The organism is Pseudactinotalea sp. HY158, assembly GCF_009660225.1.
GTDB lineage: Bacteria > Actinomycetota > Actinomycetes > Actinomycetales > Beutenbergiaceae > HY158.
Genome location: NZ_CP045920.1, coordinates 2,873,062 through 2,986,619, shown reverse-complemented (window position 1 = coordinate 2,986,619; position 113,558 = coordinate 2,873,062). Strand labels below are relative to the sequence as shown.

Below are 113,558 nucleotides of genomic sequence, written 5' to 3'. Positions count from 1 at the left end.
CACACCCTGGCAGCGGTGACGTGACCGTCACGGCCGAGGCACTCGAATGGTTCGAGTTCGCCGACGATGCGGTGACCGAGTGGTCGCACACCTTCGACGCCGGCCCGACCGAACCACCGACGGACGATCCGACCGATGAGCCGACCGATGAACCGACGGACGAGCCCACGGGCGATCCGACGGACGAGCCGACCGACGGTTCGGACACATCCGACGGGCCCGGCGGTCAGCCGACGGGCACGGCACAGGGCGGGGACGCGATGCCAGACACCGGTGCGGACGCATCGGGAATGCTGGTCGCGGCGCTGGCCATGCTCGCCGTCGGGGGAGCGGTGCTCCTCGGGGTGCGCCGTCGCAGTGCGAGCAGGGTGAGCTGATCGGCTGACCGCACGCCCGAGAACGACGTGAGGTCGCGCACCGTGGATCCTCGATCCATCGGGCGCGACCTCACGGCCGTCTGCCCTGCACCGGACTGTGCTGTGGTCCAGGTCACGAAATTTCGGGCCGCGCCGCTCTGACGATTTGATGGGGGCATGTTCAGTATCGCCACCGTCAACGTCAACGGGGTCCGGGCCGCCTACCGGCGCGGCCTGCAGGGATGGATCGACACCCAGGATCCGGACGTGCTGCTCCTGCAGGAGGTCCGGGCGGAGACGTCGATCCTCACCGATCACCTCGGGGACGGCTGGCACGTCGTCCACGCCGAGGCCCCCGCGAAGGGGAGGGCGGGCGTGGCCATCGCCACCCGCCGGCCGGTCGAGGCGGTCCGCATCGGGCTCGAGGGCGCGGCCCCCGCGAGTGGCGGACGTTGGATCGAGGCGGACCTGCTCACCCCGGACGGCAGGCATGCCACGGTCGTGAGCGTGTACGTGCACACCGGGACCGCGGACGAGCCGGAGCACATGGCCCTCAAGTACGGCTTCCTCGACGTCATGGAGAAGCGCATGGCCCAGCTGCGGGAGCTGGCCGAGCTCGACGGGCGCCGGCTGATCATCGGCGGCGACCTGAACATCGGGCACACCGAGCGGGACATCAAGAACTGGAAGGGCAACCTCAAGAGCTCCGGCTTCCTGCCGGAGGAGCGCGCCTATCTCACCCGCTGGTTCTCAGGCGCGGGCTGGGTCGATCTCGGCCGAGCGCACGCCGGCGACGTCGCCGGGCCGTACACGTGGTGGTCCTATCGCGGGAAGGCCTTCGACAACGACGCCGGCTGGCGCATCGACTACCTGCTGGCCGACCCGGGTACGGCCGCCGAGGTGCGCGACGTGACCGTCGACCGCGAGCCGAGCTACGACGTCCGCATCTCCGACCACGCCCCGGTCCGCGCCCGCCTCGACATATAGTTCGCCCGCGGCTCAGCGCACGAGCACGACGACGAGCCACACGGCGGCGGCGATCAGGCCGCCGGTGAGCACACCGGCGGAGACGCGGCGCACCCGGACCGGCCGCGGGGCGGCGGGATTGGGCACGAGGAGCGCAAGCGAGGCGAGGACCGCGGCCACCGTGAGCAGGTGGCCCACGAAGATCGACCAGCGACCGAGCAGGACGAGCGCGACCGCGCTCACAACGGCCGCTGTTCCGGGCATGAGCAGCCGATGGCGCCCGATGTTCGACTCCTCGCTCATGTCCCACTCCTCACCACGGCACGTGCCGGTCGATCCTCCACGCGGCCTTGTACACGAGCACCGCCAGTCATAGATTGGCACAGTCCTCGCCGCGCAATGTCGTCCGGCGAGCAGGATCGATGAGGATTGTGAGGCCCGTGCCATGAAGCGACCGACCGACTCCGAGGCCCGCCCGCGGCGTCTGCGCGTGGCCCTGGCGACCGGGGGCGGCGCGGCTCTCCTCGTCGCTCTCGCGTTCCCCGCCTGGGCCGCACCCGACGCGGAGGCGCCCGTCGCCGACCAGTTCCCGCCGCGGGCCAATTCGGTGTGGATGTACGACCGCGACGAGGCGGGGGAGTTCCAGGCCGGGATGTGGGTCGACCTCGTCAACGAGTACAACGCGGTGGCGACACCCGGCAACGAGATCGGCGAGGTGTTCAGCTACGCCACCGACATGGAGACCTACTGCCCCGACGCGGTTGCGGCGAACTGCACCCTGGACGACCTGCATGTGTACTACGGACCCGATGCCCAGGGCCGGCGCTCGACCGCGGCGTACGCGCGCGACCTCGACCCGATCGAGGGCACGGACGGCGAGGAGACGCCCGTGCTCGTCTCCCCGATCATCGACGGCCGGATCGGCCCGGACGGCTACCTCACCAATTTCGACGACCTGTCCGAGGAACTCGCCCGCGGCTACGCCGATACCGCAGCCGAACTGCTCTGCGGGGACCCGGGCATCGACGGGATCCAATTCGACCTCGAACCCTTCGATGTGTCCACGAAGAACGGGCAGTACTACTTCTACCTGCAGATCGCGGAGAACTTCGCCGGCACCGACGGCACGGACCCGTGGGGCTGTGTCGACGAGACACACCCCCAGGGGCGCTTCTTCTCGTTCTTCACCTTCGCCGACGCCATCGAGCCCGGCACCGACAGCGCCGCGAACGTCCAGGACATCGTGAGCGCTCGCGGGAACGGCTACATGGTCGCCTCCCTGTACAACCTGAACAACCGCGGCCCGGGCAAGCTCGACGGCCTGCCCGCCTACACCGAGACCGTCGCACGCGAGGTGGCCGACATGAAGGCCTGGGCCGCCGAGTCGGATATCCCCTACGGCTTCGGCATCCCCGCTTCGGCGTCGTCGAACGAGTACACGACGTGCGACGGCGCCGGCTGCGAGCCCGACGTCGAGGGGGTGCCCGGATACCCGATGCTCGACTACACGAAGGCGGCCACGGAGGCGATGCACGCGAACGACATAGACGACGACCCGTTGTTCCGCGGCGTCTCGATCTGGGACTTCGGCCACGGCGTCAACGTCGACGGCAACGAGTTCGGTCCGGCACCGGCGCCCGCCGAGGTCATGCTCTACCTCTCCCACAACCTCATCCGGCCCGATTCTGCTCAGCCGGGCGACGGCTCCGACACCGACTCGGGGGCCGACGCGGACTCCGGTGCTGACGCGGACTCCGGTGCCGACGCAGGTACCGGTGCCGATGCGGGCGCCGACGCGGGAACCGGGGCCGATGCCGATTCCGCCGCCGGGACCGACGCGGACGCCCAGGGTGGGGCTGCGGATGCCCAGGGCGGAACCGCGGATGCCCAGGGCGGGACCGCGGATGCTCAGGCGGCCGACGCGGTGGCGGGCCAGGGTGACGATGGTGCTGCTGCCGACGCCGCCGACGATGCACGCGGACCCGCCGCTGGTTCGACCGGTGAGAATCCGGCCGGGCCCGCGGGTACGCCCGACGATCTCGCCGTCACCGGGTTCGGGGGCACGGCGCTGCTCGTCGCGGGGGTCCTGGGTCTCGCCGGGGCCACCACCGTGGTGCTGCGGCGTCGCCTCGCCTCCTGAGCCGCCGGCGTCCTACACGACGGGCGGCTGCGGGGGCCGGTTGGCGAGGATTGCCTCGAGGTCGGCTTCGCTGGGGTCGACGTCACTGTCGGCATTGCCGTATTCGTAGTCGAGTGCGTCCATGAAGGCCTCATCGAGGTCGTCGCGGCGGGCCCGCGAGTCGGGTCCTGCCGCTGTGTTCGGGTGCCCCAGGTGAGCTTCGAGATCCGTGTGAGCGGCGGGGTTCTGGCGTGCGTCGAGCGCCGTGTTGGCCTCGAGTCCCGGGAGAGTCTCGTGGCCCGGGACAGTCTGATGGTCCGGGCGATCCGGGCGCGGCTCGCGGCCGGGAATGGCATGGGGGCCTGGAATCGCGCCGGAGTCCGGGAGCGCCTCGAGGTCCTGGAGGGCGCCGAGGTCCTGGAGCGCGCCGGGGCCCTGGAGTGCGGCGAGGTCGTGGCGGTGCCAGGCCTGGTCGGTGACCTCGGTGGTGCCGGTCGGGGTGCGTAGGAAGCGTAGGCCCATGGGGCCGGTCCAGTAGTAGGTTCCGGGTCCGAGCGTGACGTAGGACCACGAGCCGCGCCCCTGCGGCTGCCCGGGATGATTATGCGTCTTCCAGCGGTGGTGCCGGCGGCACAGGCTGGCGAGGTTGCAGGTGCAGGTGGGCCCGCCGGTCGGGCGGAAGTTGTCAAGGTGTACGAGGCCAGTGCCCTGTTATGCGGCCTGTTCGTAGGCCGGGTTCGAGTCCTCCTTGGTCGATTGGTCGTGTTCATCGTCGGGCTGGTTGATCCAGGCCGCTGTGGGTAGGTCGAGGATCTTCGGGGCGTGGTTGGTCGAGAAGCGTTGGGGGTGGGCAGCGCGCGCGGCGGCGAGGGTGGCCTGACGGTCGGTCGCGATCTGATCGGCGTGGCCGTAGTGGACGTCTGCGGGGGTGTGGAGCCCGATCCCGGAATGGTGGTGTTCGTGGTTGTACCACTCGGTGAACTCGGCCATCCAGGCGCGGGCATCGTCCAGGGATCCGAACCGTTCGGGGAACGTGGGGCTGTACTTGGCGGTCTTGAACAGTGATTCCGAGTACGGGTTGTCGTTGGAGACCCGCGGGCGTGAGTGTGAACGGGTGACTTGCAGGTCCTCCAGCAGTACAGCGACCGATTTCGAGGTCATCGAGGTGCCGCGGTCGGCGTGGACGACGTGGGGGATGCCGTGGATGCCGAAGACCTCGCGCATCATCTCCTCGGCCAGCGGGCCACTTTCACGGGCGTGGACGATGGCCCCGACGATATAGCGCGAGTAGATGTCGAGCATGACGTAGGCGTCGTAGTAGACGCCCTTGGCCGGTCCGGGCAGTTTCGTGATGTCCCACGTATAGACCTGGCCGGGGCCGGTGGCCACGAGCTCGGGGACCGTCCGGGCGGGGTGACGGGCCTGCCGGCGACGATCGACTACCTGGTCGTCCTCACGCAGGATCCGGTACATCGTGGACACCGAGCACAGGTAGACCCCTCGTTCGAGCAATGTGGCGTAGACCTGCATCGGCGTGGAGTCAACGAATTCCGGGCTATCCAGGACCTCCAACACGACCTCGCGCTCGGCACACGAGAGCCTATTGACCGGATCGGCCCGATCAAGTGGGGTCGGCGCCGGGCGGGCCTTGCCGTGGCGAGCGGCCGTGGCCCGGGAGATGCCCGTCAGGCGTGCCGCCTCACGGGTGGTGATGCCGGCACCGGTGAGCTCCTCGTGGGTGGCCATCAGCGCTTCGTGGGCCCGTGCCCGTCCTGCGCGCTCTTGGAGATCTGCTCCAAGAGCGCGTGTGTTTTTCCCATGATCTCCAGGGCAGTACGGGTCTGGTCCAACTCGTTCTGGGTCACCTCCAACTGCCTGCGCAGCCGTCCGATCTCGGCCTGCTCCCGGTTCGGGCGACCGACCGCCTGACCGGGCTCCTTGCCCTCGAGGACGCCCGCATCACGCAGCCGCCGCCACTCGCTGATCGAGGCCGAGTGCAGCCCCTCGCGGCGCAGATACGCTCCCGCGTCCCCGCCGGCCAGGGCCTGCTCGTAGGCCTGGACATGGGCGAGCTTCTGCGCCGGGGTAAACCGTCGCCGCTTCGGGCCACCGGCCCGGGGACCAGCCCCGGCGGGGTCCTCCTGACTGTTCTCGTTCATCATCTTCAACGCGTTCGGCATCATCATCGGATCGTTCCTAGTCTCACCCTACGAGTCATACTTGCTATGAGGACCTGGTCTCAACTCAGCCTGACACGTAGGGGGGTCGCCCTGGGGGTCGGTCTTCCAGGGGTCGATGTGGTCGGCATCGCAGGCCCGGGCCGGGCGGGCGCACGCCGGGAACACGCAGGTTCGGTCGCGTAGGTGGAGGTGGTCCTTGATCACGTCCCCGGCGGCATAGCCGGCGACTTCGTGTTCGGTTTCGAGGTCGATGACCGGACGCACGAATATCTGCGGCCCCCACGGGCCACCCGTCCCGCGCGGCGTATCAGAGCCCCGTGGTCCGTCAACGGGCGCGCTGTCGGGCGTGGCCGCGTCGTGGGGCGTGGTGAACATGGCCGCGACCTCGGCGGCGCTGATCACGAGCCCGGGCGGGATCCCCGGCCCCTCGATGTGCACGGGTTCACGGGCCAACCTGCCCGCGACATAGGCCGCATCGGCGACGTGCTCGGGATCGACTGAGCCCGCTGTTCCCGTCGAGTCGGCCGCGTGTTCGAGACAGCCCATACCTGACGAGCCCGGCGGATCCGCGCACGACCCACCGGTGAGCAGGCAGCCAGAATCACGATCGGGATGACCAGGGGGCCGATCATCGGGATGACGATCGGGTGGTCGGTTTCCAGAATGACAGTCGGGTTGGTCGGGGGGCCTGCCGTCGGGCCAGAACGCGGAGGCGTTCATGTGCAGGTACATGACGACCTTCGCCCGCGGCACGCCCCGACCCGACCACGCAGGCCCACACGACACACCACCGCCCGCAGCCGTCGCAGGCGCCTCGCCGGTCAGACCCGCCGCCGCTCCGGCCACCGCCGCTCCGGCCGCGCCTCCCACGGCTGGACTCGCGCCCGTGCCCGCGGCCATGACGTTGGTGCCGCCCGTGCAGTCCGGCGCCCCCGCCCCCGGTCCCTGGGCCTGCCGTGCCTGCTGGGTCTCCTGGGTCTGCTGGGCCTGCTGGCCTGGTTGCCCGTTGGTGAGGTCGAGGGCGTCCTGCCGGGTGGGTGCGGGGTGGTGGGTGGCGGCGATGATGCCCTCGAACGTGAGCGAGCGTCGGGCATCGAGGACCTCACCCGATCCGGCGGCCTTGAGTTGCGCGGCCCCGAAGGCCAGGCTCTGTTCCAGATCGAGGGCGGCGAAGGTGGACACGATCGCGTCGATGCGGCCGGTGCCGTCGGCGCCGATATGGACATCGGCCCGGCGCGGATCGGCCTGCGCCCGCTGCAGGTCGGCGTACTGGTCGGGCATGTGGGTGATCATCGCCTCCCGCACGAGGCCCTTGATGGCGTATCGGCCCCGGATCGCCCCGGCGGCTGCGACCTGGACATCGACGAACCGGGCCGCCTCCACGTTCAAACCGAGGGTCTGTTCGGCCACGAGCCGGGCGGTGTGCGCCCGGGTGCGCCCGTCGAGGACCCGCCCGTACAGCAGTGGCAGGCGTTCGGCGACCTCGAGGGCTTCGAGGAGCATCGCCTGGGCGGCGTCGGTGGAGAAGCCGGTCACGGCCGCGAACCAGTTCGCCGCCGAATCACAATAGGAGACCCCCAGGGCCAGATCGGTGTGACAGGACCAGTCCCCGCAGTCTTCGGTGACCGGGCTGCGTTGGGCGATCTCGATCGCCAGGAAGAACAGATCGGCCTCCGCGCCCGCCTGGACCTTGCGCACCTGGCGGACCCGGTCCAGTACCGCGTCCTCGGACGCGAGCGAGGCGATCTCCGCTCGCCTCGCTCGCATCTGCCGGGCCGCCCTCGTGCTCATGAAACAACCCTAGAACCGACCACCGACATTCAATCGGGCCACCCGATTCTCCGACCGGCAACCCGCGGAATGCCGGCGAAGACGCGGGCAACGACGGGGAATCACACCGGGCCGCGACGGGGACCGGTCGTTGCTCGCCCGGTCGTCCCTCGCCCGGTCGCCGGCTCAGGCCACGCGTCCGGCGCCTTCGGCCGCAGGGGCGAGGAGGAACTCGGGGGCGGCGAACCCGGAGCGGTCGAATGCGGCCTCGACCGCGGCCACCACGACCGCCGGCGAACCGGCGGGTACGAGGGCGATCGCCGACCCGCCGAAGCCACCACCGGTCATCCGGGCACCGAGGGCGCCCGCCCCGAGGGCCGAATCGACGGCCACGTCGAGCTCCGGCGCCGAGACCTCGTAGTCGTCACGCAGCGACACGTGCGAGGCGGTCATGAGTTCGCCGGCTCGCGCGAGGTCGTCGGCTCGGAACGCCGCGGAGAACTCCTCGACCCGCTCGATCTCGGTGACCACGTGACGCACCCGCGCCCGGCTCACGGGATCGCGCAGCCGCGCGAGCGCGGCCCCCAGGTCCTCGACGTCCCGCAGCGTGGCCACGCCGAGCTCGGCCGCCGCGGCCTCGCAGGTGGCGCGCCGGGCCGCGTACTGGCCGTCGACCAGCGCGTGCGGGGCCTTCGTGTCGATCACGAGGAGCTCGAGGCCGTGCCCGGACACGTCGAAGGGCACCTGGCTCAGCTCACCGGAGCGGGTGTCGAAGTGGAGGGCGTGGTCGGCGCGGCAGTGGAGCGAGGCGTTCTGGTCCATGCCGCCGGTGTTCGCCCCGGCGATCTCGTTCTCGGCCCGGACGCACGCGGCGGCGAGCACCGATCGGCCCGCGGTCGTGGCCGGGTCCGGTCCGTCCCAGGAGTCTGCGTCGGCCAGGGCCACGGCGGCGGCGCACTCGAGCGCCGCCGAGGAGCTCAGGCCGGCGCCGTAGGGCACGCACGAGGAGACCGCGGCGTCGAACCCGGTCGTCGCGTGGCCCGCCTGCTCGAGCGCCCACGGCACGCCCACCACGTAGGCCGCCCAGGACCCGAGTCCCGGCGCCACCTCGTCGAGCGAGCCCGCCCAGGTCGCCGCCTCCCGGTCCGAGACGAGCCGCACGCTGCGATCCGCCGGATCCGGCCGCGGCGCGAAGGCCAGATACGTGCGGTGCGGCAGCGCGATCGGCAGGCACACGCCCCCGTTGTAGTCGACGTGCTCGCCGATGATGTTCACGCGGCCGGGCGCGGCCCACACCCCCGACGGCTCGTAACCGAAGGCGGCGGTGAACGTCGCGCGGGCCCGAGCTGCGCCGTCCGCACGCTCCCACGGGGCGATCCAGGTGGTCATCGCTACGCGACCGGCTCGGCGGGGATCTCGCGCAGCCGGTCGGCGATGCGCTCGGGCGAGGTGTCGGAGATCCACGCGCCCATGCCCGATTCGGAGCCCGCGAGGTACTTGAGCTTGCCCGGCGCGCGCAGCAGCGAGAAGAACTGCAGGTGCAGGCGCAGGTCGTCGCGGCCCTCGCGGGTCGGCGCCTGATGCCATCCCGAGATGTAGGGCAGCGGGATGCCGCGGCCCTCGTCGTCGACGAAGAAGCGCTCGAGGCGGCGCAGCAGCCGCAGGTACAGGCCGGCGAAGTCGTCGCGTTCGGCCCGGGTCAGGGCGGGCAGGTCGGGCACGTCGCGGCGCGGGGCGATGTGCACCTCGACGGGCCAGCGCGCGGCGGCCGGCACGTAGGCGACCCAATGCTCGGTCTCGGCCACGATCCGCCGCCCGGAGGCGAGTTCGGCCTCGAGGATGTCGCGCAGCAGGTTCCGCCCGGTGCGCTCCCGATGGGCCCGGGCGCGGGTGAGCATCTGCTCGGTGCGCGCGGTGAGGTAGGGGTAGGCGTAGATCTGCCCGTGCGGGTGATGCAGGGTGACGCCGATGTCCTTGCCGCGGTTCTCGAAGATGTAGACCTGCTCGATGCCGGGCAGCGCGCTCAGGTCGCGGGTGCGGTCGGTCCACGCCTCGACGATCGTGCGCATCCGCCGCTCGGAGACTCCTCCGAGGGAGGCGTCCGGATCGGGGGAGAAGCAGATGACCTCGCAGCGGCCGGCGGCCGGGCGCGTCGGCCACAGCGGGCTGTCGTCCACGAACGAGGTGTCCGCGGGCGCCCCGGGCACCGCCATGAGCGAGGGGAAGCGGTTCTCGAACACGACGACGTCGTAGTCCTCGGCGGGGATCTCGCCGTCGGAGTATTCGGCCGTCGGGTCGGCCGGCGCGAGCGGGTTCGCGTCCGGGCCGGGGAGGAAGGTGCGATTCATCCGGTGGGTGGCCATGGGGATCCACTCGCCCGTGAGCGGATCCTGGCGCATCTGCGGGCCCGTGACCTCGCGGGTCGTGCCGCCTGGGTCGGTGAACGAGGCGAAGCGGTCGGCCAGCGGGCGGGGGTCGTCGAGCCGCCGGGTGGCCCGTCCGGAGACGTACGGCTCGGAATCGTCGAAGTAGAAGAGGTCCCGGCCGTCGGCCAGGGTCGTCGGTGTGCGCCGCACCGCGGTGTGCTCGTTGGATAACGCCATCCCGGTAGTCATCTGAACACAATAACACAAGTCTGAACAAGCGTCGTTTTGTGGGAGAGTTACGCGAGACGGGCCCACGCGGGGTGCCGAACTGAGCCGCTGGAGTCGAGATGTGGATCGGTGTCGCGATCGAGATTCCCGACCCGTATCGTGCTGCCCTCACCCGGGCCCGGCTCGACGCCGGTGATCCGCGCGCCGGCCTCATCCCCCCGCACATCACGCTCGTCCCGCCCACCTGGATCGATCCGGAACGGCTTATGGACGTCGTCGCTCACCTCGCGCGCGTCGCCGCGGCCCGGTCACCGTTCATCGTCCGGCTGGCCGGCACCGAGACGTTCCGGCCCATCACCCCGGTGGTCTTCGTCCCGCTCGTGCGCGGCGGGGACGACTGCACCGGTCTCCAGGCGGCGTTGAACGCGGGCCCGCTCGCGGCCGAGCAGCGCTTCCCCTACCGTCCGCACGTGACGATCGCCCACGAGATCGACGACACCTCGCTCGATCGGGCCGAGGCGGCGATGGCCGACTTCTCCGCCGAGTTCCCGGTCGCCGCGTTCGAACTCTTCGAGCACGGGCTCGACGGCGTGTGGCGGGGAATCGATCGATTCACGCTCACCGTATGAGACGCGCGCGGACGGGCGGCGCCGGCGGCGAACAGGAGCCGCGGGCGACGGACCGACCGGGCCGTTCGGTCCTCGCGGGCATGATCGAACGGCTCAAAATCGCGGCCGCCCGGGCCGAGTCGTGGTGGCGCGACACGAGGATCGCCCGTGCCCTGGCCCGGTACAGCGCCGGCAACGGCGCCCAACTGAGCGGCGGGATCGCCCTGGGCGGGCTCCTCTCGGTCGCCGCCGCCCTGACGATCGCGCTCACGGCGTTGGTCGGGGTGTTCCGCGAGCATCCGGGCTTCGCGCAGACCGTGTTCGCCCAGATCGACCAGGTGCTGCCCGGGGTGATCGACACCGGCTCGGGAACCGGCCTGGTCACCCCGGATCAGCTCGTGCTCGCGACCGGGTGGGGCGTGGCCGGCATCATCGCCGTGCTCGTGCTGCTCAACTCCGCCACCGTGGTCATGGCGGCGCTGCGCACGGCTCTGCGGGCGATGTTCGGGCTGCGCAAGACCGGCGAGAACTTCCTGTTCGGCAAGTTGCGCGACCTGCTCGGGTTCATCGGCCTGGCCGTGTCGGTGCTTACGACCTCGTTCCTGGCGGTCGTGACCCAGGTCGCGTTCGGCTGGCTGGAACGGCACGTCGGGTGGCTCATGAACGAGTCGGGGTCACGCCTCGGCCTCGACGTCGCCACGATCGCCGTGAGCTTCTTCGTGGACGCCTCCGTCTTCGCCGTCCTCTTCCGCGGGCTGGCCGGGGCGCGGGTGCCCTGGGCGCGGCTCTGGCAGGGCTGCGCCCTGGGCGCCGTCGGCACCGGCGCGCTGCGGCTGCTCGGGGCCTCCGTCGTGGCGAACGTCTCGGGCCGGCCGCTGCTCGGATCGGTCGCCGCGGTCGCGGCGCTGGCGACCCTGCTCATCTGGCTCAACCTCGCCGCCCGGCTCGCGCTGCTCGTCGCGGCCTGGACCGCGGATCCGCCGGCTCGCCCCAAGCTCGATCGCAAGGCCCTGGTCAACGTCGACCACACCCCGAACTACGTGTCCGTGGTCGCGCCGGAGACCCTCGACTGGACCTTCGACACCTACACCGGGATCGTCGCGATCGAGCAGCGGCCCCGCGAGCCCGAACCGGAACCGGCTCCGGTCGGATTCTTCGCGCGGGTCCGCCAGCTCATGCGCGAACGCGGGCGCTGACGCAGCCCGCAGGTCTGACCCGGACGGGGGGACCGGCGTGCGCGCCGGTCAGAAGCCGCGGGTGAGGATCGCCTGCTTCACCTCGGCGATCGCCTTGGTCACCTGGATCCCGCGGGGGCAGGCCTCGGTGCAGTTGAAGACCGTGCGGCAGCGCCACACGCCCTCCTTGTCGTTGAGGATCGTCAGCCGCTGCTCGCCGCCGGCGTCCCGGGAGTCGAAGATGAACCGGTGGGCGTTGACGATCGCGGCCGGCCCGAAGTACTGCCCGTCCGCCCAGAACACGGGGCACGAGCTCGTGCAGGCCGCGCACAGGATGCACTTGGTCGTGTCGTCGAAGGCGGCCCGCTGCTCGACGCTCTGCAGGCGCTCCTTCGAGGGGGTGTTCCCCTCGGGCATGAGGAAGGGCATGATCTCGCGGTAGGAGGCGAAGAACGGCTCCATGTCCACGACGAGGTCCTTCTCCACCGGCAGCGCCTTGAGCGGCTCGATGATGATCGGCTTCTTCGGGTTGAGATCCTTGAGGAGGGTCTTGCACGCGAGCCGGTTGCGCCCGTTGATGCGCATCGCGTCGCTGCCGCAGACCCCGTGCGCGCAGGACCGGCGGAACGTGAGCGAGCCGTCCTGGTCCCACTTGATCAGGTGGAGCGCGTCGAGCACCCGGTCCGTGCCGTGCACCGACACCTGGAAGTCCTCCCAGTACGGCTCGGGGGAGGCCGCTTCGGGGTTGTACCGTTCGATTCGCAGGGTCACCGTGAAGGTCGGGACCTCGTCGACCTCGGGCGCCTGGGCAGTGGCAGACATCAGTACTTACGCTCCATCGGCTGGTAACGGGTGACCGTGACCGGCTTGTAGTCGATCCGGATGTGGTGCGGGGCGATCCCGGCGGCATCGGTCGTGCCGCCCTCGTCCGCGACCCGGTAGGCCATCGTGTGCTTCATCCAGTTGGGATCGTCGCGGTCGGGGAAGTCCTCGCGGAAGTGGCCGCCGCGCGATTCGGTGCGATTGAGCGCACCCTCCACCACGACCTCGGCCAGGTCGAGCAGGAAGCCGAGCTCGAACGCCTCGAGCAGCTCGGTGTTGAACCGCTGGCCCTTGTCCTGGACCGCGACCGCGTTGTAGCGGGCCTGCAGCGCCCGAACGTCGGCGCGGGCCTGCTTGAGCGATTCGTCGGTGCGGAACACCTGGGCGTTCACGTCCATCGTGGTCTGCAGCTCGCGGCGGATATCGGCCACGCGCTCGCCGGTGGAGCGGGCGCGCATGGCCTCGAGCTCGGCGACGACGCCCGTCGCGGGCCCGTCGGGCAGCTCGACGAACTCGGTCCGGTTCGCGTACTCCGCGGCCGCGATCCCGGCGCGGCGGCCGAAGACGTTGATGTCGAGCAGGGAGTTCGTGCCGAGCCGGTTCGACCCGTGCACCGACACGCAGGCGACCTCGCCGGCGGCGTACAGGCCGGGCACGGTGTCGGTGCTGTTGCGCAGCACCTGACCGGTGATCGTCGTCGGCATGCCGCCCATCGCGTAGTGAGCGGTCGGGTAGACCGGGATCGGCTCGTTGTACGGCTCGACCCCGAGATAGGTGCGGGCGAACTCGGTGATGTCCGGCAGCTTGGCGTCGATGTGCGCCGGCTCCAGGTGCGTGAGGTCGAGGTAGACGTAGTCCTTGTGGGGGCCGCAGCCGCGCCCCTCGCGCACCTCGTTGGCGATCGACCGGGCGACGATGTCGCGCGGGGCGAGGTCCTTGATGGTCGGGGCGTAGCGCTCCATGAACCGCTCGCCGTCGCTGTTGCGCAGGATGCCGCCCTCGCCGCGGGCCGCCTCCGACAGCAGGATCCCGAGGCCGGCCAGGCCGGTCGGGTGGAACTGGAAGAACTCCATGTCCTCCAGCGGCAGCCCCTTGCGGTAGGCGATCGCCATGCCGTCGCCGGTGAGCGTGTGCGCGTTCGAGGTGGTCTTGAAGATCTTCCCGGCACCGCCGGTGGCGAACACGACCGACTTCGCCTGCACCACGTGGATCTCGCCGGTCGCGAGCTCGAAGGAGACGACGCCGGCGACCTTCTTCGCGCCCTCGCCGCCCTCCGGATCGTCGACCAGGAGCAGGTCGAGCACGTAGAACTCGTTGAAGAACTCGACCTTCTGCTTGACGCACTGTTGATACAGGGTCTGCAGGATCATGTGGCCCGTGCGGTCGGCCGCGTAGCACGAGCGCCGCACGGCCGCCTCGCCGTGGTTGCGGGTGTGGCCGCCGAAGCGGCGCTGGTCGATCCGGCCCTCGGGCGTCCGGTTGAACGGCAGCCCCATCTTCTCCAGGTCGAGCACGGCGTCGATGGCCTCCTTGGCCATGACCTCCGCGGCATCCTGATCGACCAGGTAGTCACCGCCCTTGACGGTGTCGAACGTGTGCCACTCCCAGTTGTCGTCCTCGACGTTCGCGAGGGCGGCGCACATCCCGCCCTGCGCCGCGCCGGTGTGGGAGCGGGTCGGGTACAACTTCGTGAGGACGGCGGTGCGCGCCCGGGTGGACGACTCCAGCGCCGCACGCATCCCGGCGCCTCCGGCGCCTACGATGACGACGTCGTAACGGTGGGTCTGCATCGAAGAGGTCTCCTACTGATGGGTCCGTGAGGAACGGTCTGCTCGGGTGCGCCGGCCGCGGCCGGTCACCGGGCGCGGGTCAGCTGCAGATCGACGGCAGTACATCGAGCGGCGCGCCGGCCGGGCAGGGGTCGAAGGTGAAGATCACCAGGGTGCCGAGCACGATCGTGACGACGGCGGCCGCGTAGGTGATGAGCTTGAGCACCCCGCGGGTGCCGTTGCGCTCCGCGTAGTCGTTGATGATCGTGCGCACGCCGTTCGTGCCGTGCAGCATCGCCAGCCAGAGCATGGTCAGGTCCCAGATCTGCCACCCCAGGCTCGACCACTTGCCGGCGACGAAGGCGAAGTCGAGGGCGTGCACCCCCTCGCCGACCATGAGGTTGACGAACAGGTGACCGAAGATGAGCACCACCAGCACGACGCCGGAGATGCGCATGAAGGCCCAGCCGTACAGCTCGAAGTTTCCGCGGGTGATCTTGCGCCGCGGATAGGGGTCGTTGGGCAGCGCGACCTTGCTCGCGGTCGTCATGTGCTCGCTCATTCCTCAGCCCCCGAATACGTTCGACAGGTGCCGCGGCAGGAACGCCGCCATGAACACCACGAAGAGTGCGATGACGATCCAGAACAGCACCTTCTGATACTTGGCGCCCTTGTCCCAGTAGTCGACCAGGATGATGCGGATCCCATTGAATGCGTGGAAGAGGATCGCCGCGACCAGGCCGGCCTCGCCCAGACCCATGATCGGGGTCTTGTAGTGGCCGATGACCGCGTTGTAGAGCTCCGGGTCGACCCGCACGAGCGCCGTGTCGAGCACGTGCACGAGCAGGAACAGGAAGATGAGCATTCCCGTGACCCGGTGGGCGACCCAGGACCACATGCCCTCATGGCCGCGATACAACGTTCCCAGGGTGCGCTTGGACTTCTTAGGCGCGGAAGGTGCTGCGGGCGGTGCAGACACGGTGGGGCCTCCTCGGCAGTACGCGCGACGGGGTGAGCCAGGGGAGGGCTCGGCTCCGGTCGCCAATTCGATTCCACTCTAGTCCGGTTCCCCAGGCGAATGTGCCACGTCGGCGCCGCTGCGGAGCTGTCGGTAGCCTGGGCCCATGACACAGCCCCGATCCGCCCCACGGCCCGCATCGGAGCCCGCGGACGCGGGCCGCACGGCGGGCCGGGCCACGTTCCGGGCGATCGTCCCCGCCGGCGGCGCCGGCACCCGGCTGTGGCCGTTGTCACGCCGGACGGATCCGAAGTTCCTGCACGACCTGACCGCCTCGGGCCGGAGCCTGCTCCAGTCCACCTACGCGCGCCTGCGCCCGCTGGCCGAGGGCGTGGTCGTCGTCACAGGGGCGGGGCACGCCGCGAAGGTGCGCTCGCAGCTCCCCGACCTTCCCCCCGGCGACGTGCTCGCAACCGTCCCCGCGGGACTCGATGGCCGCGATCGCGCTCGCCGCCGAGGTGCTCCGGCGCCGTCATCCGGACGAGGACCTCGTGGTCGGATCCTTCGCCGCGGACCATCTCATCGCGGACGAGCCGGCGTTCACGAGCGCCGTGACCCGCGCGGTCGCCGCGGCCCGGCACGACTACCTCGTCGCGATCGGGATCGCTCCCGATGAGCCCTCGACCGCGTTCGGGTACATCCGCGTCGGCGCGGGGGGCCCGGTGGCCGGCGTCGAGCCGGTCGAGGACTTCGTGGAGAAGCCCTCGCCGGGGGTCGCCGCGGGCTATCTGGCGGCGGGCGGGTACCTGTGGAACGCCGGCATGTACCTGTGCCGGGCGGAGCGGCTGCGCGAGCTCCTCCGCCGCTACCAGCCCGCGCTCGCCGCCGGGATCGAGGAGATCGCCGCGGCCTGGGACGGGCCCGAGCGCGCCGAGGTACTCGAACGCGTGTGGCCCGGGCTCCCGGCCATCGCCATCGACCACGCCCTGAGCGAGCCGCTCTCCCGCGACGGCGGGGTCGCCGTCGTCCCCGCCGACCTCGGGTGGAGCGACATCGGCGACTGGGACGCGATCGCCACGGCGTTGCCCGAGCCCTCGCCCGTGCAGGCGCCGCCGAGCGGCGGGCGGGGCGCCGTCCGGGTGTTGGGCCCGGCGGGATCCGCGGACCGGGTCCGTGCCTACGGCGCGGAGGGAAGCGTGGTGGTCCCCGGTGAGGCGACGGTCGTCGTCCTCGGGATTCCGGGCGCCGTCGTGGTCAACACCGGGGACGCGATCCTCGTGACCACCCGCGACCGGGCACAGCACCTCAAGCAGGTCGTGGACGACCTGCCGCGGGAAGGACCACTGCGGTGAGGCGACCATCGACCGAGACCGACTCGACGGACGGATCCATGAGCGAGACACCCCGGCCCCCGCGCACGAGCGGATCGAATGCCCTCGCCGAGCGGATCATCCGCTGCAGCGACGGACTCCAGGACGAGCTCATCGCGTTCCGGCGCGACATGCACAGCCATCCCGAACTCGCCCGCGGCGAGAAGCGGGCGACCGAGGCGGTGGCGCGCCGGCTGCGAGCGGCCGGACTCCGCGTCGCGCTGCTGCCGGGCACCGGACTGTACTGCGACATCGATGCCAGCACGACCAGCACGACCGGCTCGACCGGCTCGACCGGTTCGGCTGCCGGCGCGGGCGGCCGGGTCGTGCTGCGGGCGGATCTCGACGCGCTGCCGCTGCTGGAGACCTCCGGGCTCGAGTTCGCGGCCACGAACGGGTACGCCCACGCGTGCGGGCACGACATCCACACGGCCTCGGCCCTCGGCGCGGGGCTCATCCTGGCCGAGCTCGCCGCGGCCGGTGAGCTCGCGCGCGACGTGCGCCTCGTGTTCCAGCCCGCCGAGGAGGTCCAGCCCGGCGGCGCCCTCGACGTCATCGAGGTCGGTGCGCTCGACGGCGTGAGCGAGGTGTACGCGCTGCACTGCGACCCGCGGGTCGACGTGGGCGCCGTGGCCACCCGGGTGGGGCCGATCACCTCGACCTCCGACACCGTGACCGTCACGCTCACCTCGCGCGGCGGGCACACGTCCCGGCCGCACCGCACGGGCGACCTCGTGTACGCGCTCGGTCAGATCATCACCGCCGCCCCCGCGGTGCTCGCCCGCCGGATCGATCCGCGCTTCGGGGTCAACCTCACGTGGGGCAGCGTGCACGCGGGCACGGCCGCGAACGCGATCCCCGCCCGCGGAACGGTGACCGGGACCCTGCGATGCCTCGACTCCCGGGCCTGGGACGAGGCGGACGACCTGCTCATGTCGATCATCCCGCAGCTCGTGGCCGCCATCGGCGTCCACGCCGAGGTCGACCTCGTGCGCGGGGTGCCGGCCGTCGTCAACACGGCCCGCGAGGTGGACGTGCTCGAGGCCTCCGTGCGCACGCTCGTCGGCGAGGACGCGACCGACCTGACCGATCAGTCCCTCGGCGGGGAGGACTTCGGCTGGTATCTGCGACACCGGCCCGGGGCGATGGGCCGCCTGGGCACCCGCAGCGCGGGCGGTCGCACCTACGACCTGCACCAGGGGGACGCGATCTTCGACGAGGGCGCGATCGGCGTCGGCGCGCGGGTGCTCGCCGGCGTGGCCGCGCTGCCGCGGGCCGGCCGGACCCGCTATCCGGAGCCGGTCCGGGACAGCTGAGACCGCCCGGACGCTGCCGCGGACGCGCTCGCAACGGTTGCATAACGAACGCCTTTCCCGCTCGCCCAATACCTGCATCGGCGACGACGACGGACTAGTGTCCATTCTCCGGACGGCAAGGCGACCCCGGGCCGAGAGGTCCAACCGGCCACGGTGCGTGGGTCAACCCGATCCGGGATCCTCCGCCCCGACCGGGGCGGCACCTCACATCGGGAGACAAGCATCGTGAAGAAGTCTATTTTCGCCGCCGTGTCGGCGACAGCTGCCGTTCTCGCCCTGGCCGCCTGTGGGGCGCCCCCCGGGGAGGGAGGCGACGGCGACACCGGAGGCTCGGGCGAGACCACGAGCGCGGGTGTCGACCACTCCGACTTCGTGGCGTGCATGGTCTCGGACGAGGGCGGCTTCGACGACGCCTCCTTCAACGAGTCCGGCTACGAGGGCCTCACTCGGGCCGAGTCCGAGCTCGGCGTCACGATCCACTCGGCCGAATCGACCAGCCCGAGCGACTACGGCCCGAACGTCGACTCCCAGGTGCAGGCCGGCTGCAACCTGATCATCGGGATCGGCTTCAACCTCGAGGACGCGATCCAGGAGGCCGCCGAGGCCAACCCCGACATCGAGTTCGCGCTGGTCGACTCGGTCTTCACCGACGAGGACTTCAACGTCGTCGAGATCGACAACGCCAAGCCGCTCGTGTTCAACACCCAGGAGGCCGCGTTCCTCGCCGGCTACCTCGCCGGCGGGATGACCGAGACGGGCACCGTGGCGACCTACGGCGGCATGCCGCTGCCCTCGGTGACGATCTTCATGGACGGGTTCTCCGACGGCGTCAAGAAGTACAACGAGGCCCACGACACCGACGTCAAGGTGCTCGGCTGGGACAAGGAGGCGCAGAACGGCTCCATGACCGGTGACTTCTCGAACGTCGAGAACGGGTACACGACCACCCAGCAGTTCATCAACCAGGGCGCCGACATCATCCTGCCGGTCGCGGGCCCGGTCGGGTCCGGATCGCTCAAGGCCGCGGCCGAGCACGACGGCGTCTCGGTCATCTGGGTCGACTCCGACGGCTACCTGCAGCCCTCGAACGACGCGAACAAGGACCTGATCCTCACCTCGGTGGTCAAGCTCATCGGCAACGCCGTGTTCGACACGATCAAGGCCTCCGCCGAGGACGACTTCAGCAACGCGCCGTACGTCGGCACCCTCGAGAACGGCGGCGTCGGGATCGCCCCGTACCACGCGTTCGAGGACAAGGTGCCGGACGATCTCAAGTCCGAGATCGACGACCTGCGCAGCCAGATCATCTCCGGCGACCTCGTCGTCGAGTCGGTGTCGGCGACGCCGGTCGGATGACGCCGATGGGGTGAGGTCGCCGCCGGCCGCGGCGCCGGGCCGGACACGACAACCGGTGGCGGTGGGCCTCAGGGAATGCCACGCGTTCCCCGAGGCCCACCGCCACCGACCGTCTCGGAGGGCGCTCCGAGGCCGCTCGGAGCCGCTCGGGGCCGCTCGGAGCCGCTCGGAGACGACCGGAATCGGCCCGCGCCACCGGGGCGGGCGTTACAGTCACCCGTACGAGACCGCGAGGGTCGCGGAGAGGGACACATCGTGAAACTTGAGTTGCGGGGTCTGACCAAGCGATTCGGCTCGCTCGTCGCCAACGATCACATCGACGTGACGTTCGAGGCGGGATCGATCCACGCGCTGCTCGGCGAGAACGGCGCCGGCAAGAGCACCCTGATGAACACCATCTACGGCCTCTACCAGCCGGACGACGGGCAGATGTTCATCGACGACCGGCCCGTCCGGTTCGACGGCCCCGGTGAGGCGATGGCGGCCGGGATCGGGATGGTGCACCAGCACTTCATGCTCGTGCCGGTGTTCACCGTGGCGGAGAACCTCGTGCTCGGCCACGAGCCCACCGGCACCGGCGGGATCATCGACCTCAAGTACGCGCGCAAGCTCGTGCGGGACATCTCCGCCCGGTTCGGCTTCGAGGTCGACCCGGACGCCTACATCGAGGACCTGCCGGTCGGGGTGCAGCAGCGCGTCGAGATCATCAAGGCGCTCTCCCGGGACGCGAGGATCCTCATCCTCGACGAGCCGACCGCGGTGCTCACCCCGCAGGAGACCGACGAACTCATCGGGATCATGCGCCAGCTGCGCGACGAGGGCACGGCGATCGTCTTCATCACCCACAAGCTGCGCGAGGTCCGCGCCGTCGCCGACGAGATCACCGTGATCCGCCGCGGCCGGGTCGTGGGCACCGCCACCCCCGATGCCGCCGAGAACGAACTCGCCTCCCTCATGGTCGGCCGGGCCGTCAACCTCGGTGTCGAGAAGGCGGAGGCGCGCACGAACGACCGGCTCTTCGCGGTCGCCGACCTCAGAGTGCACGACTCCAACGGCACCCCGGTCGTCGACGACGTGAGCTTCGAGGTGGCCGGCGGGGAGATCCTCGCGGTCGCCGGTGTCCAGGGGAACGGTCAGACCGAGCTGGTCGAGACCATCCTCGGGCTGCGGCCGGCGCTGGCGGGCTCCGCCCGCCTCAACGGCCGGGAGCTGCTCGGGCTCGAGGTGCAGGAGGTGCTGGACTCCGGGGTCGGCTTCGTGCCCGAGGACCGCTCGACCGACGGGCTCATCTCCTCGTTCTCGATCGCCGAGAACATGATCCTCGACCGCCACAACCGGCCACCGTTCGCGAAGGGCCTGGCCATGTATCCGAAGGTCATCGCGGACCACGCCGAGAAGTACCGCGCCGAGTTCGACGTGCGCACGCAGTCGATCCAGGATCCGATCTCCGCCCTCTCGGGCGGGAACCAGCAGAAGGTCGTGCTCGCCCGGGAGATGTCCCGCGACCTCGACCTGCTCATCGCCTCGCAGCCGACCCGCGGGCTCGACGTGGGCTCGATCGAGTTCGTGCACGGCCGGATCGTGGCCGAACGCGACCGGGGCACCCCCGTGCTCATCGTCTCCACGGAACTCGACGAGGTGGCGGCGCTGGCCGACCGGATCGCCGTGATGAACAAGGGCCGGGTCGTCGGGATCGTCCCGGCCGGCACGAGCCGCGACGTCCTGGGACTCATGATGGCGGGCATCCCGCCCGAGGCCGCGGAGGCCGAGGCGGAGCAGCACCCCACGACCCTGCACGAGAGCGGGCCCGAACTGCTCGACCCGGAGAACCCGCAAGGGAAGGAGAAGAAGTGAGCGACACCCCGAGCCCACCCGAGCCGTCCTCCCCGGCGGAACCGGTCTCCCCGTCGGAACCGGTCTCCCCGTCGGAACCGGCCGAGGCGAATCGGCTCCACACCGAGCCGAAGCTCAACCTGCTGCAGGAGATGCTCCGCTCGAGCTGGCTCGTGACCCTGCTCGCGATCGTCGCCGCGCTCGTCATCTCCGGTCTGCTCATCGCCGCGGCCGACGAGCAGACCCGGCAGGCGTCGTCCTACTTCTTCTCCCGCCCCTACGACATGCTCTGGTACGCGTGGGACGCGATCCGCTCCTCCTACGTGGCGCTGTTCCGCGGCGCCGTGTTCGACTTCGAGGCCGACTCCTTCGTGCGGATGATCCGCCCGCTGACCGAGACGATGGTGTGGTCGACCCCGCTCATCTTCGCCGGTCTCGGCCTGGCCGTCGGGTTCCGGTCGGGCATGTTCAACATCGGTGCCCAGGGGCAGGTGCTCATGGGCGCGGCCGGCTCCGCCTACGTCGGCTTCACGTTCTCGGCGCCCGGCCCGACGCTGCTCGTGCTCGCCGTGCTCGCCGCGATCGTGATCGGCGGCATCTGGGGCGGCATCGCCGGTTTCCTCAAGGCCCGCACCGGGGCGAACGAGGTGATCGTGACGATCATGCTCAACTGGATCGCGGTGTGGCTCGTCTCCTACCTGCTCACCACCTCGGTGCTGCGGCCCATCGGCAACCGGCCGATCAGCCCAGCCGTGCACGACAATGCGATGTTCCCGAACCTGCTGCCCGAGCCATTCCGTATCAGTCTCGCCTTCCCGCTGGCCCTGCTCGCGGCGTTCGGGGTGTGGTGGCTCATGGAGCGGTCCACGCTCGGCTTCAAGTTCCGTGCCGTCGGGGCGAACATGGACGCCGCCCGCACGGCCGGCATCAAGGTTCCGTCGGTCTTCGTGTGGGTCATGGTGGTCGGCGGCCTCCTCGCCGGGCTCGGTGGGTCGAGCATCGTGCTCGGCACGGAGGGGACGATGCAGGCGAGCACCGCGGGGTCCGTCGGGTTCGACGCCATCACGGTGGCGCTGCTCGGTCGCTCGAAACCGCTGGGCACGGTCGGGGCGGCGCTCCTGTTCGGGGCGCTGCGGGCGGGCTCCCCGTTCATGAAGACGGTCGCCGACACCCCCACCGACATCGTGCTCGTGATCCAGGCGGTCATCGTGCTGTTCATCGCGGCGCCCCCGCTGGTGCGCCGGATGTTCTTCCTTCCCCACAGCGGCCTCAAGCGGAAGGAGGCGCTCGCATGACCGCCACGACCGAGTCCCCCCGTCTCGAGGCGGCCGCGCCCCGGGAGGCGGTCGCCCTGCGCACACCGATCATCCTCGGCGTCGTCGGTCTCCTCGGACTGCTCGCCTACCTGTTCCTCGGGCCGGAGGGCGCCTCCACCTTCAAGCTGTCCCAGAGCAACGACACGTTCGACGTCGGCGAGGTCACCGTGCCGGGCCGGCCGGCCGGGATCGTGCTCATGCTCGGCGCGCTGGCGCTCGCCGGCTCCTCGTTCTACCTCGCCTACCGGCGCAAGAAGCTGCCGACCTGGCTCACCCTCGGTTTCGGCGTGCTCGTGCTGTTCGCGTTCCTCGTGTGGGTCGTGGCGGGGAACAACTACGGCCTGCCGATCCCGTTCCTGCTCTCGACCACGATCATCGCGGCCCTCCCGCTCGCCTTCGGGGCGATGGCCGGGGTGCTGTGCGAGCGCTCGGGAACGATCAACATCGCGATCGAGGGGCAGCTGCTCGCCGGCGCGTTCATGGGCGCCACGGTCGGCGCCGCGACCGGGAGCCTGTACTTCGGCCTCATCGCCGCCCCGATCGCCGGCGGGCTCGTGGGCTGGCTGCTCGCCGTCTTCACGGTCAAGTACCGGGTGGACCAGATCATCGTCGGGGTCGTGCTCAACGTGCTCGTGCTCGGGCTGACGAACTACCTGTTCTCGACCGTGCTCTCGACCAACCAGTCGCTGCGCACCCCGCCCGCCCTGCCCGAGCTGCGGATTCCGCTGCTCGCCGACCTGCCCGTGATCGGCAATGCGTTCTTCAACAAGAACATCATGGTCTACACGATGATCGTGCTCATCTTCGTGCTCCAGTACCTGCTGTTCCGCAGCCGGTGGGGGCTGCGGATGCGCTCGGTCGGGGAGCACCCGAAGGCGGCCGACACGGTCGGCATCAACGTCAACCGCACCCGGTACCGCAACGTGATCCTCGGCTCGGCCATCGCGGGATTCGGCGGAGCCTCGATCGTGGCGGCCGGGCTCGCGTTCACGAAGGAGGCGACCCAGGGCCGCGGCTATATCGCGCTCGCCGCGATGATCCTCGGCCGGTGGAACCCGACCGGAGCGCTCGCCGCGGCGATCCTCTTCGGCTTCTTCGACTCGCTGCGCCGGGTGCTCGGCAACATCGACTCGCCGATCCCCTCGGAGCTGCTGTCGATGCTGCCGTACCTGGCCACGATCTTCGCCGTCGCCGGCCTCGTCGGCCGCTTCCGGCCGCCCGCGGCCGAGGGCAAGCCGTACCCGCCGGAGTGACCGGGCACGCCGGCATCAAGGAGGCCGCCATGGCAGACATCGACTGGGACCGGCTGCGCGGGGCGGCCCGGGAGGTGGTCACGCGCGCCTACGCCCCCTACTCCGGCTATCCCGTGGGGGCGGCCGCGCTCACCGACTCCGGTGAGGTGATCGTCGGCTGCAACGTGGAGAACGCCGCCTACGGGGTGACCCTGTGCGCGGAGTGCTCCCTCGTCTCCGCCCTGATCACGGGGGGCGGCGGCCGGCTCGTCGCATTCACCTGCTGCAACGGCGGCGGCGAGGTGATCATGCCGTGCGGCCGCTGCCGCCAGCTGCTCTGGGAGCACGGCGGCGCCGAGCTGCTGGTGGAGACGGTCCGGGGGATCCGGCCGATGACCGAGGTCCTGCCCGATGCGTTCGGGCCGGAGGCCCTCGCCGCACACCGGCCCGAACGCCGGCCCGAACCCTGATCAGGAGGAGCGAGAAGATGAGCCACGAACCGTTCGACGCCGTCGAGGTGATCACGGCCAAGCGGGACGGCCGCCGGCTGGACCCGGACCGCATCGCCTGGGTGATCGACGCCTATACCCGCGGGGTCGTGGCCGAGGAACAGATGGCCGCCCTGGCCATGGCGATCCTCCTCAACGGCATGGACGCCCGCGAGATCCTCCACTGGACCACGGCGATGATCGACTCCGGGGAGCGGATGGACTTCTCCGGCCTCGACCGGCCGACCGCCGACAAGCACTCGACCGGCGGGGTCGGCGACAAGATCACCCTGCCGCTGGCACCGCTCGTCGCGTCCTTCGGCGTCGCCGTGCCGCAGCTCTCGGGCCGGGGACTGGGCCACACGGGCGGCACCCTCGACAAGCTGGAGTCGATCCCCGGCTGGCGGGCGGCCCTCTCGAACGACCACCTCATGCGCCAGCTCGCGGAGGTGGGGGCGGTCATCTGCCAGGCCGGTTCCGGCCTCGCCCCGGCCGACCGGAAACTCTACGCCCTGCGCGACGTCACGGGCACCGTCGAGGCGATCCCGCTCATCGCCTCGTCCATCATGTCCAAGAAGATCGCCGAGGGCACCGATTCGCTCGTGCTCGACGTCAAGGTCGGCTCGGGCGCGTTCATGAAGAGCATGGACGACGCCCGCTCGCTCGCAACCACGATGGTCACCCTCGGGCGCGACGCCGGCGTGACCACCTCGGCGCTCCTGACCGACATGTCCACCCCGCTCGGGCTCACCGCCGGCAACGCGCTCGAGGTGCGCGAGTCGGTCGAGGTGCTCGCCGGCGGCGGACCGGGCGACGTGATCGAGCTGACGGTCGCGCTCGCCCGGGTGATGCTCGACGCGGCGGGACGCCCCGACGCCGATCCACGGGCGGCGCTCGCCGACGGGCGGGCGATCGACGTGTGGCGCAGGATGATCCGGGGGCAGGGCGGCGATCCCGAGGCGCCCCTGCCGGTGGCGACCCACACCGAGGAGGTCCGGGCCACCGCCGGCGGCGTGCTCACCGGGCTCGACGCCTACGCGGTCGGGGTGGCGGCCTGGCGACTCGGGGCCGGGCGTGCCCGGCGCGAGGACGCCGTGCAGGCCGGCGCCGGCATCGAACTCCACGCCAAGCCGGGGGAGGCGGTGCGCGCGGGCCAGGTGCTCATGACCCTGCACACCGACACGCCCGAGCGCTTCGGCCGCGCGGTCGAGGCACTCACCGGCGCGGTGACGATCGGGCCGCAGCAGACCGGACCGGAGGCGCCGGCGCCGGCGCCGCGACCCGTCGTGCTCGAGACGATCGACTGAACTCGCGCCGATCGGGCGGACGGTAGCATCGGGGGAAACGGGGCGGGATCCTTCGTTGTGCCCGGCCGATGCATCGATGCGGCGGCGGGGACCTCGATGCGGCGTGCCCAGAACCAGCGGGGAGGCCTGATGCGGGATCGACGTGACACAGTGACGCGGCCGAGGTCGTGACGCCGTGAACCGGCCCGATTCCGGCGGCGGCTCCGGGGTCGTGGTGCTCAACCTGACCGACCTGGACCATCCGGAGGACCTGCGCCTGCTCGAACTGGCGGGCCGGCTCCTCGCCCCGCACGGACTGCTGCCGGTGCTCGCCCCCGGGCCGGAGGGGTGGCTGGATGCGCTCGACCGGATCCGGCCCGATGCGGCCTACCTCGGGGCCCCGATCGAGGATCTGGCGACCCACCACGAGCTGGAGGAGCGCGCCCGCGCGGGGGCGCGGCTGCTCGTGGCGCATCCCCTCCGGCCCAGCCCCCACTTCGACAGCCTGCACGGCTGCCCCACCCAGGGCGTCGACGCGGCGCTGGAGTACCTGCTCGAGCGGGAGGACCGGATCGGCTGCCTCGCCTCGGAGCCCCAGCTCGACACGCACGGTCGGGGCCGGGTCAGCCGGTATTCCCCGTACGCCCGCGCGGTCGACGACGGCCGGATCGCCGAACCGGCCGTCGCGGTGCACGACGGCACCCGGCGGGGCATGCGCCGCGGGGCGGCCCGACTCATCGACGCCGGGGTCGGGTCGATCCTGTGCACGAGCCGCTGCAGCGGGGAGGCCGCGGACGAGGAGGCCGCCGAGCGGGGCCTGCGCGTGCCGCTCGACCTGCGCGTCGTCGCGGGCGGGCGGGCCGTGCCCGAGTGCTCCCGGCGCTCCTTCGAGATGGCGGTCTCGGGGGCGACCCCGGCCCTGGCCGCGCGGCTCCTCGTCGATCTCGCCACGGGCGCCCGCCGCCCGGGCTGCGACCACGGGCTGGCCTGGCGCGTGCGAGCCTGAGGTCAGGTGCCCTTGGGGTGCCAGACCGTCTTGGTCTCCGTGTACGCGAGGATCCCGCGCAGCGACTGCTCCGCCGTCCAGTCCGGCTCCACCTCGGCCGCGGGGCGGCGCACCCGCTTGAGGCTGTCGGCGGCGGCCGCCTCGAGTTCGCCCCAGGTCACATTCTCGGCGCCGACGGCGCCGGCGAGGTCGAGGGCGTTGACGTCCTGGTGGGCCGCGAGCGGAGGCGCGAGTTCGGCGGTGCGGCCGGTGAGCAGGTTGACGACGCCGCCGGGAACGTCCGAGGTCGCGAGCACCTCGGCGAGGGCGACGGCGGGCAGCGGCCGCTCCTGCGAGGCGAGCACGACGGCGGTGTTCCCGGAGACGACGGCGGGCGCGAGCACGGAGACGAGGCCGAGCAGCGAGGACGCCTGCGGGGCGAGGACGCCGGCGACCCCGGTGGGCTCGGGGGAGGAGATGTTGAAGAACGGGCCGGCCACGGGGTTGGCGTTCCCGGCGACCTGGGCGATCTTGTCCGCCCAGCCCGCGTACCAGACCCACCGGTCGATCGCGGCGGAGACGACGGCGCTCGCCCGCGCGGCGCTCATCCCCTCGCCGGCGGCGACGTCCGCCTCGAACTGGGCGCGCCTGCCCTCCATGAGCTCGGCGACCCGGTAGAGCACCTGCCCGCGGTTGTACGCGGTGGCCCCCGCCCAGCCGGACTGCGCCGCTCGAGCAGCCCGGACCGCGTCGCGCACGTCCTTGCGCGAGCCCTGGGCGACGTTCGCCGCGAAGGCGCCGCGCGACGTCGTCACTTCGTAGGTGCGACCGGATTCGGAGCGCGGAAACGCTCCGCCGATGAAGAGCTTGTGGGTCTTGGGAACGCCCAGGCGCCGGTCGCCGGCCGCGCTCGTGGTCGTGGGGCTCATCGCGTGGTTCCTTCCACCAGGTACGGGCCGAGGCCGTGGCGCCCGCCCTCGCGGCCGTAACCGGACTCCTTGTAGCCGCCGAACGGGCTCGTGGGATCGAATTTGTTGAACGTGTTCGCCCAGACGACGCCGGCGCGCAGCTGATCGGCCATCCACAGGATCCGCGAGCCCTTCTCCGTCCAGATCCCGGCGGAGAGGCCGTAGGGGGTGTTGTTCGCCTTGGCGACCGCCTCGGCCGGGGTGCGGAAGGTGATGACGCTGAGCACGGGCCCGAAGATCTCCTCCTGCGCGATCCGGTGCGACTGGGACACCCCGGTGAACAGGGTCGGGCGGAACCAGAACCCGTTCGTGGGGATCCCGCAGTCGAGCGACCAACGGATCGCGCCCTCGTCCTCGCCGGCCTGCACGAGGTCCGTGATGCGCTGGAGCTGGGCGGCGGAGTTGATCGCGCCGACGTCGGTGTTCTTGTCCATCGGGTCGCCCACGCGCAGCGTGCCGAGGCGGACCTTGAGCCGCTCGACCAGTTCGTCGTGGATGTTCTCCTGCACGAGCAGCCGGGATCCGGCGCAGCACACCTGGCCCTGGTTGAAGAAGATGCCGTTGACGATCCCCTCGACGGTCTGGTCGATCGGGGCGTCGTCGAACACGATGTTCGCGGCCTTGCCGCCGAGCTCGAGGGTGGCGACCTTGCGGGTGCCGGCGATCGCGCGGGCGATCCCCTTGCCCACGGCGGTCGACCCGGTGAAGGCGATCTTGTCGACTCCCCGGTGGGCGACGAGGGCCGCACCCGTGGGCCCGGCGCCGGTGAGGATGTTGACCACCCCGGGCGGCAGGCCCGCCTGGCGCAGCACGTCGGCGAAGAGCAGCGCGGTCAGCGGGGTGGTCTCGGCGGGCTTGATCACCACGGTGTTGCCGGTGGCCAGCGCCGGGGCGATCTTCCACGAGAGCATGAGCAGCGGGAAGTTCCACGGGATCACCTGCCCCACGACGCCGTGCGGGCGGGGGGCGGGGCCGAAGCCGGCATGGTCGAGCTTGTCGGCCCACCCGGCGTAGTAGAAGAAGTAGGCGCTCGCCAGCGGCACGTCGACGTCGCGCGACTCCCGGATCGGCTTGCCGTTGTTCAGGGTCTCGGCCACGGCGAACTCGCGCGAGCGCTCGGCCAGGATCCGCGCGATCCGGTAGAGGTATTTCGCGCGCTCCGAGCCGGGCGTGCGGCTCCAGACCTTCTCGAAGGCCTTCCGGGCCGCGGCGACGGCGCGGTCGACGTCCTCCTCCCCGGCGACCGAGACCTCGGAGAGCACCTCCTCGGTGGCCGGATTGATCGTCTTCATCGTCGTGCCCGCGCCGTCGGTGAACTCGCCGTCGATGAAGAGGCCGTAGCTGGAGTCGAAGCTGACCACGGAGCGCGACTCCGGGGCGGGCGCATACTCGAAGACCATGGGATACCTCAGTCGATCGTGATGTAGTCGGGTCCGGTGTAGGCACCGGTGGTGAGCTTGCGGCGCTGGGCGAGCACGTCGTTGAGCAGGGAGGAGGCGCCGAAGCGGAACAGCTCGGGGTCGAGCCAGGTCTCCCCGGCCACCTCGTTCACCGCCACGAGGTAGTGCACGGCCTGCTTCGAGCCGCGGATGCCGCCGGCGGGCTTGACGCCCACGCTCACGCCGGTCAGCGCCGCGAAGTCACGCACCGCCTCGAGCATGAGCACCGTGACCGGCAACGTGGCCGCCGGGTTCACCTTGCCCGTGGACGTCTTGATGAAGTCGGCGCCGGCGAGCATGGCGAGCCAGGAGGCGCGGCGGACGTTGTCGTAGGTGACCAGTTCGCCGGTCTCGAGGATGACCTTGAGGTGGGCGGGCTCCGGGCGGGACCGGCACACCTCACGCACGGCCACGATGTCCTCGAACACCCGGGCGTAGTCTCCGGCGAGGAAGGCGCCGCGATCGATGACCATGTCGATCTCGTGGGCGCCGGCGCTCACGGCGTCGGCGGTGTCGGCCAGGCGCACCGCGCGGGAGGCCCGCCCCGAGGGGAAGGCCGTGCTCACGGCCGCGACGTGGATCCCGGTTCCGGCCACGGCCTCGAGGGCCACGGGCACGAGGTCGTTGTAGACGCACACGGCCGCCGGCCGGGGGCAGCCGGGATCGCTCGGATCGGGGGTGCGGGCCTTGGCCACGAGGGACCGGACCTTGCCGGGGGTGTCGGCGCCCTCGAGGGTGGTCAGGTCGATCATCGAGATGATCGCATCGAGCGCCCAGGCCTTGGCCGAGGTCTTGATCGAGCGGGTCGAGAGCATCCCCGCGCGCGCGTCGGCACCGACCTTGTCGACCCCCGGCAGCCCGTGCAGGTACCGGCCCAGATTCGCCGACGTGAGCGAATCCGTGCCGACGATGCCCGCAGCGGTGGCCGCGACCTCGGCGGCGCTGCGATGCCAGGGGCGGAGGGCCGGTGGAGCACCGGCGGTGGTGCGTGTCATGGGGCGAGTATAAAGCGAGGCCCCGGAAGCGCTACCTCTCATCTGCGCGTCAGCCTGATGGGCGTGAGCCGCGCCGAGATGATGTACTTCGCCAGGTAGACCGGTCGCGCGCCGTGGTTGAGGACCACGGTGAGGACGAGTACGCCGGGCCCCTGTACGCGGGCTCCCGGCGGCGGCGGGTCGAGGCGGGAATCCGCATAGCCGGTCTGAACCAGGGAGTAGTGGGCCTGGCTGCGGATCGCCGGATCCACCGCCTGGAGCATGCTCGTGGAGCCGGTGTCCGAGATGGGTGCCCAGTCGGGGTGGCTCAATTCGAGGGCGTCGAGTGCGGGCTCGCCGTCGAGGTCCAGATGGCTCTGCCACACGCGCAGCGGGGTGCCGAGCGGGACCTCCAGGTGCTCTCCGCTCCATCTCGTGGCGTGGGTCGTGGCGCGTCGGGATACCGTGAGCGATGCGCCCTGTCCGTGCCCGAACATGTCCTCGATCGGCGTGGGCCCGCTGTCGGGCCTCGGTTGCGACAGGCCCGCCACGACGCGGCGGCGGCCCTGCCCGCGACTGAGCAGCCCGTCCTCCTCCAACAAAGTCAGCGCCTGCCGCACGATCCGGCGACTCACCCCGAGCTGTTGGGCCAGGTCCAACTCGGTCGGGACGGTGTCTCCGGCCGTACGCCCCGCCTCGGTGATCACTTGGTACAACGCGTCATAGACCTGGACGGCCAGGGGCCGTGCGTCTCGAATTGGCTGGATGTCCATGAAGCCATCATGCCAATATTCCGCCTCTGCCGCGGCCGATGGGCCGGTCATAAGACGAATGTCTCGGACGGGACATGCTTGTCAGATCGAAGCTGCATGAGTATGTTGTACCAAAGCGGACATTCACTGCGAAGGAGCAGCGCCGATGCGGACCGTGGGCACGACAACACTTGAGGTCATCGGTGGCCTCACGCTCGACAGCGTCATCAGTAGCGATGGGACATACGTCACCGACAGCCCTGGTGGCAATGCCTTGTGGGCCGCCGCGGGCGCCGTCATGCTCGGTGCGGACGTCGCGCTGCACACCGTGGCCGGCCGTGACTACGACCCCGACGTGCTCACCGCACTCGCCGCGGCCGGTATGCGCGTCGATCACGTGCGCAGAGACTCCGAGATCGACAGCACCCGGGTCACGTTCGCCTACGAGCTCGACGGCGAGCGCATCGGCCCGGCGCCACGCGAGCGGATCCTCCAGCTGCCCCGGTCGGCGCAAGGTGCCTTCGTGGACACGACCCTCGACCCGGCGCAGGTGCTGCCGACCCTGTCGACCCCCGCCGACCTCGCGCGATCCGGCCGCGCGTCCCACCCCTGGCACATGGGCCTTCTCCCGGTGAGCCGGTTCGGCGAGCTGGTCACGTATCTCGCCGGTGTCGGCGCGCCCTACGTCCAGGCCGACTGCCCGTCGCGTCACGACCTGCTCGAGACCGGCATTCACGTGCTCGACGGGCTGCTGGAGCAACTGGACGTCTTCCTGCCGAGCACGTCGGACTCGGCCGTCTTCGACCCGGACCAGACTCCGCTCGAGACGGTCGCCGCGTTTCGGGCCCTCGGAGCGCGCACGACGGTGCTCAAGGACGGTGCCGCGGGCGCCTGGATCGCCGAGGGCGATGCGGCGTCGATGTGGCACGTTCCGGCCTACCGAGGCCATCTCGTGCGCGACCCGACGGGTGCGGGAGACGTCTTCTGCGGTGCCTTCGCAACCGCCGTCGTCCGTGGGGACTCACTGCTGCGAGCGACGTGTGCCGCTTCGGCGTGCGCGTCCTTCGCCACGACGGTGCTGCAGCCGCTCGAGCTGCTCGCCGTCGATCCTCACGACATCGAGTCACGAACCACGACCATCGAGAAAGGTGCACGGAGACTATGAGACGAACAACCATCGGAGTGCTGGGCAACGCCGCCCCCGCGGGCACGCAGTTGCCCCCGGGCCTGCTGGACCTCGCGGCCGAGGTCGGGCGATCGATCGCGCGAAGCGACGCGGTCCTCCTCAGCGGGGGCACCGACGGCGTCATGGCGGCCGCCAGCCGAGGTGCCCAGGAGGCCGGCGGGTTCACCGTCGGGTTCCTGCCGTACGCAGATCACGAACACGCGAACCAATACCTGGACCTGTCGCTCCCGACCGGCATGGGGACGATCCGCAACTTCCTGACGGCGCGCTGCGCCGACGCGGTCATCGTGGTGGGGGGAGGCGTGGGAACCCTCAACGAGATCACCATCGCATACGACGCGGGTACTCCGATCGTTGCGCTCGCGGGATCCGGTGGGTGGGCGGATCGGATCCGGCCGAACCTCATCGACGACCAGTGGATCGATGCGAGACAGGTCACCCCGATCTCGTTCGCGGCAACCCCGCAAGAAGCCGCACAGATCGCCCTCGCCCGCAGCCGGGAAGAGCGACTGGGCAGTCGGCTCAGCGCGCTCACGGGCGCTGCAGGCCACTAATTCACCGATCGAGCATGTCGACGCTTGGAGGACATCATGACCAGAATGCAGATCCAGTTGAACCGCGGCGCCGCTCGGGGTGCTCTCGCCGCCGCGGCCGTACTCGCTCTCACCGCCGCCTGTTCGTCGACGGGATCCGGCGATGACGGCTCGCCCGATGGAGCGGCCGGCGATTCCGTGTTCGCGGCGGACGGCACGCTGACCATCCAGCTCTCCTACCTCAAGGAGGTCGGGTACGCGGGCGACTACATCGCCGAAACCGACGGGTACTTCGAGGACGAAGGCTTCGGGAAGGTCGATCTCATCGCCGGGCCGACCGCCGTCGAGGCCGCCGTGGCCGCCGGGAACGCCGAGGTCGGCTATACGACACCCATCGGAACCGCGAGCATGGTCGCGAATCAGGACACGCCCATACGGATCGTCGGCGTGCTCGAGCAGCGAAACGCGTTCACGATCATGTCCCTGCCGGGCGCGGGCGCGATCACGGAACCCGCAGACCTGATCGGCACAACCATCGCCGTGCCCGAGGGTACGGCCACGATCATCGTGCAGGCCCTCCTCAAGGCCAACGGCATCGCGGCCGATGAGGTCCAGCTCGTTCCGGGGATCGGGAACGTCGGGATGATCTCGGGCGGCGAGGTGGACGGCTACTTCACCTTCGAGACCAGTGAACTGGTGGCCATCGAGAACGGAGACGTCGTGTCGATGCCCTTCGCCGATCATGGCCTGCCCGTGAGCGGGCTCGCGTACGCCGTGACGACCGAGGCGATCGAGAACGATCGCGATGCGGTCAAGGCGTTCCTGGTGGCTGAGCTGCGAGGCTGGGCCGATGCGATCGACGACCCGGAGTTGGCCGTCCAGCTCACGATGGACACGTACGGCAGCGATCTCGGGCTCGATCGGGCCACTCAGGAGGCGCGCGCCCAGCGCTTCGCCGACTACCTGTTGCCCGGTGGCGAGGGCAGCCTCCTACTGCTGACGGATGAACAGATCGCCGGCAACCTGGAATCGCTCGGTGATGCGGGGATCGACGTCGCAGCAGACGACGTCTTCGACATGACCCTGCTCCAGGAGATCTACCAGGAGCATCCCGATCTGCAGCAGGCGAAGTAGGTCGCGATGAACACGCCGAACACGGATGGTTTCCGTATCCGTGGCCTCACGAAGACGTTCGGGCGCGGCGATGCGGCCGTGACCGCTTTGCGTGACGTGTCGGTCACGACGGCGCGCGGTTCGTTCGTGGCGCTCCTGGGGCCGTCGGGGTGCGGGAAGTCGACGATCTTTCGCATCCTCGCCGGCCTGGACGACCCGACCGAGGGCGCGGTGGCCGTGCACGATCGTGATCCGGAGACGATACGCCGTTCGAATGAACTCGGGATCGCCTTCCAGAACTCGGCCCTGTTGCCGTGGCGTCACGTTCGCGGCAATATCGCACTGCCGCTCGAGATCGCCGGGATCAAGCCCGCCCCCGGCCTGATCGAGGGTCTCATCGACCTGGTCGGTCTCCAGGGTTTCGAGGATGCCAAGCCGGCACAACTGTCCGGTGGCATGCGCCAGCGGGTCTCCATCGCCCGTGCGCTCGTCGTAGAACCCGAGATCCTGCTGCTGGACGAACCGTTCGGGGCGCTCGACGACATGACCCGGCAGCGGATGAACCTCGAGCTTCAACGCATCTGGACGGAACGCCCGGCCACGACGCTGCTCGTCACGCACGGCATCGACGAGGCGATGTTCCTCGCCGACCAGGTCGTCGTGATGAGTGCGCGGCCGGGGCGCGTCATCGAGGTCATCGATGTGCCGCTACCACGCCCGCGTACCCCCGAGATGATGCGATCAGCGGAGTTCCACGCGCTGGTGGATCACGCCTCGGAACTGCTCTTCACCCAACAACAGGCGGCGATGGTGTGACCATGGCGAGTATCCAGATCGCAGGTCCGGGCAGCAGGCCGCGTCGGCGCCGGGGCGGGCAGGGGCCGCATCCGGTCGTCGTCGGCTCGGTCGGCTCCGTTGTGATCCTGCTGGTGTGGTGGGCGGTCGCGTCGGTGTTCTTCACCGGGCCCGGCGCGCTCCCCACCCCGCTGGAGGTCCTCCTGCAGTTTCCCGCGGACGGGCTGGGCTTCTACTGGACGAATCTCCAGGTGACACTCGTCGAGGCCGCCCAGGGCTACCTACTCGGAGCGGTCCTCGCGCTACTCCTGGCCGTCCTGGTCCTGCTGGTCCCGAGCCTGGAACGTGCGGGAACACAGTTGGCGGTCGTGACGTACTGCCTGCCGCCGGTCGCCGTGGCGCCCGTCGTCTTCCTGCTCCTCGGGGCGCCGAGCCCCGGTGATCCGTCGCGGACCGCGACCTGCCTGGCCGCGCTGCTCGTGTTCTTCCTCGTGTACACGAATGCCGTCCTCGGGTTCAGGTCCGCCGACCGGCAGAGCCTGGAACTCGTCCAGGCCTACGGCGGGAGGCGCCGGCACCAGCTCCTCAAGGTCCAATTGCCGGCCTCCGTCCCGGCGCTCATCGGAGGGCTCAAGATCGCCGCGCCGATCGCGGTGCTCGGGGCGATCCTCGGCGAATACGCGGGTGGTGTGGACAAGGGGCTCGGCCCCGCGCTGCTCACCGCCCAACGACAGGTGGACGCACCGCGGACGTTCGCGATCGGCCTGCTGTCCGCGGCCGTGGCGGGAGGGTGGTTCGCGCTGCTCGCCCTGGTCGAACGACTCGCCCGGCTCCGGCTGGGCGGAGGTGGCGCGGAACTCAGCCGTGGTCCGGTTGCCGGCGGGCGCGGCGGTGGCCCGTGGCTTGCGGTGGTGCTGGGCGCCGGTGCCCTGGCCTTCCTGCTCCTCCTCTGGTGGCTCGGGCTGTTGGCCATCGATGCCTCACCGTTCGTCAGCAAGACTCCCGGTGACGTCTGGCGCTACCTGTTCGTGGATGAGGCGGCGGCAGGCAATAGGGAGATCGTCCTCGGGAATATCGCGGTCACGTTGGCGGATGCGGGACTGGGGTTCGTGGCCGGCCTGATCGTCGCCTTCGCTCTCGCGGTCGCGATGACGCTCATCCCGTCCCTGTCGCACGTCGTGCTGCCGTGGGCGCTCGTCATCCAGCTGGTGCCGTTGGTGGCGATGGCACCCGTGATCATCCTGCTGTTCGGGCGAGGGACGGCGACGGTGGCGGTTCTGGGCGGACTGATCGTGTTCTTCCCCGGCCTGGTGAACATCTCGATGGGGCTGCGCACCCCGCCGCAGGAGATGCTCGAACTCGTGGCGGTGTACGGCGGCGGCCGCCCCGCACAGCTCCGCAAGGTGCGCCTCGCCGCGTGCGTGCCCGCGCTCTTCGCGGCGATCAAGATCGGTGTGCCCGCGGCGATCAACGGGGCGCTCCTGGCCGAGTGGCTAGCGACGGGACGAGGGGTGGGCGGAAACATCACGACGGCCATGAGCAGTGGCAACAACATCGCCGTCTGGGCGCACGTCGTCGTGATGACAGGTGTCGCGCTCGGGCTCTATGCGCTCGTGGTGGTGCTGGAGAAGGCGGTGTTGCGACGGCAATTCACGTGACAGCAGTACTCGTCGTGGCCGAACGGGCCACGCTCAGATCGTTCGGGTCAACGAAAAGAAGGAGCACCCATGCCGACGAAGATGATTCTCGACTGCGATCCCGGTGTCGACGACACCATGGCACTGATGTATGCGGCGCTGCATCCCGAGATCGACCTCCTGGCGGTGAGCACCGTCTGGGGGAACGTGGACGTGGCCACGGCGACCCGCAATGCGCTGCACACCCTCGAGCTGGTGGGTGCCGGAGCAGTACCGGTCGCGCAGGGCGCCGGTCAGTCGCTGCGCGGGGAGGCCCACGGCTACGGGTTCTTCGTGCACGGCGACGACGGTCAGGGGAACGTCTACGACGGTGCGCCCGTCGGTCCGGCGGCGTCGACGACGGGCGCGCAGCAGATCATCGACGTCGCCCGAGCCCATCCCGGTGAGGCCTGGCTCGTGGCGGTCGGGCCGCTGACGAACCTGGCGGTCGCACTCGCGCTCGAACCGGAACTTCCCACGCTCGTCGCCGGCGTCTCGATCATGGGCGGCGCCGCGCTGGCGCCGGGGAACGCGACACCCGTCGCCGAGGCGAATATCTGGCACGACCCGGAGGCGGCCGATGCGGTCTTCCGTGCCGACTGGGACATCATCATGGCCGGGCTCGACGTGACGATGAAGGTCCTGATCAGCCCGCAGCGTCGAGCGATCCTGGACGCGGGCGGTCGGGCCGCGCGGTACATGTCGGGGATCCTGCAGTTCTACGGCGACTTCTGTGCCGCCACGGCGTTCAACAGCTGGAACGCGACGATGCACGACACCATCGCGGTGGCGGCCGCGGCGGGAACCCTCACGATCCATGAGGCACCCGTGGTCGACGTGGCTGTGGATTGTTCCGGTGGGCCGTCCCACGGTGCCACCCTCTGCGATCTGCGGGGCAAGTACGCGGGCTATCCCGCACAGGAGGGTGCGCACTGCACGGTCCTGCTCGACGTCGACGACGGGATCGCGGACGAGGTGGTCGCGCTCATCGCCGCGTACGACGGGTAGCGCTCCACGATCGACTGCGCGACCGGCTGCCCGGCGAGCCGAAATCGGTTAGCCGGGCAGCCGATTCTGGCCGAGACCGTGGAGGAATCGCGGCCCGGTGATCGCGAGCTCGCGCCGGTGGCTCTCGTGCCAGCCGCGGTACGGGGCGAGGGCGAGGTTCTCGTTCCGGAACCGGTCGTCCTCGGAGACCTCGGTCGTGCAGAAGTCGGGGATGATCAGGTCGGTCACGGGCCCGCCGCGCTCGACCTCGGCGATGACCAGCGGCGCGTTCTCGAGGAGGAACTCGTCGATGATCCAGCCGTCGGCATCGAGCCAGAGGGAGTGGCGCACCTTCGTCACGAGGTGGTGGCCGAACCCGACCATCCGGCTCGCGACGAGCGGATCGAGTTCCCGCTCCGCCTCGTAGCGGGTGCCACCGGCCGCGGGCCCCTTGGCGGTCATCGTCGCGAGGGTGATGTTCTCCCCGATCGCGTCGATCACCTCCGCGGCGCTCCCGAGCCCGCGGATCCCCGCCGGCGCGGGCCCGTGGATGCGCACGCGCACGGCGTAACCGTCCTGGGAGAGCAGGTAGGACTGCACGACGACGTCGGGGAACGGGTCGGCGTCGGTGAGCGCGGGCACGCCGTCCGCAAGCAGGAACTTGCGCTCGAACTCGAAGTCGGACCAGTCGTCGGCGGCCATGACCCCACGGTATCCCGGGAACGGCGACGCGCCGGGGAATCGGCGCGCCCGCGCGCGCCGCGCCGCGGGGCGACCGGCTAGACGAACAGGTGGAAGAGCGGCGAGTCCGGCGCGATCACCCGATACGTGAGTCCGGTCGCCGCCATCCGCGCGAGCAGCGGTTCGTAGTCGCCGGCCCGCCCGAGCGTGAGGCCCACGAACGCGGGCCCGGTCTCCCGGTTCGACCGCTTCGCGTACTCGAACAGGGAGATGTCGTCGTCGGGCCCGAGCACCTCGTCGAGGAACAACCGCAGGGATCCCGGCTGCTGCGGGAAGTCGATGAGGAAGTAGTGCCGCAGCCCCTCGTGCACGAGCGAACGCTCCATCACCTCCGCGTACCGGGAGACGTCGTTGTTGCTGCCGGTGAGCACGCACACGACGGTCGAGCCCGGCGAGATCTCCACGGGCGCGCCGGAGCCGAGCGGCCCGAGCGCGGCCAGCGCGAGCGCCCCGGCGGGCTCGGTGATGATGCCCTCGGTCTGGTAGAGCCGCAGCATCTCCGAGCACAGCCGCCCCTCCGGCACGGCGGCCATCCGCAGCCGAAGGCGGGAGACGATCTCATACGGCAGGTCGCCGACCCGGCGCACCGCGGCCCCGTCGACGAAGTTGTCGATCTCGGCCAGCGTGACCGGCTCGCCTGCGGCGAGCGCGGCGATCATGGACGACGCACCGGCGGGTTCCACTCCGATCACCCGCGTCGTCGGGCTCGCCTCCGCGAGGTAGGAGGCGACCCCGCTGATGAGCCCGCCCCCGCCCACGGGCACGACCACGATGTCCGGGGAGGAGCCGAGCTGGTCGTGGATCTCCTTGGCCACGGTCCCCTGCCCGATGATCGTGCGCGGATCGTCGAACGGGTGCACCGGCACGGCACCGTGCTCCCGGGCATAGGCGGCCGAGGCGGCGTAGGCCTCGTCGTAGGTCGAGCCCACGGAATGCAGGTGCACCATGTCGCCGCCGAGCTCGCCGATGCGCTGGAGCTTCTGCCGCGGCGTGGTGCGCGGGAGGAAGATGTGCCCGGTGATCCCGAGGTCGTGGCAGCCCTCGGCCACGCCCTGGCCGTGGTTGCCCGCGCTCGCCGCGACCACGCCCCGCGCCCGCTGCTCCGGGGTGAGGGAGAGCATGAGGTTGAGGGCCCCGCGGACCTTATAGGAGCGCACGGCCTGCTGATCCTCGCGCTTGATGAGGACCCGGGCCCCGGTGGCCCGGCTCATCCGCTTCCAGTGGGTGAGCGCCGTGCGGTCGACCACGCCCTGGAGTCGCTGGGTGGCCTCGCGGATCGCGGCGGCGCTCACCACGGGGGCGGCGGTCGCGGCGGAGGGGGAGGCGGTGGACACGCCGACGAGTCTAGTACTCGACCCCCTGGGGACCGCCGCTCCACCCCCACATGGTCGGGGCGGAGAGGGCCGACGGAGCGCCCTGTGCTCGCCCCGACCGGGCCGGAGCCCGATCGGCGGCTCAGCCGATCCCGGCCGCCGCCGCGATGTCCGTGCTCAACCGTGCCAACCGCTCGGCTGCGCGCTCGCGGACGGGGGCGACCTCACCGGTGACCGGGAGCACCACCTCGAGGTAGCACTTGATCTTCGGCTCGGTTCCCGAGGGGCGCACGACCACCCGGTCGCCCGACTCGGTCAGGTAGACGAGGCCGTCGGTGGGCGGCAGGTCGCCGCCGCCCGCCAGGTCGATGGCCGAGGTCACGGGCGAACCGGCGAGGGTCGCCGGCCCCTGTTCCCGCAGCCGGGTCATCGCCGCCGGAATGGCGGCGAGGTCGGCCATCCGCACCGACAGGGGGGCGGTCGCGTACAGCCCGTGCCGGCGCGCGAGGTCGTCGAGGAGGTCCGCGAGGGTCCGGCCCGCCCGGGCGGACTCCTCGGCGAGCCGGGCGATCGCGAGGCCGGCGGTGATGCCGTCCTTGTCCCGGACCCGGTCGGGGTCGACGCAGTAGCCGAGCGCCTCCTCGTAGCCGTAGACCAGCCCCGGGGTGCGGCTGATCCACTTGAAGCCGGTGAGGGTGGTGCGATGCTCGAGGCCGTGGTCGGACGCGATCCGCTCGAGCAGGCGGGAGGAGACGATCGAGTTCGCGAACACCCCCGTCTCGGTGCGGGATCCGAGGTACTCGCCCAGGAGGGCGCCCACCTCGTCACCGGTGAGCTGGCGCCACCCGTCGCCGGCGGGGACGGCGATCGAGACCCGGTCGGCGTCGGGATCGTTCGCGATGATCAGGTCCGCGCCCGCGGCCCGGGCGGTCGCGATGGCCAGGTCGAGGGCGCCGGGCTCCTCCGGATTCGGGAAGGCCACGGTGGGAAAGTCCGGGTCGGGCTCGGCCTGCTCGGCCACGAGCGTCACGTTCTCGAAGCCGGCCTCCGCGAGCACCCGCGTGGCCACCGCCCCGCCCACCCCGTGCATCGGGGTGAGCACGATCCGCAGCCCGGCCGGGGTCGCCGCGGCGTCCCCGCCGCTCCCGATCGCCGCGGCCACGTAGGCGTCCACGAGCTCCGGGCCGACGATCGAGATGCTCCCGCCGTTCGCGCGGGCCGACTCCTCGCTGCGGTCCACGGCGGCGACCGAGGGCACCGCCGCGATGGCCGCGGCGATCTCGGCGTCCGCGGGCGGAACGATCTGCACCCCGCGCCCGGCCACGTCGCTCGCCCGGCCCCCGAGGTAGACCTTGTAGCCGTTGTCGCGCGGCGGATTGTGCGAGGCGGTGACCATGACCCCCGCATCGGCCTCCAGTTGCCGCACCGCGAACGCGAGCAGCGGCGTCGGACAGGTCGCATCGAACAGCAGCGCCCGCCCGCCCGCCGCCGCGACGATCTCGGCGGTGTCCCGGGCGAACACCGCGGAGCCGTGGCGGGCGTCGAATCCGATGACCACGGTCGGCGCCGCCCCGAGCACGCGCCACAGGTGGGCCGAGAGCCCGGCCGCGGCCCGGATCACGACGGCCCGGTTCATCCGCGCGGGACCGCCCCCGAGCCGCCCGCGCAGGCCGGCCGTGCCGAACTGCAGGAGGCCGGCGAACCGGTCCGCGAGATCCGCGCCGGCGCCCGCGTCGCCCGCCCGGGCACGCGTGAGGACGTCGGTCAGCTCGGCCGCCGTGCCCGGGTCCGGATCGTCGTCGATCCAGGCTCGTACGCGTGCGTGGAGTTCGGTCGGCGTGGGCATGTCTCTCCTTCGGCGTCGTGATGTCGTGGGCGGGTGGCTTCAGGCGATGGTGCGCACGATCTCGGCCAGCAGCCCGGCGAGCCGGGGTGCCGCGGCCCGGCCGGCGGCCACGACGTCGTCGTGGGCGAGCGGGGTGGGCGAGATCCCGGCGGCGAGGTTCGTCACGAGGGAGAGGCCGAGGATCTCCAGCCCGGCCTCCCGGGCCGCGATCGCCTCGAGCGCGGTGCTCATGCCCACGAGGTCGGCCCCGAGCGTGCGGGCCATCCGCACCTCCGCCGGGGTCTCGTAGTGGGGGCCGCGCATCTGCAGGTACACGCCCTCGGCGAGGGTCGGGTCGATCGCGCGGGCGGCCCGGCGCAGCCGCGACGAGTACAGGTCGGTCAGGTCGACGAACGTCGCCCCCTCGAGCGGGGAGGCCGCCGTGAGGTTGAGGTGGTCGCTGATGAGCACCGGGGTGCCGGGCGCCCACTCGGGGTCGAGGCCCCCGCAGCCGTTGGTCAGCACGACCGTGGTCGCGCCGGCCGCAGCCGCGCACCGCACGCCGTGCGCGACGGCCCGCACGCCGCGGCCCTCGTAGAAGTGGGTGCGGGCTCCGAGCACGAGCGCGTGCCTGGCCGACCCGTCCGCGCCGGCTGCGAAGCGCACGACCCGCAGGGTGCCGCTGTGGCCCGGCACGCCCGAGGCGGCGAAGCCGGGCACCTCGCCGGCCGGCAGCTCGACGACGGTCTCGCCCAGCACGTCCGCGGCACCGCCCCAGCCGGAGCCGAGTACGAGCGCGATGTCGACCCGGTCGAGTCCGGCGGCGTCGAGGATCACGCGGGCCGCGTCCTGGGCGAGTCGGCGGGGGGAGGCGGCCTCGTCGGGCTCGGCGGCGGGAGTCATCCACCGAAGATATCGTGAGCATCGGTCGATGCACGGCACAATGGCAGCCGTGACCACTCCGCTCTCCGCCACCGCACCGATCCCCATCGCCCCGAATCCACCGGCCACCGCACCGGCCGCCGCACCGGCACCGACGGCCACCCGAACGGCGGAACGCGGGGGGCGGCGCGGGTTCCGCGACCACGCCCGGGTCGCGATCGTCGGCGGGGGACCGGGCGGGTATGAGGCGGCCCTCGTCGCGGCGCAGCTCGGCGCGGAGGTGACCGTGGTCGAGCGGCAGGGGATCGGCGGCTCGGCGGTGCTCACCGACGTCGTCCCCTCGAAGGCGCTCATCGCGACCGCCGAACAGGCGACGATGACCGAGAGCGCGCACGAGCTCGGCCTCGAGGCCGCGTGCGGGCACGAGGGCGAGCTGACCGTGGACTTCGCCCGCATGGACTCGCGGGTGCTCACGCTCGCGGCGGCCCAGTCGAGGGACATCCGCACCCGCCTCGAACGCGAGGGGGTCGCGATCGTCGACGCCCACGGCCGCCTCGACGCCAACGGCGAGGTCGTGGCGGATGGGCGGGTGATCGAGGCCGACGTCGTGCTGCTCTCGACCGGGGCCCGGCCCCGCGTGCTGCCCACCGCCGAGCCGGACGGCGAGCGGATCCTCACGTGGACCCAGGTGTACGGCCTGACGGAGCTGCCCGAGCACCTGATCGTCGTCGGATCGGGGGTCACGGGGGCCGAGTTCGCCGGCGCCTACACGGGACTCGGCGCGAAGGTCACCCTCGTCTCCTCCCGCGACCGGGTGCTCCCGGGGGAGGACCAGGATGCGGCCGAGGTGATCGAGGGGGCGTTCCGTCGCCGCGGCATGACCGTGCTCTCCCGGTCCCGGGCCGCCGCCGTGCGCCGGGTGACTTCGGGGGCCGGCGACGGGGTCGAGGTCGAACTCGCGGACGGCCGGGTCGTGGCCGGATCCCATTGCCTGGTCGCCGTCGGGTCCGTGCCGAACACCGAGGACCTCGGGCTCGACGAGGCCGGGGTGCGCACGACCGAGGCCGGGCACATCGACGTCGACCGGGTCTCCCGCACGACCGCCCGCGGCATCTACGCCGCGGGGGACTGCACCGGCGTGCACGCCCTCGCCTCCGTGGCCGCCATGCAGGGCCGGATCGCGATGTGGCACGCCCTCGGCGACGCGGTGGCGCCCCTCGACCTCGCCCACGCGAGCGCCAACATCTTCACCGCCCCCGAGATCGCCACGGTCGGGATCAGCGAGTCCGACATCACCTCCGGCCGGGTCCGCGGCCAGGTCGCGATGGTGCCCCTCGCCCGCAACCCGCGGGCGAAGATGCAGGGCATCCGCGAGGGGTTCATCAAACTGTTCGCCCACCGCGCCTCGGGCCTCGTGCTCGGCGGGGTGGTCGTCGCCCCGAGCGCCTCCGAACTCATCTACCCGATCACGCTCGCCGTCACGAACCAGCTGACGGTCGACCAGGTGGCCAGCGCCTTCACCGTCTATCCATCCCTGTCGGGGTCGTTGGCCGAAGCGGCCCGCATCCTGCACGACACCCACGCCTGAACCGAGGACCCTCCATGACGCACGATCCCGCCTACTACCACCAGCGCGGACCCGTTCGGCTGAGCGGCAAGCTCATCCCCGAGAAGACGACCGACGAACGGCTCCTCGAGCCGGCGGACGAGGAGCCGGACTGGCTCCACTCGGACCCGTGGCGGGTCATGCGCATCCAGGCCGAGTTCATCGAGGGCTTCGGCGCCCTCGCCGACCTCGGCCCGGCGGTGAGCGTCTTCGGCTCGGCCCGGTTCCACGACGGCTCCCCCGAGTACGAGCTCGGCGGTCGGGTGGCCCGCGAACTCGTCGCGGCGGGCTATGCGGTCATCACCGGCGGCGGGCCGGGCGTCATGGAGGCCGCGAACAAGGGCGCGAAGGCCTCGGGCGGCACGTCGGTCGGCCTCGGGATCGAGCTGCCGTTCGAGCAGGGGATGAACCCCTACGTCGACCTGGGAGTGAACTTCCGCTACTTCTTCGCCCGCAAGACGATGTTCGTCAAGTACGCCCAGGGGTTCATCGTGCTCCCCGGCGGCTTCGGCACCCTGGACGAGCTCTTCGAGGCGCTCACCCTCGTGCAGACCGGCAAGGTGCGCCGGTTCCCGATCGTGCTCATGGGCAGCGAGTACTGGGGAGGCCTGCTCGACTGGCTGCGTTCGGCTCCCGGCGGTCGGGGGGCGATCGGGCCGACCGACGTCGACCTCATGCACATGACCGACGATCCGGTCGAGGCCGTGGCCTATATCGCCAACGCCGACGCCGTGCTGCGCGAGCAGCAGGCCGTCGCGCAGCAGCGGGGGGAGCCGGTCGAGGGATGAGCGCCGACGCGTGGGTCATGGCCGCCTTCGCCGTCATGGCGGCGGCCGTCGTCGTCGGCGCGATCGCGGCCGGCCGGGGCCGGGTCGGGCTCTCGCTCGAACCGCCGCCCGCCGAGCGGGCCCCCGCACCCAGCGCCGCGGCAGCGGGAATGCCGCGGAATCCCGGGCCTCGCCCGGCCGAAGAGCAGACCGGGCCCGGCGCTGACATAGAATAGGGACCGTCCCGTGGACACGCGACCGGCAGGAGGCCCCGAGCCGCCGTCCGGTCGGCCACGACCAACTCGACAGACAGGGATGAGCACATGGCGGCCATGAAGCCCCGGACCGGTGACGGACCCCTTGAAGTGACCAAGGAAGGGCGCGGCATCATCATGCGCGTACCGCTTGAAGGTGGAGGGCGACTCGTGGTCGAGCTGAACGCCACGGAGGCATCCGAACTCAGCGAGGCGCTCAGCGCGGTCGCACCCTGATGACGGCGGCTCTGCCGCTGCTGAGTGCGACGGACGCGTTCGGCGCCCTCGACGGCGTCGACGCGCTCGTGCTGCTCGTCGCGCCCGGCGAGGACGCGCCGGAGCTCCTGCCGGGGTCCGGCGCGGGTGCCGATCTCGCGGCCGGTTTCGGCCTCGACCTGGCGGGCACGCTCGCGCGGCTCGAGGTCACGGGCGCGGCCGGGCAGGCGGTCTCACTGCCCCTGCCCGTGATTGCGGACGACGACCGCTGGGCCCAGTTTCCGCCCCTGCTCCTCTTCGCCGGAGGGGACGGCTCCGCCGTCGACGCGCGGCGGGCGGGCGCGGCCATCGCCCGGGCGGCGCGCCCGGGCCAGGTGGTGGCGATCGCCGACCTGGCCGGGCTGACGGACCCGGCGGCCACGGCCCTGGTCGAGGGGCTCGTGCTCGCCTCCTACCGGCACCCGTTCCGCGGCGCGGGCCCGGGCCCGACGGGGCCCGCCGACCAGTTCCGGCTCGTCGGCGTGGACCCGGACGCGCTCGCCGGCGGGCTCTGCTCGGCCGAGGCGACCGTCGTCGCCCGCCGGTGGGCCGCGACGCCGAGCAACGTCAAGAACCCGCAGTGGTTCGCCGAGCAGGCGGTCGACGCGGTCGAGGCCCTCGGGCGGCGCTCCGGGGGGAGTGCCGCCACCACGCGGGTGCGCGTGCACGACGAGCAGTGGATACGCGAGCACGGGCTCGGCGGCCTCGCGGCCGTCGGGAACGGCTCGGCCACGCCGCCGCGGCTCGTCGTGGTCGAATACACCCCCGCCGGCGCCGAGCCGGGCCGGATCGTGCTCGTGGGCAAGGGGATCACCTACGACACCGGCGGCATCAGCATCAAGCCCCGGGCCGCGATGGTCCCGATGAAGACCGACATGGCGGGGGCGGCGGCGGTGCTCGCCGCGGTCCTCGGCGCGGCCGAGGCCGGCGTGGCCACCTCGGTCGTGGGCGTGCTGCCCATGGCCGAGAACGCGTTCTCCGGCGGCTCCTACCGCCCCGGTGACATCGTGACGATCGCCGACGGCACCACGGTCGAGATCGGGAACACCGACGCCGAGGGCCGGATGGTGCTCGCCGACGGCATGGCCTGGGCGCGCGCACACTACGAGCCCGAGGCGATGATCGACGTCGCCACCCTCACGGGGGCGGCGAGCCTCGGCCTCGGCAAGGAGCACGGCGCCCTGTACGCCACCGCCGACCGACTCGCGCACGGCCTCGAGAGCGCGGGCGAGCAGACGGGCGAGGCGCTGTGGCGCATGCCGCTCGTGGACGACTACGCCGCCGCGCTCACCTCCCCGGTGGCCGACCTGAGCCACATCAGCCGGGACCGGCACGTGGGCGGCGGCTCGATCACGGCCGCCCTGTTCCTACGCCACTTCGCCGGGGACGTGCCCTGGGCGCACCTCGACATCGCCGGCCCGGGGCGGGCGGCGCGAACCACGGGCATCCTCACCGAGGGCGCGACCGGATTCGGCGCGCGCACCCTGCTGCGGTTCCTGCGCGACTACTGACGCACGGCGGTCAGGAGGCCCCCGCCGACCGGGAGGAGTCCCGTGACGAGGCGCTCGTCCGCACGGAACTGCCTGCCGAGTTCGCGCATGGCCACGGTCGACTCGTCTCGGCGGGCCGGGTCGGCGACCCGATCGTGCCAGAGGGCGTTGACCACGGCGATCGCCCCGCCGGGGCGGAGCATCCGCAGGCCCTGCTCGCAATAGTCGCCCGCGCGGTCGGGGTCGCAGTCGATGACCACGAGATCGTAGGCGGCGTCGGCGAGCCGGGGGAGCACCTCGAGCGCCCGCCCGGAGATCGTGCGGGTTCGGGTGGACTTGACGCCCGCGGCGGCGAACGCCTCCTTCGCGGCGCGCTGATGCTCCATCTCGGCGTCGATCGTGGTGAGGACGCCCTCGGGATTCATGCCTCCGAGGAGCCACAGCCCCGAGACGCCGGTGCCCGTGCCGACCTCGGCCACGGCCCGGGCGTCGAGGAGGGCGGCGATGAGTCGCAGCGTCGCACCCGTGCCCGCGGAGACCGGGTCGAGGCCGAATTCGGCGGACCGGGCGTGCGCCGCGGCGAGCGCGTCGGAATCCTCGAGCGCGAACTCCTCGGTGTAGGCCCAACTCTGGATCTTGTCGGCAGCGATGGTAGGCCTCCCGTGTCGTGGCTGAGCCGTCAGGGGCGATGGTAGCGCCACCGGGGCCCCCGGCGGTGGCAGCGCGCCCGAGCCGGGCACGCATCGCTTAGACTGACGCGCATGAACATCAGCGGTGACGAGATTCTCATCCTCCTCGTCCTAGCCGTTGTCGTCATCGGACCGGAACGGCTTCCCCACTACGCCGAGCAGCTGGCACGGCTGGTGAAGAACCTCAAGAACATGGCCACGGGCGCGACCTCCGCGCTCCGGGAGGAGCTCGGCGACGACATCGCCGACCTCGACTTCTCCAAATTCGATCCGCGCCAGTACGACCCCCGCCGGATCGTCCGCGACGCGCTCCTGGACGACGTGCTGCCGTCGAGCAAGAGCGCCGACGCGCAGCCCGACCCCGAGGCCGAGAAGCGGCGCGCGGCCCGGGCCGCGGCCGCCCAGCACGTGGCGGCGACGGAGGCCGCTCGGGCCGCGGGTACCGGGGCCGCCGGAGCCGCCGTGGCTGCCGGAGCCGCCGGAGCCGCCGCGGTGACCGGCCCGGGGACGCATGCGGACGCAGGCGAGGCCGCTGCGGCATCGGCACCGTCCGCGCCGCTCCCGCCGCCCGAGCCGGCCGTGGGCGCGGCCCCGGGAGGCTCCGCTGTCGCAGCGGGGGGCGCCGCAGTGGAGACGGCCCCGGCGGGCGGCGGGGTCGCGACGGCGCTCCTCGCCGAGCCCGCGGAGCCCACGGCGCCCACGGTGCCCGCGGTGCCCGCTGAGCCGGCCGGCCTCGACCTGAGCGACCTCCCGCCCGCGCCGTTCGACTCCGAGGCGACCTGACTGCAGGCGACCCGACTACAGGCGACCCGACTACAGGCGACCCGGCTACAGGGGCGTGACGGCGAGATTGCGGCCGGCGAGTCCGCGGGCCCGGTGGGTGAGGCTGCGGGAGATCTCGGTGAGGATGTCGCCGGCGGTCGATCCGCTCGTGACCACGGGCACGCCGGAGTCGCTGCCCTCGCGGAGGGCCACCTCGAGGGGGACCTGCCCGAGGAGGGGCACGTCGGTCTCGAGGATCTCCGAGAGCCGGTCGGCGACGCGCTGCCCGCCGCCGGAGCCGAAGACCTCGAGCCGGGAGCCGTCGGGCTGCTCGAGCCACGACATGTTCTCGATGACCCCGGCAATGCGCTGCTGGGTCTGGCGGGCCATGATCCCGGCCCGTTCGGCGACCTCGGCGGCCGTGAGCTGGGGAGTGGTCACGATGAGCAGCTCCGCGCCGGGCAGCATCTGCGCCACCGAGATGGCGATGTCGCCGGTGCCGGGGGGAAGGTCGAGCAGGAGCACGTCGAGGTCGCCCCAGAAGACGTCCGCGAGGAACTGCTGGAGCGCGCGGTGGAGCATGGGGCCGCGCCACACGACCGGGCGGCCGGGCTGGGTGAACATCCCGATCGAGATGACCTTGATGTCGCCCGCGAGCGGCGGCAGGATCATGTCGTCGACCTTCGTCGGGGACATCGTGACGCCGAGCATCCGGGGGATGGAGAAGCCGTAGACGTCGGCGTCGAGCACCCCGACCTTGAGACCGTCGGCCGCCATGGCCGCCGCGAGGTTCGCCGTGACCGAGGACTTGCCCACACCCCCCTTGCCGGAGGCGACGGCGAGCACGCGGGTGAGGTTGCCCGGCTCGTTGAACGGGATGACCGGCTCGGCGACCCCGCCGCGCAGCTTCGTGCGCAGGTCGGTGCGCTCCTCGGGGGTCATGACCGTCATCTCGACGTGGACCTCGGTCGCGCCCGCGCCGAGGGCCGCGTTCGTGACGTCGCGCGTGATCGTGTCGCGCAGCGGGCAGCCCGCCGTGGTCAGGGCGATCGTGATGCGAGCGGCGCCGGTCAGGGAGAGCTCGACGCCGCGCACCATGTCGAGTTCGGTGATGGGTCGGCGGATCTCGGGGTCGAGGACCCCCTCGAGCGCACTGCGGATGGTCTCGACGGTCACGCTGGTCATGGCGCCAGTCTAGGGCGGGCCCGCGGCCTCGTCCGTGGCCCACATCACGACTCCCTCAGGGGTGGACGATCCGCACCTCGAGCCCCCGCTCCCGGAGGGCGTCGCGCTCGGCATCGGCGATGCCGTCGTCGGTGATGAGGCCGCGGAAGTCGCTCAGCGGACCGACGGCCGCGAAGGCCTGGTTGCCGAGCTTGGAGGAGTCGGCGACCATCCACGCCTCGCCGGCCCGGCCCGCCAGGAGCGCGTTGACCCGCGCCTCCTTCTCGTCGTGCACGAACGGGCCGTCCTTGAGGTCGAGGGCGTTGATGCCGACGAAGGCGATGTCGAGCCGGATCTGCCGCAGGATCGGTTCGGCGAGGGGCCCGGCGAGCTCGTAGGAGCGCGGGTTCACCGCCCCGCCGACCATGACGACCTTGATGTGCGGGCGCAGCACGAGCTGGGCGGCGATGTTGATCGCGTTCGTCACGACGGTTGGGCGGGCGTCCTCGAGATCGCTGCGCCGGCTCAGCTGGGTGGCGATGGCCGTGCACGTCGTGCCGCCGGTCAGGCCGATCCGGGCCCCCGGCCGGACGAGCTCCGAGGCCGCGATCGCGATCGCCGTCTTCGCCTCGGCGGCCTGCCCGCGCTTGTAGCGCAGCGGCAGGTCGTAGGCGACGGACTGCGCGCTCGCCCCGCCGTGGGTGCGGTTGAGGAGCTGCCGATCGGCGAGCACGTCGAGATCCCGGCGGGCCGTGGCGGGGGAGACGCCGAAGGTGTCGACGAGGTCGCCGACCCCGAGGCTTCCGCTCTCGCCCAGCAGGTCGAGGATCGCAATGAGACGATCTTCTCGATTCATCTATTCAGCTCCAATTCAAGCCGTGGTCACCATGGTCAGCACATCGACGAGCCGGGCCACCTCGTCCGCAAGGCGGTCCCGCCCGGCGCCCAGGTACTTGCGGGAATCGACCAGGTCGGGCTGCGCCCCGAGCCGTTCCCGAACCCCGGCGGTGAACATCTTGTTCAACTGCGTGGAAATGTTCACTTTGACCATACCGGACCGGATACCCGCCTGGATCGACGCGTCCGGCACCCCCGAGGACCCGTGGAGCACGAGCGGCACCGGAACGGCCGCGGCGATGGCCGCGATGAGGTCGGTGTCGAGTTCCGCCGTGCGTTCGAGCATGGCGTGGGAGCTGCCGACGGCGACGGCGAGGGCGTCGACACCCGTGTCGGCCGCGAACCGGGCCGCCTCGGCGGGGTCCGTGCGTACGCCGGGCGCGTGGGCGCCGTCCTTGCCCCCGATCTCGCCGAGTTCCGCCTCGACGATCGCCCCGACCGCGTGCGCGGCCGAGACCGCGGTGACCGTGCGGGCGACGTTCTCGGGGTAGTCGAGCGTGGCGCCGTCGTACATGACCGAGGAGAAGCCGAGGTCGAGGGCCTCGCGCACGAGGTCGAGATCCTCCGCGTGGTCGAGGTGGAGGGAGAGCGGGGCGCTCGAGGACTCGGCGACCGCGCGGCTCGCCGCGGCCAGGGGGGCGAGGCCGCCGTGGTAGCGCACGCAGTTCTGGGAGATCTGCAGCACGACGCCCGTCCCGGTGCGCTCGGCGCCGGCCGCGATCGCCTCGATGGTCTCCAGGTGCAGCACGTTGAACGCGGGCAGGCCCTGCCCCCGGTTCCGGGCGCGGGTGAACAACTCGGCGGTGGTGACGAGGGGCATGTCAGAACTCCGTGATAGAGATACCGGGCAGGAGGGGGGTGGGGTCGGTGATGCTCCCCGCGAGCGGGGCGAGGACCGCGGCGCCGGACCAGGCGACCGCCTGGCGCAGGAGCTCGTCGAGGCCGGTGGTGAGCACGTCCGGGTCGGCCGCGATCGCGGCGGCGGTGGCGGCGACGGCCGCGTCCCCGGCGCCGGTCGTATTGCCGCGCAGGCGGCGTCCGGGGCGGGCGTGCAGGCAGGGTCCGTCGTCGCGGACCGCGGCGAGACCGTCGGGTCCCATCGACAGGAGCACGAGCCCGCCCGATCGGGCCGCGAGCCGCCGGGCCGCGACGATCGGATCCGTGCCCCCGAGGGCGGCGAGGATCTCCTCGTCGTTCGGCTTGAGCACGTCGGCCCCGGCGTCGGCGGCGGCGAGCAGATGGGGGCCCGAGGTGTCGACGATCGCGGTCGCCCCGGCGGCGTGGGCGGCCTCGACGAGGCCCGGGAACAGGTCGAGCGGCGTGTGCGGCGGCGTGGAGCCGGAGCAGACGAGCACGACCCCCGGGCCGGCCGGCGCGCCCAGTTCGGCGGCGACCGCCCCGGACAGCGCGGCCCACTCGGCCGGGCTCAGCGGCGCGCCGGACTCGTTGATGTTCGTCGTGTCCTCGCCCACGAGGGCGAGGGTGGTGCGGGTGTCGGCGGCGACCTCGACGAGGTGGTGGCGCAGACCGGCCGCGTCCAGGTCGGTCCGGAACCGCACGCCCGGTCCACCGCCTGCGGGCGCGATGACACAGGTGGTCCGGCCCTGCTCGTGCAGCACGCGGGCGACGTTGACGCCCTTGCCGCCCGCGCGCACCTGCGGCGGGTCGACCCGGTGCGAGGAGCCGAGCCGGAAGGTCGGCACGGAGTACGTGACGTCGAGGGCCGGATTGGCGGTGAAGGTGAGGATCATGCGGCGTCCCCGGTGAGGGCGCCGGCTCCGATGAGGGCCGAGCCGAGGAGTCCGGCGTCGGGTCCGGTCGTGGCGGCGACGATCGGCGGCACGGGATGGACCGTGAACGTGCGTTCGGCCTCGCGGCGCAGCGGGGTGAAGAGGTCGTCGCCGGCGCGCATGAGGCCGCCGCCGATGACGACGATCTCGGGGGCGAGCAGCGCCGAGAGCTGTCGCAGGCCGGCGGCGAGTGCCCGGATCCCCTCCTGCCAGATGCGGGCGGCGGTCTCGTCGCCGGCCGCGCGGGCGGCGAGCACCTCCCTCGCCCCGGCGGCGGGGCGGCCGCTCCCTCGGTGTAGCGGCGGGCGAGGGCGGCGGCCGAGGCGATCGCCTCGAGGCAGCCACGGGCGCCGCACGGGCAGAGCGGACCACTCGGATCGACGACCGTGTGCCCGAGCTCGCCCGCATAGCCGCGGGCGCGGTGCGGGCGGCCGTCGACGATGAGGCCCGCGGCGATACCCGTGCCGATCGCCACGACCGCGGCGTCGGCGATGCCCGCGGCGGCCCCGAAGGTGGTCTCGGCGATCGCCGCCGCGGTGACGTCGTGGTTGAATCCGACCGGCAGGTCGGTGGCGGCCGCGAGGAGCTCGCCGAACGGGGCGTCGCGCCAGCCGAGGTTCGCCGAGTAGACGCCGACGCCGCGGACGTCGTCGACGAGGCCCGGCACGACGACCCCGAGCGCGACCGCCCCCGGCATCGCGGCGGCGAGCTGCGTCGTCCGATCGACGACGGCGGCGGCCGGACGGACGGGATCGCGCGGGGTCGGGGTGGTCGAGCGGTGGCTGATGGAGCCGTCCGGGTGCACGAGGCCCGCCTTGATGTCGGTGCCGCCGACGTCGAAGGCCGCGACCGGTCCGGGCAACGTGAATCCGCCGGTGCGGGCGGCGACCGGCGGCGGGGTCACGTCACCGGCCGCCCGGTCGGGGTGGCGGCGGCCGGTGAGTGCGGGGGGCGGGCAAGGCGGTCTCAGCCGTCCAGGACCACGGACCGGGTGAGGCCGCGGGGGTGGTCGGGGTCGAGGCCGGCGGCCCGGGCACGGGCCAGCGCCACCCGCTGGGCGATGACGAGATCGGCGAGCGGGTCGAGTTCGGCATGCTCGACGAAGGTGGCTCCGGTGGCGCTCACCTGGGCGGCGAGACCCTCGGGGGCGGCGCCGAAGCTCCAGGTGACCCGGCCGGGGGCGGCGATGGCGATGGGGCCGTGCCGGTAGTCCATGGCGGGGTAGGACTCGGTCCAGGACTGGGAGGCCTCGCGGTTCTTCAGCGCCGCCTCGTGGGCGAGCCCGATGGTCCAGCCCAGGCCCACGAAGGTGGTCTGCTCGGCGGTGACGGCCGCCTCGGGCAGCGGGGCGGTCGTGGCGGTGCGGGCGTCCGCGATCGCCGCGCCGAGGTCCTCCCCGAGGGAGGCGCGCAGCAGGGTCAGCGCGGTCGTCGCGAACCGCGTCTGCACCACGGAGGTCTCGTCCGCGAACGGCGTCTCGATGACCCGGTCGGCGGCGCGCCCGATCGGGGTGTCGGCCGCGCCGACGATCGCCAGCACGGGGATACGGCCGGCGATGGCGGACATCGCGGTGATGATCTCGGAGGTGGTGCCGGAGCGCGAGATCGCGACGACGAGGTCGTAGTCGCGCTCGAGCAGCGGCTCGGAGCCGACGAAGGCGTCGGTCTCCCCGAGGCCGGCGCGCTCGCGCAGCGCGGCGTAACTCTGGGCCATGAACCAGGAGGTGCCGCAGCCGATCGCGGCGACGCGCTGTCCGGCGGTGGGGAAGAGGTCGGCATGGTCGGAGGCGAGTTCCACGGCCCGGGCCCAGGTGTCGGGCTGGCTCATCAGCTCGGCCTCCATGTGGGCGCCGCTGACCGTCGTTGTCGTGTCTGGAGTCTGAGTCATGGCACCCATGATTGTAGATGACACATAAGAATGTCTAGTGAGCACAAACCTGCATGGGGTCGGTGGGCATGGAACCGGCCCTTCTCGGGGCGACCGCGATCACCCGTCGCGCTCCGCGACGAGGAAGCCGTCCCGGTCGTAGATCTGGGTGAACGTCGACCCGTCGAACCGATCCTCGCCCCATTCCGCGGCATCCCGGGGAGGCTCGCCGCCCCAGACGCCCGAATGGCGGTCGAGCACGATCAGGTCGGGTACGGGGTTGTCGTGACCGAGCCAGTAGACGCGGGCCGTCGGCACGAGGTAGGCCATGAGTGTGATGTCGGTCACGACACGGTCGCCGGGAGTCACGGTGGCCAGGGCGCCGCGGGCGCCGGCGGCGGTCGGGCTCGGTCGGTAGAACTCCGGCTCGACCAGTCGCGACCACGGGAACTGGGAACTCGCCACGATCGCGAAGAGCAGGACCCCGGTCGCGACCTCCCGCACCCGCACGGGGGCGCGCAGCGCGAGAAACCTCCCGCCCGGGCCGGTGGCGGGGACCGGTGCCCCGCCCGCCCGCCTCCTCGCCTCGGTGCGCTCGGCGAGCCGGTGCAGTCCGTCGACGAGGGCGACCATCGCGATGATCATGAGCGGGGCCGAATAGTGCCAATCGGTTCCCCAGTGGTAGGGGACGTCCGAGGTGAGCCGCCACGCGAACGTCGGCACCGCGACGAGGATGATCGGCGAGCGCAGTGCGAGGAAGGCCGTGATCGCCAGCGACAGCGTGACCATCCCCGCCTTCGTGCCGGCGCCGTCCGTCAACCCGGCCAGCGTGGCCGCCGGGTCGCTCAGCAGCCGCGAGAGCACGGAATCCTCGGCATAGGCCCAGACTCCGTCGGGGTTGAGCGCGGGCAGCACGACCGAGGTGACGAGCACGAAGGCGGCGACACCGCCGGCGGCCAGCGCCGACCCGAGCCGGCGGCCTCCCTGGAGGGCGATGACCACCCCGATGGCGGCCACCGTGAGCCCCAGGTCCTCCTTGACCCCGAGCAGCGGCAGCGCCCACAGGGCGGCCGCCCGGTGCCGCCGGAGCACGAGGGCCGTGAGGGAGGCGGCGAGGAGCGGCATCGCGAGGGCGACCTCGTGGAATTGGCTCGCGACCGCCGTCTGCAGGCCCCACGACGCGCCGTAGGCGAGACCGATCGCGATCCCGGACCAGCGACCGAGCAGCCGCACGCCGAGCCACGTGAGGATCCCGGCCGAGATCCCGAGCAGCACGTTCTGGGCGACGAGCAGCGTGAAGCCCGACGGGAACATCCGGTAGAACGGCGCGAGCACGACGAGCAGCGGGTGGAAGTGATCGCCCAGCAGGAAATAGCCCTCGCCCTTGATGGGCACGATCGGGGCCTCGAGGCGCGAATAGTCCTGGATCAGCTGCGTGAAGATGCCCAGATCCCAGCTCGGGGAGTCGAAGCGGGCCCACTGCCGCCACGACCACACCGTGTGGATCGCGGCGATGAGCGCACCGACGGACCAGGCGGGCCACGTCGTCCGAACCGCCGCCCGCGCCCGCACGAGGGCCGCCGGGGGCGCGCTCACCCGCGCCGGAGCGAGGCCATCCACGCCTCGACGTCGTCGGGCCGGCGCGGCAGCGCCCCGCTCAGGTTGACCACGCCGTCGTCGGTCACGAGCACGTCGTCCTCGATCCGGACGCCGATCCCGCGGTACTCGGCCGGGATCGCCCGGTCGTCCTCCTTGAAGTACAGGCCCGGCTCGATCGTGAACACCATGCCCGGGGCGAGCTCCGCGTCGAGGTACATCTCCCGGCGGGCCTGGGCACAGTCGTGCACGTCGAGGCCCAGGTGGTGGCTCGTGCCGTGCGGCATCCAGCGCCGATGCTGCTGGCCGCGCGGCGCGAGGGCCGCCTCGGCGCCGACCGGCAGTAGCCCCCACTCCTCGAGCCGGGCGGCGAGCACGCCCATCGCGGTCGAGTGGATCTCGCGGAACCTCACCCCGGGGCGGGCGACGGCGAACGCGGCGTCGGCCGCATCGAGCACCGCCTGGTAGACGCGGCGCTGCACGCCGGAGAACTCCCCGCTCACCGGGAGCGTGCGGGTGATGTCGGCGGTGTAGAGCGAGTCCGCCTCGACGCCGGCGTCGACGAGCACGAGCTCGCCCGCCCGCACCGGGCCGTCGTTGCGGATCCAGTGGAGGGTGGTGGCGTTGTTGCCCGCCGCCGCGATCGTCTCGTAGCCCGTGCCGTTGCCCTCCGCCCGCGCGACGGCGGCGAAGGCGCCCTCGATCACCCGTTCGCCGCGCGGGTGCCCGGCTGCACGGGGCAGCGCCCGCACGATCTGTTCGAAGCCCGCGACCGAGGCCGCCACCGCGGCCCGCAGCTGCCCGATCTCCCACTCGTCCTTGGTCAGGCGCAGCTCCGAGAGCGCCTCGGCCAGGGCGGCGTCCTCGCCGTGCTCGCTGTCGGAGGTCACGCCGTTCTGCACGCGGATGCGTTCGACGAGCGCGCTCACCGCCTCGTCCGCCCCGGGGACGACGCGGACGGTCACCTCGCCGGCGTCCTTTCCGACGGCGTCGGCGAGCTCGTCGATGTGCCGGCACGGCAGGCCCAGGCGGGCCTCGAGCTCCGCCAACGTCGGGCGGGCGCCCACCCAGAACTCCCCGTAGCGGGCATCGGCCCAGAACTCCTCGCTCTCCCGGGAGGCGAGGGGGCGGAAGTACAGCACCGCCTCGTGTTCCGTGGCCGGCTCGACCGCCTCGGCCGGCTGGGGATGGAGCACGAGCACGGCGTCGGGCTCCTCGTCCGTGCCCAGCCCGGTCATGTGCGCGAACGCGGAATGCGGCCGGAAGCGGTAGTCCGTGTCGTTCGAGCGCACCTTGAGCCCACCCGCCGGGAGCACGAGCCGCTCGCCGGGGAACTGCTCGGACAGGCGGCGCCGGCGCGCGGCGGCGTAGGCCGCGACCTCGTCCGGGCCCGCGGCTGTGCTCACCGTGCTCGCCGGCGGCGCCCAGTCGGCCGCGATGAACTCCCGGAACGCCGCCGATTCGGGGCGCTGGGAGCGGTTGCTGCCGCGATCGGCCGACGGATCGTCCTCGCTGTGTTCGCCAGACATGCCCCCATCGTCTCACCCCGAGCGCCACGCCGGGCGAACCGGTGCCCTACCCTGACGGAGTGATCGACCTGCATACCCACACGCGCGCCTCGGACGGCACCGAGAGCCCGGCCGAGCTCATGGCGGCGGCCGCGCGGGCGGGGCTGACGGTGGTGGGGCTGACCGATCACGACACGACCGCGGGGTGGGCCGAGGCCGTGGCCGCCGTGCCCGGCTCCGGGGTGAGCCTCGTGCGGGGGACCGAGATCTCCTGCACCGCCGGGGGCATCAGCGTGCACCTGCTCTCCTACCTCCACGACCCGGCCGACCCGGCGCTCGCGGGCGTCTTCGCCGACTCCCGCAGCCATCGGGCCACCCGCGCCGCGGACATGGTCGCCCGACTCGGCCGGGACCTGCCGATCTCCTGGGACGACGTGCTCGCCGAGGCCGCGCCGGGGGCGACGATCGGGCGGCCCCACATCGCGGACGCACTCGTGCGACTGGGCATCGTGCCCGATCGCACCGCGGCGTTCGCGGGGCTGCTCAGCCCCCACAGCCCCTACTACGTGCGCTACACGGCGCCCGAGGCCGTCGCCGCCGTCGCCGCGGTGCGGGCGGCGGGCGGGGTGCCGGTCATGGCCCACCCGCGCGCCAGCGGCCGCGGGCGGGTGGTGAGCGACGCCGTCATCGCGCGGATGGTCGAGGCCGGGCTCGCCGGACTCGAGGTGGACCACCGCGACCACACTCCCGCCGAGCGGGCCGAACTCGTGGCCCTCGCGGGTCGCCACGGCCTGCTGCGGACCGGATCGAGCGACTACCACGGGGCGGGCAAGCCGAACCGGCTCGGTGAGAACACCACCTCGCGGGAGGTCCTCGCCGCGATCACGGCCCAGGGGCGTCTCGGCGTGGTGCACCCGTGAGCGAGTGGTTCGACGCGACCCTCGCCTGAGCGGGTCCCGGAACGAGCGACGCCCGGAGCGCCGCATGGGCGCCCCGGGCGGGGACCGGTGTGATCCGGCGTGCTTCGGTGTGGTTGCGGGGAACCCGCGGAGGAGTGGGTCTCAGCTGCCCGAGTCGGCGACGGGCTTGCCGCCGCGTGTGCGACGACGGCGCCGGGAGCGGCCCTGGCCCTCGCCGGGGGCCTGCCGGCGCTGGGCTTGACCGCCCTGACCGCCCTGACCACCCTGACCACCCTGGCGACCCGACTGGCCGCCCTGGCGACCGGAGCGGCCGCCCTGACGGCCGGACTGCCCGCCTCGGTCCTGGCGTCCCCGGCCGCCGGCGCCCTTCGCCCCGCCGCCGGTCTCGCCCAGATCCTCGAGGACCTCGGCCTCGAGCCCGGCGCGGGTGCGGGCCTGCCGCGGGAGCCGGCCCTTCGTGCCCTCCGGGATCGACAGGTCGGTGTACAGGTGGGGTGAGGACGAGTAGGTCTCGACCGGCTCGCCCTTGTTCAGGCCGATGGCCTTGTCGATGAGGGTCCAGCGAGGCACGTCGTCCCAGTCGACGAACGTGACCGCGGTGCCCGTGTTGCCGGCGCGGGCGGTCCGCCCGATCCGGTGCAGGTAGGTCTTGTCGTCCTCGGGGCACTGGAAGTTGACGACGTGGGTGACGTCGTCGACGTCGATGCCGCGGGCCGCGACGTCGGTGGCCACGAGCACGTCCACCTTGCCGTGGCGGAACGCGCGCAGCGCCTGCTCGCGGGCTCCCTGGCCCAGATCGCCGTGCAGCGGTGCCGCCGCGAAGCCGCGGTCGACGAGTTCGTCCGCGACCTTGGCCGCGGTGCGTTTGGTGCGGGTGAACACGATCGTCAGACCCCGGCCCTCGGCCTGGAGGATGCGCGAGAGCATCTCGGTCTTGTCCATCGCGTGGGCGCGGTAGACGAACTGGCTCACCAGGTCGACGGCCGCCCCGGAGCCCTCGGGATCCTGGGCGCGGATGTGCGTGGGCCGGGTCATGTAGCGCCGGGCCATCGCGATGACCGCCCCGGGCATCGTGGCGGAGAACAGCATCGTGTGCCGGTTCGCCGGGGTGCGCGAGAGCAGGGTCTCCACGTCCGGCAGGAAGCCGAGGTCGAGCATCTCGTCGGCCTCGTCGAGCACGAGCACCTGCACCTGATTGAGCACGAGGTAACGCTGCTTGAGCAGGTCGATCATCCGGCCGGGAGTGCCGACGACGACCTCGACCCCGCGGGTCAGCGCCTCGATCTGCGGCTCGTAGGAACGACCGCCATAGACCTGTGCGACACGCACGGGCCGCTTGCGGGCGGCGGTGACGAGGTCGCCGGCGACCTGGACCGCGAGCTCGCGGGTCGGCACGATGATGAGCGCCTGCGGCTTGCCGGCGTCCGGCAGGTCGTCCCAGCCCTCCTCGCCGGGGCCGACGACCCGCTCGAGCAGCGGGATGCCGAAGCCGAGGGTCTTGCCGGTGCCGGTCTTGGCCTGGCCGATGATGTCGTGGCCGGCGAGCGCCACCGGCAGGGTGAGCGCCTGGATCGGGAAGGGGTGGGTGATGCCCACCTCGGAGAGCGCCGCGACGATCGGCTCGCTCACGCCGAAGTCGGCGAACGACCGCTCGGGCAGGTCGCCGTCCTGGCTGATCTCGACGGCGTCGGAATCGGTCGTGACGTCGACGGACTCGGTCACGGCGGCCTCGTCGAGGCGCGCGAGGATGTCATCGGCGACGGTGGTGGTGGCAGGCTCGCTCGCCTGCAGGTCGGTATCGGTCATAGTCCCTCGGAACGCTGGGACGCGCCCGGTCGGACGCGTGCTGCTGCCGGCAGCCGATCGCGAGATTTCCTGCCGGCTCCTGCTCCGCGGAATTCTCCGTGTGCTCCATGTGCTCCATGTGCTCCAGGAGCGAGCGAAGAATCGAGAAGGGAACCGGGCTCTCCGCGCCGTCCGGACGGGACCGGGGGAGGCGGGAGTTCATAGTGGCGACGTGTTCGACCGTTGCGACCGGGCAACCCGTACGGGTCCACTGTAGCGCGGGCGCACCGAAATAGCCCGGACGGCGGGCAAGTGTGGCCCGGCCCACCGCCACCGGTGCGGCGTGACCCGGGCGGTCTGTGTGGCCGGGTGTCGCCCGGATTCGGCCCGGATGCGGCCCGGATGCGGGTCGGACGGCCTCAGGCGCTGAAGCCGATGAACCGCTGCTCGTCGACCCCGACGTGCACGTACGCGAGGGAGCGCGCCGGAACGATGATGCGGTTCCCCTTCGCGTCGGTGAGGTCGAGCACACCGTCCTCCGTGGCGACCGCCTCGCTCACCTGCGCCGCGACGGCCGCCGGGTCGGTGGCGCCGCCGGTCGAGTCGTCGAGTTCGACGTTGAGCTCCCGGGCGACGTTCTGCACTCCGATAGTGATCCGCACGCTCTCCACCTTCATCGCTTCCTGGCCGGCAGGAATGGCTGCCTCGGCTCCTTCGAAATCGTGCGCCGCTCGGCGCACGAGTCCCCATCGTAGGCCCGCGGCGGTGCTGCCCCCGAACTGATGGCACGATGGAAGTCATGCCGACTCGACGGACCCCCCGCACGATCCTCGTGGTCGCCCTCGCGGTCGTCCTCGCGGTGGCGCTCGCGTGGTTCGCGTTCGGGCGTGATTCCGACACCGACACGGGCGATACTGCCGGCACTGCCGGCACTGCCGGCACGGTGGCCGAGCCCACGGCGACCCCCGAGCCCACCGGAACGCCCGAGCCCACCGGTACGCCCGAGCCGACCCGCTCGCCCACGGCACGGGCGAGCGCGGGCGAGCGGACGCCGTCCCCAAGCCCGACGACGCCCCCGCCGCCGACCCCGGACGAGCTCGCGGGAGTGCTCACCCACGACGTGCCGGACCGGCTCGACGGCGAGCTCGTCGTGCTTCCGGGCAGTGAGCCCGCGCCGCACCCGGATCGGGAGGTGCGCACCGTGCGCATCGAGATGGAGTGGGGCCTGCCGATGCTCCTGTCCGACTTCGGCGACTTCGTCATGGACACGCTCAACGACGACCGTTCCTGGGGTGGGGACGGCTCGCTCAGCTTCGCCCGCACCGACGGCGAGGACCCCGACCTGCGGGTGCTCGTGGCGAGTCCGGGGACCGTCGACGACCTGTGCGCCCCGCTCGCCACGAACAGCCTGTACTCGTGCGGCCGCTACGGGCACGCCGCGCTCAACGCGCAGCGGTGGATCGACGGGGCCGAGCCCTTCGCCGACGGCGGCGGTTCGATCACCGAGTACCGCCGGTACCTGGTCAACCACGAGGTCGGGCACCTGCTCGGCCACCAGCACCGCACCTGCCCCGCCGCCGGGGCCCTCGCGCCGGTCATGGTGCAGCAGACCATCACCCTGGGAGGCTGCGAGCCGAACGGCTGGCCCCGCCCGTGAGCCGCCCGTGAGCCATAGTGACGGTGCTGCCGTGCCGTCGAGCCCGTGTCGGCGGGGTCTGCTGTGATGTCCACATGACCACGCAGCTCGTCCCCCCGAGATCCGGCCTCCGGCTGGACGCCGCCCAGCAGGAGGTGCACGACGCGGTGCTCGCGGGCGGGAACCACGTGGTGCTCGGCCCGCCCGGATCGGGGAAGACGACCACGGCGGTCGAGGTGTTCCTCGACTGGTGCCGTGCGAACGATCCCGACCGGGCCGTGCTGCTCGTGCCCTCGAGACGGGCGGCCGCCCTCATCGGCGAGGAGGTCTCCGCCCGGCTGGGCCGCACGACCTCGCGCACCCTCGTGCGCACGCCGGCGTCGCTCGCCTTCACGATCCTGCGGCTCGCCGCCCAGCGGGCGGGCCGGCCCGCGCCGACCCTGCTCACGGGTCCCGATCAGGATCAGATCCTCGGCGACCTGATCGAGGGGCACCTGTCGGGGGAGGGGGCGCGGGTCGGCTGGCCCGATGCGATCACCCCGCAGATGCAGCGGCTGCGGGCCTTCCGCGACGAACTGCGGGACCTGCTCATGCGCGCCGCCGAGGCGGGGCTCGACGGGCCGTCCCTGGAGGAATGGGGCCACCGGCACGACCGCCCCGAATGGGTCGCGGCCGGGCGGGTGCTCGCGGAGTACACCGACGTGACCGTCCTCGGAGAGCTGACCCCCGATCGGGGGGCCCGCTACGACGCGTCCACGATCCTCGACCAGGCGGTGCAGGTCCTCGCCCGAGCCGGAGATCCCCTCGGCGACCTCGAGTTCGTGGTCCACGACGACTACCAGGACGCCACCCTGGCCACCGCGCGGCTCCTGGGCGAGCTGGACGGCACCGGCGCGCGGGTCGCCGCCTTCGCCGAACCGGATGTGGCCGTGCAGTCGTTTCGCGGCGCCGTGCCCGCCCTCGTGCATACCGCCACCCGGCCGGTCGGATCGGGGGAGGGGGCCCTCGGGGCGCGCACCCACCTGCTCGCCACCCGGCACCGGCACGGCGGTGAACTCGCCGGGTTCGTGCATCGGCTGAGCCTGCCGCTTCCCCCGATCGCCGTGCCCGCTCGGCGCCGGCCTCCCGTCGGGCCCCCGGGCGATGCCGGCGATGGCGCCGATGCCGCCGATGCCGTCGATGCCGCGGATGGCGCAGAGGCCGGGGCGACAGCCGGCGTCGAGCGGGCGGGCGGTGCGGTGGAGCTGCGCGTGCTGGGATCCCCGGCGCAGGAGCACGCCTATATCGCGCGCCGGCTGCGGGAGGCGCACCTGCTCGAGGGCGTGCCGTGGTCACGGCTGGCCGTCATCGTGCGCGGCCATCAGCAGCTCGTCCCCGTGCGCCGGCAGCTGCGGCTGGCGGGGATCCCGCTGCAGACCCAGGCGCCCGACCGGCCGCTCCGGGAGGAGGCCGCGGTGCTGCCGTTCCTGCTGGCGCTCGAAGTCGTCACCCGGGAGGAACCGAGTCTCACCGGGCCCGAGGCGATCGGCCTGCTCACCTCCGTGATCGGGGGCGTCGACCCGGTCGGGCTGCGCCGCCTGCGACGGGAGCTGCGCGCGGCCGGCGCCGCCGACTCGGCCGACCTCCTCGCCGCCGCCCTCGCCGATCCGGACCTGCTCGCCGGGCTGCCGCCCACGGTGCGCGCGGCCCCGGCGGCGATGGCCGCCATGCTCGCCGCGGGCCGGGCCGCCCACGCCGGCGGGCTCGGCACCGAGATGGTGCTGTGGCGCATGTGGCAGGCCCTCGACCTGGCCGACACGTGGCAGGAGCGGGCGCTCGCCGGCGGGGCCGGGGCCGACCGCGCCGACGCCGACCTCGACGCGATGGTCGCGCTGTTCACGGCGGCGGAGCAGTTCACCGACCGCACCGCCGGGGCCGGGCCCTCGGCCTTCCTGCACCACCTCGCCGGCCAGGACTTCCCCGCGGACACGCTCGCGGCCCGCGCGACCCAGGGCCGCACCGTCGCCGTGCACACGGCCGCCTCGGCCGCCGGCGGGGAGTGGGAGGTCGTGATCGTCGCGGGCGTCCAGGACGAGGTCTGGCCCGACCTGCGCATCCGGGACACCGTGCTCGGGGCCGCGCACCTGGCCGATATCGCCTCACAGCGGCACGGACCCGAGACGGCCACCGCCGACGTCGACCGGTGGCGCCTCGCCCGCAGGCAGGTCCGCGACGACGAGCTGCGCACGTTCGTCAGCGCCTGCTCGCGTGCCCGTTCCCGGCTCCTGCTCACCTGCGTGCTCGACACCGATACCCGCCCCTCCGGCTTCCTCGATGCCCTCCTGCCGGCGGGCGACGCCCCGCCGATCACGCGGGTCGAGCCGCCGCTCGATCTGCGCGGCCTCGTGGGCCGGCTCCGGGCCGCCGCCCGCCCCGCCGGGGGCGCCGTCGGGGCCCCCACGGGGGTGCCGAGCGCGCGGGCCCGGGCGGCGGGCGGACTGCTGCGCGACCTGGCCCGGGCACAGGTGCGCGAGGCCGATCCGTCCCGCTGGCCGGGCCTCGTGCCCTGGAGCAGCGACCTCCCGCTCGTCGTGACGGGCGAGCCCGATGCGCACGTGACGGTCTCGCCGTCGGCGATCGAGACCGCGGTGACGTGCCCGCTGCGGTGGTTCCTCACCGCCGCGGGCGGGCAGGCGCGCAGCAGCAACGCCCAGAACGTCGGCGACCTCGTGCACGACATCGCCGCCGACCTGCCCCGCGCGGCGGAGTCCGAGCTCCTCGCCGAACTCGAGCGGCGATGGCCCGAACTCGGACTGCCCGAGACGGCCCTCGCACGCCGCGAGCGCGCCCGCGCCGAGGTGATGATGCACAAGCTCGCCGGGTACGTCGCCTCGCACGGATACGAGGTCGAGACCGAGCGGGCCTTCGAGGTGCGGCTGCCGACGGAGCCCGCCACGGTGCTGCGGGGGCGGGTCGACCGGATCGAGCACCGCGCGGACGGCCCGCACATCGTCGATCTCAAGACGGGCAAGGTGGTGGTCCCGGCGGACGAGGTGCCCCACCATCCCCAGCTCGGCGCATACCAGCTCGCCGTGGACGCCGGCGCCTTCGACGCGGACCGGCCCGCCGCCGGCGCCTCCCTGGTCTACGTGGGCAGCACCCACAAGAGCGCGTCCGTGCGCGAACAGGGCCCGCTCGCCGATGCGGTCGACCCCGGCTGGGCGCGGGAGATGGTCGAGGGCGTGGCCGAGACGATGGCGGGCGGCGAGTTCACGGCCCGCGTGAACGACACGTGCCGGTCGTGCCCGGTGCGCCGCTCCTGCCCCGTGCAGGACGCGGGCGCCCGGCTGGGCCGCCCCGGCACGACGGAGGAGGCCTGATGGTGCGGTGGAACGCGTTCGAGCTGGCGGTCGCGCTCGGGGAGCACCCGCCCACGCCCGAACAGCAGGCGGTGATCGAGGCTCCCCTCGAACCGCAGCTGGTCATCGCCGGAGCCGGCTCCGGCAAGACCGCGACCATGGCCTCGAGGGTCGTCTACCTCGTGGCCAACGGACTCGTCGCGCCCGAGCAGATCCTCGGCCTCACGTTCACCCGCAAGGCCGCGGCCGAACTCGCCGACCGGGTGCGGCGGCGGCTGCGCTCCGTGCGGGACCTGGACCCGGAGCTGGACCTGGACGACCAGCCGCGCATCTCCACCTACAACTCCTACGCCGCCGGGATCGTGACCGATCACGCGCTCCGGGCGGGGATCGACCCCGACACCACCCTCATCGGGGAGGCGGGCACCTTTCAGCTCGCGGCCGAGGTCGTGCAGACCTGGGCGGAGCCGCTGAGCAGCGGCGCCGCGCCGGGAACCCTCGTCGCCGCGGTCACGGCGCTCTCGGGTGAACTCGCCGAACACGGGCTCACCACCCGGGAGGCGACGGCGTATCTGCGCACGCTCGCCACCGACCTGTCGGGCAAGGAGGCCGCCGGCCGTCAGCGCGCTCCCCGCGCCGAGATCCGCCACCTGATCGCCTCGCTCGGGGAACGGATCGAGATCCTCGCCATGGTCGAGGCGTATCAGCGACTCAAGCACGAGCGCAACGTCGTGGACTTCGGCGACCAGGTGCGCACGGCGGCGACCATCGCCCAGCGCGTCGGGGCCGTTGGTCGGGCGGAACGCGACCACTATCGGGTCGTGCTGCTCGACGAGTACCAGGACACCTCGATCGCGCAGGTGCAACTCCTGCGGGCGCTGTTCTCCGGGGAGGTCGAGACCGGCCGCGGTCATCCCGTGACCGCCGTCGGCGACCCGAACCAGGCGATCTACGGTTGGCGGGGGGCGGCCGCGGGCACGTTGCTCGACTTCCCGCGCGCGTTCCCCCGGGCGGACGGGGCTGCCGCCGACATCGCCACCCTGAGCACCGCGTGGCGCAACGCCGAGGCCGTCCTCGCCGTGGCGAACAAGGTGGCCGCGCCGCTGCGCTCCGAGGAGGCGTCACCCGCGCTCGAGGCCGTCGTGCCCGCTGCGGCCCCGGCCGGACGCCCCCGCCGGGGAGGTCCACGCCCGCTACCCCGAGACGGCCGCCGACGAGGCCGAGACGATCACCCGCTTCCTCACCGGCCTCGGGTGGGGGCGAGCCGGCGGCTCGGCCCCGCCGACCGCGGCCATCCTGTGCCGCAAGCGCGCCTTCTTCCCGGAGATCACCCGGACCCTCGCCGCCGCCGGGATCCCGTTCCAGGTCGGCGGCCTCGGCGGGCTCCTCGACACCCCCGAGGTGAACGACCTGTGGGCGGCCCTGCAGGTCGCCCACGATCCCAGCCGCGGCGACGTGCTCATGCGGCTGCTCACCGGGCCCGGCGTCGGGATCGGCGCGCGCGACCTCATGGCGCTGTCGCACTGGGCGCGCAGGCAGGTCGATCGAGCGCGCGAGCACACCGACCGGGAGGAGGCCGAGCAGGCGAGCATCGTCGAGGCGATCGAGCACCCGCCCCCACCCGGATGGGTCTCTCCGGCAGGGCACGACCTCTCCGACCCCGCCCGTGATCGGCTGGGCGACCTCGCCGGTGTGCTCCGGGCGATCCGCTCGCTGGCCCAGCTCCCACTGCCGGAACTGGTGCTCGCGACCGAACGGCTTCTGGGCCTGGACATCGAGGTGCTCGCCCATGCCGCCGCCGGCACCCGGAACCCGCGGACCCACCTCGACGAGTTCGTCGCCGTCGCCGCGGACTTCCAGCGGTTCGCCGGAGCCTCCATGCACGTGGGCGGCGGCAGCACGCTGGCGGCCTTCCTCGCGTGGCTCGACGTCGCGTACGAGGAGGAGAAGGGGCTTGCGACCGCCGAGATCGAACCCGACCCGAGGGCCGTTCAGGTGATGACGATCCACGCCTCCAAGGGGCTCGAATGGGATGCGGTCGTCGTGGCCGGGCTCAACGAGGGCGACTTCCCCAAGACCGCACCGAACCGGCAGGGCGACCGGCTCTCGAAGGGCTGGCTGACCCACGCCTCGCTGCTGCCGTACGAACTGCGCGGCGACGTCGACCACCTGCCCGCGTTCGACCACGAACAGGCGCTCACCCACGGCGAGCTGGCCGGGGTCTGGGCGGACTTCCTCCATGCCGAGGGGGACCGCCTCGTGCGTGAGGACCGCCGACTGGCATACGTCGCGCTCACCCGGGCCCGCGATCACCTGCTGCTCACCGGCTCCTTCTGGAGCGGGCGCAAGGAGGCGAACACGCCCTCGCTGTTCCTGGGGGAGGCGGTGCGTGCGGGCGCCGATACGGGGGGACCGTGGCCGGTGGCCTCGGTCCACGAGGGCGACCCGGCGACGTCCGCGGGGGCCGAGGCGCGCTGGCCCGGCCCGGGGCCGTCCCGCGACTACTGGCAGCGGCTCCTCGCGGGCGAGGCGCCGGCGGCCGATCCGCTCATCGACGCGTGGCGCGACGAGGCCGAGCTGCTGCTGGCCGAACGGGACGCCGCCGCACCGCCGGCCGCGACCGGCGCCGGCCACCTGAGCGCCTCGGCCGTGGTGCGCCTCGCCCAGGACGCCGAGACGTTCGAGCGCAATCGGCGCCGGCCCGTGCCGATGGAGCCGAGCACCCACGCCCGCCGGGGCACGACCTTCCACGCGTGGGTCGAGCGCTATTTCGGTGCCTCGACCCTGCTCGACTGGGAGGTGCTGCCCGGGGCGGACGACGAGACCGCGGGCGAGTCCGATGTCGAGGAGCTCATCACGGCCTTCCACGCCTCCGCCTGGGCCGCGCGCAGCCCGATCCGGGTCGAGGCCGACCTGCACACGCCGATCGGGGGCCGGATCATCCGGTGCCGGATCGATGCGGTGTTCCGCGACGAGGACGGCGCCGACCACATCGTCGACTGGAAGACGGGCGCGCCGGCCCGCACTGCCGAGGAGCAGGAAGCACGCGATCTGCAGCTGGCGCTGTACCGACTCGCGTGGGCACGCGCGCACGACCTACCCCTGGACCGGGTGCGCGCCTCCTACCACTACGTGGCGGCGAACCGCACGGTGGCCGGCTCCGACCTCGGGGAGGACGCGATCCTCGAGGTCCTCGCCCGGTTCGGTGAGCCGGTTCAGGCCGGGGGCTGAGGCCCGGCCGGGGGCTCCGGTTCGGGCTCGTCCGCCGAGGCGGGGGGTAACTCGAACTCGGTCGTCGGGGTGTCGTCCCCCGCGCGCACCGGAATCTCCGCGGTGAGCGCCTCCGGTTCGGACGCAGTCTTCGGCCCGGGCACCGCCGCCGGCTCGGCGGCCACATCCGGATCACCGAGCTGCTCGTCCGGCTGCGCGGGGTCGTCCGGCTGCACGGGCTGCGCGGGGTCGGCCGGCTGCACGGGCTGCGCGGGGTCGGCGTGTCGCCGGCTCAGGCCGGAGATCGGGGCGGCGCCGGCCGTCGCGGCGTCGAGATCGGCGAGCATCGCGACGGCGTCGGCCACGACCTCCTCGTCGCCGACCCGCACGCCGTGCATGAGCCAGCGAACGATGGCCAGCTCGCTCGCGAGCACAGCGCGGGGCAGGAGCTGTTCGTCGGCGCCCTCGGTGCGGGCCAGCGCGTACGCCTCGAGGATCGAGTCGAGCGCCTGCTCCGGGGCCGCGGCCAGGAGCCAGGCGAGGTCGTCGGCCGGATCGGCGACCCGCGCATCGGACCAGTCGATGATGCCCACGACCCGCGCCTCCCGCACGAGCACGTGCTCGGCCGCGAGGTCGCCGTGGACCGGGGTCGGACTGAAGCGCCAGAGCCGCACGTCCTCGAGGGCGCTCTCCCACCGGCCGAGCAGGCGCGTCGGGATGTGCCCGGTCGCGGCCGCCTCGTCGAGCTCGGAGAGCCGCCGGCGCCGGTACTCCTCGGCGGTGTAGGCGGGCAGGCCGGCATCCGCGACGAGGGCCACCGGGAGTTCGTGCAGGGAGGCGATCGCGCGGGCCACCTGGGCGGACATCCCCGGCCCCGCCCCGAGCCGGTCGACCCGGAGCTCGTCGCCGAGGATCTCGGGATAGACCATCGCGCGCCCGTGCTCGGGCAGGGGCGCGAAGCCGCTCGGGCGCGGCACGTCGACGGCCAGCCGCCCGTCGTCCCGAGCCGCGGCGAGGGCCGCGAGAAGGGCGACCTCACCCTCCATCGCCGCCCCCGCGGCGTCGCTGCGCGGTGCCCGGACGATCCACCGGCCGCCGTCGGCATCGAGCACGCCGGCGACGTCGAAGTCGGCTCCGGCCGTGTGCGGTGCGCGCGCCGCGACCGGCCGCAATCCGGGCACGGCCACGGTGGCCAGGGCTGCCAGGGCGAGCGGGGAACGCGGCATGGAGGGCACGGACACACGGTAGGACACCCGCACCGAAGGTGCCATCATGGCGCGGGCGCGTCGAGGATCTGCCCGCCCCGGTCACGGCCGTGGCTACGGTAGGGGAGTGCGCACCGATGACCTCCCGCTCTCCCGAACGACCCTCGATCGCGACACGACGACCCGCGCCGACCCGCGCGCGCTCCGCGCCGCCCTCGCGGATCCGCGTGGGCGGATCCTGCACGTGGACTCGGGCCGCGTGCTCGTCGACCCCGCGGCGGACCGGCTCGTGCTCACCGCCGTCGGCGCGGGGGAGCGGGCGCCGGCGCCGGGAATCCGGTACTACCTCGGCCAGGACGGCGACGGCCCCCTCGTGGCCGAGGTCGCCTCCTCCGGTGGATCGGTTGGCACCCGTGATGACGACGATGACGACGGTGACCAAGCCGTCGCCCGGGCGGGACGATGGCTCTCCCTGCGCGACGTCGGCTCCCTCCTGTCGGCGCGCGACGCCGGCGCCGCGACCGCCGCGATCGCGCTGCACAACTGGCACCTGACCCACACCCGCTGCCCCCGGTGCGGTGCCCGCACCACCTTGACCCAGGGGGGATGGGTGCAGCGCTGCCCGGAGGACGGATCCGAGCACTACCCGCGCACCGACCCGGCGGTCATCATGACGATCGTCGACGACGCGGACCGGCTCCTGCTCGCCCACAACGCCCTCTGGCCCGCGACCCGATACTCGGTGCCCGCGGGCTACGTCGAACCCGGGGAGTCCCTCGAGGCCGCCGTGCGCCGGGAGGTGCTCGAGGAGACCGCGGTCGTCGTCGGCGACGTGGCCTACGAGGGGTCGCAGCCGTGGCCCTTCCCGGCCTCGCTCATGGTCGGTTTCCGCGGCCGTGCCCTGACCACCGAACCGGTGCCCGACGGTCGGGAACTCATCGCCGCCGAGTTCGTCGACCGGGGCGGCCTCCGGGACCGCGTCCACCGGGGCGAGCTGACCCTCCCGACCGCCACCTCGATCGCCCACTCCCTCATCCGGGACTGGTTCGGCGACGATCTTCCGGTCGTCCGGTCGCCGGCCGAGGGCGATGTCGGCCGCCCCTGAGACAATCGCCTCGATGTCTGTTCCTCCCCCCTCGCCCCCGTCCGCCGACGAACTCCTCGCCGCCCTGGATGCCGATCAGCGTGCCGTCGCCTCCCAGCTCACCGGCCCCCTGTGTGTGCTCGCGGGCGCCGGCACGGGCAAGACCCGGGCGATCACCTACCGGATCGCCCACGGCGTCGCGGCCGGCAGATACCGGCCCAACCAGGTGCTCGCGGTCACCTTCACCGCCCGGGCGGCGGCCGAGCTGCGCTCGCGGCTGCGGGGGCTCGGCGTCCCCGGGGTGCAGGCCCGCACGTTCCACGCGGCGGCGCTGCGGCAGCTGTCCTATTTCTGGCCGAAGGTCGTCGGCGGCCCGCTTCCGCGGCTGGTCGAGCACAAGGCCACCCTGATCTCCGAGGCCGGCGGGCGCCTGGGGATGAAGGTCGACCGGCTGACCATCCGCGACCTCGCCGGTGAGATCGAATGGGCCAAGGTCTCGATGCTCGGCCCGGACGACTACGCGGCCGCGGCCACGCGCTCGGGCCGCGGCGGCGTGGCCGGCTTCGACCCCACGACCATCGCCCGACTGCTCTCGGTCTACGAGGACGTGAAGACCGAACGCAACGTGATCGACTTCGAGGACGTGCTGCTGCTCACGGTCGGCATCCTGGCCGAGCACGAGGACGTCGCCGCGCAGGTCCGCAGCCAGTATCGCCATTTCGTCGTCGACGAGTACCAGGACGTCTCCCCGCTGCAGCACCAGCTCCTCGGCCTGTGGCTCGGCGGCCGCGAGGAGGTCTGCGTGGTCGGGGACGTCTCCCAGACCATCTACTCCTTCACGGGCGCCTCCCCGCGGTATCTGACCGAGTTCACTCGCACCTACCCGGACGCGCACGTCGTCCGGCTCGTGCGCGACTACCGCTCCACCCCGCAGGTCGTCGGCGTGGCGAACCAGGTGCTCGCCGCGGCGGGCCACCACCGCGCCGCGGGCGCCGTCGAACTCGTGGCCCAGCGCGAGCCGGGCCCGCCGGCCGCCTACACCTCCTACGACGACGACGCCGCCGAGGCCCGCGGCGTCGCGTCCCGGATCGGGCGGCTCCGAGCCGCTGGTGTGCCGTTGGCCGAGATCGCCGTGCTCTATCGAACGAACGGCCAGTCCGAGGCGATCGAGCAGGCACTGAGCGAGGCGGGGATCGGCTACCAGGTGCACGGCGGGCAGCGGTTCTTCTCCCGCCGGGAGGTGACCGAGGCGATCGTGCTGCTGCGCGGGGCCGTGCGGGCCACCACGGAGCTGTCCCTGCCGCAGCACGTGCGAGACGTTCTCACCGGCGCCGGCTGGACGCCCGAACCGCCGCCGAACCGCGGCTCGCTGCGTGACCGGTGGGAATCCCTCAACGCCCTGGCCACCCTCGCAGACGACCTGTTCCAGGCTCGGGGCGTCGACATGGCCGGATACGTCGACGAGCTGCTCGAACGGGCGAACGCCCAGCACGCGCCGACCGTGCAGGGTGTCACCCTCGCCTCGCTGCACGCCTCGAAGGGGCTGGAGTGGGACGCCGTGTTCCTCGTCGGCGTGACCGACGGGCTGCTGCCGATCTCGTTCGCGGACACACCCGCCGCGATCGAGGAGGAGCGGCGGCTGTTGTACGTGGGCGTCACCCGTGCCCGCGAGCACCTGGAGTTCTCCTACTCGCGGTCCCGCTCGAACGGCGGCCGGGGCACCCGCAAGCGCTCGAGGTTCCTCGACGGAATCTGGCCCGCCGAGCAGCGCCGGGCCCGGGCGACCACGCGGCGTCGCCGCGAGATCGAGCAGGACGAGGACATCGACGAGGAGCTGTTGGCGCGGCTGCGCGAATGGCGGGCGTCGGTGGCGAGCCGGCTCGACAAGCCCGCGTTCACGGTGCTGCACGACACCACCCTGGCCGCCATCGCCTCCGCCCAGCCCAAGGAGCTGCGCCAGCTCGCGATCCTGCGCGGCATCGGCCCCACGAAACTGGACGCCTACGGTCCCCAGATCCTCGCGGTCGTCCGCGGTGAGGACCCCCTGCGCGGCTGACGCACTTCGGACCGATTCGAGAAACGATCGGAAAACAACTCGACAGGTCCGCGTCGGGTCCGTAGGGTGACGCACGTCCCTGACAGCAATGGACCACGGTCTAGCCAACCATCCGGTCCCGATCATGAAGGAGGTGAGCCCCAGATGAAGATTCGAGCCACGTCGAGCGATCTCCGGCTGCGGCTGCCCCTCTCGATCGGGTGCCGCGCCGCAGGCATCGCCGCCACGCGTTGAGACTCCGCTGACCACCGCTGTGGTGGAGGCGGCGCCTCGTCCGGCCCGCACCTCCACCACGGAGTGCGACGGCCGACCGACCGGCTGACCATCACGAGTGCTGCAGGAGCATTCCCGTGTCTTCGTCCATGACACTGTCCGATCAGGACATCCAACCCACCCGATTCACCCGACCGGAGCGACCCGGCCGACCCGGCATGTCGCTGCCGGAGGTCCCGGCCTCCGAGGCATTCGATCTGCCCTGCCAACGCGCGGCGGACATCGACCTGTGGTTCGCCGAGCGGACCACCGACGTCGAAGCCGCCAAGGCGCTGTGCGCGGCCTGCCCCATCCGCTCCGAATGCCTCGACGGTGCGATCTCCCGCGCGGAACCGTGGGGCGTCTGGGGCGGCGAGGCGTTCGTCGACGGGCGTGTCGTCGCCCGAAAGCGCGGACGGGGCCGGCCACGCAAGAACCCGACACCGACCGATACGGAGGCGGCATGAAGCCCGTGAACTGGCGCCGCCGGCGCCACCCCGGCCGATTCGATCCGCTCACCGAGCAGCACCTGGCGCATCACACGATCCCGCAGGCGTTCGGCGGGGCCGCGTGGGAGGCCGCGATGATCTCGGGCTGCTATATCGGTCCTCGATCTCCTCAGCCTCCTCGGTGACCGGCCCGCTGTGCCCCGGAGTCGAGCGACTCCGGGGCACAGCCGCAGGCCGGGTGGACCGGCCAGGTCCGGAACCGGGGCACCGGATGGATCGCATCGACCAGGTACGACGTAGCGGAGAGCGCCACCGGGCGGGCGTCCGCGAAGGCGAGCGCCTGATGCGCGGCCAGCGCCGCCGCGAGCGCGGCCGAGGCCGACTCCAGCGGCACCGGCGAGCCGCTCCCGCGCAGCTGCGTGGCCAGCACCGGCCATCGATCGTCGGCATCGGTGCGGGTGAGCTCGATGCATCGCAGGCAGGGGCCGTGTCCCGGACGGACGAGCGGCCCCACGCACACGTCCAGCTCCCGCACGACCACCGCCAGGTGCGGCAGGTCCGTGTGCAGGTACCGCCGGTACCGCAGCGGATCGCTCACGCCGTGGTCGATCATCACGACGAGGTCCGCGGCCCCCTCGTCGCCGCAGGGAGTGCCCGCGGCGTCCGCCGACGCGAGCGGGAGGTGGGGGAAGAGCCGGCGCAGCAGCGCGAGGGCCGCCGGCGCGCGCGGCCCGCCCACCTCGCTGCTGCGATACCCGCCGGGCCGCACGTCACCCGGCCGCACCGGCTCCTCGTCCGCGAGCACCAGCCGCCCGATCCCGCCCTCGGCGAGCAGGCAGGCGATCCTCAGTCCGAGGGCGTCGAGGCCGTCGACCTGCAGGCACACGCCGGCACGGTCACGCGGGCGCTCGACGCCCGCGGCCTCCCAGCGCGACCAGGCCGCGGCCGGGGGAGAGGCGACCACGGGGACGCCGTCCTCGATCAGCGCCCAGGGCGGCAGCCGGGTCACGAGTGCGGCGACCTGGCGGCCCGTCCACCCGCGGCGGGCGGCGACGACCTCGAGCGGCTCGGTCGCGCCCGCGGCGAGGAGGTCGAGGAGCTCCTGCTCACCGGGGCTCAGGCCCGTGAGGATGTGGGCGCCCTCGATCCCCACCTGGGACTCGCCCGGCGCCCGCCAGTACACCGTGAGACCCGGTCGCCATCGCATCGTCGCCCCCTCCTCGAAGGTCCGGCCTCCACTGTGCATCCTCGGGGCGGGGCCGACCACGGGATGGGCGAACCTGTGGACAAGTCGCGACCGCGGGTGAGACCTGCCACAGTATTGACATGGACGGGCGCACGTCGACGATCAGGGAGCTCGATGGGATCGGGCCGGTGGAGGTGCGCCGCAGCGCGCGCCGGCGGCGCACCGTCTCGGCCTTCCGGGAGTCCGGCGTGCTCGTCGTGGCGATCCCGGCCCGCTTCACCCGGCGGGAGGAGGACCAGTGGATCGAGCGCATGGCCGAGCGCGTTCGGCGCGGCGAGGCCCGCCGGCGCGTCTCCGCCGACCGCCTCCTGGCCCGGGCGCTGGAACTCGCCGAGGAGTACCTGCCCGAGGGGGTGGTGCCGGCCGCGGTCACGTGGGTGGACAACCAGAACACCCGCTGGGGGTCGTGCACGCCACTGACCGGGGTGATCCGGATCTCCCGCCGGGTCCAGGGCATGCCCGCCTGGGTGCTCGACTACGTGCTCGTACACGAACTCGCCCACCTCGTGGTCTCCGACCACTCCGACCGGTTCTGGCGGATCGTCGACGAATACCCGCGCACCGAGCGCGCCCGCGGCTTCCTCGAGGGGGTGTCGCACAGCCAGAGCCGCGGCGACGGCGACGGGGAGCCGACCGACCACGTCGATTAGCGGTCGACCAGCGGTCGATTGGCGGTCGATTAGCGGTCGACCAGGGGCCGGCTCAGGGCGCCTGCGGCCCCGGGTCGCCGGACTCGGCCGAGTCCGGCGTGTCGGGAGTATCCGGCGTGTCGGGAGTGTCCGGGGAGTCGCCGGCCTTCGGATCCCGGCCGAGGATCTTCGCGAGCTCGGTCTCGAGGTCGCCGCTCACCTCGCTCGCGGCGCCGCCCCGGACGAAGGCCGCCGGATCGTCCAGGTCCGCGGCGGTGGGCATGAGGTCGAGCTGCGACCAGGCCTCGTCGCGTGCCTCGACGCCGCGGTCGGCGGCGAGCAGCTGCCACAGCCGCGCGGCCTCCCGCGCCCGCCGCGGCCGCAGCTCGAGGCCGACGAGGGTGCGGAACGTGTCCTCGGCGGGCCCGCCGGCGGCGCGGCGGCGCCGCAGCATCTCCCGCAGCGGCACGGCGTGCGGCAGGTGCGGGGCGACGGCCTGGGCGGTGACCTCCTCCACCCAGCCCTCGACGAGCGCGAGCGCGGTCTCGAGGCGCTTGAGCGCCCGGGACTGGGCCTCGGTGCGGTGCTGGGCGAAGATCCCCCCGGAGAGCGCGTCACGGAGCTGATCGACATTCGTGGGATCGATGTCGCGCAGGCTCTCCTCGAGCTGGCCGAGGTCGATCTCGATGCCGCGAGCATACGCCTCGACCGCCCCGTACAGGTGCGAACGCAGCCACGGCACATGGGCGAAGAGGCGGGCGTGGGCCGTCTCCCGGACGGCGAGGAAGTGCCAGACCTCGTCCTCGGGGGCGTCGAGCCCGTGGGCGAACTCGGCGACGTTGGCCGGCACGAACAGGCGACCCTCGTCCGCGAGCGGAAGGCCCGTGTCGGTGGCGCCGAAGACCTCCCGGGCCAGCGTGCCGGCGGCCTGGCCGACCTGCATCGCGAAGCTCAGCTCGCCCAGCCCGGTCATCATCGCCGGCAGGTCCATGCCGCCCATCGGCAGCGCGGTCGGCGGGGCGATCTCGTCGCCGAACTGCTGGGCGAGGGTGGTGGACAGCGCGGCCGCCACGCTCGTGCCCACGGGCTCGGCCACGGTGCGCAGGGCCGGCAGCGCGGCCTCGACCCACTCCGCCCGCGAGACCGCCCGGACCGCACCCGGAGCCGGGGGCAACTCGGTGGCCACGTCGAGCCACAGATCCGCCGTCGACATGATCGAGCGCGCCTTGGCGGCCTCCGCGGCCGTGACCATCGGGTCGCCGCCGGTGTGGGCGACCTGCCGGGCGACATCGTGGGCGAAGCGCCACCGGGTGCGGCCGCCGTCGTCGGCGCTGAGCACCTGCTGCATCTGGGCGATCGCGGCCTGCACCTGGGCCGGGTTGTCGAGGACGCCGGAGGCCGCGAGCTGTTCCAGGTCCACCCCGCTGGCCTCGAGCGCCTCGAGCGCCTCCTGCGCGCCCTCGGGCCCCAGCATGGATTCGAGCATCTTGCGCCACTGGTCGCGAGGCTGATCGTGCGGCTGGGGTTCCTGGCTCATGGTCACACCGTACGGTGCGCCGGCACGGCAGAGTAGGGTGCACCCAGGCCGTTTCGCTCATGGCGCAGCAACAGGAGGAGCAGCACCCGATGCAGACCCGGGGGTGGCGTGAGGGGATCACGCCGCGTGCAGTCACGACCGTCGCGAGCGGTGCGGTGTTCCTCATCGGCCTCGGCGCCATGCTCTTCTCGGCGGCGCCCTACGCCGTCGAATCCCCCGGCCCCACGATCGACACCCTCGGCGAGTACCGCGATGTCCAGCTCATCACCATCGAGGGGGCGCCGACGTATCCGGTCGAGGACCCGGACAGCCAGCTGCGGTTGACGACGGTCGTGGCGCTCGGCGGGCCCGGCTACCCCGTGCTGCCGGCCGGGGTGCTGCGGGGCTGGATCTCCGGGCACTCGACCGTGCTGCCGCGCGAGGCCGTCTACTCCCCGGAGCAGACGCGGGAGGAGGTCGCCGAGCAGGGGCAGGCCCAGATGCGCCGGTCGCAGGAGGACGCGACCGTCGTCGCCCTGACCGCGCTCGGCTACGACGTGCCGGCCGTGCTCACGGTGACCGGCGCCGTGCACGGAACCGGTGCCCAGGGCATCGTCGAGCAGGGCGACGTGCTCACGGCGATCACCCCCCGGGGACAGTCGACGACCGCGATCGACACGTATGCGGACCTCGCCGACACGCTCGCGGCCACACCTCCCGGCACCCCGGTCACTCTGACCGTCGAGCGCGACGGGGTGGCCACGGACCTGGTCGTCATGACCGGCGACGACGGCTACGGCGGCAGCACACTCGGGGTCTATCTCCAGCCGGAGTTCGATCTGCCCGTGCAGGTGACGGTCGACGTGGAGGACGTCGGCGGCCCCTCGGCCGGCACCATGTTCACGCTCGGCATCATCGATCGACTCACGCCCGGGGACCTGACCGGTGGGCACGTCGTGGCCGGAACGGGCACGATCTCCCTCACCGGGCGGGTCGGCCCCATCGGTGGCATCGTGCAGAAGCTGTGGGGTGCGCACCGGGACGGCGCCGAATTCTTCCTTGCGCCGGTGGCGAACTGCGCCGAGGTCGTGGGGAACGTCCCGGACGGCCTGCACGTCGCCGCCGTGAGCACGGCCGCCGAGGCGCGTGACGCCGTCGAGGCGATCGCCGCGGGCGACGGGCGGGAATTGCCGGGCTGCTCCCGCTAGTCCCCGTGGTTCCGGCAGTTCCGCTACGCGAGCGTCGCGGTCAGGGCCGCCACGAGCCCGGGTACGGCGTCGGGGGAGCCGGCCACCTGGTCGTCGGCGTCGTGCGCGCGTGAGCGCAGCGCGCACCACGTCTCCCCGCTGCGGAGCACCCCGACCGCGATCCGCACGTCCTCGCGGCCGGGATGGGCCAGGAGGGTCTCGAGCTGTTGGGAGGGGTCCTCGGGCAGATCCGCCTCCGCCTCCGGCGGAACGACGATCCGCTCGACGACGACGGCCGCACCGTCGACCGAGTCCGGCCAGGCGAGCTGGGCGAGCAGTTCCTCGAGGTTGGCGGCCTCGGGCAGGCCGTCCTGCTCGATCGTGAGCAGGTGGTGGCCGTCCCGCCCGGCCGCGGTGAGCGCCTCGGGCGGGATCTCGTCGGCGAGTCCGGGGTTCTGGGCCAGCGCCGCCGCGGTGTTGACGAGGGCGCACACCGTGACCGGCCCGTCCCAGCCGGCGGCGGCCGCGTGGCGCTCCAGGTCGACGACGGCGCTCGCCAGTGCGCGTCGCCGTCCGTTCTCGTCGGTGGCCTCGGCGTGCTCGGTCGAGGCGTCGGCGGGGTGTTCGGGACTGGTAGTCATGGCTCCATGGAACCAGGTTCAGATAACTGTGCGAAACTGCGACCTGGAAGACGTCCCGCCCAGCCGTGTTCCCCCGCGTCCCTTCCCGAGGTCTTGAGGTGCCCCGTCCGTGAGTAACGCTCCCCACCCCGCCCCCGCCCGAACCCGCCCCCGCGGCCCGCTGCTGCCGACGATCGGGATCATCGTCGGGCTCGTGATCGTGTTCTTCGTGCTCGCGCGCTTCTGGACCGAATGGCTGTGGTTCGGTCAGCTCGGCTTCACCGAGGTGCTGCGCACGGAGTGGATCACCCGGAGCCTGCTGTTCCTCGTGGCCGGCGGGATCGGCGGCGCGCTCATCTGGCTCAACCTGCATCTGGCCTACAAGAACCGGCCGATGTACGTGCCGGTGACCACGCAGCAGAACGACCTGGACCGGTACCGGGAGGCGTTCGATCCGGTGCGCCGGCTCGTGTTCGTGGCGGCGCCGATCGTGGCGGGCCTGTTCGCCGGATCCGCGATCAGCGGCCAGTGGAAGACCGTGCTCGTGGCGCTCAACGGCCAGCCCTTCGGTGAGAAGGATCCCCAGTTCGGGATCGACCTGTCGTTCTTCCTGTTCACGCTGCCCGCCGTGCGGATGGCCATCACCTTCCTCATGACGATCACGTTCTTCTGCGCGCTCGTCGCCGTGTTCACCCACTACCTCTACGGGGGCCTGCAGGTGAGCGGCAACCGGGGCGAGCGGATCTCGCGGGCCGCGCGGATCCACGTCGCGGTCCTCGCCGGGGTGTTCACGCTCCTCATCGCCGTGAACTACTGGCTCGACCGGTATTCGCTGCTCGCCAAGCAGGGCGACCGCTTCGACGGCGCCTCGTTCACCGACGTCAACGCCGTGCTGCCCGCGAAGGCGATCCTCGCCGTCGTCGGCGTGCTCGTGGCGGTGCTGTTCTTCTACACGAGCGCCCGCGGCAGCTGGAAGCTGCCGGCGATCGGCGTGGCGCTCATGGTCGCCTCGGCGGTCGTCGTCGGCGGCATCTACCCGGCCGTGATCCAGAGCGTGCGGGTGGACCCGAACGCGCAGGTGCTCGAGAGCGAGTTCATCCAGCGCAACATCGACGCCACGAGGGACGCCTACGGACTCGACGACCTGGACACCCAGCCCTACGCGGCGAGCACGGAGACCGAGAAGGGGCAGCTGCGCGAGGACGCCGAGTCGACCGCCTCGATCCGCCTCCTCGACCCGACCATCGTGTCCGCGACGTTCCGGCAGCTGCAGCAGAACAAGCAGTACTACCAGTTCCCCGAGGAGCTGGCCGTCGACCGCTACGACCTGAACGGGGAGACTCAGGGCAAGACCGACACGGTCATCGCCGTGCGCGAGCTCGACCTCTCCTCCGGCAGCGAGCGCAGCTGGGTGAACGACCACACCGTTTTCACCCACGGCTTCGGCGTCGTCGCCGCCTACGGCAACACGGTGACCGACGACGGCTCCCCGAAGTTCTTCGAGGGGGGCATCCCCTCGAAGGGCGACCTGCCCAAATACCAGCCCCGCATCTACTTCTCCCCGGAGGCGCCCGAGTACTCGATCGTCGGCGCGCCCGAGGGCACGGACCCGTGGGAGCTCGACTACCCGGACGACGACGCCCCGAACGGTCAGGTGCTCAGCACCTACACCGGGGACGGCGGACCGTCGGTGGGCAACATCTGGAATCAGGCGCTGTTCGCGGCGCGGATGGGCTCGCCGGAGATCCTGTTCTCCGACCGCGTGACCCCCGAGTCCCAGATCCTCTACGAGCGTGACCCGGTCGCGCGGGTCGCGGCGGTCGCGCCCTACCTCACCCTCGACGGGAAGGTGTACCCGGCGGTCGTCGCGGGCGACGAGGGCGAGATCGACCAGGTCGTCTGGGTCGTCGACGGCTACACCACCTCGAACGAGTACCCGTACTCGGCCCGGCAGCAGCTCTCCTCGGCCGTGACCGACTCCCTCACCGCCGACGGCCGGCCCGGGATGGGGGTCGTCGAGGCGACCCAGCCGAACGAGGTCAACTACATCCGCAACTCGGTCAAGGCCGTGGTCAACGCCTTCGACGGGTCGGTCACCCTGTACGCCTGGGACACCGAGGACCCGGTGCTGCAGACGTGGAACGAGATCTTCCCGAACTCGCTCGAGCCCATCTCGGAGATCTCCGGGAGCCTCATGAGTCACCTGCGCTACCCGCTGGACATGTTCAAGGTGCAGCGCGAGCTCCTCACCCGCTACCACGTGACGGACGCGAGCTCCTTCTACTCCGGAGGCGACTTCTGGCGGGTGCCGAACGACCCGGTCGCCAGCGGCAGCCAGGAGGTCAAGCAGCCCCCGTACTACCTCTCGCTGCGGATGCCCAGCCAGGACAGCGCGAAGTTCTCGCTCACGAGCTCGTTCATCCTCGACACCTCGGACCGGAACGTGCTCAGCGGGTTCCTCGCGGTGAACGCCGAGCCCGGATCCGAGCCGGGCAAGATCGACGAGGACTACGGGCAACTGCGCCTGCTCGAGCTCCCACGCGACCAGACCGTCGCCGGTCCGGGGCAGGTCCAGAACAACTTCGACTCCTACGCACCGGCCGCGAACGAGCTGAACATCCTCGCCCGGGGAGGCTCCGAGGTCATCCACGGCAACCTCCTGACCCTGCCCGTGGGCGGCGGCCTGCTGTACGTGCAGCCCGTGTACGTGCAGGCCTCGGGCGGGACCCAGTTCCCGCTCATGCGCAAGGTGCTCGTCTCCTTCGGTGACGCGATCGGGTACGCCTCGACCCTGAACGAGGCCCTCGACCAGGTCTTCGGCGGCGACTCGGGCGTGACCACCCCCGATGCCCAGCCGGACGGCGAGGGCTCGGGTGAGGGCACCGGCGAGGGCTCGGGTGAGGGGTCCGGTGGCGACACCGGCACCCTCGATGCCCAGGCCCGGCTCACGGCCGCGCTCGAGCGCGCCCGGGTGGCCATGGAGGATTCCAGCTCGGCGATGTCCGCGGGGGACTGGGCCGCCTACGGCACCGCTCAGGAGGCACTGGACCAGGCCCTGCAGGATGCGATCGCCGCCGAGGCCGAGCTCACCGGCACGACTCCGCCCGCGGGCGACGAGCAGCCGACCGACCAGCCGACGGACCAGCCGAGCGAGGACTCGCAGGGATGAGCGACGGCGTGACCGTGCGCCACGACCCGCAGCGGTCGCGGTTCGTCGTCGCCGTCGAGGGCGAGGACGTCGGGGTCGCGGCCTACCACCGCGATCCCGGCACGGACCGCTGGGTCTTCGACCACACGGTCGTCGAGCCGGCCCACGGCGGGCAGGGCCTGGCGGGCCGGCTCGTGCGGTACGCCCTCGACCAGGCGGTCGCCGCCGGCGGGGTGATCGTGCCGGCCTGCTCCTACGTGGCCGCCTACGTGCACCGTCATCCCGAGTACGCCGACCACGTCGCGGAACGTCAGGATGTGGACGAGCGCGCCACCGACTAGCCGACCGCCGCGAGCGGATACGTCGACGCCCACCGGACCGAGTGGTCCGGTGGGCGTTCGCGTGGGGACGGCGCAGCGCGCCTATCGCAGGAGCGTCACAGGTTGATCGTCACGTCCGCGGCGTCGCGCAGCTTCGCGAGGACTCCCTCGATCGCCGTGTTCTGCTTCTCGCTCGTCGCCTGGCTCGCCAGCTGCTCGCGGGTCTCCTCGAACGTGGGGATCTCCTCCGTGCTCTCGCCCATCTGCGCCACCACGGCGTCGTAGAGCTCCCGCAGCTCCTCCTCGGTCGGCTCGGGCACGGAGACCTCGGACTCGAGGTAGGAACCGACCCGGAACTGGGAGGAGGCCTCGTCGCGGATCTCCTGCTCGGTCATGCCCTGCTCGGTGAAGGCGGCGATCACCTCGTCGGCGGAGCCCATGCCGAACTGGGCGGCGAGCTCCGCGAGGGTGCTGTCGATGTCGGCGTCGGTCACCTCGATGTCGGCGGAGGCCTGCATGAGCAGCTCGTTGTCCACGAGCAGGTCGGCGACCTGCAGCTTGAGCAGGTCCTGGTCGATCTCGCCGCCCTGCTGCGCGGCCTGCTGGAGGCGGGCCTCGAAGGCGGGCACGAAGTCGTCGCTGGAGATCTCGGTGTCGTTCACCTGGGCCACGACGTCCGGGATGCCGTCGAGGTCGGCCTCGGGCAGCGCGTTCTCGCCGCTGCCGTCCGTGGCGCCGGCGGAGGCGCTCTCGGAGGCCTCCGGGGATTCGCCGCCGTCGGCCTCGGGGCTGCAGCCGGCCAGCACGATGACGGCGGCGACCGAGGCCGCGAGGAGGGAACGTGTGATCCGCATGGAGGGACTCCTGGGTGGGGGACCGGGGATGGGTCGCCCGGTCTGGGCGAGCCAGTCACGTGGCGTGGGCACGGAACGCCCCGACGCTAACGCATGAACCTGGATCCGCCCTCAACGTCTCGCGGGCGGACTCCGATCACTCCGATCACTCCGTGCCCTTGATGCCCGCCATGCCCGCCATGCCCTCGATGGGCCCGTGCCGGCCCCGCCGACCGGGGCGTTCGCCGCGGAATCACGCCGATTTGCATGGAGTGTCGCCAGCCCGTACAGTAGAGCCATACCGACGCGGGGTGGAGCAGTTCGGTAGCTCGCCGGGCTCATAACCCGGAGGTCGGAGGTTCAAATCCTCCCCCCGCCACCAAAGTTCAGGCCCGGAGATCCACGGATCTCCGGGCCTGAACGCATTGGGGGATCGGGTGTCCCATGCGGATGCCAGACCCGGGCACGAGTCGTGAGGCATTGGCCGACCGCTGCGACCTCAGCCCGGCACAGGTCGACGACGCACGTCGCTTCGAGTGCAGCGAGAGGGGCGCGACGATGTCGTCTTCCCGGGTCAGCGGCGCCGGTACTCGCTGATACGGAAGGAGACGCCCGTGCGGGAGGTGCGCCACTCGCCGCGGGCGACCACGTGCCATTCGGGACCGATCCGCGGGGCGTGCGCGTCGCCGTCCACACGCAGGTCGAGTTCGGTGACCACGAGCCGGTCGGCGTACGGCAGGGCGTCGGCGTAGACCTGGCCGCCGCCGCAGATCCACGCGTCCCGGCCGGCGACGAGGGCGAGCGCCTCGGCGAGGGAGCCGACGACCTCCGCGCCGCACGCGTCGTAGTCGGGTCGGGTGGTGAGCACGATGTTGCGGCGGCCGGGCAGCGGCCGGAACTTCGCCGGGAGCGCCTCGAACGAGGTGCGCCCGTGGATCACCGGGTCGGAGCCGGTGGTCGCCTTGAAGTGTGCGAGGTCCTCGGGCACGTGCCAGGGAAGGTCGCCGCCTGCGCCGATGACCCGGTCGTGGGCCTGCGCCCAGATCATGCCGAGCATCACACCGCCACCGGGGCCTTGATCGCCGGGTGGTGCTCGTAGCCGGACACGTGCACGTCCTCGAACGTGTAGTCGAACAGGGACGGCGCGTGGCCCAGTTCGAGCCGCGGGAACGGGTAGGGGGCGCGACTCAGCTGTTCGCGCACCTGGGCGTCGTGGTTGTCGTAGATGTGACAGTCGCCACCGGTCCAAATGAAGTCGCCGACCTCGAGCCCGACCTGCGCGGCGACCATGTGGGTGAGCAGCGCGTAGGAGGCGATGTTGAACGGCACCCCGAGGAAGAGGTCGGCGCTGCGCTGGTACAGCTGGCAGGAGAGCTTGCCGCCGGCGACGTAGAACTGGAAGAGCACGTGGCAGGGCTGCAGCGCCATCGCATCGAGGTCGGCCACGTTCCAGGCGGAGACGAGCATCCGGCGCGAGTCCGGGTTCGTGCGCAACTGGTCGAGCACGCGGGAGATCTGGTCGATGTGCCCGCCGCCCGGGGTGGGCCACGAACGCCACTGCACCCCGTACACGGGTCCGAGCTCGCCCGCCTCGTCGGCCCACTCGTTCCAGATCCGCACCCCGTGCGCCTGCAGGTAGCCGATGTTCGACTCGCCCCGCAGGAACCACAGCAGCTCACCCACGATCGACTTCAGGTGCACCCGCTTCGTGGTGACGAGCGGGAACCCGGCCGCGAGGTCGTAGCGCAACTGGTGGCCGAAGATCGAGCGGGTGCCGGTGCCGGTGCGGTCGGACTTCGGCGTTCCGGTGGTCAGCACGTGGGAGAGCAGCGCTTCGTATTGGGTGTCCGCCATGGCGCCCATGCTAGGCGAAGGCCTCCTCGACGCCGTCGACGACGATGCGTCCGAGCGCCCGGCTCCCCGTGTAGCCGACCACGGCCCCGACCCCGTACGGCAGGAGGCGGCCCGCGGTCACGGCACCGACGCGGGTGATGCTGTGCCGCAGCACCCGCCCGTACAGCCGCTTGTTCACCCGCGCGACCGTGGTCACCGGCAGGTCGAGCAGGAGGGTGCGTCCCCAGGTCGGCGGCGTCACCCGCAGTTCCTCGGAGAGGAACGTCCCGCTCTCCCGGCCCAGGAGCGCGGCGAGCAGGAGCGCGCGACGGCGAGCGACGTCGTCCACAGGCATCCCCTCGAGCTCCGCGACGGCGAGCACGAACGCGGCGGAGGCGCCGACGAAGGACCCCACGTGCCCGGCGGTGAGCGCGAGCGCGCCCGCGCCGCGCAACCGCGGCGCCGCGGCCGCCGCCCCGGTCAGCCCGCCGGACGCCGCCGCGGCGAACAGGTACCGCCGGGTGAGCATGTAGCGCAGGTCACCGGTGCTCGCCTCCGGATACGCCGAGCGCATCCGCGCGATCCGCGTGCGGACGGCGCCCGCCGAGGCCTCGAGGAGCGGGTCACCCGGCCGCGGCGAGAGCACCGGCAGCGCGCCGGGGCCGTGCGCTTCGCCGACGGGCGCTCGAGTATCGGTCGGCTCGGCCATGCTTCTCCCCTTTCACGTTCGGTAGCACTTACATTAGACGGTGAGACCGTCGCGGCCGGCACCGATCCACCTCGGCGGTCTCGAGCCACCCGCATCGGGGAGAGTCACCGGGCGGCCATCAATCAGGAGGGCACCGTTGAACATCGTGGACCAGCTCATCGACCCCGCGATCCAGCTTGCCCGGGAATGGGCGAGCGCGAGTTCCGGCCCGCAGTCCGCGCGGGAGCGGCGCACGTCCGCCCAGCTCGCCACGCTCGTGGCGGATCCGGCCGGGCTCGACCTGGCGGTCCGGTTCGTGGACCGGGTGGCCCGCCCCGAGGATCCGCTCGCCGCGGGGCGCGCGCTCGCGCAGCTGCGGGGGAGTGCGGCCTTCCTGTCCGCGGCGGACCGGGTCCTGCTCGGCGCGGGATCGGCGCTCGCCGGGATGGCGCCGCGCCTGGTCATCCCGGCGGCGCGGGCGCGGCTGCGCCACCTCGTGGGCCACCTCGTGGTCGACTCCGCCGACCCGGCGCTCGCGAATCACCTCGCGCTCGGCTCCCAGAGCGGCCAGCGGCTCAACCTCAACCTGCTCGGGGAGGAGGTGCACGGCGAGGCGGAGGCGGCCTCCCGCACCGAGCGCACGATCGAGCTACTCGGGCGGGACGACGTGGACTACGTCTCGGTCAAGGTCTCCTCCCTCGTCTCCCAGATCAGCACGTGGGACACCGCCGGTGCCCGTGAGCGCGTCATCGAGCGGCTCCGGCCGCTGCTGCGGGCGGCCCAGGCCTCGGATCCGCAGAAGTTCGTCAACCTCGACATGGAGGAGTACCGGGACCTGGCCCTGACCGTCGAGGTGTTCGAGCACCTCCTCGCCGAGCCGGAGTGCATGTCGTTGCAGGCGGGGATCGCCCTCCAGGCCTACCTGCCCGATTCGGTCGAGGCGATGGACCGGCTCATCGGGTTCGCCCTGGCCCGGTACGACGCCGGCGGGGCTCCGATCAAGGTGCGCCTGGTCAAGGGCGCCAACCTCGCCATGGAGAAGGTCGAGGCCGAGCTGCACGGCTGGGCGCAGGCGCCGTACGAGCGCAAACGCGAGGTGGACGCGAACTACCTGCGCCTGATCGAGCGGGCGCTGCGGCCCGAGAACGCGCACGCCGTGCGGCTCGGGGTCGCCTCCCACAACCTCCACCACGTGGCCTTCGCCCACCTGCTCGCCGCGGAACGGGGCATCGCCGCGGCCCTCGACGTGGAGATGCTGCAGGGGATGGCGCCGGCGCAGGTGCGGGCCGTGCAGGCGAGCGTGCCCAACCCGATCGTGCTCTACACGCCGGTCGTGGCCAGGGCCGACTTCGGCGTCGCGGTGTCCTATCTCGTGCGCCGGCTGGAGGAGAACGCCGAGCCCGAGAACTTCCTCCACGCCCACTTCACCTCCGACCCGGAGGCGATGACCCACCAGGAGGTCGCCTTCCGGCTCGCGGCCTCCGCGCTCGAGGGCACCGGGGACCGCCCCCGACGGTCCCTGCAGCGCCCGCCGGCCGGCCCCGCGTTCGCCAACACCACCGACTCCGACCCCGCCCTCGCGCCGGTGCGCCAGCGTGCCCGTCGAGCCGTGGCGGAACCGGCGCCGGAGGTGACGATCCCGCAGCTCGAGACGACGGCCGAGGTCGAACGGGTCGTGGCCCGGGGCCGGGAGGCCGGCGCCACCTGGTCCGCGCTGCCCGCCGCCGACCGGGCCGCCGTGCTGCGTGCGATCGCCGACCGGCTCGAGGCACATCGCTGGGAGCTCGTCACCGCCATGGCCGCCGAGGGCGGCAAGACCGTCGCCGAGGCCGACCCCGAGGTGAGCGAGGCGATCGACTTCGCCCGCTACTACGCCGACCGCGCCGAGGACCTGCCCGGGCTCGCCGCCGCCGAGGGACTCACGTTCACGGCCCATACGCTCGTGCTCGTGACCCCGCCGTGGAACTTCCCGGTCGCCATCCCCGCCGGGGGAGTGCTCGCCGCGCTCGCGGCCGGGGCCGCCGTCGTGCTCAAGCCCGCACCGCAGGTGCCCGCCTGCGGGCAGGTGGTCGTGACCGCGATCCACGAGGCGCTCGCCGCCGCGGGGCAGCCGAGCGATCTCGTGCAGGCCGTCCGCGTGGCCGAGGACGACCGCGGCCGCTCGCTCGTGGCGCACGAGGGCGTCGACGCGGTGATCCTCACGGGCGCCTACGAGACGGCTCGCCGGTTCAGCGAGTGGCGGGCCGACCGCCCCGGCGGCCCGCGCGTGTACGCGGAGACGAGCGGCAAGAACGCGCTGATCGTCACCTCGAGCGCCGACTACGACCTCGCGGTCGCCGATGCCGTGCGCTCCGGGTTCGGGCACGCCGGCCAGAAGTGCTCGGCCGCCTCGCTGCTCATCCTCGTCGGTTCCGCGGGCCGGTCCTCGCAGCTGCGCCGCCAGCTCATCGACGCCGTCTCCTCCCTGCGCGTGGGGATGCCCACGGACCTCGGAGCCGGGATGGGCCCGGTCATCGAGGCCCCGAGCGGCAAGCTCGAGCGCGCGCTCACCTCCCTGGAGGAGGGCGAGTCGTGGTGGGTCGAGCCCCGGCGCCTGGACGAGTCGGGCCGGCTGTGGTCGCCCGGGCTCAAGGACGGCGTCCGGCCGGGTTCGTGGTTCCATCACACCGAGTGCTTCGGCCCGGTCGTCGGAGTCATGCACGCCCGGGATCTCGACGAGGCGATCGAGTGGCAGAACCAGGTGGCCTACGGGCTCACCGGCGGGCTGCACAGCCTCGACCCGGACGAGATCGGCACGTGGCTCGAGCGAGTCGAGGTGGGCAACGCCTATATCAACCGGCACATCACCGGAGCGATCGTGCAGCGGCAGTCCTTCGGCGGGTGGAAGCGATCGGCCGTGGGGCCCGGCGCGAAGGCCGGCGGGCCGACGTACGTGGCTCAGCTGGGGACGTGGAGCCAGACCGCCGACCCGCAGGTGCTCGGCCGGGTCGGGCCGCGGGTCGCGGCGATGCTCGAGGACGTCGCCGGCTGGGTCTCCCCGGTCGACCGGTCCGTGCTGCACAACGCCGCCCGTTCCGACGGCGCGGCCCGCGACGACTACTCGATCGACCGGGATCCGAGCGGGCTCGCCGCGGAGTCCAACGTGCTGCGGTACCGCACCGTCCCCGGTGCGACCGTGCGTGCGGGCACGGACGTCACCCCCGCCCAGGTCGTGCGCATCATGCTCGCGGCGGCGTGCGTCGGTGTGCCGATCGAGGTGAGCGTCGCCCCGGCGATCGCACAGTCGCTTCCCGAGGACGCCCGGCCCGGCCACGCCGGTCGTTCGGACCAGCCGCCCGCGAGCGGACCGGGCACCGCCGACGGTGTCCCGACCCCGGAGATCCCGGCCCGCCTCAGTCATGTGTGGCGCGTGGAGACCGGCGAGGAGTTCGCCCGACGCGTGAGCACCCGCGAGGTGACCGGCCGAGTGCGCGTGCTCGGGGAGCGTGAGCTCGGCGGGCTCGCGCGTGCGATGAACTCCGAGGTGGCCGACGTGACCCTGTTCTCGGGACCGGTGCTCACGTCCGGGCGGCGGGAGCTCCTCGTGTTCCTGCGGGAACAGGCCGTGAGCCGCACGCTGCACCGCTTCGGACACGTGGCCGCCACCCCGGAGCAGTCGGCCCCCATCGCGCAGTCGGGCCCGATCGAGCAACCAGGCCCGATCGAGCAGTCGGGCCCGATCGAGGAGTCGGGGCCGATCGAGCAGTCGGGTCCGACGGGTCCTCCGGCGGCGCCGGGAGCTGCTGCGCCGGCGCAGCCGCCCGGCCCGCCCGTGCCGCCCGGCCCGCCGGCGGGAACCACGGGCGGCCCCGAGGCCGCGCCGTTCCAGGACGATCTGCACGCCACGGGTGCCGGGCGCCCCGAATGACGGCCGGGCCCGCCATGCCCGAGAACCCGAGCACCGTGGGTGAGGCGGGCTCCCGGACATGGCGGGCCGACCTCGATTCGCTCGTCGGACGTTACCGCGCGGGTGACCTCCCGGGTCTCAAGGGGCCCCATCGTTACGACCCGGCGGAGGCGCGCGGATTCCGGCGCGCGGCCGTGCTCGCGCTGTTCACGCCGAGCGCGGCGCCGCCGGGCTCCGGCATCGACTTGTTCCTCGTGCAGCGCTCACCCCATCTCCTCCATCATCCCGGGCAGATCGCGCTGCCCGGTGGCGGCATCGACCCCGGGGAGAGCATCCTCGAGGCCGCGGTGCGGGAGGGGGAGGAGGAGACGGGCGTTCCCGCCGCCGGGATCGAGATCGTGGGCAGGCTTGGCACCGTGACCGTGCCGGTGAGTGACAACATCGTCACGCCCGTGGTCGGCTGGTGCGACGACCCCGGACACCTGCCGCACACCGACACCGCCGAGGTGCTCGAGCCGCTGCGCGTACCGGTCACGGCGCTCCTCGACCCGGCGAACCGCGCAACGATCACCTTCATGGGGCACCGATCCGCCGGATTTCGAGCGCCCACCGGCTGGGTCTGGGGATTCACGGGGAATCTCCTCGACTATGTCTTCGATCAGCTCGGCTGGACCGTTCCCTGGGACCGCGCGGTCACCCGGCGGCTCACCCTCGACGAGGCGCGCGGGCGAGGGCTGACCTAGGAGCTCGCCGCGCCGAACGGGGCCGGTGTCGCAATCGGCCTGTCGCTGTCGCCGCGTCACGCCCACCGGTCGCCGACGCCGTGGCTGCGGACATCGCGGCTTGGATCGAGCCCATCCGGACCAGTGCCCGCGCAGCGTGCCGATGCTCGCGCGGCCGGGCGGATGCGCGCCGCGCCGATGCTCGCGCGGCCGGGCGGGACCTCCGTCAGGCGGCTACCTGGACGGCGGCTGCGGGGGCCGGTCGGCGAGGATGGCCTCGAGGTCGGCTTCGCTGGGGTCGACCTCGCTGTCGGCATTGCCGTATTCGTAGTCGAGGGCGTCCATGAAGGCCTCGTCGAGGTCGTCGCGGCGGGCCCGGGAGTCCGGGCACGCTTCATGGCTCGGGACCTCCTCGAGTCCCGGGAGGGTCTCGAGACCCTGGGGGCCCTGGAGTGCGGCGAGGTCACGGCGGTGCCAGGCCTGGTCGGTGACCTCGGTGGTGCCGGTCGGGGTGCGTAGGAACCGTAGGCCCATGGGGCCCGTCCAGTAGTAGGTTCCGGGTCCGAGCATGACGTAGGACCAGGAGCCGCGTCCCTGCGGCTGCCCGGGATGATTGTGCGTCTTCCAGCGATGGTGCCGGCGGCACAGGCTCGCGAGGTTGCAGGTGCAGGTCGGCCCGCCGACCGGATCGCCCTGGGCATCGGTCTTCCAGGGGTCGATGTGGTCGGCATCGCAGGCCCGCGCCGGGCGGGCACACGCCGGGAACACGCAGGTTCGATCCCGTAGGTGGAGGTGGTCCTTGATCACGTCCCCCGCGGCATAGCCGGCGACCTCGTGTTCGGTTTCGAGGTCGATGACCGGACGCACGAACACCTGCGGCCCCCACGGCCCACCCGTCCCGCGCGGCCTTTCAGAGCCCCGTGGCCCGTCAACGGGCGCGCTGTCGGGCATGGCCGCGTCGTGGGGCGTGGTGAACATGGCCGCGACCTCGGCGGCGCTGATCACGAGTCCGGTCGGGATGCCCGGCCCCTCGATGTGCACGGGTTCACGGGCCAACCGGCCCGCGACGTAGGCCGGACCGGTGGCGTGCTCGGGACAGGCCGTGCCGGCGGCGTGTTCGGGACGAGCTGTGTCCGCCGAGGTGGCCGTGCCCGGCGGGTCCGCGCACGATCCACCGGCGGGCCGGCCGCCGTGATGACGGTCGGGATGATCAGGGGATCGGCCGTCGGGATGATCAGGAGGCGGGTTGCCGAGCTGGCGATCGGGCCGGTGATCGGGATGATCACGGGGTGGGCCGCCGGGGCCGCCGGGGTGGTCGGGTGGCCTGCCGTCGGGCCAGAACGCGGAGGCGTTCATGTGCAGGTACATGACGACCTTCGCCCGCGGCACGCCCCGACCCGACCACGCGGGCCCGCAGGACACACCACCGCCCGCAGCCGTGGCAGGCGCCTCGCCGGTCAGGTCCGCCGCCGCTCCGGCCGCGCCGAGTGCGGCCCTGCTCGCGGGCGGGTCCTCGGCTTCGCCTATTTCCGCGCCTGTAGCCATGACGTTGGTGCCGCCCGTGCAGTCCGGCGCCCCCGCCCCCGGTCCCTGGGTCTGCTGGGCCTGCTGGCCTGGTTGCCCTGCGGTGAGGTCGAAGCCGTCCTGCCGGGCCGGTGCGGGGTGGTGGGTGGCGGCGATGATGCCCTCGAACGTGAGCGAGCGTCGGGCGTCGAGGACCTCACCGGATCCGGCGGCCTTGAGTTGCGCGGCTCCGAAGGCCAGGCTCTGTTCCAGATCGAGGGCCGCGAACGCGGACACGATCGCGTCGATGCGGCCGGTGCCGTCGGTGCCGATATGGACATCGGCCCGGCGCGGATCGGCCTGCGCCCGCTGCAGTTCGGCGTACTGGTCGGGCATGTGGGTGATCATCGCCTCCCGCACCAGACCCTTGATCGCGTAGCGGCCCCGGATCGCCCCGGCGGCAGCGACCTGGACATCGACGAACCGGGCCGCCTCCACAGTCAAACCGAGGGTCTGTTCGGCCACCAGCCGGGCCGTGTGCGCCCGGGTACGCCCATCGAGCACCCGCCCGTACAGCAGCGGCAGGCGTTCGGCGACCTCGAGGGCTTCGAGGAGCATCGCCTGGGCGGCGTCGGTGGAGAAGCCGGTCACGGCCGCGAACCAGTTCGCCGCCGAATCACAATACGAGACCCCCAGGGCCAGATCGGTGTGACACGACCACGCCCCGCACTCTTCGGTGACCGGGCTGCGTTGGGCGATCTCGATCGCCAGGAAGAACAGATCGGCCTCCGCGCCCGCCTGGACCTTGCGCACCTGGCGGACCCGGTCCAGTACCGCGTCCTCGGACGCGATCGAGGCGATCTCCGCTCGCCTCGCTCGCATCTGCCGGGCCGCCTTCGTGCTCATGAAACAACCCTAGAACCGAGCACCGACATCCACCCCGGACGGCAGGCGATGCCCACACATTGCGCGACGGCATCGCCCGCATCTCGCACACCGGTGGAGCGCCACATTCTTGGTCCGCTGCTCGTTCGGGTCCCAGCAACCAACGAGTGTTCGCTCAGGTCCGGGCACCCGAGACGCGGTGGCATGCGCTGGTCTACCGTCGAGGGGAGGGCGTCGTTCGTCGCCCGTTGGGAGGACACCGGCCATGGCCACTGCCTCGGACTTCATCGCCGAGACCCTGCTTGCGAGCGGAGTGCGCCGGATCTACGGAATCGCCGGTGATTCGCTCAACGGCCTGACCGAGGCACTGCGCGAACGACCGCTGCTCGAGTGGGTGCAGGTGCGGCACGAGGAGGCGGCGGCCTTCGCGGCCGGCGCGGAGGCGGGCCTGACGGGGGAACTCGCCGTCTGCGCCGGAAGCTGCGGGCCGGGCAACCTGCACCTGATCAACGGACTCTTCGACGCCCACCGCTCCCGCGTGCCCGTGCTCGCGATCGCCGCGCAGGTGCCGAGCGAGGAGATCGGCTCCGAATTCTTCCAGGAGACCAGCCCGAAGGAACTGTTCCGAGGCTGCAGCGTCTACGCGGCAGACGTCACAGCTGCCGAACATCTGCCCCGCCTCCTTCGGATCGCGATGCGTGCGGCGCTCTCCAAGCGTGGCGTGGCCGTGCTCGTGATCCCCGGAGACGTGGGACTGGCGGAACTGTCCGCAGAAGCCGAGCGGATCAGCGCGACCCGCGCGTGCGTCGTCCCTCATCCGGAGGAGCTCGCCGCCGCGGCGGCGGCCCTCGACGCCGGTGAGCGGGTCACCATCCTCGCGGGCGCCGGATGCGAGGGCGCCCACGGCGAGCTCATCGCGCTGGCCGACCGGCTCGGGGCGCCGATCGTGCACACCCTGCGCGGGAAGGAACACGTCGAGCACGACAATCCCCTCGACGTCGGGATGACCGGCCTGCTCGGCTTCTCCTCGGGATACCGGGCGATGGAGCGCTGCGACACGCTTCTCATGCTCGGCACGGACCTTCCCTATCAGCAGTTCTATCCGGAGCGCGCGACCGTCATCCAGGTCGACCTGCGCGGCGAGCAGATCGGGCGCCGCACGAGGGTGGACATCCCCATCGTCGGCAGCGTGCGGGAGACCATCGAGGCGCTCCTGCCCCGCGTCGAGCGACACCACTCCCGCAAGCACGTGAAGCAGCTGGTCAAGCACTACGAACGCACTCGATCCGAACTCGACGACCTCGCGACCCCGGCCCGCGGCTCCCAGCCGATCCACCCGCAATACCTCACGCGACTCATCGACGATGCGGCGTCCGACGACGCCGTGTTCATCCCCGACGTCGGCTCCCCGGTCGTCTGGGCGGCCCGCTATCTCCGCCTCAACGGCGCACGCCGGCTCATCGGCTCGTTCGCCCACGGGTCCATGGCGAACGCGCTCCCGCAGGCGATCGGGGCCCAGCGCGCGTATCCGGGGCGGCAGGTGATCGCGCTCGCCGGGGACGGCGGGCTGACGATGCTCATGGGCGAGCTCGTGACCCTCACCCAGCTCGAGCTGCCGGTCAAGGTCGTCGTGTTCAACAACGACTCCCTCAACTTCGTCGAGCTCGAGATGAAGGCGGCAGGTTTCCCAACCTTCGGCACCGGCCTGCGCAACCCGGACTTCGCGGCCGTCGGCGAGGCGCTCGGGATGCGCGGCCTGCGGGTCGAGCGGTCGAAGCAGCTGCCCCGAGCCGTCGAGGACCTCCTCGCCCACGATGGCCCGGCGATCCTCGACGTCGCCACGGAGCGGCAGGAGCTGTCGCTGCCGCCGGCGATCAGCGCCGCGCAGGCGAAGGGCTTCGCGCTCTTCGCGATTCGAACGGTGCTCTCGGGCCGCGGAACAGAACTCATCGACCTCGCCCGCACGAACATGCGGCAAGTCCTATGACCAACCACCTCGCCGACTCCCTCAGCCCCTACCTGCTCCAGCACGCCGACAACCCCGTCGACTGGGACGAGTGGGGGCCCGCGGCGCTCGCCGAGGCGAAGCGCCGCGACGTCCCGACCCGTGTGTTGCAAATATGCAACACTGCTGTAGGTTGGCGATATGGACCTTGCGGAGCGCATCTCGACGCTGCGTCGCGTGAACGGGCTCAGTGCTCGACAACTCGCGGCGTTGGTCGACGTTGCCCCGACGACGGTGACCCGGATCGAGTCCGGTGCGGTCAGCCCGTCGTTCGATCTGACTCAGGAGATCCTGGCGGTCCTGGGGGAGCCGATCGGATTCACCGGTGCCGTCGACGTCGGGGCGATCGCAGCCGCCCGGTTGGCCTTCGATCCCATGTTGGGCATCGAGGTGACGCCGGCTGTTGACGCCTGGCGGCAGCGCTGGGCGCGGATCGGGCTCATCGATGACCGCGGCCGGACGGTCGCCGGCAAAGAAGCCGATCTCCTGTTTCGGGCGGGGCGCGCCGCTCGGCTGACTCGTCGGGCCGGAGCGGTCGGTTTCAAGGCCGGCGCGACCGCATTCGAGCTTGCCGATGCCTTGGGTCCCGCAGGCGTGGACTACGCCGTGACCGGCGATGCCGGTGCGAACCTCTATCGCTCCAGCGCGGGCGAGGCGTGGCCGGTCCTCTACGTCGAGGACGTCGAACGCGCAGCCCAGACTGCGGGCCTGGTGCGCAAAGACCCGGTCTCCTTCGGCATGCGCGTCACCCTGATCCCGTTCGACGGGGTGTGTGAGCTCGGGCGCACCACGATCGATGACGTCACGGTGGTGGCACGCGACCAGGTCGTCATCGACGCCTACGGCGGCATCGACCGCATGGCCGAACAGGCCGACATCCTGCTGGGGCGGCGAGTGGCATGAGGGACCTCAAGGCGCCGCGCACCGAGATCGAGTGGAGCCGCCGTGCGATCATCAACGTCGTCGGTGTCCTTGCGGCCCATGCCGAATCGCTGACGTTGGTCGGAGCCCACGCCGTCCTCTTGCGCACGATGGACCTCGACGTGCCGAGGATGCCGACCGGAGACGGCGACCTCGGCGTCACACCGGGGTTGGTCGGCGATGTGCCCAGCATCGAGGCACTGCTGGCTGAAGCCGGCTACGAACATCGCACCAGGGCGCGGCCGGGACTGTGGGGGCGAGAGTCGTACGACGAGCCGGACGGGACGCGGGCGTTCCGGGAGAAGATCGACCTGCTCGCGCCGCACGGCTTGTCGGGCACGGCGAGCCGGACCAGGCGGGGGGTGCCCGCTCTGCAACCAGCGCACGGCAAGCTCGCGGTCGGAAACGCCTTGGGTCTAGAGCTTGCGGCCTTCAATCGATCACCCCTGACGATCACCGACCTCGCCGACGCGCGACTGTCGGCGCGGGTCAACGTGGCCGAGGTCCCTGCGCTGATCCTCGCCAAGGGCTCCAAGATCGGAGAACGGCTGCGGGCGCCGCGCAAGGGGCAGGTCCGCGACAAGGACCTCGGCGACCTATGGCGGCTCATGGCCGTGGCCGATCCGGTCGACACGGCCCGGGTGATCGACGAGTTCGCCGACCACGCCGAGGTCGGGGCGGACGTCCGCCAGAGCGTCGAGTGGACAGCCGGGGTCCTCCGCGACCGAGTGAACGTCGAGCGCGCCAAGTCGTCCTTCGACACGTTCGTCGACCCAGCAGCGATCGATCACGTCTTCGAGTCGTGGAGGGAATTCCTTGTTTGACCGAATTGCTCTTCGGTGTCCAGGCGAGAGCCGGAGCTGGAAGACTGGTCATCGCGACTACCAGGCTTGCATCAGCATGATCTACACGCCACTCGTCAGGAGTCATGAGAGGTGACCAACCACCTCGCCGACTCCCTCAGCCCCTACCTGCTCCAGCGCGCCGACAACCCCGTCGACTGGGACGAGTGGGGGCCCGCGGCGCTCGCCGAGGCGAAGCGCCGCGACGTCCCGATCCTGCTGAGCGTGGGATATGCGGCCTGCCACTGGTGCCACGAGGTTGAGGGATCGTCAGGGGCCGAGGCATCCGATCGGGATCACGTGAACGCCGTCGCGCCGCCGGCCGCCGGCGCCTGTCGACGTGATCACGCCGAGACATGCAGGTTCCTTGTGGCGGTCGGTGTCGACGTTCCTGGCGAACTTGAGCAGGGATGCGGCCCCGGCGTCGACGTCGCGTGGGTTGAGCTTGACCTCGAAGGCTGCCCACTTGTTGTCCCGAGCGGTCAGCACGGCGTCGACCTCGTTACCGTTTTCGTCGCGCCAGGAGTCGACCTGCCCTCGGTGCAGCTGCGCGTAGATGCGGAGGTCACGGATGACCAGCGCTTCGAAGTGGAAGCCCAACGCCAGGGGATCGGCCTTGAGTTCGGCACTGCCGATATTCAGTGCGGCGGGTCCGATCGAGGGGTCGATGAAGTAGCGCACGGGCGCGGTGCGGAGTCGGGCTCGCGAGCGCATGTGAGGGCGCCAGGCCGCGGAGTCGTCGGTGAGCCACAGGCGGGTGAGTGCATCGAGGTAGCCGGTGAGCGTCTCGTACGCGATCGGCCCCCTCTCGCCCCCGACGTCCTTGACCAGATCGCTCAACTTGACTGGCTGTCCGACGCCGCGACCCAGCGCTTCGAGGAGGCGTCGCAGATTGCCGGGGTTGCGGCGGTGGCCCATCTCTGGGACGTCCACCTCCACGACCTGGCGCAGGTAGTCGGCCAGCCAGTCGCGTGCGAAGTCCTCGTCGGCGTCGAGCAGCTGTGGCCAACCGCCGGTGATGATGCGGCGGAGCAGCTCGTCGAAGGACAGGTGCGTCCCCAGGCCCGTCTGGCGCTCGCCATCCAACAGGCCGGCCAGCGACATCTCCCCAGTCGAGTGGCCGGATTCGAACAGGCTCATCGGCCGCATCTGCATGACGGAGAACCGCCCCGCCCCGGAGTGCCGACTCGCGTCGTCGCGAGGTCGGGCGGATCCGGTGAGGATGAACTGCCCCTTCTCGGCGCGGTCGTCCACTAACGTTTGCGTAGGATGAAGTCGAACTCTTACGGTCGATGAATCTGAAGATTCGGATCGCTTGAAGTCGAACTTTTGCGGCTGCGCTTGGCGTGTTCGCACGGTGAGTTCGTTGCGGACGCGTCGCTCGTGGATCTGCAGGACCGCGAGTGGGTCGATCTTCCCGTAGGCCGTTGGCCAGGTCGGCCCACCCGTAGTCGCTGTTGAGGAAGAGTGATCCAGGAGCCGTTGACGTGCGCGTAGCCGCGATCCAAGAAGACGTCGATTGCCGCAGCCCGTTCTGCTCGCCGAGGCGCAGGCCGCCGAAGCCGGCGACGCGGATCTTCGTACCGAATAGCGGGAGGCGAGTCATCAGCGGGTCGTCGCCGTCAGGTCCGCACAGCTGGCCGCGGAGGTCCTCGCGGCCGCGCTGGGAGAAGAGTGTCCTCCCGCCCTTGCCCATCGCACGACGGCTCTACTCCACCGGCCACTTCGTCACCGGCACGCCGCACCCGCCACAGCCGCGTGCCGCCGAGGGGGCCCGGCTTGCCCTGCGCGGGCAGCTTCGGCCGAGAACGAGTCGCCACGAGACCTCCTACGCTGGAGGAACCCTCGTACGCGAATCTCGTGCATCACTCACGAAGAAGTGATGCACGCGCCACTCGTTAGGAGTCATGGCACATGGCCAACCGTCTCGCATCGGCTACGAGTCCCTACCTGCTCCAGCACGCTGACAACCCCGTGGACTGGCACGAGTGGGGGCCCGCGGCGCTCGCCGAGGCGAAGCGCCGCGACGTCCCGATCCTGCTGAGCGTGGGATATGCGGCCTGCCACTGGTGCCACGTCATGGCCAGGGAGTCCTTCAGTGATGAGAAGGTCGCCGCCGCGATCAACGCGGGCTTCGTGCCGATCAAGGTCGACCGCGAGGAACGGCCGGACATCGACGCGATCTACATGAACGCCACGGTCGCGACGACCGGCCAGGGCGGCTGGCCGATGACCTGCTTCCTCACCCCGGACGGTGAGCCGTTCGCGTGCGGCACCTACTACCCACGCGATCAGTTCCTGCGCCTACTGGATGCAGTCGCGGCCGCGTGGGAGAAGAATCGCGACGCCGTGACCCAGTCGTCGGCCGAGGTCACCGCGCACCTGCGGGCCCTGTCCGCCCCGCCGCCCGCCCCCATCGACGCCGCGACCCTCGAGGCCGCCGTCACGACCCTGCAGGGCTCCTTCGACCCGGTGAACGCGGGCTTCGGCACCGCCCCGAAGTTCCCGCCCTCGATGGTGCTCACCTTCCTGCTGCGCCACGCGGCCCGCACCGGCTCGGCGCCCGCCCTCGACCTGGCCGAGCGCACCGCGACCGCGATGGCCCGCGGCGGCATCTACGACCAGCTCGCCGGTGGCTTCGCGCGCTACAGCGTCGACGAGGCCTGGGTCGTGCCGCACTTCGAGAAGATGCTCTACGACAACGCCCTCCTCCTGCGCGCCTATCTGCACTGGTTCCGCCTCACCGGAGCCCCGCTCGCCGAGCGCGTCGTGCGCGAGACCTGCAGCTTCCTGCTCGCCGACCTGCGCGCCCCGGGTGGCGGCTTCGCCTCCTCGCTCAACGCGGAGACCGGGGGAGTCGAGGGGGCGACGTACGTGTGGTCGCCGGCCGAGTTGGCCGAGGTGCTCGGGCGTGTGGACGGCGCCCGCGCGGCCGAGCTTCTCGGCGTCACCCCGGGCGGCACGTACGAGGGCGGCTCCTCGACCCTGCGGCTGCGCGGCGACGTGGGGGAATGGCCGACGTGGCGTGCGGCGCTTCGGGCGGCCCGGTCCCGGCGGGGTCAGCCGGACGTGGACGACAAGGTGGTCGCCTCCTGGAACGGCCTGGCGATCGCCGCGCTCGCCGAGGCGGGCGCGCTCCTGGCCGAACCGGACTGGATCGACGCCGCGGCCCGCGCCGCCCGGTTCGTGCTCGACGTGCACGGCACACCTGCCTCCCAGGCCGGTCAGGCAGGTCAGGCAGGTCAGGCCGGTCAGGCCGCTCAGGCCGGTCAGGCGGGTCAGGCCGGCGGATCACGACCCGAAGCCGGTGATCCGGCGGCCGGAGTCCGGCTGTGGCGGGTCTCCCGGAACGGCCGGGCGGGGGAGGCGCTCGGGGCCGCCGACGACTACGGCAACCTGGCCGAGGGCCTGCTCGCCCTCCACCAGGCCACCGGCGAGAGCGAGTGGCTGGGCCGGGCGCGCCGTCTGCTCGCGGCCGCGCTCGAGCATTTCCCGGACGGGCGGGGCGGCTTCTACGACACGCCCGACGACGGTGAGGTGCTCCTGCACCGGCCGCGCACCGCCGGCGACAACGCCGAGCCCTGCGCCACCTCCGCGCTCGCGGGTGCGTTGCTCACCTACTCCGCCCTCACCGGGGACCTGCGCGCGGAGGCCGGCGCTGCGATCGCGGCCGAGGGGGCCGTGGCCGCCCGCAGTCCCCGCTTCGCGGGCTGGACGCTCGCGGTCGCCGAGGCCGCCATCGCCGGGCCTCGGCAGGTGGCGATCGTCGGCACCGACGAGGCGGCCGCCGACCTGCTCGCGGCCGCGCGCGGTTCCGCCTCGCCGGGCCAGGTGACCCTCGCCGGCGCGCCCGGCGGCGAGCACCCGCTGTTGAGCGGGCGACCACTGGTGGACGGGCGCAGTAGCGCCTACGTGTGCGAGCAGTTCGTGTGCCGCCGCCCCGTCACGACCCTGGCCGATCTGCGCGCCGAACTCGGCTGACGGGCGGGCCTCGAGACCACCCCGCCGGCTCAGGACCTGCTCGGCGCGCCGACCCGATGGCGCGGTAGCAGCCGCGGCACCCGGGCGGCGTACTCCTCGTATCCGGGGTGGCGCCGGCGCAGGAACCCCTCCTCGTAGCGGGACTTCGAGTCGAGCAGCGCGGCGAGGGCGAGCGCCCCGAGCCGGTGCCGCCGGCCGCCCGAGCGCAGGGCGCGCCCGGCGGCGCCGAGGAGGAGGCCGGCATAGATGGGATGGCGCACGATCCCGTACGCCCCCTCCGTGCGCAGAGCGGCCCCGGCCCGGGGAGCCGGGGAGGCCTGGAGCTGCCCGCCGAGCCCGGCCATGCCCCAGAACGCCAGCCCGGCCCCACCGGCCATCATCCCCAGCCCGGCCACCCGGGAGAACCTGCCCGGGCGGTGCGCCGGGTCACGCGGGCGCTCGGGCCAGGCCACGGCTGCGAGGCAGATGCCCTGACCGAGCAGATACCCGGCTACGCGCGGGCGGGAGACGTCGTCCATGCGCTCGACGGTACGCCCGCCCTCCGGCCGGCGAGCCTACTTCGAGTAGTCGACCGTGATCTCGCCGAGCTGGACCGACAGGTCCATCGTGTTCGCGGAGGCGGGATCCTGACGGATCCGCAGGTCACCGGTCGAACCGAGGGCGCTGGAGCGGGTGACCGCGTACTCGGCCTCGGGTACGGCCAGGTCGATCTGCCCGACCGAGACGTTCGCGGTGACCTGGCGCGGGCAGGTGTTGGGCCGAGGGGTGGGTCGCAGTCAGGGCCTCAAAATGCGATGAGAGCGAGGTAAGGTCGCTCCTGCCTGCCCGCGCCCACAAATCCCACGCTCTGAACATTTCGGTCTCACGCCCAACGTTGATCGTTGACAAGCGACGCCCTGGACGATGGTATGGAGACGTATCGTTCTGCCATGGCCCGCAATGGTGGCTACTATGACTAATAGTAGCTGATTGGTAGGGGGAATTTTATTTACAATTCGTCAAGGGGTGGGCGCTGCGTCAGCAGTTGTGCTCCGCTGGGCTATTGTCGCGCTCGTCGCGTCACTCGCCGTCGTGATGACCGGGTCACTCGCTAGCGCGCAGACACATACGTCAGTAAACTCAGATCGCTATACCGTCGAAACGGCCGACGGTCCGCGCGCGGTGATTGTTGATCGTGATGCTCTAACCGTGACAGTGACTCTCGCCGATGGTGAGAAAACCCTCTTCGAGGCGGGTCATCCGGTAGCGGAAGCGGTGCTCGACGGTTCTCCAGTTGTGGGAACTGCAGAAACGCAGCCCTCGCTCGGTGAGTCCCCTGCCGCTTTGGAATTGCCGACCGGTGATATGATGACGACTAGTAGCTCAACGGCTTGCACATGGGCCTTGTGGGCGATAGGTATTATCAACACGTGGGGTGGGGAGCGTTGATCGCATTGGCGGGGGTGAATCCAATAGTCGCCGGATTCGTAATACTCGGCCACAGTGCGTTCTTCACGTGGGTCGGTACGCACTGCTAATTTGAGACGGAGGCATCCATGGCAGACCGTCGGCGCGGCATATTGTGTGCAGTATTATGGATAATTGGAGGTTGCTCCATGGTAGCGACGGTGCTGCTTTTAATGAATGGTGATGCGCTTCCGGCTCTCGCTGTTCTGGTGGCTGGCGCGCTACTCGTCTGGGCATTAATTGTGGGCATCCGTTCGATCAGTCGCGGCGCGCTGAGTGATCTCGCGCGGACGAGGCGAGCCTATGTCTCTGGAGGGGTATATGTAGGCTTCACAGCCACAGGCACCATTCTAGCCATTACGTCGCATGAATTGCTTAGTCAAGTGTTCCTCATGGCTGGAGTCGGGGGCTCCCTAGGTATTTTGACGGCACTCGCTGCACTGCAAAGCTCTCGGAGGGGTTCAGACCTCCGGAAGTAGCGCCGAGGACAGCCTTGAAGACCAGCACGCCGGCACTTCCTGTGGATAACCCGACTCGCGAATCGCTACGCGTTCCAGACGGTGCCTCGGACACAAGCCCGCAGATCCGAGCAACGTGCCATCGCTACTTCCGGAGGTCTGAGCCTGGATCCACCGTGCTGGTTTGAGTCTGGGTGGCGTGGGAGCATGAGAATGCCCTCCTGGCCTGGGATAATGCGTGTTGTCAACGCACGCAGTCCCAAAAAAGAAGGGCATCTCGTAGATGCAACTATCTCATGTCTCCTCGGTACGGTTCGACGATCCGAACCTGGTCGGCGTGGCGGGTCTTGTCCCGGTGATGGCGCTGGCCGAGCGGGCCGGGCTGTCGGCGCTGGTCGGTGAGCATCTGAGTCTGTCGGGTGCGGGCAGCGCGAACCCAGGGGCGAAGGTGTTGGCGCTGGTCGCGGGTATGACCGCGGGGGCCGACTCCATCGATGACATGGACCTGTTGCGCCACGGCGGGATGGGCAAATTGTTCCAGGATGCGCGTGCGCCCTCGACGCTGGGCACGTTCCTACGCGCGTTCACCTTCGGGCATGTCCGCCAGCTCGACGCGATCGCCTCCCGCTTCCTGACCCGTCTGGCCGGGCAGGCCCCGGTGCTGGCCGGTGCCGGTCAGATCGCCTACGTCGATATCGACGACACGATCAAGGAGACCTACGGGTACGCCAAGCAGGGCGCCGGGTACGGCTACAACAAGGTCAAGGGCCTCAACGCGCTGATCGCGACCGTGGCCACCCCGGTGGCCGCGCCGGTGATCGTGGGCACGCGGCTACGCCGGGGCCCGGCCAACAGTGCACGCGGGGCGGGCAAGTTCGTCGCCGATTCCCTCGCCGCCGCCCGGACGGCCGGCGCCGGCGGGGTGGTGATCCTGCGCGCCGATTCGGCCTACTACAGCCGTGAGGTGGCCGCCGCGGGGCCGGGCCGGTGCCCACTTCTCGTTGACCGCGCGGATGAACCCGGCGATCACGGCCGCGATCACCAGCATCGACGCGCAGGCCTGGACCCCGATCCGGTACCCGAACGCGATCTGGGACGAAGACGAGGGCCGGTTGATCTCTGATGCCCAGGTCGCCGAGATCCCCTTCACCGCGTTCACCTCCCGTCCCAAGGCCGAGCACATCAGCGCACGGCTGATCGTGCGCCGCGTCAAACGGCTCAACCCCGCAGCCACCAGGGCCGGGCAGGACGAACTGTTCGCCACCTACCGGTACCACGCCGTCTTCACCGACTCGCCCCTGAGCATGCTCGAGGCCGAGAAGGCCCACCGCGCCCACGCCATCATCGAGGGCGTCCACGCCGATCTACGCGCCTCGGCCCTGGCCCACGCGCCCTCGGGCAAGTTCACCGCGAATGCGGCCTGGCTCGTGCTGGCCGCGATCGCGTTCAACCTCACCCGCGCCGCCGGGACCCTGGCCTCCCTCTTCCACGCCCGGGCCACCACCGCGACCATCCGAGACCACCTCATCCGCGTCCCCGCCCGGATCGCGTCCTCGGCACGACGGCTGATCATGCACCTACCCCGGAACTGGGCCCACCAAGGCCCCTGGGAAGCGCTCTATGTCGCTGCCTGCGGGCCACCCCCAGCCCCGGCGACCTGACCACCAGCCCCCACGGGCACGACCGGAACACAAGTGGAAAAGCCGGGCAGACCGGCAGCCCCGCCACGCCCACACGACCCGACCCGCCAGAACCCGGCCCTCACACCCTCACCACGACCCGGACGGTGGATCCAGGCTGAGGTGAGGGCGAGTGACAGCGTTGCGAGTTGATGGTGCCGGCCGCTACCCAGAAGAGTCCGCCAGCCCGGCCCCGCCGGCCATCATCCCGAGCCCAGGACTCCTGACATAGCTATTGCTTGACCGGCGTGTTTACTGGCAAAGGTGCTGGTCGTCGCGGTCAGCATGTGAGATAATTATTGGGTGAGTTTGTATCGGTTGGTCGGGGTGGTGAGATGGCGGTCATGACTGTCCAGGCACCGCTACCGTTGGCACCGTTCGGCGCGGTTCAGATCGGTGAGGTGGCCGCGCTCGTCGAGGACGCCGACGGGGCTGGTCGGGTGTACGTGCGCGGGGAGCTGGCGTACCTGTGGGACGGCCAGGACGAGGCCGGACGCAGGCTCGCGGCGGTGGCGCTGGTGCGGATCGGGGCCGCGACGGGGCGGCGGTGGCGACCGGGTTCGACATCGGCCGAGAGACGTTGCGCCGGTGGGTGCGGGCCGCGCAGAGCGCGGGGACGGCCGGGCTGGTCCCGGAGCGGCGCGGGCCGAGAGGCCCGTCGAAACTGACGCCGGCGGTGGTCGCCGAGATCGGGACCCGCCGCGCGGGTGGGGCCTCGTTGCGGGCGGTGGCCTCGGCGGTCGGGGTCTCGACCGATTCGGTGCGCCGGGCTCTGGCCGAGGGGGCGGGCGGTGGCGAGGCCGGGGTGGGGCCGGGCGCGGCGGGGGCGCGGGTCGAGGCCGTGCCGGTGGTGCTGGCCGAGCCGGAGCCGCGTGTTGGTGAGCGTGCCGCGGCTCGGGCGCATGTGATCGAGGCCGCCGACCCGGTGTTCGCCCCGGCCGCGCGGGTCCCGCTGGCCGGGCTCCTACTCGCCCTGCCGGCCCTGGCGGCCACGGGTCTGCTGTCCTGCGCGAGGGAGGTCTACGGCAAGCTCCCGGCCGGGTTCTACGGGCTCGAGACGACGGAAGTTGTCAAGGTGTACGAGGCCAGTGCCCTGTTATGCGGCCTGTTCGTAGGCCGGGTTCGAGTCCTCCTTGGTCGATTGGTCGTGTTCATCGTCGGGCTGGTTGATCCAGGCCGCTGTGGGTAGGTCGAGGATCTTCGGGGCGTGGTTGGTCGAGAAGCGTTCGGGGTGGGCAGCGCGCGCGGCGGCGAGGGTGGCCTGACGGTCGGTCGCGATCTGATCGGCGTGGCCATAGTGGACGTCTGCGGGGGTGTGGAGCCCGATCCCGGAATGGTGGTGTTCGTGGTTGTACCACTCGGTGAACTCGGCCATCCAGGCGCGGGCATCGTCCAGGGATCCGAACCGTTCGGGGAACGTGGGGCTGTACTTGGCGGTCTTGAACAGTGATTCCGAGTACGGGTTGTCGTTCGAGACCCGCGGGCGTGAGTGTGAACGGACTACCTGCAGGTCCTCCAGCAGTACAGCGACCGATTTCGAGGTCATCGAGGTGCCGCGGTCGGCGTGGACGACGTGGGGGATGCCGTGGATGCCGAAGACCTCGCGCATCATCTCCTCGGCCAGCGGGCCACTTTCACGGGCGTGGACGATGGCCCCGACGATATAGCGCGAGTAGATGTCGAGCATGACGTAGGCGTCGTAGTAGACGCCCTTGGCCGGTCCGGGCAGTTTCGTGATGTCCCACGTATAGACCTGGCCGGGGCCGGTGGCCACGAGCTCGGGGACCGTCCGGGCGGGGTGACGGGCCTGCCGGCGACGATCGACTACCTGGTCGTCCTCACGCAGGATCCGGTACATCGTGGACACCGAGCACAGGTAGGTCCCTCGTTCGAGCAATGTGGCGTAGACCTGCATCGGCGTGGAGTCAACGAATTCCGGGCTATCGAGGACCTCCAACACGACCTCGCGCTCGGCACACGAGAGCCTATTGACCGGATCGGCCCGATCAAGTGGGGTCGGCGCCGGGCGGGCCTTGCCGTGGCGAGCGGCCGTGGCCCGGGAGATGCCCGTCAGCCGCGCAGCCTCACGGGTGGTGATGCCGGCACCGGTGAGCTCCTCGTGGGTGGCCATCAGCGCTTCGTGGGCCCGTGCCCGTCCTGCGCGCTCCTGGAGATCTGCTCCAAGAGCGCGTGTGTTTTTCCCATGATCTCCAGGGCAGTACGGGTCTGGTCCAACTCGTTCTGGGTCACCTCCAACTGCCTGCGCAGCCGTCCGATCTCGGCCTGCTCCCGGTTCGGGCGACCGACCGCCTGACCAGGCTCCTTGCCCTCGAGGACGCCCGCATCACGCAGCCGCCGCCACTCGCTGATGGAGGCCGAGTGCAGCCCCTCGCGGCGCAGGTACGCTCCCGCGTCCCCGTCGGCCAGGGCCTGCTCGTAGGCCTGGACATGGGCGAGCTTCTGCGCCGGGGTGAACCGTCGCCGCTTCGGGCCACCAGCCCGGGGGCCAGCCCCGGCGGGGTCCTCCTGACTGTTCTCGTTCATCATCTTCAACGCGTTCGGCATCATCATCGGATCGTTCCTAGTCTCACCCTACGAGTCATACTTGCTATGAGGACCTGGTCTCAACTCAGCCTGACACGTAGGGCGATGCTCCTCGAGGGGGTCTTGCGGGCCCTGGCCGGTCAGCCGCGGGCGGAGGGCGCGGGCCGGTTCGCGCCGGTCGACCTGGGCCGGGTGCTGGGTATGGACCGGGCCCCGGAGGTCAAGACCATCCGCCGCAAGATCGGCCAGCTCACCGCCCGGGGCCGGGCCGGTGACCTGCTCGCGGGCATGGCCGCCCACCACCTCGGCCGGCCCGGCGCTGCCAGCAGGGACGAAGACCTCGGTCTGGTGCTGTATGTCGACGGGCACGTCCGGGCGTATCAGGGCACGAAGAAGATCGCCAAGACGCACCTGTCCCGGCTGCGGTTCCCCGCCCCCGCGACGGTGGAGACCTGGATCAGCGATGCCGCCGGCGACCCGGTGCTGGTGGTGATGTCCGCGCCCGGCGCCTCGCTCGCGATGGAGCTGCGGTCCCTGCTGCCGCAGCTGAGGAAGGCGGTCGGGGACGACCGGCGGGTCCTGGTCGGCTTCGACCGCGGCGGCTGGTCCCCGGCCCTGTTCGCCCACATGGCCGCCCGCGGGTTCGACGTGCTGACCTGGCGCAAGGGCCACACCGAGAACGTCGCCGGCGACCTCTTCGCCGAGACCGTATCGATCGACGAGACCGGTCGGGAACACCACTGGATCCTTGCCGACACGATCGTCGAACTGCCGATCAAGAACGGCGGCGGGACGTACCCGATGCGGCAGGTCACCCGCCTCGACACCAAGAAGGGCCTCACCAAGCAGGTGCACGTGCTGACCACCCGCACCGACCTGCCCGCGGTCGAGATCATGTACCGGATGGGATCGCGCTGGCGCCAGGAGAACTACTTCCGCTACGCCCGCGGCCACCTGGGCCTGGACTCTCACGACTCCTATGCCGCGAGCCAGGACGACCCGGACCGGTCAGTACCGAACCCGGCCAAACGCCATTCCCACCTGGCCGTGCAGAACGCCACGGCCAGGGTCGAGCGCGAACGCGCCCGCACCGACGCCGCCCTCCTGGCAGCCCGCACGACCACGCCCGGCCAGGCCGGCGTGGTCGTAACGAACACCCTCCATAACGCCCTGACCGCGGACCTGCACGCCGCTGAGGACGACCTCGCCGCCGCCCGCGCCGACCACAAGCACGTCCCGGCCAGGGTCCGCCTCGGTGACCTCGCGCCCGGCCAGCAGGTCCTGGACACCGAGACCAAGCTGATCCACCACGCCATCAGGATCGCCGCGTTCAACACCACCACCGCGATCGCCCGCGATATCCGGATCAACACCGGCTACGCCCGCGCCGACCAGGAGGCCTACACCCTCGCCCGGCAGGTCCTGACCCAGCCCGGCGACATCGTCCCCGACGAGGCCGCCGGCACCCTGACGGTCCGGCTCGACCCGCTCCCCACCAGCCGTGAGACCGACGCCATCGCCGAACTCTGCGAGCACCTCACCGCCACGCGCACCACCTACCCAGGCACCGACCTGACCCTGCGCTACGAAATCAAGAACCGGACCTGACCCCCCACAAACTTTCATGACATGTCAGGAGTCCTGGAGCCCGGCCACCCGGGAGAACATGCCCGGGCGGTGCGCCGGGTCACGCGGGCGCTCGGGCAGGGCCACGGCTGCGAGGCAGATGCCCTGACCGAGCAGATACCCGGCTACGCGAGGGCGGGAGACGTCGTCCATGCGCTCGACGGTACGCCCGCCCTCCGGCCGGCGAGCCTACTTCGAGTAGTCGACCGTGATCTCGCCGAGCTGGACCGACAGGTCGATCGTGTTCGCGGAGGCGGGATCCTGGCGGATCCGCAGGTCGCCGGTCGAACCGAGGGCGCTCGAGCGGGTGACCGCGTACGCGGCCTCGGGTACGGCCAGGTCGATGTGCCCGGCCGAGACGTTCGCGGTGACCTGGCGCGGGGGCGCGCCGGTGAACGTGCCCGTCATCGAGCCCGCCTGCACCGAGGCGCGGATCGTGGTGACGTCGGCCGCGGTGATGCGGGCGTCCCCGGCGTTCACCCCGACGGCGAGCGTGTGGGCGGCCCCGGCGAGGGTGACCCGTCCGGCGTTGAGCTGGAGATCGACATCCGTGAAGTCGCCGTCGATCGTGGCCTCACCCGCGGCGACGTCGGCCGCGAGGGACACCTCGCCGGCGAGCCGGCGGGGCAGCACGAGCGTGGCGTCGGTGTCCGACCAGCGATTGAACGGGCCCCAGGAGCGCGGTGACCGGACCTCGAGAGCGCCCCCGCGACGTTCGAGCGTCCAATTGCCGGAGACGAGCCCGGGCTGCTCCACGTCGAGGGTCGCGTCGGGCACGTCGTCGAAGCGGACCACCAGGGTCGTGCGGTCGACGTCCACCTCGACCGCCTCGACGCCCGCGACGGGCGCGGTGAGCGTGTCGTGGCTCCCGCCGGCGGCGGCCACGCCCGCGACGACCCCGGTGCCGAGGGTGAAGGTGAGCACGACGACCCCGATCACGACGAGCACGACGCTCACGGCCGAGCGGCGGCGGGTGGGCTGGGAGGTCGGGAGGGCGGTCATGACGAGGGTCCGTTCGTGTTGAGGTGGGTGAGCACCGCGAGCACGCGGCGATTGCTGTCGGGGCCGGGGTCGATGTCGAGCTTGGTGAACACGGCGGAGATGTGCTTCTCCACGCTGCCGGGGGAGATGAACAGCTCCTCGGCGATCGCGCGGTTCGAGCGGCCTTGGGCCATGAGCTCGAGCACGTCGCGCTCCCGGTCGGTCAGCCGGTCGAGGCCGTCGTGACGGCGGCGCCGGGTGAGGAGCTGGGAGACGACCTCGGGGTCGAGCACCGTGCCGCCGCCCGCGACCTGGACGAGGGATGCGAGGAAGTCCTCGATATCGGCCACACGATCCTTGAGCAGGTACCCCAGGGCGCCGGCGGCGGAGGTGATGAGGTCGGTCGCGTACCGTTCCTCGACGTACTGGGAGAGCACGAGGATCGCCACCTTCGGGCTCGTGCGGCGCAGTTCCTGGGCGGTGCGGATGCCCTCGTCGGTGAACGTGGGCGGCAGGCGCACGTCGATCACGGCGATGTCGGGCTCGAGCCGGGTGGCCGTGGCCACGAGCGAGGTGGCGTCGGGCAGGGCGGCGACCACGTCGTGGCCGGCGTCGCTCAGGAGCCGGATGAGGCCCTCCCGCAGGAGTACGGAGTCCTCGCAGATCAGGACGCGCATGGCAGGTTCACCTCGATGGTGGTCGGGCCCCCGACGGGGCTGATGAGGGCGAAGGAGCCGCCGGCGGCGCCGATGCGATTGGCCACGCCGTCGATCCCGCCGCCGGGGACGGTGCGGGCGCCGCCGGCGCCGTCGTCCTCGATCCGGGCCCACACGGACCCGTTCGGGCGGGCGCGCACCGTGATCCGGCACCGCTGTGCGCCGGAGTGCTTGGCCACGTTCGTGATGGACTCGGCGATGGCGAAGTAGAGGGCGGCCTCGGTCTGCGGGGCGCAGCGGCCCGGCAGGTCGACGTCGAGCTCGACCGGCACGTGGGAGCGGGCGGCCAGGGCGGAGAGGGCGGCGTCGAGGCCGCGGTCGGTAAGCACGGCCGGGTGGATTCCGCGGGCGAGCTGGCGCAGCTCCGTGATCGCCGACTTGACCGACGTGTGCGCCTCGGCGATGAGCTCGGCGGCCTGGTCGGGGTCGGAGGCGAGCTTGCCCTTGGCCATGCCGAGGGTCATCCCGACCGAGACGAGCCGGGGCTGGACCCCGTCGTGCAGATCGCGTTCGATCCGCAGCCGCTCCACCTCGGCGGAGTGCATGGCCTCGACCCGGCGCTGCGCGGAGGCCTCGGCCGCGCGGGCCAGCTCCGCCTCCCGGTCCGGCACGAGCATCTGGGCGGAGATCGCCCGGTGGGCCACGATCAGCCCGTAACTCAGGCCGATCGCGAGCAGCAGCGCGATCGCGCCGATACCCGCGGCGGCCCCGACGCCGAGGTCGGTGGGCAGCCACCACACGGAGGCCGTGATGCGCGCGGAGAACAGGGGGCTGAGCAGGAGCACGATGCCCGTGCCGGCGACCTTGACCAACGCGAGCAGCGCGCACCCGAGGGCGCTGATGAGCGCCAGGTGCAGGAGCGCCCGCCAGCTGCCCCGATCCGTGAACTGCAGCCCGACGGTGGCCGGCACCCGCCAGGCGTCGGTGCGCTGCGAGCGCCGCATCGGGGTGAGCACCGACTCGGTGCCGAGCAGGGCCGAGACCCGTTCGGTCTCGAGCCAGGCGACCCCGCGCAGCCCGAAGGCCACGAGCGGCACGAGCAGGAGGCCGATCCCGAACACGAACACGAGCGGGATCGCGGTGACCGCGATCGTCAGGAGGCTCGTGAGGATCACCGGGCCGACGATCCCGATCGCCGCCAGGTGGGTGAGGATGGTGGCGCCGCGCGCCAGTCGTTGCTGCATGGGACCAACGGTAGGAGAACGGCCCGGTCCCGTGCGTCGGGGCGGGCCCGACTGATTCCGGCTGCAATCCGCTGGGGGAAATCCCCCGGTCGCGGTGACTCGTGTTCTACGCTGAACCTCGTCCGAGAAAGGGGCGACTATGACCGAGCCCGTGCTCGTCGTGGACGATCTGCACAAGTCGTTCCGGTCGGTCGAGGCGGTGGCGGGTATCGGCTTCCACATCGACCCCGGCGAGACCTACGGTCTGCTCGGGCCGAACGGCGCGGGCAAGACCACGACGATCTCCATGATCGCCGGCCTCCTCGCCGCCGACTCCGGGTCGATCACGATCGCTGGCGAGCCCATGACCCCGACGGCGATCCACGTGCGCTCCCACCTCGGCCTCGTGCCCCAGGATCTGGCGATCTACCCGGACCTGAGCGCCCGGGAGAACCTCGCGTTCTTCGGCCGGCTGCAGGGCCTGCACGGGCACCGACTGCGGGCGCGGGTGACCGAACTCCTCGAGGTCGTCGGGCTGAGCGATCGTGCGAAGAGCCGCACGAAGGAGTTCTCCGGCGGCATGAAGCGTCGCCTCAACATCGCGATCGGGCTGCTGCACGAGCCCGCCCTCCTCATCCTCGACGAGCCGACCGTGGGCGTCGACCCGCAGTCGCGCAACGCCATCGTGGACTCGGTCGCCCGGCTCGCGGGCGAGGGGATGGCCGTGCTCTACACGACCCATTACATGGAGGAGGCCCACCGGCTGTGCGACCGGATCGCGATCGTCGACGACGGCGTCATCCGCGCCGAGGGCACGGCCGGTGACCTCATCGGCCTCATGGGCGGGGTCGACGAGGTCCGGCTGACCGGCACGGGCGACGTGGCCGCCGCCGCGGCGGCGCTCGAGGCGCTGCCCGGGGTGAGCGGCGTCGTCGCGACGGGCGAGGAACTCGAGGTGCACGTGAGCGATGGGCCGCACGCGATCGCCGGGCTCGTGACCGCGGCCGGGGCGGCGGGCCTGAGCCTGAGCGACGTGGAGGTCACGCGCCCGACCCTCGAGGCGGTGTTCCTGCACCTGACAGGGAAGGGACTACGCGATTGATCGCGCGCCTGCTCACCCTGACCTGGGCCGACCTGCGCACCCAGCTGCGCAGCCCCATGGTGCTCCTGTTCGCGATCGTCGTGCCGGCCGCGCTCATCGTCGTGCTCCATCTCGTGTTCAGTTCCGCGGTCGACGGTTCCTCCGACGAGGTCGTGGTGGCGGTCACCGGGCTCACCGAGAACGCCGATGAGGAGCCGAGTCCGGCAGATCCGACCGCTGCGGCGGTGGCCGGAGCCCTGCGCGGCCTCGACTCCGTCCAGGTCACCGATTCCGGCGATGCCCGCGCGGCGGTCGCCGGCGGCGATGCCGACCTGGGCGTGCTCATCCGAGGGCCCCGGATCGAGCTCGTCCGGGGAGACGTCTCCGATATCGACGCCTCGGTGGTCTCCTCGGTCGTCACGGGCGTCGCAGCGGGCCTCCGTGCGGTGGACGTGGCGGTCGCCGCCGCCACCGAGCTCGGCGTCGACCCGAGCGGGTCCGGCGAGGTCGCCGGCGCCACGCTGACGACCCGGCCGGGCCAGGTCGCCGATGAGCAGCTCGACGTCGGGGGCGCGCTCGTCGCCGGGCAGGCCGGGCTGTTCCTGTTGTTCACGGTCGGCTTCGCGGTGCTCACCCTGAACACGGAACGCGAGCAGGGCACGCTCCAACGCCTCTACGCCGCACCGATGCCCCGCTGGCTCGTCATCGCCGCGAAGGCACTGACCGCGGCGATCCTCGGCTGCGTGGCCACCGGCATCCTGCTGGTCACCGGCTCGGTGCTGTTCGATATCGACTTCGGGGCCGTCCCGGTGGTGGCCGGCCTCGTCGTCGCGGTGGTGCTCGCCGCCACGAGCGTCGCATTCATCGTCGCCCGCATCGCCCGCACCGCCGAGCAGGCGACGATGGCCCAGACCGTGGTCGCGCTGGTGCTCGGCATCGCCGGGGGCGCGTTCTCCCCGCTCGCCGCCACCGGGATCGCGGCGCGGATCCTCGACGCGAATCCGATCAGCGCCTTCAGCCGGGGCCTGGGCATCAGCTCCGCCGGGGGCGGCTGGGCCGAGGTCTCCGGGGAACTGCTCACGATGGCCGCGTTCACGTTCGGCTGCCTGGTCGTCGCCCGGCTCGTCCCCGACCGGGGGCAGGCCCGATGAGAACCTCACCCACCGTGGCCGTCGCCCGCGTCGAGCTGCGGCGCTTCGTCAATCAGCGCGAGAACATCTTCTTCTCGTTCGTCATGCCGCTGCTGCTCGTGTTCGTGATCGGGCTCCAGTTCGGCGCCGGAGCGGTCGAGACGAGGGTCCTGCTCGTGGGCGAGTCGTCCCAGCTGCGGGAGGATCTGGCGGGTGAGCTGACTGCGGCGGAGGTGAGCGTCGTCGATCATCGATCCGCGCTCGCCCAGCTCGCCCGGGGCCGGGCCGACCTCGCGGTGATCGTGGACGACGCCGCCGCGGCCGCGTACGAAGAGTCACCGCCCGCTCCCGTCGAGCTCGAGATCGTGCGCGGCTCCGGCGCGAACGTCCTCCTCGCGGATCAGGAGGTCGAGGCGGCGCTGCGGACCCTGGCGCAGCACCGCGCCCAGCTCGGGCTGCTCACCGCGGCGGGCGCGGGGCGGTCCGAGGCCGAGGCGGCGCTCGCGGCGGCCGAGGAGGCGGCCCCGCCGGTCACCGTGGCCGTGACCGACCCGGAGGAGACCGCGGATACGTTCGCGGGGATCAGCGGCTTCGACCTGGGGGCGAGCAGCCAGCTGCTGCTGTTCGTGTTCCTCTCCAGCCTCACCGGCGCGAGCACCTTCATCGACGCCCGAAGGAACCGGACGATCTCGAGGATCCTGGCCGCCCCGGTCTCGGCGCGACAGCTGGCCTCCGGGCAGGTGCTCGGCCGGTGGGCGATCGCGATGGTCCAGGGAATCCTCATCATCATCGCCGCGCGTCTCATCTTCGGAGTGGACTGGGGCAACCCGCTCCTCACAGTGCTCGTACTGGCGGTGTTCGGGCTGACGGCCGCCGGCGCGGCCCTGGTCATGGGTGCGCTCATCTCGAGCGAGGGCGCGGCGACCGGGGCCGGCATCGGGATCGGCCTCGTGCTCGCGGCGCTCGGCGGCTGCATGCTCCCGCTCGACCTGTTCACCGGCACGCTGCGCACAGTCGCGCACGTCACACCGCACGCGTGGGCCTATGAGGCCTTCGCCGCGATCCAGCGCCACGACGCCGGTCTGCTCGACGTGCTTCCCCAGGTCGGGGTGCTCGCCGGCTTCGCCGTGATCGCGGTGACGATCGGCACACTGGCCGTGCGGCGGTCCCTCGCGCGCCCGCTCTGACACCCGGCCCGCGGTCGGGCCCGACTGCCGGGTCGAAATGACGAGGGTCAGGCCTCGCCGAGCCACTCCAGGCCGACCTCGCGCTCGACGCTCATGGCCCGCTCGACCGCGCGCACGGCCGCGGACTCGATGCTCGCGCCGACGATCGGCAGCCGCACCTTGACGTCGCCGGTGTAGGACAGCTCGCAGCCCTGGCCGGTCGGTCGCAGGGTCGACGTGCCAGCCGCCTTGGCCGGGGCCCCGGCGATCGTCAGGGTGAGCGTGCCGGTGCGGGCGCCGTCGGAGGCGGGCACGGACCAGGTCTCGACGAAGGTCATGGTCACCCCGCCGGGCACGAATTTGCGGTACCGCTCCGGGATGAGGTCGGCCGGCATGGTCCGCGTCGTCGACACGGTGAAGTCCCCGCCGGCGTCGCCCGTGATGTCCTGGGACGGGTTCGTGGCGCCGGACGCCGCGACCTTGCGCCGCACGTACTCGGGATCGGCGAGCATCGCGGCCACCCGGTCGGCGGGGGCTGGAT

General features: G+C 72.0%; 96 protein-coding genes, 1 tRNA gene and 6 pseudogenes (2 of these 103 only partly in view). 55 read left to right on the top strand and 48 right to left on the bottom strand.

Annotated elements, in window-relative coordinates; translation table 11 throughout:
- Positions 1-377 carry the 3' end of a glycoside hydrolase family 3 N-terminal domain-containing protein gene (locus tag GCE65_RS13090; RefSeq protein ID WP_153878706.1) on the top strand. Its footprint begins 1,945 nt before the window's first position, so the window shows 377 of its 2,322 coding nt (coding positions 1,946-2,322); its start codon lies beyond the left edge, outside the window; it ends in the stop codon at positions 375-377.
- Positions 378-533: 156 nt separating this feature from the next.
- Positions 534-1,343, top strand: coding sequence for an exodeoxyribonuclease III (locus tag GCE65_RS13085; RefSeq protein WP_153878705.1), 810 nt, complete (start codon positions 534-536; stop codon positions 1,341-1,343).
- Between the two features lie 12 nt (positions 1,344-1,355).
- Here GCE65_RS13085 and GCE65_RS13080 read toward each other — a convergent pair whose 3' ends face one another.
- Complete coding sequence (locus tag GCE65_RS13080; RefSeq protein WP_153878704.1) at positions 1,356-1,625, bottom strand: hypothetical protein; 270 nt, start codon at positions 1,623-1,625, stop codon at positions 1,356-1,358.
- A gap of 142 nt (positions 1,626-1,767) precedes the next feature.
- Here GCE65_RS13080 and GCE65_RS13075 point away from each other — a divergent pair, with 142 nt between their 5' ends.
- Positions 1,768-3,462, top strand: coding sequence for a hypothetical protein (locus GCE65_RS13075; protein WP_153878703.1), 1,695 nt, complete (start codon positions 1,768-1,770; stop codon positions 3,460-3,462).
- A 12-nt stretch (positions 3,463-3,474) separates the two neighbouring features.
- On the opposite strand, the gene GCE65_RS13070 is transcribed toward GCE65_RS13075, so the two are convergent.
- The 5 genes from GCE65_RS13070 to galT form a co-directional block, all read right to left on the bottom strand.
- A complete protein-coding gene (locus GCE65_RS13070) occupies positions 3,475-3,963 on the bottom strand; it encodes a hypothetical protein (protein WP_153878702.1) in 489 nt (162 codons plus the stop codon).
- 189 nt (positions 3,964-4,152) lie between these two features.
- Positions 4,153-5,600 (bottom strand): IS3 family transposase gene (locus GCE65_RS13065; RefSeq protein ID WP_153879282.1). Its coding sequence is split into 2 segments (ribosomal slippage): positions 4,153-5,231 and positions 5,231-5,600, totalling 1,449 coding nucleotides; the frame shifts between segments, so codons are not numbered across the junction.
- 48 nt (positions 5,601-5,648) lie between these two features.
- Positions 5,649-7,412: a hypothetical protein gene (locus GCE65_RS13060; RefSeq protein ID WP_153878701.1), complete on the bottom strand. Its 1,764-nt coding sequence runs from the start codon at positions 7,410-7,412 to the stop codon at positions 5,649-5,651.
- A 165-nt stretch (positions 7,413-7,577) separates the two neighbouring features.
- A complete protein-coding gene (gene galK / locus GCE65_RS13055; RefSeq protein ID WP_153878700.1) occupies positions 7,578-8,780 on the bottom strand; it encodes a galactokinase in 1,203 nt (400 codons plus the stop codon).
- Positions 8,781-8,782: 2 nt separating this feature from the next.
- Positions 8,783-9,994, bottom strand: a complete 1,212-nt coding sequence (galT, locus tag GCE65_RS13050) for a galactose-1-phosphate uridylyltransferase (protein ID WP_227993865.1) — start codon at positions 9,992-9,994, stop codon at positions 8,783-8,785.
- Positions 9,995-10,104: 110 nt separating this feature from the next.
- Between galT and GCE65_RS13045 the strand changes: the two genes are divergently transcribed.
- Both GCE65_RS13045 and GCE65_RS13040 read left to right on the top strand, forming a co-directional pair.
- Positions 10,105-10,614, top strand: coding sequence for a 2'-5' RNA ligase family protein (locus GCE65_RS13045; RefSeq protein WP_152910324.1), 510 nt, complete (start codon positions 10,105-10,107; stop codon positions 10,612-10,614).
- Complete coding sequence (locus GCE65_RS13040) at positions 10,611-11,789, top strand: YihY/virulence factor BrkB family protein (protein ID WP_153878699.1); 1,179 nt, start codon at positions 10,611-10,613, stop codon at positions 11,787-11,789. The genes GCE65_RS13045 and GCE65_RS13040 overlap by 4 nt, the downstream gene beginning before the upstream one ends.
- Positions 11,790-11,837: 48 nt before the next feature.
- On the opposite strand, the gene GCE65_RS13035 is transcribed toward GCE65_RS13040, so the two are convergent.
- The 4 genes from GCE65_RS13035 to sdhC form a co-directional block, all read right to left on the bottom strand.
- The gene (locus GCE65_RS13035; RefSeq protein ID WP_152910322.1) at positions 11,838-12,590 is read right to left on the bottom strand and encodes a succinate dehydrogenase iron-sulfur subunit; all 753 of its coding nucleotides are present in this window, start codon (positions 12,588-12,590) and stop codon (positions 11,838-11,840) included.
- Complete coding sequence (gene sdhA / locus GCE65_RS13030; protein ID WP_153878698.1) at positions 12,590-14,380, bottom strand: succinate dehydrogenase flavoprotein subunit; 1,791 nt, start codon at positions 14,378-14,380, stop codon at positions 12,590-12,592. Before sdhA ends, GCE65_RS13035 begins: the two co-directional genes overlap by 1 nt.
- Before the next feature lie 79 nt (positions 14,381-14,459).
- Complete coding sequence (locus GCE65_RS13025) at positions 14,460-14,909, bottom strand: succinate dehydrogenase hydrophobic membrane anchor subunit (protein WP_152910320.1); 450 nt, start codon at positions 14,907-14,909, stop codon at positions 14,460-14,462.
- A 15-nt stretch (positions 14,910-14,924) separates the two neighbouring features.
- Entirely contained in the window at positions 14,925-15,338 is a 414-nt protein-coding gene (gene sdhC, locus GCE65_RS13020; protein ID WP_153878697.1) for a succinate dehydrogenase, cytochrome b556 subunit, read from the bottom strand.
- Positions 15,339-15,483: 145 nt separating this feature from the next.
- On the opposite strand from sdhC, the pseudogene GCE65_RS17125 reads away from it, so the two are divergent.
- From GCE65_RS17125 to GCE65_RS12975, 10 genes and pseudogenes are all read left to right on the top strand, one after another.
- Positions 15,484-15,708 (top strand): annotated as a pseudogene (locus GCE65_RS17125) (sugar phosphate nucleotidyltransferase); the annotation flags it as partial.
- A 100-nt stretch (positions 15,709-15,808) separates the two neighbouring features.
- Positions 15,809-16,669 (top strand): sugar phosphate nucleotidyltransferase, encoded by an 861-nt coding sequence (locus tag GCE65_RS13015; RefSeq protein ID WP_370460127.1) that lies wholly within the window; start codon positions 15,809-15,811, stop codon positions 16,667-16,669.
- Positions 16,670-16,707: 38 nt separating this feature from the next.
- The gene (locus tag GCE65_RS13010; RefSeq protein WP_153878696.1) at positions 16,708-18,003 is read left to right on the top strand and encodes an amidohydrolase; all 1,296 of its coding nucleotides are present in this window, start codon (positions 16,708-16,710) and stop codon (positions 18,001-18,003) included.
- A 225-nt stretch (positions 18,004-18,228) separates the two neighbouring features.
- Positions 18,229-19,359 (top strand): BMP family protein, encoded by a 1,131-nt coding sequence (locus tag GCE65_RS13005; RefSeq protein WP_370460126.1) that lies wholly within the window; start codon positions 18,229-18,231, stop codon positions 19,357-19,359.
- 255 nt (positions 19,360-19,614) lie between these two features.
- A complete protein-coding gene (locus GCE65_RS13000; RefSeq protein ID WP_153878695.1) occupies positions 19,615-21,213 on the top strand; it encodes an ABC transporter ATP-binding protein in 1,599 nt (532 codons plus the stop codon).
- Positions 21,210-22,487 carry an ABC transporter permease gene (locus tag GCE65_RS12995; protein WP_153878694.1) on the top strand — a complete coding sequence of 426 codons (1,278 nt, stop codon included), beginning with the start codon at positions 21,210-21,212 and terminating at the stop codon, positions 22,485-22,487. Before GCE65_RS13000 ends, GCE65_RS12995 begins: the two co-directional genes overlap by 4 nt.
- Positions 22,484-23,761, top strand: a complete 1,278-nt coding sequence (locus GCE65_RS12990) for an ABC transporter permease (protein WP_153878693.1) — start codon at positions 22,484-22,486, stop codon at positions 23,759-23,761. Before GCE65_RS12995 ends, GCE65_RS12990 begins: the two co-directional genes overlap by 4 nt.
- Positions 23,762-23,790: 29 nt before the next feature.
- Positions 23,791-24,210 carry a cytidine deaminase gene (locus GCE65_RS12985; RefSeq protein ID WP_153878692.1) on the top strand — a complete coding sequence of 140 codons (420 nt, stop codon included), beginning with the start codon at positions 23,791-23,793 and terminating at the stop codon, positions 24,208-24,210.
- Positions 24,211-24,227: 17 nt separating this feature from the next.
- Positions 24,228-25,535 carry a thymidine phosphorylase gene (locus GCE65_RS12980; RefSeq protein WP_153878691.1) on the top strand — a complete coding sequence of 436 codons (1,308 nt, stop codon included), beginning with the start codon at positions 24,228-24,230 and terminating at the stop codon, positions 25,533-25,535.
- Positions 25,536-25,710: 175 nt separating this feature from the next.
- On the top strand, positions 25,711-26,520 hold the full coding sequence (locus GCE65_RS12975) for a hypothetical protein (RefSeq protein WP_152910313.1): 810 nt from the start codon (positions 25,711-25,713) through the stop codon (positions 26,518-26,520).
- A gap of 2 nt (positions 26,521-26,522) precedes the next feature.
- On the opposite strand, the gene GCE65_RS12970 is transcribed toward GCE65_RS12975, so the two are convergent.
- Genes GCE65_RS12970 through GCE65_RS12955 form a run of 4 tightly spaced genes read right to left on the bottom strand, consistent with a single transcriptional unit; the run spans position 26,523 to position 30,653 of the window.
- Positions 26,523-27,428, bottom strand: coding sequence for an aldehyde dehydrogenase family protein (locus tag GCE65_RS12970; RefSeq protein ID WP_153878690.1), 906 nt, complete (start codon positions 27,426-27,428; stop codon positions 26,523-26,525).
- Entirely contained in the window at positions 27,425-28,867 is a 1,443-nt protein-coding gene (locus GCE65_RS12965; protein WP_153878689.1) for an aldehyde dehydrogenase family protein, read from the bottom strand. Before GCE65_RS12965 ends, GCE65_RS12970 begins: the two co-directional genes overlap by 4 nt.
- Before the next feature lie 8 nt (positions 28,868-28,875).
- Entirely contained in the window at positions 28,876-29,901 is a 1,026-nt protein-coding gene (deoC, locus tag GCE65_RS12960; RefSeq protein ID WP_152910310.1) for a deoxyribose-phosphate aldolase, read from the bottom strand.
- A gap of 38 nt (positions 29,902-29,939) precedes the next feature.
- Complete coding sequence (locus GCE65_RS12955; protein ID WP_194928710.1) at positions 29,940-30,653, bottom strand: GntR family transcriptional regulator; 714 nt, start codon at positions 30,651-30,653, stop codon at positions 29,940-29,942.
- 145 nt (positions 30,654-30,798) lie between these two features.
- On the opposite strand from GCE65_RS12955, the gene GCE65_RS12950 reads away from it, so the two are divergent.
- The 6 genes from GCE65_RS12950 to GCE65_RS12925 all read left to right on the top strand — a co-directional run bounded on the left by GCE65_RS12950 (position 30,799) and on the right by GCE65_RS12925 (position 36,943).
- The gene (locus tag GCE65_RS12950; protein WP_153878687.1) at positions 30,799-31,797 is read left to right on the top strand and encodes a carbohydrate kinase family protein; all 999 of its coding nucleotides are present in this window, start codon (positions 30,799-30,801) and stop codon (positions 31,795-31,797) included.
- Positions 31,794-32,372, top strand: coding sequence for a TIGR00725 family protein (locus GCE65_RS12945; RefSeq protein WP_152910307.1), 579 nt, complete (start codon positions 31,794-31,796; stop codon positions 32,370-32,372). Before GCE65_RS12950 ends, GCE65_RS12945 begins: the two co-directional genes overlap by 4 nt.
- Before the next feature lie 36 nt (positions 32,373-32,408).
- The gene (locus GCE65_RS12940) at positions 32,409-33,485 is read left to right on the top strand and encodes an ABC transporter substrate-binding protein (protein WP_152910306.1); all 1,077 of its coding nucleotides are present in this window, start codon (positions 32,409-32,411) and stop codon (positions 33,483-33,485) included.
- A gap of 6 nt (positions 33,486-33,491) precedes the next feature.
- Positions 33,492-34,280 carry an ABC transporter ATP-binding protein gene (locus tag GCE65_RS12935; protein WP_153878686.1) on the top strand — a complete coding sequence of 263 codons (789 nt, stop codon included), beginning with the start codon at positions 33,492-33,494 and terminating at the stop codon, positions 34,278-34,280.
- 2 nt (positions 34,281-34,282) lie between these two features.
- A complete protein-coding gene (locus GCE65_RS12930) occupies positions 34,283-35,917 on the top strand; it encodes an ABC transporter permease (RefSeq protein ID WP_153878685.1) in 1,635 nt (544 codons plus the stop codon).
- A gap of 69 nt (positions 35,918-35,986) precedes the next feature.
- Entirely contained in the window at positions 35,987-36,943 is a 957-nt protein-coding gene (locus GCE65_RS12925) for a nucleoside hydrolase (protein ID WP_153878684.1), read from the top strand.
- 48 nt (positions 36,944-36,991) lie between these two features.
- Here GCE65_RS12925 and GCE65_RS12920 read toward each other — a convergent pair whose 3' ends face one another.
- The 4 genes from GCE65_RS12920 to GCE65_RS12905 all read right to left on the bottom strand — a co-directional run bounded on the left by GCE65_RS12920 (position 36,992) and on the right by GCE65_RS12905 (position 41,704).
- Positions 36,992-37,624 carry a hypothetical protein gene (locus GCE65_RS12920; protein ID WP_153878683.1) on the bottom strand — a complete coding sequence of 211 codons (633 nt, stop codon included), beginning with the start codon at positions 37,622-37,624 and terminating at the stop codon, positions 36,992-36,994.
- Positions 37,625-37,701: 77 nt separating this feature from the next.
- The gene (ilvA, locus tag GCE65_RS12915; protein WP_153878682.1) at positions 37,702-38,997 is read right to left on the bottom strand and encodes a threonine ammonia-lyase IlvA; all 1,296 of its coding nucleotides are present in this window, start codon (positions 38,995-38,997) and stop codon (positions 37,702-37,704) included.
- Positions 38,998-39,118: 121 nt separating this feature from the next.
- Positions 39,119-40,822: a phospho-sugar mutase gene (locus GCE65_RS12910; RefSeq protein ID WP_153878681.1), complete on the bottom strand. Its 1,704-nt coding sequence runs from the start codon at positions 40,820-40,822 to the stop codon at positions 39,119-39,121.
- Between the two features lie 39 nt (positions 40,823-40,861).
- Positions 40,862-41,704 (bottom strand): purine-nucleoside phosphorylase, encoded by an 843-nt coding sequence (locus GCE65_RS12905; protein WP_153878680.1) that lies wholly within the window; start codon positions 41,702-41,704, stop codon positions 40,862-40,864.
- 49 nt (positions 41,705-41,753) lie between these two features.
- Here GCE65_RS12905 and GCE65_RS12900 point away from each other — a divergent pair, with 49 nt between their 5' ends.
- The 5 genes from GCE65_RS12900 to GCE65_RS12880 all read left to right on the top strand — a co-directional run bounded on the left by GCE65_RS12900 (position 41,754) and on the right by GCE65_RS12880 (position 46,076).
- On the top strand, positions 41,754-43,271 hold the full coding sequence (locus tag GCE65_RS12900; protein ID WP_370460125.1) for an NAD(P)H-quinone dehydrogenase: 1,518 nt from the start codon (positions 41,754-41,756) through the stop codon (positions 43,269-43,271).
- 14 nt (positions 43,272-43,285) lie between these two features.
- A complete protein-coding gene (locus GCE65_RS12895; RefSeq protein ID WP_152910265.1) occupies positions 43,286-44,077 on the top strand; it encodes a TIGR00730 family Rossman fold protein in 792 nt (263 codons plus the stop codon).
- Positions 44,074-44,292 carry a hypothetical protein gene (locus GCE65_RS12890; RefSeq protein WP_152910266.1) on the top strand — a complete coding sequence of 73 codons (219 nt, stop codon included), beginning with the start codon at positions 44,074-44,076 and terminating at the stop codon, positions 44,290-44,292. The genes GCE65_RS12895 and GCE65_RS12890 overlap by 4 nt, the downstream gene beginning before the upstream one ends.
- An 87-nt stretch (positions 44,293-44,379) precedes the next feature.
- Positions 44,380-44,547 (top strand): DUF3117 domain-containing protein, encoded by a 168-nt coding sequence (locus GCE65_RS12885; RefSeq protein WP_152910267.1) that lies wholly within the window; start codon positions 44,380-44,382, stop codon positions 44,545-44,547.
- Positions 44,547-46,076, top strand: coding sequence for a M17 family metallopeptidase (locus GCE65_RS12880; RefSeq protein WP_153878679.1), 1,530 nt, complete (start codon positions 44,547-44,549; stop codon positions 46,074-46,076). Before GCE65_RS12885 ends, GCE65_RS12880 begins: the two co-directional genes overlap by 1 nt.
- Here GCE65_RS12880 and GCE65_RS12875 read toward each other — a convergent pair.
- Positions 46,070-46,756, bottom strand: a complete 687-nt coding sequence (locus GCE65_RS12875; protein ID WP_370460124.1) for an O-methyltransferase — start codon at positions 46,754-46,756, stop codon at positions 46,070-46,072. The genes GCE65_RS12880 and GCE65_RS12875 overlap by 7 nt on opposite strands.
- A gap of 60 nt (positions 46,757-46,816) precedes the next feature.
- On the opposite strand from GCE65_RS12875, the gene GCE65_RS16320 reads away from it, so the two are divergent.
- A complete protein-coding gene (locus GCE65_RS16320; RefSeq protein WP_194165110.1) occupies positions 46,817-47,527 on the top strand; it encodes a hypothetical protein in 711 nt (236 codons plus the stop codon).
- Positions 47,528-47,572: 45 nt separating this feature from the next.
- Here the strand turns inward: GCE65_RS16320 and GCE65_RS12865 are convergent, their stop codons facing one another.
- From GCE65_RS12865 to GCE65_RS12830, 9 genes and pseudogenes are all read right to left on the bottom strand, one after another.
- Entirely contained in the window at positions 47,573-48,691 is a 1,119-nt protein-coding gene (locus tag GCE65_RS12865; protein WP_153878678.1) for an Mrp/NBP35 family ATP-binding protein, read from the bottom strand.
- Positions 48,692-48,746: 55 nt separating this feature from the next.
- Positions 48,747-49,526, bottom strand: coding sequence for a DeoR/GlpR family DNA-binding transcription regulator (locus GCE65_RS12860; RefSeq protein WP_152910270.1), 780 nt, complete (start codon positions 49,524-49,526; stop codon positions 48,747-48,749).
- Between the two features lie 15 nt (positions 49,527-49,541).
- Positions 49,542-50,387 (bottom strand): class II fructose-bisphosphate aldolase, encoded by an 846-nt coding sequence (locus tag GCE65_RS12855; RefSeq protein ID WP_153878677.1) that lies wholly within the window; start codon positions 50,385-50,387, stop codon positions 49,542-49,544.
- Position 50,388: 1 nt separating this feature from the next.
- Positions 50,389-51,318, bottom strand: a complete 930-nt coding sequence (locus GCE65_RS12850) for a 1-phosphofructokinase family hexose kinase (protein ID WP_153878676.1) — start codon at positions 51,316-51,318, stop codon at positions 50,389-50,391.
- Positions 51,315-51,614 (bottom strand): ROK family protein, encoded by a 300-nt coding sequence (locus GCE65_RS16850; RefSeq protein ID WP_255475273.1) that lies wholly within the window; start codon positions 51,612-51,614, stop codon positions 51,315-51,317. The genes GCE65_RS12850 and GCE65_RS16850 overlap by 4 nt, the downstream gene beginning before the upstream one ends.
- A 92-nt stretch (positions 51,615-51,706) precedes the next feature.
- Positions 51,707-52,162 (bottom strand): annotated as a pseudogene (locus GCE65_RS16845) (ROK family protein); the annotation flags it as partial.
- A gap of 161 nt (positions 52,163-52,323) precedes the next feature.
- Positions 52,324-53,244, bottom strand: coding sequence for an SIS domain-containing protein (locus GCE65_RS12840; RefSeq protein ID WP_227993850.1), 921 nt, complete (start codon positions 53,242-53,244; stop codon positions 52,324-52,326).
- Between the two features lie 99 nt (positions 53,245-53,343).
- On the bottom strand, positions 53,344-54,819 hold the full coding sequence (locus tag GCE65_RS12835; RefSeq protein WP_194928709.1) for a DUF2079 domain-containing protein: 1,476 nt from the start codon (positions 54,817-54,819) through the stop codon (positions 53,344-53,346).
- Positions 54,816-56,348: an aminopeptidase P family protein gene (locus GCE65_RS12830; RefSeq protein ID WP_153878674.1), complete on the bottom strand. Its 1,533-nt coding sequence runs from the start codon at positions 56,346-56,348 to the stop codon at positions 54,816-54,818. The genes GCE65_RS12835 and GCE65_RS12830 overlap by 4 nt, the downstream gene beginning before the upstream one ends.
- Before the next feature lie 59 nt (positions 56,349-56,407).
- On the opposite strand from GCE65_RS12830, the gene GCE65_RS12825 reads away from it, so the two are divergent.
- Positions 56,408-57,247, top strand: a complete 840-nt coding sequence (locus tag GCE65_RS12825) for a PHP domain-containing protein (protein ID WP_228759952.1) — start codon at positions 56,408-56,410, stop codon at positions 57,245-57,247.
- 141 nt (positions 57,248-57,388) lie between these two features.
- Here GCE65_RS12825 and GCE65_RS12820 read toward each other — a convergent pair whose 3' ends face one another.
- Positions 57,389-59,053 (bottom strand): DEAD/DEAH box helicase, encoded by a 1,665-nt coding sequence (locus GCE65_RS12820; protein WP_153878672.1) that lies wholly within the window; start codon positions 59,051-59,053, stop codon positions 57,389-57,391.
- Between the two features lie 398 nt (positions 59,054-59,451).
- Positions 59,452-59,694, bottom strand: coding sequence for a DUF3107 domain-containing protein (locus tag GCE65_RS12815; protein WP_153878671.1), 243 nt, complete (start codon positions 59,692-59,694; stop codon positions 59,452-59,454).
- Between the two features lie 137 nt (positions 59,695-59,831).
- On the opposite strand from GCE65_RS12815, the gene GCE65_RS12810 reads away from it, so the two are divergent.
- The 4 genes from GCE65_RS12810 (at position 59,832) to GCE65_RS12795 (ending at position 67,237) form a co-directional block, all read left to right on the top strand.
- Entirely contained in the window at positions 59,832-60,689 is an 858-nt protein-coding gene (locus GCE65_RS12810) for a DUF3152 domain-containing protein (RefSeq protein ID WP_153878670.1), read from the top strand.
- Between the two features lie 74 nt (positions 60,690-60,763).
- Complete coding sequence (locus GCE65_RS16885) at positions 60,764-64,027, top strand: UrvD/REP family ATP-dependent DNA helicase (RefSeq protein ID WP_153878669.1); 3,264 nt, start codon at positions 60,764-60,766, stop codon at positions 64,025-64,027.
- Positions 64,027-65,676: a UvrD-helicase domain-containing protein gene (locus GCE65_RS17120; protein WP_153878668.1), complete on the top strand. Its 1,650-nt coding sequence runs from the start codon at positions 64,027-64,029 to the stop codon at positions 65,674-65,676. Before GCE65_RS16885 ends, GCE65_RS17120 begins: the two co-directional genes overlap by 1 nt.
- A gap of 208 nt (positions 65,677-65,884) precedes the next feature.
- Entirely contained in the window at positions 65,885-67,237 is a 1,353-nt protein-coding gene (locus GCE65_RS12795) for a 3'-5' exonuclease (RefSeq protein ID WP_370460230.1), read from the top strand.
- On the opposite strand, the gene GCE65_RS12790 is transcribed toward GCE65_RS12795, so the two are convergent.
- On the bottom strand, positions 67,222-68,442 hold the full coding sequence (locus GCE65_RS12790) for a phosphotransferase (RefSeq protein ID WP_153879278.1): 1,221 nt from the start codon (positions 68,440-68,442) through the stop codon (positions 67,222-67,224). The two genes, GCE65_RS12795 and GCE65_RS12790, sit on opposite strands and share 16 nt — an antisense overlap.
- 106 nt (positions 68,443-68,548) lie before the next feature.
- On the opposite strand from GCE65_RS12790, the gene nudC reads away from it, so the two are divergent.
- From nudC to GCE65_RS12770, 4 genes are all read left to right on the top strand, one after another.
- A complete protein-coding gene (nudC, locus tag GCE65_RS12785) occupies positions 68,549-69,526 on the top strand; it encodes an NAD(+) diphosphatase (RefSeq protein WP_228759951.1) in 978 nt (325 codons plus the stop codon).
- Positions 69,527-69,539: 13 nt separating this feature from the next.
- Positions 69,540-71,561 carry an ATP-dependent helicase gene (locus GCE65_RS12780; RefSeq protein ID WP_194928708.1) on the top strand — a complete coding sequence of 674 codons (2,022 nt, stop codon included), beginning with the start codon at positions 69,540-69,542 and terminating at the stop codon, positions 71,559-71,561.
- A gap of 431 nt (positions 71,562-71,992) precedes the next feature.
- Positions 71,993-72,280 carry a WhiB family transcriptional regulator gene (locus GCE65_RS12775; RefSeq protein ID WP_153878664.1) on the top strand — a complete coding sequence of 96 codons (288 nt, stop codon included), beginning with the start codon at positions 71,993-71,995 and terminating at the stop codon, positions 72,278-72,280.
- Entirely contained in the window at positions 72,277-72,447 is a 171-nt protein-coding gene (locus GCE65_RS12770) for a hypothetical protein (protein WP_153878663.1), read from the top strand. Before GCE65_RS12775 ends, GCE65_RS12770 begins: the two co-directional genes overlap by 4 nt.
- Here GCE65_RS12770 and GCE65_RS12765 read toward each other — a convergent pair.
- The gene (locus GCE65_RS12765; protein ID WP_153878662.1) at positions 72,432-73,469 is read right to left on the bottom strand and encodes a ThiF family adenylyltransferase; all 1,038 of its coding nucleotides are present in this window, start codon (positions 73,467-73,469) and stop codon (positions 72,432-72,434) included. The two genes, GCE65_RS12770 and GCE65_RS12765, sit on opposite strands and share 16 nt — an antisense overlap.
- A gap of 119 nt (positions 73,470-73,588) precedes the next feature.
- On the opposite strand from GCE65_RS12765, the gene GCE65_RS12760 reads away from it, so the two are divergent.
- Complete coding sequence (locus GCE65_RS12760; protein ID WP_153878661.1) at positions 73,589-74,158, top strand: M48 family metallopeptidase; 570 nt, start codon at positions 73,589-73,591, stop codon at positions 74,156-74,158.
- Between the two features lie 52 nt (positions 74,159-74,210).
- On the opposite strand, the gene GCE65_RS12755 is transcribed toward GCE65_RS12760, so the two are convergent.
- Positions 74,211-75,674 carry a zinc-dependent metalloprotease gene (locus GCE65_RS12755; protein ID WP_153878660.1) on the bottom strand — a complete coding sequence of 488 codons (1,464 nt, stop codon included), beginning with the start codon at positions 75,672-75,674 and terminating at the stop codon, positions 74,211-74,213.
- 59 nt (positions 75,675-75,733) lie between these two features.
- Between GCE65_RS12755 and GCE65_RS12750 the strand changes: the two genes are divergently transcribed.
- A complete protein-coding gene (locus GCE65_RS12750; RefSeq protein ID WP_152910284.1) occupies positions 75,734-76,861 on the top strand; it encodes a PDZ domain-containing protein in 1,128 nt (375 codons plus the stop codon).
- 23 nt (positions 76,862-76,884) lie between these two features.
- Here the strand turns inward: GCE65_RS12750 and GCE65_RS12745 are convergent, their stop codons facing one another.
- Positions 76,885-77,481, bottom strand: coding sequence for a PPA1309 family protein (locus GCE65_RS12745; protein WP_228759950.1), 597 nt, complete (start codon positions 77,479-77,481; stop codon positions 76,885-76,887).
- Positions 77,482-77,590: 109 nt separating this feature from the next.
- Between GCE65_RS12745 and GCE65_RS12740 the strand changes: the two genes are divergently transcribed.
- Entirely contained in the window at positions 77,591-80,629 is a 3,039-nt protein-coding gene (locus GCE65_RS12740) for a UPF0182 family protein (protein WP_228759949.1), read from the top strand.
- Complete coding sequence (locus GCE65_RS12735) at positions 80,626-80,949, top strand: GNAT family N-acetyltransferase (protein WP_153878659.1); 324 nt, start codon at positions 80,626-80,628, stop codon at positions 80,947-80,949. Before GCE65_RS12740 ends, GCE65_RS12735 begins: the two co-directional genes overlap by 4 nt.
- A gap of 95 nt (positions 80,950-81,044) precedes the next feature.
- Here the strand turns inward: GCE65_RS12735 and GCE65_RS12730 are convergent, their stop codons facing one another.
- Complete coding sequence (locus GCE65_RS12730; protein WP_152910286.1) at positions 81,045-81,782, bottom strand: SurA N-terminal domain-containing protein; 738 nt, start codon at positions 81,780-81,782, stop codon at positions 81,045-81,047.
- 284 nt (positions 81,783-82,066) lie between these two features.
- Between GCE65_RS12730 and GCE65_RS12725 the strand changes: the two genes are divergently transcribed.
- Positions 82,067-82,143: transfer RNA gene (locus GCE65_RS12725), tRNA-Met, on the top strand.
- A gap of 192 nt (positions 82,144-82,335) precedes the next feature.
- Here the strand turns inward: GCE65_RS12725 and GCE65_RS12720 are convergent.
- The 3 genes from GCE65_RS12720 to GCE65_RS12710 are packed head-to-tail and all read right to left on the bottom strand — an operon-like array spanning position 82,336 to position 84,303.
- A complete protein-coding gene (locus GCE65_RS12720) occupies positions 82,336-82,809 on the bottom strand; it encodes a dihydrofolate reductase (RefSeq protein ID WP_370460123.1) in 474 nt (157 codons plus the stop codon).
- 8 nt (positions 82,810-82,817) lie between these two features.
- A complete protein-coding gene (locus GCE65_RS12715) occupies positions 82,818-83,615 on the bottom strand; it encodes a thymidylate synthase (protein ID WP_152910288.1) in 798 nt (265 codons plus the stop codon).
- A gap of 10 nt (positions 83,616-83,625) precedes the next feature.
- Positions 83,626-84,303: a hypothetical protein gene (locus GCE65_RS12710; protein ID WP_153878657.1), complete on the bottom strand. Its 678-nt coding sequence runs from the start codon at positions 84,301-84,303 to the stop codon at positions 83,626-83,628.
- Between the two features lie 424 nt (positions 84,304-84,727).
- Here GCE65_RS12710 and GCE65_RS12705 point away from each other — a divergent pair.
- Positions 84,728-87,193 (top strand): annotated as a pseudogene (locus tag GCE65_RS12705) (bifunctional proline dehydrogenase/L-glutamate gamma-semialdehyde dehydrogenase); the annotation flags it as partial.
- A gap of 485 nt (positions 87,194-87,678) precedes the next feature.
- Here GCE65_RS12705 and GCE65_RS17115 read toward each other — a convergent pair.
- Positions 87,679-88,122, bottom strand: coding sequence for a hypothetical protein (locus GCE65_RS17115; protein WP_370460228.1), 444 nt, complete (start codon positions 88,120-88,122; stop codon positions 87,679-87,681).
- A 63-nt stretch (positions 88,123-88,185) separates the two neighbouring features.
- On the opposite strand from GCE65_RS17115, the gene GCE65_RS12695 reads away from it, so the two are divergent.
- Positions 88,186-88,911, top strand: a complete 726-nt coding sequence (locus tag GCE65_RS12695) for a CoA pyrophosphatase (RefSeq protein ID WP_228759948.1) — start codon at positions 88,186-88,188, stop codon at positions 88,909-88,911.
- 213 nt (positions 88,912-89,124) lie between these two features.
- Here the strand turns inward: GCE65_RS12695 and GCE65_RS12690 are convergent, their stop codons facing one another.
- Positions 89,125-91,299: an HNH endonuclease signature motif containing protein gene (locus tag GCE65_RS12690; protein ID WP_153878656.1), complete on the bottom strand. Its 2,175-nt coding sequence runs from the start codon at positions 91,297-91,299 to the stop codon at positions 89,125-89,127.
- A gap of 244 nt (positions 91,300-91,543) precedes the next feature.
- Between GCE65_RS12690 and poxB the strand changes: the two genes are divergently transcribed.
- The 5 genes and pseudogenes from poxB to GCE65_RS12665 form a co-directional block, all read left to right on the top strand.
- Positions 91,544-93,265, top strand: coding sequence for a ubiquinone-dependent pyruvate dehydrogenase (gene poxB, locus GCE65_RS12685; protein WP_153878655.1), 1,722 nt, complete (start codon positions 91,544-91,546; stop codon positions 93,263-93,265).
- Positions 93,262-93,390 (top strand): annotated as a pseudogene (locus GCE65_RS12680) (DUF255 domain-containing protein); the annotation flags it as partial. The gene poxB and the pseudogene GCE65_RS12680, both read left to right, overlap by 4 nt.
- A gap of 34 nt (positions 93,391-93,424) precedes the next feature.
- Positions 93,425-94,186 carry a helix-turn-helix domain-containing protein gene (locus GCE65_RS12675; RefSeq protein WP_153878654.1) on the top strand — a complete coding sequence of 254 codons (762 nt, stop codon included), beginning with the start codon at positions 93,425-93,427 and terminating at the stop codon, positions 94,184-94,186.
- Positions 94,183-95,028, top strand: a complete 846-nt coding sequence (locus GCE65_RS12670) for a hypothetical protein (RefSeq protein ID WP_153878653.1) — start codon at positions 94,183-94,185, stop codon at positions 95,026-95,028. Before GCE65_RS12675 ends, GCE65_RS12670 begins: the two co-directional genes overlap by 4 nt.
- Positions 95,029-95,139: 111 nt before the next feature.
- Positions 95,140-95,334 (top strand): annotated as a pseudogene (locus GCE65_RS12665) (DUF255 domain-containing protein); the annotation flags it as partial.
- Here the strand turns inward: GCE65_RS12665 and GCE65_RS12660 are convergent.
- Positions 95,317-96,300, bottom strand: coding sequence for an ATP-binding protein (locus tag GCE65_RS12660; protein WP_228759947.1), 984 nt, complete (start codon positions 96,298-96,300; stop codon positions 95,317-95,319). The pseudogene GCE65_RS12665 and the gene GCE65_RS12660 sit on opposite strands and share 18 nt — an antisense overlap.
- 660 nt (positions 96,301-96,960) lie before the next feature.
- Here GCE65_RS12660 and GCE65_RS12655 point away from each other — a divergent pair.
- Positions 96,961-99,027: a thioredoxin domain-containing protein gene (locus GCE65_RS12655; RefSeq protein WP_153878652.1), complete on the top strand. Its 2,067-nt coding sequence runs from the start codon at positions 96,961-96,963 to the stop codon at positions 99,025-99,027.
- Positions 99,028-99,056: 29 nt separating this feature from the next.
- Here GCE65_RS12655 and GCE65_RS12650 read toward each other — a convergent pair whose 3' ends face one another.
- Positions 99,057-99,545 carry an isoprenylcysteine carboxylmethyltransferase family protein gene (locus tag GCE65_RS12650; protein ID WP_153878651.1) on the bottom strand — a complete coding sequence of 163 codons (489 nt, stop codon included), beginning with the start codon at positions 99,543-99,545 and terminating at the stop codon, positions 99,057-99,059.
- A gap of 1,669 nt (positions 99,546-101,214) precedes the next feature.
- On the opposite strand from GCE65_RS12650, the pseudogene GCE65_RS12645 reads away from it, so the two are divergent.
- Both GCE65_RS12645 and GCE65_RS12640 read left to right on the top strand, forming a co-directional pair.
- A pseudogene (locus GCE65_RS12645) lies at positions 101,215-102,592 on the top strand (IS1380 family transposase).
- 487 nt (positions 102,593-103,079) lie between these two features.
- Positions 103,080-103,799 (top strand): helix-turn-helix domain-containing protein, encoded by a 720-nt coding sequence (locus GCE65_RS12640; protein WP_153878650.1) that lies wholly within the window; start codon positions 103,080-103,082, stop codon positions 103,797-103,799.
- Here GCE65_RS12640 and GCE65_RS12635 read toward each other — a convergent pair.
- Positions 103,707-105,154 (bottom strand): IS3 family transposase gene (locus GCE65_RS12635; RefSeq protein ID WP_153879273.1). Its coding sequence is split into 2 segments (ribosomal slippage): positions 103,707-104,785 and positions 104,785-105,154, totalling 1,449 coding nucleotides; the frame shifts between segments, so codons are not numbered across the junction. The two genes, GCE65_RS12640 and GCE65_RS12635, sit on opposite strands and share 93 nt — an antisense overlap.
- Positions 105,155-105,259: 105 nt before the next feature.
- Between GCE65_RS12635 and GCE65_RS12630 the strand changes: the two genes are divergently transcribed.
- Positions 105,260-106,762: a putative transposase gene (locus GCE65_RS12630; protein ID WP_194928705.1), complete on the top strand. Its 1,503-nt coding sequence runs from the start codon at positions 105,260-105,262 to the stop codon at positions 106,760-106,762.
- Between the two features lie 24 nt (positions 106,763-106,786).
- On the opposite strand, the gene GCE65_RS12625 is transcribed toward GCE65_RS12630, so the two are convergent.
- From GCE65_RS12625 to GCE65_RS12610, 4 genes are read right to left on the bottom strand one after another with little or no spacing between them, the layout of a single operon-like run.
- The gene (locus tag GCE65_RS12625) at positions 106,787-106,933 is read right to left on the bottom strand and encodes a hypothetical protein (RefSeq protein ID WP_153878648.1); all 147 of its coding nucleotides are present in this window, start codon (positions 106,931-106,933) and stop codon (positions 106,787-106,789) included.
- Between the two features lie 36 nt (positions 106,934-106,969).
- Positions 106,970-107,782, bottom strand: coding sequence for a hypothetical protein (locus GCE65_RS12620; protein WP_153878647.1), 813 nt, complete (start codon positions 107,780-107,782; stop codon positions 106,970-106,972).
- Positions 107,779-108,438 (bottom strand): response regulator transcription factor, encoded by a 660-nt coding sequence (locus tag GCE65_RS12615; protein WP_152909396.1) that lies wholly within the window; start codon positions 108,436-108,438, stop codon positions 107,779-107,781. Before GCE65_RS12615 ends, GCE65_RS12620 begins: the two co-directional genes overlap by 4 nt.
- On the bottom strand, positions 108,426-109,661 hold the full coding sequence (locus GCE65_RS12610; RefSeq protein WP_194928704.1) for a histidine kinase: 1,236 nt from the start codon (positions 109,659-109,661) through the stop codon (positions 108,426-108,428). Before GCE65_RS12610 ends, GCE65_RS12615 begins: the two co-directional genes overlap by 13 nt.
- Before the next feature lie 139 nt (positions 109,662-109,800).
- Between GCE65_RS12610 and GCE65_RS12605 the strand changes: the two genes are divergently transcribed.
- Genes GCE65_RS12605 through GCE65_RS12595 form a run of 3 tightly spaced genes read left to right on the top strand, consistent with a single transcriptional unit; the run spans position 109,801 to position 113,038 of the window.
- On the top strand, positions 109,801-110,742 hold the full coding sequence (locus GCE65_RS12605; protein WP_153878645.1) for an ABC transporter ATP-binding protein: 942 nt from the start codon (positions 109,801-109,803) through the stop codon (positions 110,740-110,742).
- Positions 110,739-111,872, top strand: coding sequence for an ABC transporter permease (locus tag GCE65_RS12600; protein ID WP_153878644.1), 1,134 nt, complete (start codon positions 110,739-110,741; stop codon positions 111,870-111,872). Before GCE65_RS12605 ends, GCE65_RS12600 begins: the two co-directional genes overlap by 4 nt.
- Positions 111,869-113,038: an ABC transporter permease gene (locus GCE65_RS12595; RefSeq protein WP_153878643.1), complete on the top strand. Its 1,170-nt coding sequence runs from the start codon at positions 111,869-111,871 to the stop codon at positions 113,036-113,038. Before GCE65_RS12600 ends, GCE65_RS12595 begins: the two co-directional genes overlap by 4 nt.
- A 47-nt stretch (positions 113,039-113,085) precedes the next feature.
- On the opposite strand, the gene GCE65_RS12590 is transcribed toward GCE65_RS12595, so the two are convergent.
- Positions 113,086-113,558: the 3' portion of a DUF2505 domain-containing protein gene (locus tag GCE65_RS12590; protein ID WP_153878642.1), read on the bottom strand. 25 nt of this gene lie beyond the right edge of the window; only the last 473 of its 498 coding nucleotides appear in the window; its start codon lies beyond the right edge, outside the window — the gene reads right to left on this strand; it ends in the stop codon at positions 113,086-113,088.

Bases quoted from the DNA above. Each gene is read 5' to 3' on its own strand.
- GCE65_RS16320 (WP_194165110.1), top strand. From the start codon at position 46,817: ATGAACATCAGCGGTGACGAGATTCTCATCCTCCTCGTCCTAGCCGTT.
- GCE65_RS13045 (WP_152910324.1), top strand. From the start codon at position 10,105: ATGTGGATCGGTGTCGCGATCGAGATTCCCGACCCGTATCGTGCTGCC.
- GCE65_RS12765 (WP_153878662.1), bottom strand. From the start codon at position 73,469: ATGCGATGGCGACCGGGTCTCACGGTGTACTGGCGGGCGCCGGGCGAG.
- GCE65_RS12855 (WP_153878677.1), bottom strand. From the start codon at position 50,387: ATGCCCCTCGTCACCACCGCCGAGTTGTTCACCCGCGCCCGGAACCGG.
- GCE65_RS13010 (WP_153878696.1), top strand. From the start codon at position 16,708: ATGAGCGAGACACCCCGGCCCCCGCGCACGAGCGGATCGAATGCCCTC.
- GCE65_RS12620 (WP_153878647.1), bottom strand. From the start codon at position 107,782: ATGACCGCCCTCCCGACCTCCCAGCCCACCCGCCGCCGCTCGGCCGTG.
- GCE65_RS12710 (WP_153878657.1), bottom strand. From the start codon at position 84,303: ATGGCCGAGCCGACCGATACTCGAGCGCCCGTCGGCGAAGCGCACGGC.
- GCE65_RS12980 (WP_153878691.1), top strand. From the start codon at position 24,228: ATGAGCCACGAACCGTTCGACGCCGTCGAGGTGATCACGGCCAAGCGG.
- GCE65_RS12820 (WP_153878672.1), bottom strand. From the start codon at position 59,053: ATGACCGATACCGACCTGCAGGCGAGCGAGCCTGCCACCACCACCGTC.
- GCE65_RS12910 (WP_153878681.1), bottom strand. From the start codon at position 40,822: ATGCCCACGCCGACCGAACTCCACGCACGCGTACGAGCCTGGATCGAC.
- galT (WP_227993865.1), bottom strand. From the start codon at position 9,994: ATGGCGTTATCCAACGAGCACACCGCGGTGCGGCGCACACCGACGACC.
- GCE65_RS12770 (WP_153878663.1), top strand. From the start codon at position 72,277: ATGAAGCCCGTGAACTGGCGCCGCCGGCGCCACCCCGGCCGATTCGAT.
- GCE65_RS12755 (WP_153878660.1), bottom strand. From the start codon at position 75,674: ATGAGCCAGGAACCCCAGCCGCACGATCAGCCTCGCGACCAGTGGCGC.
- GCE65_RS12865 (WP_153878678.1), bottom strand. From the start codon at position 48,691: ATGACCAGCGTGACCGTCGAGACCATCCGCAGTGCGCTCGAGGGGGTC.
- GCE65_RS13035 (WP_152910322.1), bottom strand. From the start codon at position 12,590: ATGTCTGCCACTGCCCAGGCGCCCGAGGTCGACGAGGTCCCGACCTTC.
- GCE65_RS13040 (WP_153878699.1), top strand. From the start codon at position 10,611: ATGAGACGCGCGCGGACGGGCGGCGCCGGCGGCGAACAGGAGCCGCGG.
- GCE65_RS12750 (WP_152910284.1), top strand. From the start codon at position 75,734: ATGGCGCAGCAACAGGAGGAGCAGCACCCGATGCAGACCCGGGGGTGG.
- GCE65_RS13080 (WP_153878704.1), bottom strand. From the start codon at position 1,625: ATGAGCGAGGAGTCGAACATCGGGCGCCATCGGCTGCTCATGCCCGGA.
- GCE65_RS12605 (WP_153878645.1), top strand. From the start codon at position 109,801: ATGACCGAGCCCGTGCTCGTCGTGGACGATCTGCACAAGTCGTTCCGG.
- GCE65_RS12965 (WP_153878689.1), bottom strand. From the start codon at position 28,867: ATGGTCTTCGAGTATGCGCCCGCCCCGGAGTCGCGCTCCGTGGTCAGC.
- poxB (WP_153878655.1), top strand. From the start codon at position 91,544: ATGGCCACTGCCTCGGACTTCATCGCCGAGACCCTGCTTGCGAGCGGA.
- GCE65_RS12650 (WP_153878651.1), bottom strand. From the start codon at position 99,545: ATGGACGACGTCTCCCGCCCGCGCGTAGCCGGGTATCTGCTCGGTCAG.
- GCE65_RS12715 (WP_152910288.1), bottom strand. From the start codon at position 83,615: ATGGCGGACACCCAATACGAAGCGCTGCTCTCCCACGTGCTGACCACC.
- GCE65_RS12950 (WP_153878687.1), top strand. From the start codon at position 30,799: ATGCGGACCGTGGGCACGACAACACTTGAGGTCATCGGTGGCCTCACG.
- GCE65_RS12905 (WP_153878680.1), bottom strand. From the start codon at position 41,704: ATGACTCCCGCCGCCGAGCCCGACGAGGCCGCCTCCCCCCGCCGACTC.
- GCE65_RS13070 (WP_153878702.1), bottom strand. From the start codon at position 3,963: ATGGGCCTACGCTTCCTACGCACCCCGACCGGCACCACCGAGGTCACC.
- sdhA (WP_153878698.1), bottom strand. From the start codon at position 14,380: ATGCAGACCCACCGTTACGACGTCGTCATCGTAGGCGCCGGAGGCGCC.
- GCE65_RS16885 (WP_153878669.1), top strand. From the start codon at position 60,764: ATGACCACGCAGCTCGTCCCCCCGAGATCCGGCCTCCGGCTGGACGCC.
- GCE65_RS12930 (WP_153878685.1), top strand. From the start codon at position 34,283: ATGGCGAGTATCCAGATCGCAGGTCCGGGCAGCAGGCCGCGTCGGCGC.
- GCE65_RS13060 (WP_153878701.1), bottom strand. From the start codon at position 7,412: ATGAGCACGAGGGCGGCCCGGCAGATGCGAGCGAGGCGAGCGGAGATC.
- GCE65_RS12615 (WP_152909396.1), bottom strand. From the start codon at position 108,438: ATGCGCGTCCTGATCTGCGAGGACTCCGTACTCCTGCGGGAGGGCCTC.
- GCE65_RS12730 (WP_152910286.1), bottom strand. From the start codon at position 81,782: ATGCGGATCACACGTTCCCTCCTCGCGGCCTCGGTCGCCGCCGTCATC.
- GCE65_RS12655 (WP_153878652.1), top strand. From the start codon at position 96,961: ATGGCCAACCGTCTCGCATCGGCTACGAGTCCCTACCTGCTCCAGCAC.
- GCE65_RS12780 (WP_194928708.1), top strand. From the start codon at position 69,540: ATGTCTGTTCCTCCCCCCTCGCCCCCGTCCGCCGACGAACTCCTCGCC.
- GCE65_RS12675 (WP_153878654.1), top strand. From the start codon at position 93,425: ATGGACCTTGCGGAGCGCATCTCGACGCTGCGTCGCGTGAACGGGCTC.
- GCE65_RS12925 (WP_153878684.1), top strand. From the start codon at position 35,987: ATGCCGACGAAGATGATTCTCGACTGCGATCCCGGTGTCGACGACACC.
- GCE65_RS12880 (WP_153878679.1), top strand. From the start codon at position 44,547: ATGACGGCGGCTCTGCCGCTGCTGAGTGCGACGGACGCGTTCGGCGCC.
- GCE65_RS12625 (WP_153878648.1), bottom strand. From the start codon at position 106,933: ATGGACGACGTCTCCCGCCCTCGCGTAGCCGGGTATCTGCTCGGTCAG.
- GCE65_RS12895 (WP_152910265.1), top strand. From the start codon at position 43,286: ATGACGCACGATCCCGCCTACTACCACCAGCGCGGACCCGTTCGGCTG.
- deoC (WP_152910310.1), bottom strand. From the start codon at position 29,901: ATGACACGCACCACCGCCGGTGCTCCACCGGCCCTCCGCCCCTGGCAT.
- GCE65_RS12610 (WP_194928704.1), bottom strand. From the start codon at position 109,661: ATGCAGCAACGACTGGCGCGCGGCGCCACCATCCTCACCCACCTGGCG.
- galK (WP_153878700.1), bottom strand. From the start codon at position 8,780: ATGACCACCTGGATCGCCCCGTGGGAGCGTGCGGACGGCGCAGCTCGG.
- GCE65_RS12990 (WP_153878693.1), top strand. From the start codon at position 22,484: ATGACCGCCACGACCGAGTCCCCCCGTCTCGAGGCGGCCGCGCCCCGG.
- GCE65_RS12985 (WP_153878692.1), top strand. From the start codon at position 23,791: ATGGCAGACATCGACTGGGACCGGCTGCGCGGGGCGGCCCGGGAGGTG.
- GCE65_RS12630 (WP_194928705.1), top strand. From the start codon at position 105,260: ATGCTCCTCGAGGGGGTCTTGCGGGCCCTGGCCGGTCAGCCGCGGGCG.
- GCE65_RS12955 (WP_194928710.1), bottom strand. From the start codon at position 30,653: ATGGACATCCAGCCAATTCGAGACGCACGGCCCCTGGCCGTCCAGGTC.
- GCE65_RS12745 (WP_228759950.1), bottom strand. From the start codon at position 77,481: ATGACTACCAGTCCCGAACACCCCGCCGACGCCTCGACCGAGCACGCC.
- GCE65_RS13075 (WP_153878703.1), top strand. From the start codon at position 1,768: ATGAAGCGACCGACCGACTCCGAGGCCCGCCCGCGGCGTCTGCGCGTG.
- GCE65_RS12760 (WP_153878661.1), top strand. From the start codon at position 73,589: ATGGACGGGCGCACGTCGACGATCAGGGAGCTCGATGGGATCGGGCCG.
- GCE65_RS12695 (WP_228759948.1), top strand. From the start codon at position 88,186: ATGACGGCCGGGCCCGCCATGCCCGAGAACCCGAGCACCGTGGGTGAG.
- GCE65_RS12920 (WP_153878683.1), bottom strand. From the start codon at position 37,624: ATGGCCGCCGACGACTGGTCCGACTTCGAGTTCGAGCGCAAGTTCCTG.
- GCE65_RS12850 (WP_153878676.1), bottom strand. From the start codon at position 51,318: ATGATCCTCACCTTCACCGCCAATCCGGCCCTCGACGTCACGTACTCC.
- GCE65_RS12795 (WP_370460230.1), top strand. From the start codon at position 65,885: ATGCACGTGGGCGGCGGCAGCACGCTGGCGGCCTTCCTCGCGTGGCTC.
- GCE65_RS12935 (WP_153878686.1), top strand. From the start codon at position 33,492: ATGAACACGCCGAACACGGATGGTTTCCGTATCCGTGGCCTCACGAAG.
- GCE65_RS12720 (WP_370460123.1), bottom strand. From the start codon at position 82,809: ATGATCTGGGCGCAGGCCCACGACCGGGTCATCGGCGCAGGCGGCGAC.
- GCE65_RS12830 (WP_153878674.1), bottom strand. From the start codon at position 56,348: ATGTCTGGCGAACACAGCGAGGACGATCCGTCGGCCGATCGCGGCAGC.
- GCE65_RS12690 (WP_153878656.1), bottom strand. From the start codon at position 91,299: ATGAGCACGAAGGCGGCCCGGCAGATGCGAGCGAGGCGAGCGGAGATC.
- GCE65_RS12840 (WP_227993850.1), bottom strand. From the start codon at position 53,244: ATGACTCAGACTCCAGACACGACAACGACGGTCAGCGGCGCCCACATG.
- GCE65_RS12945 (WP_152910307.1), top strand. From the start codon at position 31,794: ATGAGACGAACAACCATCGGAGTGCTGGGCAACGCCGCCCCCGCGGGC.
- GCE65_RS13015 (WP_370460127.1), top strand. From the start codon at position 15,809: ATGGCCGCGATCGCGCTCGCCGCCGAGGTGCTCCGGCGCCGTCATCCG.
- GCE65_RS13085 (WP_153878705.1), top strand. From the start codon at position 534: ATGTTCAGTATCGCCACCGTCAACGTCAACGGGGTCCGGGCCGCCTAC.
- GCE65_RS12970 (WP_153878690.1), bottom strand. From the start codon at position 27,428: ATGAGCCCCACGACCACGAGCGCGGCCGGCGACCGGCGCCTGGGCGTT.
- GCE65_RS12595 (WP_153878643.1), top strand. From the start codon at position 111,869: ATGAGAACCTCACCCACCGTGGCCGTCGCCCGCGTCGAGCTGCGGCGC.
- GCE65_RS12735 (WP_153878659.1), top strand. From the start codon at position 80,626: ATGAGCGACGGCGTGACCGTGCGCCACGACCCGCAGCGGTCGCGGTTC.
- GCE65_RS17120 (WP_153878668.1), top strand. From the start codon at position 64,027: ATGGTGCGGTGGAACGCGTTCGAGCTGGCGGTCGCGCTCGGGGAGCAC.
- GCE65_RS12810 (WP_153878670.1), top strand. From the start codon at position 59,832: ATGCCGACTCGACGGACCCCCCGCACGATCCTCGTGGTCGCCCTCGCG.
- GCE65_RS12775 (WP_153878664.1), top strand. From the start codon at position 71,993: ATGTCGCTGCCGGAGGTCCCGGCCTCCGAGGCATTCGATCTGCCCTGC.
- GCE65_RS12860 (WP_152910270.1), bottom strand. From the start codon at position 49,526: ATGAATCGAGAAGATCGTCTCATTGCGATCCTCGACCTGCTGGGCGAG.
- GCE65_RS13025 (WP_152910320.1), bottom strand. From the start codon at position 14,909: ATGACGACCGCGAGCAAGGTCGCGCTGCCCAACGACCCCTATCCGCGG.
- GCE65_RS12885 (WP_152910267.1), top strand. From the start codon at position 44,380: ATGGCGGCCATGAAGCCCCGGACCGGTGACGGACCCCTTGAAGTGACC.
- GCE65_RS12890 (WP_152910266.1), top strand. From the start codon at position 44,074: ATGAGCGCCGACGCGTGGGTCATGGCCGCCTTCGCCGTCATGGCGGCG.
- GCE65_RS12790 (WP_153879278.1), bottom strand. From the start codon at position 68,442: ATGCCGCGTTCCCCGCTCGCCCTGGCAGCCCTGGCCACCGTGGCCGTG.
- GCE65_RS12940 (WP_152910306.1), top strand. From the start codon at position 32,409: ATGACCAGAATGCAGATCCAGTTGAACCGCGGCGCCGCTCGGGGTGCT.
- GCE65_RS12670 (WP_153878653.1), top strand. From the start codon at position 94,183: ATGAGGGACCTCAAGGCGCCGCGCACCGAGATCGAGTGGAGCCGCCGT.